Origin of the sequence: Frigoribacterium sp. VKM Ac-2836 (genome assembly GCF_013248995.1) — a bacterium.
GTDB lineage: Bacteria > Actinomycetota > Actinomycetes > Actinomycetales > Microbacteriaceae > Frigoribacterium.
On record NZ_JABRPK010000001.1, the window covers coordinates 224930 to 337702 of the forward strand.

The 112773-nt window shown below is 71.0% G+C and carries 111 protein-coding genes, 4 tRNA genes, 2 pseudogenes and 1 riboswitch (2 of these 118 only partly in view); of the genes and pseudogenes, 72 read left to right on the plus strand and 45 right to left on the minus strand.

Annotated features, from left to right (window positions below; all coding sequences use genetic code 11):
- The 9 genes from HRF36_RS16185 to HRF36_RS01105 form a co-directional block, all read right to left on the minus strand.
- Positions 1 to 548, minus strand: partial view of a DNA-3-methyladenine glycosylase 2 family protein gene (locus HRF36_RS16185; RefSeq protein WP_173204990.1) — the 5' portion only. 400 nt of this gene lie to the left of the window's left edge; the window shows 548 of its 948 coding nt (coding positions 1–548); its start codon is at positions 546 to 548; its stop codon lies off the left edge, out of view.
- The gene (locus HRF36_RS01070; RefSeq protein WP_371740041.1) at positions 545 to 1201 is read right to left on the minus strand and encodes a DNA-3-methyladenine glycosylase I; all 657 of its coding nucleotides are present in this window, start codon (positions 1199 to 1201) and stop codon (positions 545 to 547) included. The genes HRF36_RS16185 and HRF36_RS01070 overlap by 4 nt, the downstream gene beginning before the upstream one ends.
- Before the next feature lie 53 nt (positions 1202 to 1254).
- Complete coding sequence (locus HRF36_RS01075) at positions 1255 to 1881, minus strand: methylated-DNA--[protein]-cysteine S-methyltransferase (RefSeq protein ID WP_173204993.1); 627 nt, start codon at positions 1879 to 1881, stop codon at positions 1255 to 1257.
- The gene (locus HRF36_RS01080) at positions 1878 to 2483 is read right to left on the minus strand and encodes a sigma-70 family RNA polymerase sigma factor (protein ID WP_173204996.1); all 606 of its coding nucleotides are present in this window, start codon (positions 2481 to 2483) and stop codon (positions 1878 to 1880) included. The genes HRF36_RS01075 and HRF36_RS01080 overlap by 4 nt, the downstream gene beginning before the upstream one ends.
- Before the next feature lies 1 nt (position 2484).
- The gene (locus HRF36_RS01085; RefSeq protein WP_371739948.1) at positions 2485 to 3003 is read right to left on the minus strand and encodes a methylated-DNA--[protein]-cysteine S-methyltransferase; all 519 of its coding nucleotides are present in this window, start codon (positions 3001 to 3003) and stop codon (positions 2485 to 2487) included.
- Positions 3004 to 3225: 222 nt separating this feature from the next.
- Entirely contained in the window at positions 3226 to 3504 is a 279-nt protein-coding gene (locus HRF36_RS01090) for an acylphosphatase (RefSeq protein WP_173205002.1), read from the minus strand.
- 130 nt (positions 3505 to 3634) lie between these two features.
- The gene (locus HRF36_RS01095) at positions 3635 to 4621 is read right to left on the minus strand and encodes an aldo/keto reductase (RefSeq protein ID WP_173205005.1); all 987 of its coding nucleotides are present in this window, start codon (positions 4619 to 4621) and stop codon (positions 3635 to 3637) included.
- 139 nt (positions 4622 to 4760) lie between these two features.
- Positions 4761 to 6779 carry a carboxypeptidase-like regulatory domain-containing protein gene (locus HRF36_RS01100; protein ID WP_173205008.1) on the minus strand — a complete coding sequence of 673 codons (2019 nt, stop codon included), beginning with the start codon at positions 6777 to 6779 and terminating at the stop codon, positions 4761 to 4763.
- Positions 6780 to 6967: 188 nt separating this feature from the next.
- Positions 6968 to 7105 carry a hypothetical protein gene (locus HRF36_RS01105; protein WP_173205011.1) on the minus strand — a complete coding sequence of 46 codons (138 nt, stop codon included), beginning with the start codon at positions 7103 to 7105 and terminating at the stop codon, positions 6968 to 6970.
- 194 nt (positions 7106 to 7299) lie between these two features.
- Here HRF36_RS01105 and HRF36_RS01110 point away from each other — a divergent pair, with 194 nt between their 5' ends.
- Positions 7300 to 8658 (plus strand): MFS transporter, encoded by a 1359-nt coding sequence (locus tag HRF36_RS01110; RefSeq protein ID WP_173205014.1) that lies wholly within the window; start codon positions 7300 to 7302, stop codon positions 8656 to 8658.
- A complete protein-coding gene (locus HRF36_RS01115; RefSeq protein ID WP_173205017.1) occupies positions 8655 to 9251 on the plus strand; it encodes a thermonuclease family protein in 597 nt (198 codons plus the stop codon). Before HRF36_RS01110 ends, HRF36_RS01115 begins: the two co-directional genes overlap by 4 nt.
- Here HRF36_RS01115 and HRF36_RS01120 read toward each other — a convergent pair.
- Positions 9176 to 11362 carry an MMPL family transporter gene (locus HRF36_RS01120; RefSeq protein WP_173205020.1) on the minus strand — a complete coding sequence of 729 codons (2187 nt, stop codon included), beginning with the start codon at positions 11360 to 11362 and terminating at the stop codon, positions 9176 to 9178. The genes HRF36_RS01115 and HRF36_RS01120 overlap by 76 nt on opposite strands.
- Positions 11363 to 11450: 88 nt before the next feature.
- On the opposite strand from HRF36_RS01120, the gene HRF36_RS01125 reads away from it, so the two are divergent.
- The 6 genes and pseudogenes from HRF36_RS01125 (at position 11451) to ribH (ending at position 16580) form a co-directional block, all read left to right on the plus strand.
- Positions 11451 to 11966: a MarR family winged helix-turn-helix transcriptional regulator gene (locus tag HRF36_RS01125; protein WP_217270845.1), complete on the plus strand. Its 516-nt coding sequence runs from the start codon at positions 11451 to 11453 to the stop codon at positions 11964 to 11966.
- 87 nt (positions 11967 to 12053) lie between these two features.
- On the plus strand, positions 12054 to 13478 hold the full coding sequence (locus tag HRF36_RS01130) for an L-serine ammonia-lyase (RefSeq protein WP_173205023.1): 1425 nt from the start codon (positions 12054 to 12056) through the stop codon (positions 13476 to 13478).
- A 65-nt stretch (positions 13479 to 13543) separates the two neighbouring features.
- A complete protein-coding gene (locus HRF36_RS01135; protein WP_173205025.1) occupies positions 13544 to 14236 on the plus strand; it encodes a pentapeptide repeat-containing protein in 693 nt (230 codons plus the stop codon).
- Between the two features lie 90 nt (positions 14237 to 14326).
- A riboswitch (FMN riboswitch) is annotated at positions 14327 to 14462 on the plus strand.
- 182 nt (positions 14463 to 14644) lie between these two features.
- Positions 14645 to 15334, plus strand: a complete 690-nt coding sequence (locus HRF36_RS01140; protein WP_173205028.1) for a riboflavin synthase — start codon at positions 14645 to 14647, stop codon at positions 15332 to 15334.
- 50 nt (positions 15335 to 15384) lie between these two features.
- Positions 15385 to 15984, plus strand: a pseudogene (gene ribB / locus HRF36_RS01145) (3,4-dihydroxy-2-butanone-4-phosphate synthase); the annotation flags it as partial.
- A 95-nt stretch (positions 15985 to 16079) separates the two neighbouring features.
- Positions 16080 to 16580, plus strand: coding sequence for a 6,7-dimethyl-8-ribityllumazine synthase (gene ribH, locus HRF36_RS01150; RefSeq protein ID WP_173205031.1), 501 nt, complete (start codon positions 16080 to 16082; stop codon positions 16578 to 16580).
- 204 nt (positions 16581 to 16784) lie between these two features.
- Here the strand turns inward: ribH and HRF36_RS01155 are convergent, their stop codons facing one another.
- The 3 genes from HRF36_RS01155 to ald form a co-directional block, all read right to left on the minus strand.
- Positions 16785 to 17582 carry a dienelactone hydrolase family protein gene (locus HRF36_RS01155; RefSeq protein WP_173205034.1) on the minus strand — a complete coding sequence of 266 codons (798 nt, stop codon included), beginning with the start codon at positions 17580 to 17582 and terminating at the stop codon, positions 16785 to 16787.
- A 42-nt stretch (positions 17583 to 17624) separates the two neighbouring features.
- On the minus strand, positions 17625 to 18188 hold the full coding sequence (locus tag HRF36_RS01160; protein ID WP_173205038.1) for a TetR family transcriptional regulator: 564 nt from the start codon (positions 18186 to 18188) through the stop codon (positions 17625 to 17627).
- 182 nt (positions 18189 to 18370) lie between these two features.
- Positions 18371 to 19480 carry an alanine dehydrogenase gene (ald, locus tag HRF36_RS01165; protein WP_173205041.1) on the minus strand — a complete coding sequence of 370 codons (1110 nt, stop codon included), beginning with the start codon at positions 19478 to 19480 and terminating at the stop codon, positions 18371 to 18373.
- A 168-nt stretch (positions 19481 to 19648) separates the two neighbouring features.
- On the opposite strand from ald, the gene HRF36_RS01170 reads away from it, so the two are divergent.
- The gene (locus HRF36_RS01170; RefSeq protein WP_173205044.1) at positions 19649 to 20119 is read left to right on the plus strand and encodes an Lrp/AsnC family transcriptional regulator; all 471 of its coding nucleotides are present in this window, start codon (positions 19649 to 19651) and stop codon (positions 20117 to 20119) included.
- A gap of 35 nt (positions 20120 to 20154) precedes the next feature.
- Here HRF36_RS01170 and HRF36_RS01175 read toward each other — a convergent pair whose 3' ends face one another.
- Positions 20155 to 20598: a GNAT family N-acetyltransferase gene (locus HRF36_RS01175; RefSeq protein ID WP_173205047.1), complete on the minus strand. Its 444-nt coding sequence runs from the start codon at positions 20596 to 20598 to the stop codon at positions 20155 to 20157.
- Positions 20599 to 20650: 52 nt separating this feature from the next.
- Positions 20651 to 21436 carry an NAD(P)-dependent oxidoreductase gene (locus HRF36_RS01180; protein ID WP_173205050.1) on the minus strand — a complete coding sequence of 262 codons (786 nt, stop codon included), beginning with the start codon at positions 21434 to 21436 and terminating at the stop codon, positions 20651 to 20653.
- A 279-nt stretch (positions 21437 to 21715) separates the two neighbouring features.
- Between HRF36_RS01180 and HRF36_RS01185 the strand changes: the two genes are divergently transcribed.
- Together HRF36_RS01185 and HRF36_RS01190 are read left to right on the plus strand one after the other, a co-directional pair.
- Positions 21716 to 22165 (plus strand): DoxX family protein, encoded by a 450-nt coding sequence (locus tag HRF36_RS01185; protein WP_173205053.1) that lies wholly within the window; start codon positions 21716 to 21718, stop codon positions 22163 to 22165.
- A 136-nt stretch (positions 22166 to 22301) separates the two neighbouring features.
- Positions 22302 to 23234 (plus strand): carbohydrate kinase family protein, encoded by a 933-nt coding sequence (locus tag HRF36_RS01190; protein ID WP_173205056.1) that lies wholly within the window; start codon positions 22302 to 22304, stop codon positions 23232 to 23234.
- Between the two features lie 23 nt (positions 23235 to 23257).
- Here the strand turns inward: HRF36_RS01190 and HRF36_RS01195 are convergent, their stop codons facing one another.
- The 5 genes from HRF36_RS01195 to upp form a co-directional block, all read right to left on the minus strand.
- Positions 23258 to 24682, minus strand: a complete 1425-nt coding sequence (locus HRF36_RS01195; protein WP_173205059.1) for a serine hydrolase domain-containing protein — start codon at positions 24680 to 24682, stop codon at positions 23258 to 23260.
- Positions 24683 to 24707: 25 nt separating this feature from the next.
- Positions 24708 to 26081: a deoxyribodipyrimidine photo-lyase gene (locus HRF36_RS01200; protein WP_173205062.1), complete on the minus strand. Its 1374-nt coding sequence runs from the start codon at positions 26079 to 26081 to the stop codon at positions 24708 to 24710.
- On the minus strand, positions 26078 to 26530 hold the full coding sequence (locus HRF36_RS01205) for a MarR family winged helix-turn-helix transcriptional regulator (protein ID WP_173205065.1): 453 nt from the start codon (positions 26528 to 26530) through the stop codon (positions 26078 to 26080). Before HRF36_RS01205 ends, HRF36_RS01200 begins: the two co-directional genes overlap by 4 nt.
- Positions 26531 to 26842: 312 nt before the next feature.
- Complete coding sequence (locus tag HRF36_RS01210; protein ID WP_173205068.1) at positions 26843 to 27598, minus strand: winged helix-turn-helix domain-containing protein; 756 nt, start codon at positions 27596 to 27598, stop codon at positions 26843 to 26845.
- A 501-nt stretch (positions 27599 to 28099) separates the two neighbouring features.
- Positions 28100 to 28732: a uracil phosphoribosyltransferase gene (upp, locus tag HRF36_RS01215; protein ID WP_054146332.1), complete on the minus strand. Its 633-nt coding sequence runs from the start codon at positions 28730 to 28732 to the stop codon at positions 28100 to 28102.
- 93 nt (positions 28733 to 28825) lie between these two features.
- Between upp and HRF36_RS01220 the strand changes: the two genes are divergently transcribed.
- Complete coding sequence (locus HRF36_RS01220) at positions 28826 to 29257, plus strand: nucleoside deaminase (protein ID WP_173207762.1); 432 nt, start codon at positions 28826 to 28828, stop codon at positions 29255 to 29257.
- 40 nt (positions 29258 to 29297) lie between these two features.
- Here the strand turns inward: HRF36_RS01220 and HRF36_RS01225 are convergent, their stop codons facing one another.
- On the minus strand, positions 29298 to 30260 hold the full coding sequence (locus HRF36_RS01225) for a cation diffusion facilitator family transporter (RefSeq protein ID WP_173205071.1): 963 nt from the start codon (positions 30258 to 30260) through the stop codon (positions 29298 to 29300).
- 46 nt (positions 30261 to 30306) lie between these two features.
- Between HRF36_RS01225 and proC the strand changes: the two genes are divergently transcribed.
- Complete coding sequence (proC, locus tag HRF36_RS01230; RefSeq protein WP_173205074.1) at positions 30307 to 31158, plus strand: pyrroline-5-carboxylate reductase; 852 nt, start codon at positions 30307 to 30309, stop codon at positions 31156 to 31158.
- Between the two features lie 6 nt (positions 31159 to 31164).
- On the opposite strand, the gene HRF36_RS01235 is transcribed toward proC, so the two are convergent.
- Positions 31165 to 31836 carry a TrkA family potassium uptake protein gene (locus HRF36_RS01235; RefSeq protein ID WP_173205077.1) on the minus strand — a complete coding sequence of 224 codons (672 nt, stop codon included), beginning with the start codon at positions 31834 to 31836 and terminating at the stop codon, positions 31165 to 31167.
- Positions 31829 to 33277, minus strand: a complete 1449-nt coding sequence (locus tag HRF36_RS01240) for a TrkH family potassium uptake protein (protein ID WP_371739950.1) — start codon at positions 33275 to 33277, stop codon at positions 31829 to 31831. Before HRF36_RS01240 ends, HRF36_RS01235 begins: the two co-directional genes overlap by 8 nt.
- Positions 33278 to 33313: 36 nt before the next feature.
- Here HRF36_RS01240 and HRF36_RS01245 point away from each other — a divergent pair, with 36 nt between their 5' ends.
- From HRF36_RS01245 to HRF36_RS01260, 4 genes are all read left to right on the plus strand, one after another.
- Positions 33314 to 33850, plus strand: coding sequence for a helix-turn-helix transcriptional regulator (locus HRF36_RS01245; RefSeq protein ID WP_173205083.1), 537 nt, complete (start codon positions 33314 to 33316; stop codon positions 33848 to 33850).
- Between the two features lie 114 nt (positions 33851 to 33964).
- A complete protein-coding gene (locus HRF36_RS01250; protein WP_173205086.1) occupies positions 33965 to 34159 on the plus strand; it encodes a helix-turn-helix domain-containing protein in 195 nt (64 codons plus the stop codon).
- Positions 34160 to 34265: 106 nt separating this feature from the next.
- Positions 34266 to 34364 (plus strand): 30S ribosomal protein bS22, encoded by a 99-nt coding sequence (locus HRF36_RS01255; RefSeq protein ID WP_003792170.1) that lies wholly within the window; start codon positions 34266 to 34268, stop codon positions 34362 to 34364.
- Between the two features lie 90 nt (positions 34365 to 34454).
- Positions 34455 to 34721, plus strand: a complete 267-nt coding sequence (locus HRF36_RS01260) for a glutaredoxin family protein (protein WP_173205089.1) — start codon at positions 34455 to 34457, stop codon at positions 34719 to 34721.
- A gap of 77 nt (positions 34722 to 34798) precedes the next feature.
- Here the strand turns inward: HRF36_RS01260 and aspS are convergent, their stop codons facing one another.
- A complete protein-coding gene (gene aspS / locus HRF36_RS01265; RefSeq protein WP_173205092.1) occupies positions 34799 to 36133 on the minus strand; it encodes an aspartate--tRNA(Asn) ligase in 1335 nt (444 codons plus the stop codon).
- Positions 36134 to 36253: 120 nt separating this feature from the next.
- On the opposite strand from aspS, the gene HRF36_RS01270 reads away from it, so the two are divergent.
- From HRF36_RS01270 to ccsB, 5 genes are read left to right on the plus strand one after another with little or no spacing between them, the layout of a single operon-like run.
- Positions 36254 to 36901, plus strand: coding sequence for a histidine phosphatase family protein (locus tag HRF36_RS01270; protein WP_173205094.1), 648 nt, complete (start codon positions 36254 to 36256; stop codon positions 36899 to 36901).
- The gene (locus HRF36_RS01275; protein ID WP_173205097.1) at positions 36898 to 37524 is read left to right on the plus strand and encodes a TlpA disulfide reductase family protein; all 627 of its coding nucleotides are present in this window, start codon (positions 36898 to 36900) and stop codon (positions 37522 to 37524) included. The genes HRF36_RS01270 and HRF36_RS01275 overlap by 4 nt, the downstream gene beginning before the upstream one ends.
- Positions 37525 to 38289, plus strand: a complete 765-nt coding sequence (locus HRF36_RS01280) for a cytochrome c biogenesis protein CcdA (RefSeq protein WP_173205100.1) — start codon at positions 37525 to 37527, stop codon at positions 38287 to 38289. It begins immediately after the preceding gene.
- Positions 38273 to 40111, plus strand: a complete 1839-nt coding sequence (locus HRF36_RS01285; protein WP_173205103.1) for a cytochrome c biogenesis protein ResB — start codon at positions 38273 to 38275, stop codon at positions 40109 to 40111. Before HRF36_RS01280 ends, HRF36_RS01285 begins: the two co-directional genes overlap by 17 nt.
- Positions 40111 to 41124 (plus strand): c-type cytochrome biogenesis protein CcsB, encoded by a 1014-nt coding sequence (ccsB, locus tag HRF36_RS01290; protein ID WP_173205106.1) that lies wholly within the window; start codon positions 40111 to 40113, stop codon positions 41122 to 41124. The genes HRF36_RS01285 and ccsB overlap by 1 nt, the downstream gene beginning before the upstream one ends.
- Before the next feature lie 49 nt (positions 41125 to 41173).
- On the opposite strand, the gene HRF36_RS01295 is transcribed toward ccsB, so the two are convergent.
- Positions 41174 to 42190, minus strand: coding sequence for an o-succinylbenzoate synthase (locus HRF36_RS01295; protein WP_173205109.1), 1017 nt, complete (start codon positions 42188 to 42190; stop codon positions 41174 to 41176).
- Between the two features lie 42 nt (positions 42191 to 42232).
- Here HRF36_RS01295 and HRF36_RS01300 point away from each other — a divergent pair, with 42 nt between their 5' ends.
- The 4 genes from HRF36_RS01300 to HRF36_RS01315 are packed head-to-tail and all read left to right on the plus strand — an operon-like array spanning position 42233 to position 45753.
- A complete protein-coding gene (locus HRF36_RS01300; protein WP_173205112.1) occupies positions 42233 to 42667 on the plus strand; it encodes a hypothetical protein in 435 nt (144 codons plus the stop codon).
- 44 nt (positions 42668 to 42711) lie between these two features.
- Complete coding sequence (locus tag HRF36_RS01305) at positions 42712 to 43620, plus strand: 1,4-dihydroxy-2-naphthoyl-CoA synthase (RefSeq protein WP_173205115.1); 909 nt, start codon at positions 42712 to 42714, stop codon at positions 43618 to 43620.
- Positions 43620 to 44780, plus strand: coding sequence for an AMP-binding protein (locus tag HRF36_RS01310; protein WP_173205117.1), 1161 nt, complete (start codon positions 43620 to 43622; stop codon positions 44778 to 44780). Before HRF36_RS01305 ends, HRF36_RS01310 begins: the two co-directional genes overlap by 1 nt.
- A gap of 28 nt (positions 44781 to 44808) precedes the next feature.
- Positions 44809 to 45753 (plus strand): 1,4-dihydroxy-2-naphthoate polyprenyltransferase, encoded by a 945-nt coding sequence (locus HRF36_RS01315; RefSeq protein ID WP_371739951.1) that lies wholly within the window; start codon positions 44809 to 44811, stop codon positions 45751 to 45753.
- On the opposite strand, the gene HRF36_RS01320 is transcribed toward HRF36_RS01315, so the two are convergent.
- Positions 45750 to 46028 (minus strand): DUF4229 domain-containing protein, encoded by a 279-nt coding sequence (locus tag HRF36_RS01320; protein ID WP_173205120.1) that lies wholly within the window; start codon positions 46026 to 46028, stop codon positions 45750 to 45752. The two genes, HRF36_RS01315 and HRF36_RS01320, sit on opposite strands and share 4 nt — an antisense overlap.
- Before the next feature lie 176 nt (positions 46029 to 46204).
- Here HRF36_RS01320 and HRF36_RS01325 point away from each other — a divergent pair, with 176 nt between their 5' ends.
- The 4 genes from HRF36_RS01325 to HRF36_RS01340 all read left to right on the plus strand — a co-directional run bounded on the left by HRF36_RS01325 (position 46205) and on the right by HRF36_RS01340 (position 51031).
- A complete protein-coding gene (locus HRF36_RS01325) occupies positions 46205 to 46564 on the plus strand; it encodes a PLD nuclease N-terminal domain-containing protein (protein WP_173205122.1) in 360 nt (119 codons plus the stop codon).
- Positions 46565 to 48304, plus strand: a complete 1740-nt coding sequence (gene menD / locus HRF36_RS01330; RefSeq protein ID WP_173205125.1) for a 2-succinyl-5-enolpyruvyl-6-hydroxy-3-cyclohexene-1-carboxylic-acid synthase — start codon at positions 46565 to 46567, stop codon at positions 48302 to 48304.
- Positions 48305 to 48356: 52 nt separating this feature from the next.
- Entirely contained in the window at positions 48357 to 49208 is an 852-nt protein-coding gene (locus tag HRF36_RS01335) for a PPK2 family polyphosphate kinase (RefSeq protein ID WP_173205128.1), read from the plus strand.
- Between the two features lie 125 nt (positions 49209 to 49333).
- The gene (locus HRF36_RS01340; RefSeq protein ID WP_173205131.1) at positions 49334 to 51031 is read left to right on the plus strand and encodes a cell wall-binding repeat-containing protein; all 1698 of its coding nucleotides are present in this window, start codon (positions 49334 to 49336) and stop codon (positions 51029 to 51031) included.
- A 7-nt stretch (positions 51032 to 51038) separates the two neighbouring features.
- On the opposite strand, the gene HRF36_RS01345 is transcribed toward HRF36_RS01340, so the two are convergent.
- Positions 51039 to 52442, minus strand: a complete 1404-nt coding sequence (locus HRF36_RS01345) for an MFS transporter (RefSeq protein ID WP_173205134.1) — start codon at positions 52440 to 52442, stop codon at positions 51039 to 51041.
- Entirely contained in the window at positions 52439 to 53671 is a 1233-nt protein-coding gene (locus HRF36_RS01350; RefSeq protein ID WP_173205137.1) for a chorismate-binding protein, read from the minus strand. Before HRF36_RS01350 ends, HRF36_RS01345 begins: the two co-directional genes overlap by 4 nt.
- Positions 53672 to 53723: 52 nt before the next feature.
- Here HRF36_RS01350 and ubiE point away from each other — a divergent pair, with 52 nt between their 5' ends.
- From ubiE to cls, 5 genes are all read left to right on the plus strand, one after another.
- Positions 53724 to 54464 carry a bifunctional demethylmenaquinone methyltransferase/2-methoxy-6-polyprenyl-1,4-benzoquinol methylase UbiE gene (ubiE, locus tag HRF36_RS01355; protein WP_371739952.1) on the plus strand — a complete coding sequence of 247 codons (741 nt, stop codon included), beginning with the start codon at positions 53724 to 53726 and terminating at the stop codon, positions 54462 to 54464.
- On the plus strand, positions 54461 to 55600 hold the full coding sequence (locus tag HRF36_RS01360; protein ID WP_173205140.1) for a polyprenyl synthetase family protein: 1140 nt from the start codon (positions 54461 to 54463) through the stop codon (positions 55598 to 55600). The genes ubiE and HRF36_RS01360 overlap by 4 nt, the downstream gene beginning before the upstream one ends.
- A gap of 91 nt (positions 55601 to 55691) precedes the next feature.
- Positions 55692 to 57074: an FAD-dependent oxidoreductase gene (locus HRF36_RS01365; protein ID WP_173205143.1), complete on the plus strand. Its 1383-nt coding sequence runs from the start codon at positions 55692 to 55694 to the stop codon at positions 57072 to 57074.
- Between the two features lie 104 nt (positions 57075 to 57178).
- The gene (locus HRF36_RS01370; RefSeq protein WP_055971279.1) at positions 57179 to 57667 is read left to right on the plus strand and encodes a YajQ family cyclic di-GMP-binding protein; all 489 of its coding nucleotides are present in this window, start codon (positions 57179 to 57181) and stop codon (positions 57665 to 57667) included.
- A 26-nt stretch (positions 57668 to 57693) separates the two neighbouring features.
- Complete coding sequence (gene cls / locus HRF36_RS01375) at positions 57694 to 59160, plus strand: cardiolipin synthase (protein WP_173205146.1); 1467 nt, start codon at positions 57694 to 57696, stop codon at positions 59158 to 59160.
- 234 nt (positions 59161 to 59394) lie between these two features.
- On the opposite strand, the gene HRF36_RS01380 is transcribed toward cls, so the two are convergent.
- A complete protein-coding gene (locus tag HRF36_RS01380; RefSeq protein ID WP_173205147.1) occupies positions 59395 to 60264 on the minus strand; it encodes a hypothetical protein in 870 nt (289 codons plus the stop codon).
- 326 nt (positions 60265 to 60590) lie between these two features.
- Between HRF36_RS01380 and HRF36_RS01385 the strand changes: the two genes are divergently transcribed.
- The 3 genes from HRF36_RS01385 (at position 60591) to HRF36_RS16190 (ending at position 62910) form a co-directional block, all read left to right on the plus strand.
- A tRNA-Tyr gene (locus tag HRF36_RS01385) sits at positions 60591 to 60672 on the plus strand.
- 75 nt (positions 60673 to 60747) lie between these two features.
- The gene (locus tag HRF36_RS01390; protein WP_371739953.1) at positions 60748 to 61566 is read left to right on the plus strand and encodes an inositol monophosphatase family protein; all 819 of its coding nucleotides are present in this window, start codon (positions 60748 to 60750) and stop codon (positions 61564 to 61566) included.
- A 219-nt stretch (positions 61567 to 61785) separates the two neighbouring features.
- The gene (locus HRF36_RS16190) at positions 61786 to 62910 is read left to right on the plus strand and encodes a M23 family metallopeptidase (RefSeq protein ID WP_173205149.1); all 1125 of its coding nucleotides are present in this window, start codon (positions 61786 to 61788) and stop codon (positions 62908 to 62910) included.
- Between the two features lie 79 nt (positions 62911 to 62989).
- Here the strand turns inward: HRF36_RS16190 and HRF36_RS01400 are convergent, their stop codons facing one another.
- The gene (locus HRF36_RS01400) at positions 62990 to 64714 is read right to left on the minus strand and encodes a glycoside hydrolase family 13 protein (RefSeq protein WP_173205151.1); all 1725 of its coding nucleotides are present in this window, start codon (positions 64712 to 64714) and stop codon (positions 62990 to 62992) included.
- Between the two features lie 133 nt (positions 64715 to 64847).
- On the opposite strand from HRF36_RS01400, the gene HRF36_RS01405 reads away from it, so the two are divergent.
- Positions 64848 to 65792: an aldo/keto reductase gene (locus HRF36_RS01405; RefSeq protein ID WP_217270846.1), complete on the plus strand. Its 945-nt coding sequence runs from the start codon at positions 64848 to 64850 to the stop codon at positions 65790 to 65792.
- A gap of 12 nt (positions 65793 to 65804) precedes the next feature.
- On the opposite strand, the gene HRF36_RS01410 is transcribed toward HRF36_RS01405, so the two are convergent.
- Positions 65805 to 66371, minus strand: a complete 567-nt coding sequence (locus tag HRF36_RS01410; protein WP_173205154.1) for a 2'-5' RNA ligase family protein — start codon at positions 66369 to 66371, stop codon at positions 65805 to 65807.
- 126 nt (positions 66372 to 66497) lie between these two features.
- Here HRF36_RS01410 and HRF36_RS01415 point away from each other — a divergent pair.
- From HRF36_RS01415 to HRF36_RS01435, 5 genes are all read left to right on the plus strand, one after another.
- A tRNA-Thr gene (locus HRF36_RS01415) sits at positions 66498 to 66569 on the plus strand.
- Positions 66570 to 66621: 52 nt separating this feature from the next.
- Positions 66622 to 66695 (plus strand) — tRNA-Met (locus HRF36_RS01420).
- A 131-nt stretch (positions 66696 to 66826) separates the two neighbouring features.
- On the plus strand, positions 66827 to 67945 hold the full coding sequence (locus tag HRF36_RS01425) for a type III polyketide synthase (RefSeq protein ID WP_173205156.1): 1119 nt from the start codon (positions 66827 to 66829) through the stop codon (positions 67943 to 67945).
- On the plus strand, positions 67942 to 68724 hold the full coding sequence (locus tag HRF36_RS01430; protein WP_371739954.1) for a class I SAM-dependent methyltransferase: 783 nt from the start codon (positions 67942 to 67944) through the stop codon (positions 68722 to 68724). Before HRF36_RS01425 ends, HRF36_RS01430 begins: the two co-directional genes overlap by 4 nt.
- Positions 68711 to 69874, plus strand: coding sequence for an NAD(P)/FAD-dependent oxidoreductase (locus HRF36_RS01435; protein ID WP_173205158.1), 1164 nt, complete (start codon positions 68711 to 68713; stop codon positions 69872 to 69874). The genes HRF36_RS01430 and HRF36_RS01435 overlap by 14 nt, the downstream gene beginning before the upstream one ends.
- Positions 69875 to 69987: 113 nt before the next feature.
- Here HRF36_RS01435 and HRF36_RS01440 read toward each other — a convergent pair whose 3' ends face one another.
- Both HRF36_RS01440 and HRF36_RS15660 read right to left on the minus strand, forming a co-directional pair.
- Positions 69988 to 70890, minus strand: a complete 903-nt coding sequence (locus HRF36_RS01440; protein WP_173205159.1) for a UbiA family prenyltransferase — start codon at positions 70888 to 70890, stop codon at positions 69988 to 69990.
- Positions 70891 to 71175: 285 nt separating this feature from the next.
- Positions 71176 to 71391, minus strand: a pseudogene (locus HRF36_RS15660) (DUF3072 domain-containing protein); the annotation flags it as partial.
- Between the two features lie 227 nt (positions 71392 to 71618).
- Between HRF36_RS15660 and HRF36_RS01450 the strand changes: the two are divergent.
- Genes HRF36_RS01450 through HRF36_RS01460 form a run of 3 tightly spaced genes read left to right on the plus strand, consistent with a single transcriptional unit; the run spans position 71619 to position 73593 of the window.
- Positions 71619 to 72077 carry a MaoC family dehydratase N-terminal domain-containing protein gene (locus HRF36_RS01450; protein WP_173205162.1) on the plus strand — a complete coding sequence of 153 codons (459 nt, stop codon included), beginning with the start codon at positions 71619 to 71621 and terminating at the stop codon, positions 72075 to 72077.
- Positions 72074 to 72505 carry a MaoC/PaaZ C-terminal domain-containing protein gene (locus tag HRF36_RS01455; RefSeq protein WP_173205165.1) on the plus strand — a complete coding sequence of 144 codons (432 nt, stop codon included), beginning with the start codon at positions 72074 to 72076 and terminating at the stop codon, positions 72503 to 72505. The genes HRF36_RS01450 and HRF36_RS01455 overlap by 4 nt, the downstream gene beginning before the upstream one ends.
- On the plus strand, positions 72502 to 73593 hold the full coding sequence (locus tag HRF36_RS01460; RefSeq protein WP_371739955.1) for a UDP-N-acetylmuramate dehydrogenase: 1092 nt from the start codon (positions 72502 to 72504) through the stop codon (positions 73591 to 73593). The genes HRF36_RS01455 and HRF36_RS01460 overlap by 4 nt, the downstream gene beginning before the upstream one ends.
- Before the next feature lie 52 nt (positions 73594 to 73645).
- On the opposite strand, the gene HRF36_RS01465 is transcribed toward HRF36_RS01460, so the two are convergent.
- From HRF36_RS01465 to HRF36_RS01485, 5 genes are all read right to left on the minus strand, one after another.
- Positions 73646 to 74272 (minus strand): response regulator, encoded by a 627-nt coding sequence (locus HRF36_RS01465; protein WP_371740042.1) that lies wholly within the window; start codon positions 74270 to 74272, stop codon positions 73646 to 73648.
- A gap of 80 nt (positions 74273 to 74352) precedes the next feature.
- A complete protein-coding gene (locus HRF36_RS01470; RefSeq protein WP_173205171.1) occupies positions 74353 to 75570 on the minus strand; it encodes a sensor histidine kinase in 1218 nt (405 codons plus the stop codon).
- Positions 75571 to 75626: 56 nt separating this feature from the next.
- Positions 75627 to 76436 (minus strand): ABC transporter permease, encoded by an 810-nt coding sequence (locus tag HRF36_RS01475; protein WP_173205174.1) that lies wholly within the window; start codon positions 76434 to 76436, stop codon positions 75627 to 75629.
- Positions 76433 to 77353, minus strand: coding sequence for an ABC transporter ATP-binding protein (locus tag HRF36_RS01480; RefSeq protein ID WP_173205177.1), 921 nt, complete (start codon positions 77351 to 77353; stop codon positions 76433 to 76435). Before HRF36_RS01480 ends, HRF36_RS01475 begins: the two co-directional genes overlap by 4 nt.
- Before the next feature lie 101 nt (positions 77354 to 77454).
- Positions 77455 to 78657 carry a pyridoxal phosphate-dependent aminotransferase gene (locus tag HRF36_RS01485; protein WP_173205180.1) on the minus strand — a complete coding sequence of 401 codons (1203 nt, stop codon included), beginning with the start codon at positions 78655 to 78657 and terminating at the stop codon, positions 77455 to 77457.
- Between the two features lie 231 nt (positions 78658 to 78888).
- Here HRF36_RS01485 and HRF36_RS01490 point away from each other — a divergent pair.
- The 6 genes from HRF36_RS01490 (at position 78889) to HRF36_RS01515 (ending at position 82501) form a co-directional block, all read left to right on the plus strand.
- Positions 78889 to 78961 (plus strand) — tRNA-Trp (locus HRF36_RS01490).
- An 84-nt stretch (positions 78962 to 79045) separates the two neighbouring features.
- Positions 79046 to 79327 (plus strand): preprotein translocase subunit SecE, encoded by a 282-nt coding sequence (gene secE / locus HRF36_RS01495; protein WP_043592949.1) that lies wholly within the window; start codon positions 79046 to 79048, stop codon positions 79325 to 79327.
- Positions 79328 to 79421: 94 nt separating this feature from the next.
- Positions 79422 to 80516: a transcription termination/antitermination protein NusG gene (gene nusG / locus HRF36_RS01500; RefSeq protein ID WP_173205182.1), complete on the plus strand. Its 1095-nt coding sequence runs from the start codon at positions 79422 to 79424 to the stop codon at positions 80514 to 80516.
- 105 nt (positions 80517 to 80621) lie between these two features.
- Positions 80622 to 81053, plus strand: a complete 432-nt coding sequence (gene rplK / locus HRF36_RS01505; RefSeq protein WP_043592945.1) for a 50S ribosomal protein L11 — start codon at positions 80622 to 80624, stop codon at positions 81051 to 81053.
- A gap of 100 nt (positions 81054 to 81153) precedes the next feature.
- Positions 81154 to 81843 carry a 50S ribosomal protein L1 gene (rplA, locus tag HRF36_RS01510; RefSeq protein ID WP_043592944.1) on the plus strand — a complete coding sequence of 230 codons (690 nt, stop codon included), beginning with the start codon at positions 81154 to 81156 and terminating at the stop codon, positions 81841 to 81843.
- A 121-nt stretch (positions 81844 to 81964) separates the two neighbouring features.
- Positions 81965 to 82501 (plus strand): GNAT family N-acetyltransferase, encoded by a 537-nt coding sequence (locus HRF36_RS01515; RefSeq protein ID WP_173205185.1) that lies wholly within the window; start codon positions 81965 to 81967, stop codon positions 82499 to 82501.
- Here HRF36_RS01515 and HRF36_RS01520 read toward each other — a convergent pair.
- Positions 82498 to 83526, minus strand: coding sequence for an NADP-dependent oxidoreductase (locus HRF36_RS01520; protein WP_371739956.1), 1029 nt, complete (start codon positions 83524 to 83526; stop codon positions 82498 to 82500). The two genes, HRF36_RS01515 and HRF36_RS01520, sit on opposite strands and share 4 nt — an antisense overlap.
- Before the next feature lie 126 nt (positions 83527 to 83652).
- On the opposite strand from HRF36_RS01520, the gene HRF36_RS01525 reads away from it, so the two are divergent.
- Positions 83653 to 84294, plus strand: a complete 642-nt coding sequence (locus tag HRF36_RS01525) for a Pr6Pr family membrane protein (protein ID WP_173205188.1) — start codon at positions 83653 to 83655, stop codon at positions 84292 to 84294.
- On the opposite strand, the gene HRF36_RS01530 is transcribed toward HRF36_RS01525, so the two are convergent.
- Positions 84276 to 85010, minus strand: a complete 735-nt coding sequence (locus tag HRF36_RS01530; protein WP_254280983.1) for a YqaJ viral recombinase family protein — start codon at positions 85008 to 85010, stop codon at positions 84276 to 84278. The two genes, HRF36_RS01525 and HRF36_RS01530, sit on opposite strands and share 19 nt — an antisense overlap.
- Before the next feature lie 85 nt (positions 85011 to 85095).
- Entirely contained in the window at positions 85096 to 86286 is a 1191-nt protein-coding gene (locus HRF36_RS01535) for an ROK family transcriptional regulator (protein ID WP_173205191.1), read from the minus strand.
- A gap of 217 nt (positions 86287 to 86503) precedes the next feature.
- Between HRF36_RS01535 and HRF36_RS01540 the strand changes: the two genes are divergently transcribed.
- The 12 genes from HRF36_RS01540 (at position 86504) to rplL (ending at position 98688) form a co-directional block, all read left to right on the plus strand.
- On the plus strand, positions 86504 to 87247 hold the full coding sequence (locus HRF36_RS01540) for a sugar phosphate isomerase/epimerase family protein (RefSeq protein ID WP_371739957.1): 744 nt from the start codon (positions 86504 to 86506) through the stop codon (positions 87245 to 87247).
- The gene (locus tag HRF36_RS01545; protein ID WP_173205194.1) at positions 87244 to 88392 is read left to right on the plus strand and encodes a Gfo/Idh/MocA family protein; all 1149 of its coding nucleotides are present in this window, start codon (positions 87244 to 87246) and stop codon (positions 88390 to 88392) included. The genes HRF36_RS01540 and HRF36_RS01545 overlap by 4 nt, the downstream gene beginning before the upstream one ends.
- 173 nt (positions 88393 to 88565) lie before the next feature.
- Entirely contained in the window at positions 88566 to 89891 is a 1326-nt protein-coding gene (locus HRF36_RS01550) for a sugar ABC transporter substrate-binding protein (RefSeq protein WP_173205197.1), read from the plus strand.
- A gap of 76 nt (positions 89892 to 89967) precedes the next feature.
- Entirely contained in the window at positions 89968 to 90963 is a 996-nt protein-coding gene (locus tag HRF36_RS01555) for a carbohydrate ABC transporter permease (RefSeq protein WP_173205199.1), read from the plus strand.
- A complete protein-coding gene (locus HRF36_RS01560; RefSeq protein WP_173205201.1) occupies positions 90956 to 91795 on the plus strand; it encodes a carbohydrate ABC transporter permease in 840 nt (279 codons plus the stop codon). The genes HRF36_RS01555 and HRF36_RS01560 overlap by 8 nt, the downstream gene beginning before the upstream one ends.
- Complete coding sequence (locus tag HRF36_RS01565; RefSeq protein WP_371739958.1) at positions 91792 to 92964, plus strand: Gfo/Idh/MocA family protein; 1173 nt, start codon at positions 91792 to 91794, stop codon at positions 92962 to 92964. Before HRF36_RS01560 ends, HRF36_RS01565 begins: the two co-directional genes overlap by 4 nt.
- A gap of 87 nt (positions 92965 to 93051) precedes the next feature.
- Positions 93052 to 94065, plus strand: a complete 1014-nt coding sequence (locus HRF36_RS01570) for a sugar phosphate isomerase/epimerase (RefSeq protein WP_173205203.1) — start codon at positions 93052 to 93054, stop codon at positions 94063 to 94065.
- Positions 94066 to 94080: 15 nt separating this feature from the next.
- Positions 94081 to 95055, plus strand: a complete 975-nt coding sequence (locus HRF36_RS01575; RefSeq protein ID WP_173205205.1) for a PD40 domain-containing protein — start codon at positions 94081 to 94083, stop codon at positions 95053 to 95055.
- Between the two features lie 76 nt (positions 95056 to 95131).
- On the plus strand, positions 95132 to 95890 hold the full coding sequence (locus HRF36_RS01580; RefSeq protein WP_371740043.1) for a response regulator transcription factor: 759 nt from the start codon (positions 95132 to 95134) through the stop codon (positions 95888 to 95890).
- A complete protein-coding gene (locus HRF36_RS01585) occupies positions 95887 to 97494 on the plus strand; it encodes a sensor histidine kinase (RefSeq protein ID WP_371739959.1) in 1608 nt (535 codons plus the stop codon). The genes HRF36_RS01580 and HRF36_RS01585 overlap by 4 nt, the downstream gene beginning before the upstream one ends.
- Before the next feature lie 246 nt (positions 97495 to 97740).
- On the plus strand, positions 97741 to 98256 hold the full coding sequence (rplJ, locus tag HRF36_RS01590) for a 50S ribosomal protein L10 (protein WP_173205209.1): 516 nt from the start codon (positions 97741 to 97743) through the stop codon (positions 98254 to 98256).
- 48 nt (positions 98257 to 98304) lie between these two features.
- On the plus strand, positions 98305 to 98688 hold the full coding sequence (gene rplL, locus HRF36_RS01595; protein ID WP_173205211.1) for a 50S ribosomal protein L7/L12: 384 nt from the start codon (positions 98305 to 98307) through the stop codon (positions 98686 to 98688).
- 162 nt (positions 98689 to 98850) lie between these two features.
- On the opposite strand, the gene HRF36_RS01600 is transcribed toward rplL, so the two are convergent.
- Together HRF36_RS01600 and HRF36_RS16195 are read right to left on the minus strand one after the other, a co-directional pair.
- A complete protein-coding gene (locus HRF36_RS01600) occupies positions 98851 to 100296 on the minus strand; it encodes an amino acid permease (protein WP_173205213.1) in 1446 nt (481 codons plus the stop codon).
- A gap of 42 nt (positions 100297 to 100338) precedes the next feature.
- The gene (locus HRF36_RS16195) at positions 100339 to 101934 is read right to left on the minus strand and encodes a LuxR C-terminal-related transcriptional regulator (protein WP_173205216.1); all 1596 of its coding nucleotides are present in this window, start codon (positions 101932 to 101934) and stop codon (positions 100339 to 100341) included.
- 268 nt (positions 101935 to 102202) lie between these two features.
- Between HRF36_RS16195 and HRF36_RS01610 the strand changes: the two genes are divergently transcribed.
- Positions 102203 to 104077 carry an ABC transporter ATP-binding protein gene (locus tag HRF36_RS01610; RefSeq protein WP_254280984.1) on the plus strand — a complete coding sequence of 625 codons (1875 nt, stop codon included), beginning with the start codon at positions 102203 to 102205 and terminating at the stop codon, positions 104075 to 104077.
- Between the two features lie 16 nt (positions 104078 to 104093).
- On the opposite strand, the gene HRF36_RS01615 is transcribed toward HRF36_RS01610, so the two are convergent.
- Together HRF36_RS01615 and HRF36_RS16015 are read right to left on the minus strand one after the other, a co-directional pair.
- On the minus strand, positions 104094 to 104831 hold the full coding sequence (locus HRF36_RS01615) for a DUF305 domain-containing protein (RefSeq protein ID WP_371739960.1): 738 nt from the start codon (positions 104829 to 104831) through the stop codon (positions 104094 to 104096).
- On the minus strand, positions 104828 to 105502 hold the full coding sequence (locus HRF36_RS16015; protein WP_217270848.1) for a DUF3105 domain-containing protein: 675 nt from the start codon (positions 105500 to 105502) through the stop codon (positions 104828 to 104830). Before HRF36_RS16015 ends, HRF36_RS01615 begins: the two co-directional genes overlap by 4 nt.
- A 242-nt stretch (positions 105503 to 105744) precedes the next feature.
- On the opposite strand from HRF36_RS16015, the gene HRF36_RS01625 reads away from it, so the two are divergent.
- From HRF36_RS01625 to mmsA, 5 genes are all read left to right on the plus strand, one after another.
- Entirely contained in the window at positions 105745 to 107109 is a 1365-nt protein-coding gene (locus tag HRF36_RS01625) for a cystathionine beta-synthase (protein WP_173205221.1), read from the plus strand.
- Positions 107110 to 107202: 93 nt separating this feature from the next.
- A complete protein-coding gene (locus HRF36_RS01630; RefSeq protein WP_173205224.1) occupies positions 107203 to 108357 on the plus strand; it encodes a cystathionine gamma-synthase in 1155 nt (384 codons plus the stop codon).
- 109 nt (positions 108358 to 108466) lie between these two features.
- Positions 108467 to 109846, plus strand: a complete 1380-nt coding sequence (locus HRF36_RS01635) for an MFS transporter (protein ID WP_173205227.1) — start codon at positions 108467 to 108469, stop codon at positions 109844 to 109846.
- Between the two features lie 110 nt (positions 109847 to 109956).
- Positions 109957 to 110976: a LacI family DNA-binding transcriptional regulator gene (locus HRF36_RS01640; protein WP_371739961.1), complete on the plus strand. Its 1020-nt coding sequence runs from the start codon at positions 109957 to 109959 to the stop codon at positions 110974 to 110976.
- Positions 110977 to 111311: 335 nt separating this feature from the next.
- On the plus strand, positions 111312 to 112773 hold the 5' portion of the coding sequence (gene mmsA / locus HRF36_RS01645) for a multiple monosaccharide ABC transporter ATP-binding protein (protein ID WP_173205230.1). 89 nt of this gene lie beyond the right edge of the window; 1462 of the gene's 1551 nt are visible here — the first part of the coding sequence; its start codon is at positions 111312 to 111314; its stop codon lies beyond the right edge, outside the window.

The following is a 112773-nucleotide window of genomic DNA, read 5'->3' on the forward strand; positions in this document are numbered from 1 at the left end:
GCGACCGGATCGCCGTAGGCCGCCACGAGTCGCCCGGTGAACGTGCGCGCCGCGGCGAGCGAGACCTGCTGCCCGAGCACGGTCATCACGGCCGTCTCGAACCCGTCGGGGTTGCCCGTCACGCGGATGCCCGGACGCGCCGCGACGAGGGGCCCGAGCACCGGGTCGTCGGCGAAGCCCCGCTCGACGTCGTCGAGGTCGGTGTCGAGGTCGAGCCACGTCCGCACGACGCGTCGGGCCTCGTCGACCGTCGCCTCCGTCGGCAGCACGCCGTCGGCTCCGGTCACCGTCACGTCGACGCCGGGCGACGCGAACGATAGGTCGAGACGGTAGGAGGCGCGCGCAACCCCCGTGCCCAGCTCGACCAGCCGCGCGTGCGTGGCCGCGGCGACGTCGGTGGCTTCGGCTCCCGGCACGCTGTGCGCGGCCAGCAACCCCACGGCGTGGAGGTGGTCCCAGGTGCCGGCAGGCTCGACGACGAAGCGCGCGGCCGCCCCGTCGGATGCCGCCCCCTCGGGTGCTGCCGCGTCGGGCGGGGCCTCCGTCACGACCCGGCCGCCCGGCCGTCGCCGGCCGCCACGGGCCGACCGTCGTCGCCCCACACCCCCGACGACCCGCGCCGGTGGCTGTCGACGAGGTGCGTGTCGACGATGCCCGCGGCCTCCATCAGGGCGTGCATGGTGGTCGGCCCCACGAAGGTGAACCCCTTCGCCTTGAGAGCCTTCGAGAGCGCGAGCGACTCGGGTGACGTGGTCGGCACCTCGGCCATCGTGCGTGGACGGGGTGTCTCGGCCGGCCGGAACGACCAGACGAAGTCCACGAGCCCGCCGTCGGCGCGCAGGTCGAGCGTCGCCCGCGCGTTGCGGATCGTCGCGTCGACCTTGAGCCGGTTGCGGACGATGCCCGCGTCGGCCATCAGGCGCTCCCGGTCGGCGTCGTCGAAGCGGGCGACCGCCTCGGGGTCGAAGTCGGCGAAGGCGGTGCGGAACGCGGGCCGCTTGCGCAGGATCGTCGCCCACGACAGCCCCGATTGGAACGCCTCGAGGCTCAGCCGCTCGAACAGGCCCCGCTCGTCGCGGACCGGCAGGCCCCACTCGGTGTCGTAGTAGTCGCGCAGCAGCGGATCGGTCGACGCCCAGACCGGCCGCGCCAGCCCGTCGTCACCCACCACGACGCCCGTGCCGGCCGGGCCCGACGGCACGGCGCTCGACGGCACCGGGCCCGGCGGCACCGCGCCGGGGCGCACCGCGTCGCTCACGCGCGTGCCTCGAGGTCGATCAGTATCCGCTTGGCCGCCATGCCCCCACGGTAGTTGCCGGCGGTCCCGTCGCTCCGCACCACCCGGTGGCAGGGCACGACGACCGGCAGCGGGTTGGTCGCGCAGGCCGTGCCCACGGCCCGCACCGCCCGGGGGCTGCCCGAGGCGAGGGCGACCGAGGCGTAGCTCGCCGTCGCGCCGTAGCCGATCTCGGGCAGGTGCTCGAGCACCGTCCGCTGGAAGCCCCTCGACAGACGCCGGTCGAGCGGCAGGTCGAACGCGCGGCGCTCGCCGCGGAAGTACTCGTCGAGCTCGCGTGCCACGGCGTCGAGCCGTGACGGAGCCTCGACGATGCGGGGGCTGACGGTCGTGGCCAGACGGTCGAGCACCGTGTCGTGACCCTCGATCTCGAAGGCCACCCGCAGCACGCCCACGTCGGTCGCGCAGACGAGCAGCCGCCCGACGGGGGAGTCGAGGGTGCGGTAGGCGACGTCGACCGCCCCGGCGTCGAGGGCGGCCTCGGCGAAGCGGGCGTGCAGGGCGGCGAGACGGTCGTCGGCCGGGTCGAGACCGGTCAACAGGAGGCGCGGGTCGGTCGAGGCGTCGGCGGGGGAGGCGGTCATGGGGTGCCCTTCGGCTCGGGGGAGGCGGACGAGACGGGGGCGGACGGGACGGAGGCGGACGGGACGGGGGCGGACGAGACGGAGGCGCGGCGGGCGCCCCGCCCCGAGGTGCCGGTCGGTCGAGGCGTCGCCGGTTCGGCCAGCAGTCGGCGCAGCGCCGCGATCCCGTCGGCGGACGCGCGCCGGGCCGCGTCCGCGCTGATGCCGGTCACCTCGGCCACCTCGCGGTGCGACAGCCCGACGAGGTGGTGGTAGACCACGGCACGGCGTTGGCCCGGCGGCAGGGTCCGCAACGCCCCGTCCAGTTCGTCCGTGCGAGCCATGGCCTCGTCGTGGGGAGGCGCGGGCGGCGGTTCGGGCACCGTCTCGACCGGGCGGGGGCGACGGTCTCGCGCCCGCAGCACGTCGATCGCCTTGCGGTGCGCGATGGTCACCAGCCACGCCTCGAGGTTCGTCGACGTGGGCAGCGACGGATAGGCGACGAGGGCCGCCACGAACGTCTCGCTCCACGCGTCGTCGGTGTCGTGCTCGTCGAGCACGGCCCGGCACACGCGCCACACCGTGCGACCGTGTCGGGCGACCACGCGCTCGAAGGGTTCCACGTCAGAAGAGCCGGCCGGTCTCGGGCCCCGACGGCTGGTCGGCCTCGAGCCCGAGCAGGAACCGTTTGCGGTCGAGCCCGCCGGCGTAGCCGACGAGGGCTCCGCCCGAACCGACCACGCGGTGGCAGGGCACGACGATGCTCAGCGGGTTGAGCCCGTTGGCGGCGCCGACCGCCCGGGCCAGGCCGACTCCGCCGAGCGCGGTCGCGAGCTGCCCGTAGCTGCGCGTCTCGCCGAAGGGGATGTCGCGCAGCAGGGTCCACACCCGCACCTGGAAGTCGTTGCCGCGCGGTGCCAGCGGCAGGTCGAAGGAGCGGCGCTCGCCACCGAAGTACCCACCGAGCTGACGCTCGACCTCGGCGAAGTCGCTCGACCCGACGCCGTCCCGCGAGACCGGGCCGAAGCCGGTCGGATCGGGCAGGTGGCGGTGCTCGTCGAAGTAGAGGCCGACGAGGCCTGCCTCGGCCCCGACGACGGTCAGCGTGCCGACGGGGGTGTCGACGGTGGTGTGGACGCTCACGGTGCCTCCTGGCTCTCGGCGATGGTACTCACCCCGTAGACGCACCGGAGTCGACGGATGTGAGGTCATCCACCGAACCGGTCCGGGTGACCGGGACGGGCCGTCGAGAAGGTACCCTTGAACGCCCGGTCCGGGCACTCCACACTGTCGGGTGTGTGTGAGCGTCCGGGCCGGGTTTCTCGTCTCCGGCCACCCGGACCTCTCCGGTGACCGCCACACGAGCTAGTGGCGCGTGCTGAACTCGCTCTCGCCCACGGGGGCGAGCTCGGTCACGTCGACCCGGTCGACCCGGGCCCCACGAGGCCCCTCGTCGAGCCACTCGAGCAGCAGCGCCACCCGATCGGGCCGTCCCTCGACCTCGACCTCGACCGTCCCGTCGGGCCGGTTGCGGACGAAGCCGCCGACGTCCAGTCGGTCCGCCTCGCCCTCGGTCGAGAAACGGAAACCCACGCCCTGCACCGAGCCGTGCACGAGGGCCCGGCGTCTGATCACGTCGTCCATCGCTCGACCGTACCCGCGCCTCCTCGGGCTGGTCCTCACGCGCTACGAGATCGCCCCCGAACCGCCGAGTGGACGGAACACCACGCATCGCCGCGGTGTCCCGTCCACTCGACGGTGTGGTGCCGGTGGCCTACTTGTCGACCGTCGACATGTCGGCGTAGCGGGCGCCCTTCGGCGCGGCCACGTCGTCGAGCTGGTGCATCTGCTCGGCGTCGAGCACGACGTCGTCGGCGGCGACGTTCTCGTCGAGGTAGGTGCGGCGCTTCGTGCCGGGGATCGGCACGATGCCCTCGCCCTTCGCGAGCAGCCAGGCGAGCGCGACCTGCCCGGGCGTGGCACCGACCGTGCGGGCGACCTCGTCGACCTGCTGCACGATGCGGATGTTGGCCTGCAGGTTGTCTCCGGAGAAGCGCGGCGCGAACCGTCGGAAGTCGTCCTCGGCGAGCTCGTCCACCGAACGGATCGTGCCGGTGAGGAACCCGCGACCGAGCGGGGAGTAGGGCACGAAGCCGATGCCGAGCTCGCGGACGGTCGGCAGGATCTCGGCCTCGGGTTCGCGGCTCCACAGCGACCACTCGGTCTGCAGGGCGGTGATCGGGTGGGTCGCGTGGGCGCGGCGGATGGTCTCGGGTGCGGCCTCGGACAGTCCGAGGAACCTCACCTTGCCGGCCGTGACGAGCTCGCCCATCGCGCCGACGGTCTCCTCGATCGGCACCTGGGGGTCGACCCGGTGCTGGTAGTAGAGGTCGACGTGGTCGATGCCGAGGCGCTGCAGCGAACCGTCGATCGACCGGCGGACGTACTCGGGCCGGCCGTCGACGCTGCGCTCGGCGCGGGCCTCGGGATCGGTCACGTTGCCGAACTTGGTCGCGACCACGGCCTGGTCACGGCGGCCCTTGAGCGCCCGACCGAGCAGCTGCTCGTTGGTGTGCGGGCCGTACATGTCGGCGGTGTCGAGCAGGGTGACGCCGACGTCGAGGGCACGGTGGATCACGCGCACCGATTCGTCGTCGTCGGTGCTGTTGCCGGTGTAGAAGGCGGACATGCCCATCAGGCCGAGGCCGAGGCGGCCGACGTCGAGTCCGCCGTCGACCTGGCCGAGTGTGGTGTTCTTCATGGCCCGAGCCAACTCCCTCGCACCCGGCGACGGTACAGGCCCGGTGCGCGGACGGGCGGACCGCAGGAGGCGCGGTGCCCGTCGACCGGACACCGCGCCTCCTCGGCCCGCCGGGTTCACGACCCGGCGCCCGCCGCCGTCAGCGGCGCTCCGCCCGGCGGCGCACGACGGCCGACCCGGTGACGAGCGCGAGGCCGAGGGCCATCGCGGCGACCCCGAGGCCGAGGGGAAGGCCGGGCTCGCTGCCCGTGTAGGCGAGCGGCCGGTCCGGACCGCCCACGGTCGAGCCGCCCGTTCCGGGGCCGCCCGCCGCCGGGACGACGGGGGTCGGCGGGACGGTGGGGTCGGGGCTCGGCTCGGGGTTCGGCACGGGCGTGACGACGGGAGGTCCGGCGAGGACGAGCGTCGGCACGGTGCCGTCGGCGAAGGGGGCGGTGAAGGTGCCGACGATCTCGCCGTCCAGGACGACCCCGTAGTCCGTGCCGGGCACGAGGCCCTCGACGCGGTAGACGCCGGCCGCATCGGTGGTCGGGGTGGCGACGGGCTCGGGTTCGGCGGCGTCGGCCTCGATCACCTGCAGCGGGAGACCCGAGGCGGGGGTGCCATCGGCGTTCAGGACGGTGCCCTCGACGGCGACCGTGTCGGGCGCGGCGATCTGCACCGGCGGGATCGTCCCGCTCGTCGCGGGTGCGGTGATCGTGACGGCGGAGTCGACGTCCTCGTTCAGGACGACCTCGTACTGCTCACCTGGGGTCAGGCCGTCGGCCGTGAACGAGCCGCCCGGACCGGTCTCGACGCTCGCCACGGGCGTGGCCTCGCCGACCGGCACGATGTCGACGACGGAGCCCTCGGCCGGGGCCGAGCCGTCGGGCTCGACGATGCTCGTGGTGATCTCGACGGTCGGGTCGAGCGTGATCGAGGCGCCCGAGGCCGTGGTGACCGGACCCCGGGCGATGCCCGTGACCTCGTCGACCACGGTGTACTCGGCCGCCGGGTCGAGCCCTTCGAAGGTGATCGAGCCGTCGCTGCCGGTCGTGCCGGATGCGACCGGGTCGATCTGGCCGGGCACCACGATGCTCACCGGGCGGTCGGCGACGGGCGAGCCGTCGGCCTGCACGACCGTGACCGTGAGGGGTGCGGTCTCGGCCGGGGCCACGGCGCCCGTGAAGGCGAAGTCGAGGCCGGGGGAGTCGTCGCCCGCGATCGTGAAGGGCACGGCCGGCAGATCCGCGGCGTCGTCCGGTGTCGTCACGCTGACCTCGTAAGGCGTGCCCGAGACGAGGCCGGGGACCGACCAGGTGCCATCGGGGCCGATCGTGGTGGTGGTCCCGACGATCTCGCCCGTCGCCGGATCGACCAGCGTCACGATCGCCCCGGGGTAGGCGGCGCCGTCGTTCGTCACCGCACCGCTCGCCGTGAACGTCTTGGTCACGAACCACGTCTGGTACACGGGGAACCCGGAGCGCTGCTGATACGTGAAGGTCAGGGTCGAGAGGGGCACGGACGGGCTGAACCAGGCGGTGGCGCCCTCGGTGTCGGCCGCTGTCGCGTTGCCGGTCAGCACGCCCGTGGTGGCGTTCCACGTGGGGACGTCGCGGGTCCCCGCGGCGTCGCAGGACGGCGACGGGCCTCCGGCCGCGGTCCGGCAGGAGTTGTACGTGGTCTGGAAGCCCAGGTCGTCCGGCGGCACGGCCGCGCCGGTGGTGTCGGTGGCCGACACGGTCACCTGGTCGGCGTCGACGTCGCCGAGCACGAACGACCAGTCGCTCGCGGGCGTCGCCCGGTCGAAGGTGTAGGTCGTGACCGACGCCGCGGCGGCGGTCGGCGAGTCCTGGGTCGGGCGCAGGTTGAGATAGGGACGGCCGCGGCTCGAGTCGTACTCGGCACCGACCGGAGTGCCCGTGCCCTGCCAGGTGCTCGATCCGCTCGGGATCGTCGCCTGGCGAGAGGTCGAGGTGAACCTCGCCTGAGGGAAATCGCCGGGCAGCGTCATCGTGCCCGTGTAGGCGCGGGCCGTCCCGTCGACGGTGAAGTCGGCCCAGCCGACCGTCCCGGGGCCCGCCGCGGACGCGCTCGTCGCGCCCCCGAGCGCCAGGGCGCCGACCATGGCGACCGTCACCCCCGTCGCCGCCCACGTCCTGATGAGCCTGGTGACCATGTCGTCGTCCCTCCGGGGCCCACCCTGACGTGGGCCACGACCACGAGGTTATGTCAGGTGTGCGTGACCTGTCACGGGTCCGGCGTCATCGCGCGTCGCCGACCGGTCCCCGGGAGCGGCGAAGGGGCGCCGCCTCGCGACCGGGACACCCGGTGCGGAGGTCGGCGCCCCTTCGAGGACGTCAGGCGTCAGCGCTTCTTGACGTTCGAGACGACGTCCTCCGAGTGGCTGCCCGTCGCTCCCTTGGCCTTCTTGTCTGCGCGCTTCTCCTTCAAGGAGCGCACGGCAACCTTCGCGGTGCCTTTTTTCGCTGATTTCTCTGCCATGGTGGTGCCTCCGTCGCGGACCGCGATGATCCGGTCCGCCCGAGGTTACGGGCCTGCGGCCCGGGTGTCTGTAGCGGGGGCGATGTTCACGGCTCGTACACTGCCCCATGGCCCGGTCGTCCTCACCCGAGGCATCCGTGCCTGCCCCGACCACCCGCCCGACCCCGACGACGACCCCGAGACGACAGGCCCCGATGACCCCCGTCCCCACCTCGACCCCGATCGGCCCGACGCGCAGCGAGCGCCTCGACGAGCTGCCGTTCACCTCGAAGCACCGCCGGCTGCTGGCCGGCTCGGGCATCGGCTGGGCACTCGACGCACTCGACGTCGGTCTGCTCTCGTTCGTCATCGCGCAGCTCATGACCGTGTGGAGCGACCAGGCCGGTCAACTCGCCTGGGTCGCCTCGGCCGGGTTCGCGGGCATGGCGATCGGTGCGGCCGTGGGCGGGTCGCTGGCCGATCGTCTGGGGCGCAAGACCGTCTTCGCCCTGACGCTGCTGCTCTACGGCCTCGCCACCGGGCTCTCGGCCCTGTCGTGGTCGGTCGGCGTGCTGCTCGTCCTGCGCTTCGTCGTCGGACTCGGCCTGGGCTCCGAACTGCCGGTCGCCTCGACCCTCGTCAGCGAGTTCTCGCCGCGGCGCATCCGTGGCCGCGTGGTCGTCCTGCTCGAGGCGTTCTGGGCCGTGGGGTCGATCGGGGCCGCCCTCGTCGGCTACCTCGTGATCCCGACGAGCGACGACGGCTGGCGCTGGGCCCTGGTGATCGGAGCCGCCCCCGCGCTCTACGCCGTGTTCGTGCGCCTGAAGATGCCCGAGTCGGTGCGCTTCCTCGAGTCGAGGGGGCGCCACGACGAGGCCGAGCGAACCGTCCGCGGCTTCGAGGAGGCCGCCGGCGTCGCCGCGCCGACCGTGGTCGCCGGGGAGGCGCGGGTCGTCGACCGGCCGGCCCGCGCCTCCGTCGGTCGGTTGTTCGGTGCCGGGATGGCCCGTCGCACGGTCGCGATCTGGGTGGTCTGGTTCATGACGAACTTCTCGTACTACGGAGCCTTCGTCTGGTTGCCGTCGTTGCTCGTCGCGGCCGGGTTCCCGCTCGTGCGCTCGTTCGAGTACGTGCTGATCATCACCCTGGCGCAGTTGCCGGGGTACGCGGCCTCGGCCTGGCTGATCGAGAAGTGGGGTCGCCGGGGGACGCTCGCGACCTTCCTGCTCGGGTCGGCCGTCGCGGCCGTCTTCTTCGGTTTCGGGGCGGTCAGCGGCAGCGTCGCGCAGATCCTCGTCGCGGGCATGGCCCTGTCGTTCTTCAACCTCGGCGCATGGGGCGCGCTCTACGCCGTGACACCCGAGCTCTACCCGACGCCGCTGCGGGGTACGGGTGCGGGCTGGGCCGCAGGCGTCGGGCGCATCGCCTCGATCGCCGCCCCGTTGTCGGTCCCGCCGCTGATCGCCCTCGGCGGGCCGCCCACCCTGTTCGTCGTCTTCGGCGCGGTCTTCGTCGTGGGGGCCGTCGCCGCCACGATGCTGCCCGAGCTGCGCGGCACGCGGCTCGCCGAATGACCGCGCGTCGTCGCCCGGCGCGTCGACGTCTCACGCCGCGTCGGCTGCTCGGGGTGGTCGTGGTGCTGGTGGCGGGGGCCGTCCTCGTGGCCTTCCCGCGCCTCCTCGGCGACGGGTCGGGGGCGGGCGATCCGGGAGGCGCGGGTGCGGTTCCCGTGCCCACGAGCGTCCCGACCGCGGCGACCGAGGCCGTCGTCGAGCGCGTGGTCGACGGTGACACGGTCGTCGTCGTCGTCGCGGGGGAGCGCGAACGCGTCCGTCTGATCGGCGTCGACACGCCCGAGACCGTCAAGCCCGACGCGCCGGTCGACTGTTTCGGCCCCGAGGCCAGCGCCTTCACGACGGCCACCCTGCCCGAGGGGGCGACGGTCTGGCTCGAGGACGACGCCTCGCAGGGTGACGCCGACCGCTACGACAGGCTGCTGCGCTACGTCTGGTCGCCCGACGGCACGATGCTCAACGAGCGACTGGTGGCCGAGGGCTACGGGCGCGAGGACACCTACGACGACGCGTACCGCTACCGCGACCGGTTCGTGGCCGCCGAGGCGTCGGCCGAGCGGGCCGGCGCCGGGCTCTGGGGCGCCTGCCGCTGACCGCCGATGACACCACCCCGCCGCCCCCCACTCGCCCGGCGGCTGGGCCACCAGAACGCGTCACCGGTGAGAAACACGAGCGCGGGGACGAGCACGGTGCGGACGACCAGGGTGTCGAGCAGCACGCCGAGGCAGACGATCACGCCGACCTGGGTCAGGGCCACGACGGGCAGGACGCCGAGGACGGCGAACACGGCGGCCAGCAGGACGCCCGCACTCGTGATGACGGCTCCCGTCGACGCCAGGGCCCGCACCATGCCCTCGCGCGTGCCGTGCACGAGGCCCTCCTCCCGCGCCCGGGTGGTCAGGAAGATGTTGTAGTCCACCCCGAGTGCGACGAGGAACAGGAACGCGTAGAGCGTCACGGCCGTGTCGAGCGCGGGGAACCCCAGCACGTTCTGGAACAGCCAGGTCGAGGCCCCGAGGCTCGCGAAGAACGTGGCCAGCACCGAGGCGATCAGCAGCACGGGGGCCACGAGCGACCGCAGCAGCAGCGCCAGGACGGCGAACACGATCGCCAGGATGATGGGCGCGATCAGGTCGACGTCGGCCTGCGCGGCCACCTTCGTGTCGTAGGCGGTGGCGTCGCTGCCGCCGACGAGGGCGTCGGCGAGCGGGCCGCCGGCGTCGGCGTAACCGGACCGCAGGCGCTCGACGGTGGCGAACGCGGCGTCGCTCTCGGGCTCGGCGGTGAGTTGCAGGTCGATGCGGGTCCGTCCGCCCTCGGTCTCGCCTGGCGTCGCCGTGTCGACCCCCTCGGTGTCGGACGCGAGCGCCGTCGCCTCGTCCGCCACGGGCGACGGTACGAGCACCGTGGTCCGGCTGGTCAGCCCTGCCGAGAACGACTCGTCGATCACCTTCTGAGCCGTGACCGAGTCGGGCTCGCCGAGCAGCTGGTCGGTCTGCGACAGGCCCACGGCGTAGCCGCTCAGGCCGAGGCAGAGCACGGCGATGCCCGCGACCGACGACACGGCCACGACGGCCGGACGGCGTCGGACGCCGCGCCCGAGGCGGTCCCAGAAGCCGCGTCGCGGTGCCGCGTGGTGCGTCGCGCCTCCTGCCGTCGCGTCGGGTGCGTCGGACGCGGAGGCGCGGGGCACGAAGGGCCAGAAGAGTCCGCGACCGCAGACCACCAGGGCCGCGGGCAGGGCGACGAGGGCGAACACGATCGCGACGACGACGCCGACCGCGCAGGCGAGCCCGAGGGCGCGGTTGCCCGAGAGCGACGCGAGCAGCAGCGTGAGCAGGCTCAGGGCGACCGTGCCGCCGCTGGCCGCGATGGCGGGGCCCGCGCTCGTCACGGCCGTGCGCATGGCGCGGTGTCGATCGGGCTGCAGCAGCAGCTCTTCGCGGTAGCGCGCGACGAGCAGAAGCGCGTAGTTGGTGCCTGCGCCGAACACGAGCACCGAGAGGATGCCCGAGATCGAGGCGTCGATCGAGATGCCGAGCGGCTCGGCGACGGCGGCGGCGACGCGGCCCGCCAGGGCGTCGGCGGTACCCACGACGGCCAGCGGCACGATCCACAGCACCGGGCTGCGGTAGGTGACGATCAGCAGCACCGCCACGACGATCACCGTCACGAGCAGCAGGCGGAAGTCCGCGCCGGCGAACGCGTTCGCGATGTCGTCCTGGAACCCCACGGGCCCGGTGAGCAGGGCGTCGAGCCCGGCGGGCAGGTCGGCCGAGGCCGCATCGCGGAGGCTCGCGGCGGTCGCTGCGACGTCGGCGTCCGCCCTCGCGGCGTCGAGCGGGACCGCCACGAGTGCCGCCGTGCCGTCCTCGCTGACCTGGGGCCGGACGGCCTGCGGCGTCGTCGAGAGTTCGGCGAGGGCGCCGGCCCGGTCGTCGATCGCGGCGAGGTCGAGGTCGTCGAGCCGGTCGCCGCCGTGACGGAAGACGAGGATGCCCACGGTCGTGTCGGCGCTGGGGAACCGGCTCAGCAGATCGGTGACCTGCGCGGACTGGCTCGTGTCGGGGACGCCCGACGGCGGGGCGGCGTCGCCCTCGCTCGCCGGGAGGACGGCGAAGAGGAGTGCGACGGCCACGGCGGTCGCGGCGAGCACGGCCCAGGCGGTGCGGTGGCCGCTGACGATGCGGGCGAGGGTGCGCATGATGGTCCTTCAGTCACTGAATGTCTTAGATGCTAAGAGTATTGCAGATCACAGGAGCATCGACCAGACTCTTCACGCAGGAGGTTCCATGCCCACCCCGAGAGACCCGGCCCCCACGGCCTCGTCGATCCGTCCGCCGCGCTCGTCGCAGGCCGACGCGATCGTCACCCACATGCAGCGGTTGACCACCGAGTCGCAGAAGGTCGCCCAGGCCTTCGCCTCGCGGCACGGCCTCGGTCACATCGACCTCGAGGCGCTGCTGCACGTCATGCAGGCCGAGCGGGACGGCGATCCCGTGACGGCCGGCGGGCTCGGCGAGCTGCTGGGCGTCACGTCGGGGGCGGCCACGGGCGTCATCGACCGCCTCGAGAAGGTCGGGCACGTGCAGCGCAGCCGTGACGCCGCGGACCGCCGTCGGGTACTCGTCCGCTACTCCGATCGCGCCCGCGAGGTCGCCGGGGCGTTCTTCGGCCCCCTCGGGGTGATGAGCGACCGCGTCATGGCCGAATTCGACGAGGCCGAGCTCGCGACCGTCCGGCGGTTCCTCGAGGGCATGTCGGGCGCGATGGCCGAGCGGGCCCGTGAGGTGGGGCGTCCCGACTGAGGCGACCGGCGCCTCCTCGGTGTCCGGCGGCTCCGACCGTCGGTGCCAGCGGGTAACGTCGTCGTGACCCCGGAAGGCAGGTGGCACGTGACCGACCACGTCTCGGCACTCGACCTCTTCTCGATCGGCATCGGCCCGTCGAGCTCGCACACCGTCGGCCCCATGCGTGCCGCTCGCGAGTTCCTCGTCGGCGTCGAGGTCGACGGCCGGCTGGCCGACGTCGCCCGCATCGAGGCCGTGCTCTACGGCTCGCTCGCCGCGACCGGCCTCGGCCACGGCACCCCCTCGGCCGTGCTCGCCGGTCTCGCGGGCATGCAGCCAGAGACCTGCGATCCCGAGGTCGTCTCGGGCATGCAGCAGGCGGTCGAGCACGGCGGCGGCCTCCGACTGCTCGGGCGACACCAGATCGCCTTCGCGCCGAACGACCTACGGATGGCCCCGTTGACGCGCATGCCTCGACACCCGAACGCCATGAGCGTCGAGGCCTTCGACGTCGACGGCGCGAGCATCGCCCGCGAGGTGTACTTCTCCGTCGGGGGTGGCTTCGTCGTCCGCGACGGCGACGACGAGCAGGCCGTGCCGACCGCCGAGGCACCGTTCGCCTTCACCGACGCCGACGACCTGTTGCGCCTCTGCGACGCCGAAGACGTGTCGATCGCCGAGCTCTCCTGGCGCAACGAGGTCGCGCTGCACGGCGAGGTCGCTGCCGCCTCGGGTCTCGACGCCCGCTGGGCCGCCATGCACGCCTGCGTCGACGCGGGTCTCGCGGCGACGGGCGTCCTGCCGGGCTGGATGAAAGTACCGCGGCGCGCCCGCCAGTTCGCGACCATGCTTCGTCAGCAAGACGAACGGGTGACCGCGTTCGCCCTCGGCGGTTCCGCCATCGAGCAGGGTCGCGCCTCGTCGCTGCTGGCCTCCGATCTGCCGGCCCAGTGGCTGCAGGCCTACGCGATGGCCGTCAACGAAGAGAACGCCGGCGGCGGTCGTGTGGTCACGGCGCCGACGAACGGGGCAGCCGGCATCATCCCCGCCGTGGGCTACTACGCCATGCGATTCCACGGGGCCACCGCCGACGAACTGGCTCGCACCTACCTGCTCACGGCGGCCGCCATCGGCTCGCTCTACAAGCGCAACGCGTCGATCTCGGGGGCCGAGGCCGGCTGCCAGGGCGAGGTCGGCTCGGCCGCGTCGATGGCCGCGGGGGCGCTCACCGCACTGCTCGGCGGGACGCCCCGGCAGGTCGAGAACGCCGCCGAGATCGCGATGGAGCACCACCTCGGGCTCACCTGCGACCCCGTCGGCGGCTTCGTGCAGGTGCCCTGCATCGAGCGCAACGCCATCGCGGCCGGCACGGCCGTCGCCGCGACCCGCATGGCCCTGCTGGGCGACGGCAGTCACGTCGTCAGCCTCGACACCGTCATCGAGACGATGCGCCAGACCGGCCGCGACATGAAGGACAGCTACAAAGAGACCAGCCGCGCGGGTCTCGCCGTCAACGTCATCGAGTGCTGAGCGCGGGCGGCACCGTCACCCCGAGAGGCGCGGGTCGTGTCGGACCCCGCCGTTAGCCTCGTCACATGACCCCGCCGCGCCGCCCCACGTCGTCCCGCCCCGCCACCCCGGGCGGCACCGATGCCCCGCGGCTCGACCCCGTCGACCCGCAGGGCCTCGTCGATCTGGGCACCGACCTCCTGGGCCCGCGCGACAGCCGAGAGCTCGAGCGCTACGTCGACGCCGACCTCACCGACCGCGACCTCGAGGGCGCCGAGTTCACCGAGTGCGTCTTCGAGTCACCCCGGCTCGGGTCGGCCCGCCTTCGCGGGTCCCGGCTGGTCGAGTCGGTGCTGACCGACTCGTTCGCCCCCGAGCTCGCCGCCTCCCGCAGCACCTGGCGCGACGTGCGCGTCGAGAGGCCTCGGTGGGGGTCGGCCGAACTGTTCGACGCCGAGTTGCGGTCGGTCCGCCTGGTCGGCGGCAAGATCGACTTCCTCAACCTGCGCGGCGCTCGGCTCACCGACGTCGTCATCGAGGGGTGCACGATCGGCGAACTCGACCTCGGTGGTGTGCAGGCCCTGCGGGTGGCCCTCGTCGACTGCCGCATCGGCACGCTCGACGTGACCCGCGCCTCCTTGTCCCACACCGACCTGCGCACCAGCGACTTCTCGCGCATCGACGGCTTCGAGGGTCTGCGCGGCGCGACCATCGACGAGCTGCAACTGATGACCTTCGCCCCGACGATGGCGGCGCACCTCGGGCTCGTCGTCGGCTGAGCCCGACCCGCTCGTGGTGCGTCCGGCTACGCCCTGGCCGAACACGTCGGGGGCGCACGCGGCGGCGGTGCTATCGTCGCCGACAGAGCAACGCGCTCCGGGGTCAGTGAAAATCTGAGCCGGCGGTCACAGTCCGCGACCCGTGTCGTCACCGAGAGGTGGTGGTCCGGTTGAACCGGTGAAACTCCGGTACCGACGGTCATAGTCCGGATGAGAGGTGGCGCGGGCCCGGTCGTCCCTCGACGGACCCCGGGCCGATGCCGACCCTCGCGTCGCGCACCCCCGGAGAGCCCTCGGCACACAGCCAGGCAGACCGGAGGACGACATGACGACGCAGGCGACCACGCCCCGCAGACCCGACGCACGGATGCGCCGACCCCTCGACGCGACGAACACGGCGGTGCGCTGATGTTCACCGGTCTCGTCGAAGAGCTCGGACGCGTCGAGCGCGTCGACGACCAGGGCGACAGCGTCCGTCTGACGGTCCACGGTCCGGCCGTGCTGACCGACGCCGCGCACGGTGACTCCATCTCGGTCAGCGGCGTCTGCCTGACGGTGGTCGCACAGCAGGGCGACACGTTCACGGCGGACGTCATGCGCCAGACCCTCGCCGTGAGCACGGTCGGGTCGTTCGGCGTCGGCACGCCCGTGAACCTCGAACGCGCCGCCCGCGTCGGCGACCGCCTCGGCGGCCACATCGTGCAGGGTCACGTCGACGGCACGGCCACGGTCGTCGAGATCGAGGAGGGCGACGCCTGGCGTCGGGTCCGGTTCGACCTCGCCGACGACCTCGCCCCCCTGCTCGTCGACAAGGGGTCGGTGACGCTCGACGGCGTGAGCCTCACGGTCAGCGCGATCAGCGAGCCCGGCGAGGCGCCGGGCTGGTTCGAGGTCAGCCTCATCCCCGAGACGCTCGCCGTGACGACCCTCGGCGGCAAGACCGTCGGCGACCGGGTCAACGTCGAGACCGACGTGCTCGCCCGTCACGTCCGGCGGATGCTGCGACTCGACGCGCTGGACGCCGACGGACCGCGTGGTGCGACGGGCGCGGCCGACGCCGCGAACCCCCTCGACGTCGTCGCGACGGGTCGCCCGTGACCGTGTCGACACCTGCCGAGCAGGCGCGACTCGACGCGCGTCTCGCACCGATCGAGCTCGCCCTCGACCACCTGCGTCGGGGCCGCCCGGTCGTGGTGGTCGACGACGAGTCCCGCGAGAACGAGGGCGACGTCGTGCTGTCGGCCGAGCTCGCTTCGCCCGAATGGCTCGCCTGGACGGTGAGGGTCTCGTCCGGCTTCGTCTGCGCCCCCATGACCAACGAGATCGCCGACCGACTCGACCTGCCGCCGATGGTGGCCCACAACGAGGACGCCCGGGGCACCGCCTACACGGTGAGCGTGGACGCGGCGTCCGGCGTGACGACGGGCATCAGCGCCTCGGACCGGGCGACGACCCTGCGAACGCTCGCCTCGCCGACCAGCGTGCGCGACGACCTGCACCGCCCGGGGCACGTCCTGCCGTTGCGGGCCCGCGACGGCGGTGTCCGGGAGCGCGACGGCCACACCGAGGCCTCCGTCGACCTCATGAAGGCCGCCGGGCTGCGACCCGTGGCGGTCATCAGCGAGATCGTCGGGGACGACGGCGAGATGATGCGCCTGCGTGCGCTGCTCGACTTCGGCGCGCGCGAGGGCGTGCCCGTCGTCACGATCGCCGACCTCGTCGCCTGGTTGGGCGACCGTGACCTGGACGGACCCGGCCCCGCGCTCGGACCCGGCCCCGTGCCGGATCTACCGCCCACGGGCACCACGACCACCACCACCCGCACCCCCGAAGGAGACCCCGCATGAGCGGAGCAGGCGCCCCCACCGAACTCGACGTCGACGGCAGCGGAGTCCGCGTGACCATCGTCGCCGGCACCTGGCACGAGACGATCACCGACGGACTGCTGGCCGGAGCGCTGGCCACCGTCGAGCGGCTCGGCGCCACCGCCACCGTCGTGCGCGTGCCCGGCAGCTTCGAGCTCCCGGTGGTGGCGAAGGCCGCGCTCGAGGCCGGGGCCGACGCCGTCGTCGCGCTCGGCGTCATCATCCGGGGTGGCACGCCGCACTTCGAGTACGTGTCCGACGCCGCGACCTCCGGGCTGCTGCGGGTCACCCTCGACACGGGCAAGCCGGTCGGATTCGGCGTACTCACCCTCGACGACGAGCAACAGGGGCTCGATCGCGCGGGCCTCCCCGGCTCGAAAGAGGACAAGGGGGCCGAAGCGGCACACGCCGCGATCGCGACGGCCGTTCAGCTGCGCGACATCGCCCGCGCCGGCACCGCCCGGGTCGCCGGCTTTTAGGACCTGCGCGGCGCTGGTCCCTCGACCCGCGCCTCCCCGGGTCTTCGACCCGCGCCTCCTGCCGGGCGTTTTCCGACCTCTCCGGCGGCTGTGACCGGGCCGAACCCGACAGCCGGACGACGACACGCCGCTCACCTCGAGAGGGGAGCGGCGTGTCGGGCGGCCGGTGTCGCGAAGTGCGCACCGGGGCAGGGGGCTGACGGGCTAGGCGAAGACCTCGTCCAGGAACGCCTCGAGCTGCCGCCACGAGCGACGGTCGGCCCGGGCGTCGTAGCGTGCGCCGTGGTCGGGGGAGTCCGTGTCGGGCACGGCGAAGGCGTGCATGACGCCGCTGTAGCTGAGGACCTGCCAGTCGGGTGCCTCGGCGGCGCGCATCTCGTCCTCGAACGCGACCACCGCCTCGTCGGGCACCACCGGGTCGGCCGCTCCCGTCATCACCAGCACGGGAGCCGTCACGGCGCCCTTCTCGGCGGGCATCCCGGTACCGAGTCCGCCGTGGAACGACACGACGCCGGCCACGTCGGCACCCAGACGGGCCACCTCGAGAGCCCCCGAGCCGCCGAAGCAGTAGCCCATCACGGCGATCCGCGACGGGTCGACACCCGGCTCGGCGCGCAGGCGCTCGAGGTTCGCCAGCAGGCGCGAACGGAACAGGGCGACGTCGCCGTAGTACTTGCCCGCCTCGCCCGCGGCCTCCTGCGGCGACGGGCGTACACCCTGCCCGTACACGTCCCCGGCCAGCGCGACGTACCCGAGGCGCGCGAGCATCTGCGCGCGCACCTTCACGTGGTCGACGACGCCGAACCAGTCGTGCAGCACGAGCACGCCCGGCACGAGATCGGACGAGGAGGCGCGGGCCGGTGTCGCGAGGAAGCCCTCGAGATCGACGTCGGTGGCCGCGTAGACCACGTCCGACGTGGTGACGCCGCCCGGGTCGGGCACGCTGTCGAGGACGCGCTGCAGGTCGGGCGAGAGGGCGGGAGAGGGTTCGGTCGTGGTCACAGGGGGACGCTACTCCCGGCCCGACGTCGGAGCCGCCGCGGCTCAGCTCGGGTCGACGATGCGAGCCACGGCCTGGCGCACGACCTCGCACCGGCGCTGCTGCGGGCCGGTGTGCAGGTTGGTCGCCTCGGGTGTGACGAACCAGGCGAGGACGACGCCGAAGACCATCGTGAGCAACTCGTCGGCGTCCCAGTCGGACGAGATGTCGCCCGCGTCCTGGGCGGCGCGCACCGAGTCACGGCGCGCCTCGAGCTGGCCGTGGTCGAGCACGCCAGGACTCGGCAACGCGACGCCCTCGATCTGACCCCAGAGCAGCAGCCGGGCGTCGTCCGGATTCGAGGCCAGGTGGTCGTAGAGGGCACTGGCCCAGCCCGGCAGGTCGTGGGCGTCGAAGGGGACGACCGCGATCCAGCGACCGATGCTCTCGCCGAGCGCGGCGTCGAACAGGTCGCGTTTGGTCGAGAAGTGGGCGTAGAGCCGCTCCTTGCTCGCCTCGGCGTCGCGGGCGATGGTGTCGACTCGGGCACCGGCGAGTCCGCGGGCCGCGAATTCGGTCCGCGCTGCGTCGAGCAGCCGTTCCCGGGGCGGGGTGGGTCGTCGTGCCATGCCCAGAGCATAGGGGTTCGACCCCACCGGACCGCCCGGTTCGGACCGAGGCTTTCGCTCACCGTACCGACCGTTTCGTTTATCGGACCGACCGGTCCCCAGGCCGACCGATCCTCCCGGGCCGGCCCGCCCACCGTGCCAGACCGGACCGGTAGCCCCCCTGGCTGGAGTCGTCGAACGGCTCAGAGGGTGCGGACGTCCGCCAGCTCGACTCCGGCGGCCGCAGCGACGCCCGCATTGGTGATGCGACCGCCGACCGCGTTGACGCCCCGGGCCAACGAGGGGTCGGCGGCGACGGCGTCTCGCCATCCCCGGTCGGCGAGGGCGACGGCGTAGGGCATGGTCGCGTTCGTCAGGGCCCGGGTCGACGTCTGTGGGACGGCGCCGGGCATGTTGGCCACGCAGTAGTAGACGCTGTCGTGGACGGCGAAGGTCGGGTCGTCGTGCGTGGTCGCGTGCGAGCCCTCGAAGCAGCCGCCCTGGTCGATGGCGATGTCGACGAGCACCGATCCGGGGCGCATCGACGCGACCATGTCGTCGGTCACGAGCTTGGGGGCCTGGGCGCCGGGGATCAGCACCGAGCCGATCACCAGGTCGGCGGCCGCGACCTGCGCGCCGATCTCGTAGGCCGTCGAGACGCGCGTCTGCACCCTGCCGCCGAACTGCACCTCGAGGGCCCGGAGGCGCGGCAGCGACACGTCGATGACGGTCACGTCGGCGCCGAGGCCGAGGGCGTTGGCGGCGGCGTGTTCACCGGCGACACCGCCGCCGATCACCACCACCTTCGCCTTCGGGGTGCCGGGGACGCCGCCGAGCAGCACACCCGTCCCGCCGATCGGCTTCATGAGGTGGTAGGCGCCGACCATCGTCGAGAGGCGACCCGCGACCTCGCTCATCGGCGAGAGCAAGGGCAGGCTGCGGTCGTCCCGCTGGACCGTCTCGTACGCGATCGCGGTGGTGCCGGAGCTCAGGACGGCCTCGGTGCACTCGGGGGAGGCCGCGAGGTGCAGGTAGGTGAAGAGCGTCTGGTCCGCCCGCATGAGCGGGTACTCGGCCGCGACGGGCTCCTTGACCTTCATCAGCAGGTCGGCCTCGCCCCACACCGTGGCCGCGTCGGCCACCACCGTGGCGCCGGCGGCGACGAACTCGTCGTCCGAGAACCCGGAACCGCGCCCGGCACCGGCCTGCACGAACACGTCGTGTCCGCGGCGTGAGAACTCGTGGACCCCGGCCGGGGTCGCGGCGACCCGGTTCTCGTTGTTCTTGATCTCGGTGGGGATGCCGACGCGCATGGTTCGTCCTCTCGGGAGTTGCCTCGACGTCGGGCGGCCGGTGCACGCCTCTGTTCGCCGAACTGAGGTCAGTGTGCTGTTTCGTGCCGATGCATGCCAAGCTTTCCGCACGAGATTCTGTGCGAGCCTGTTTCTGCCGCACGATCGACAGAGAGAGGGTGACGAGACGTGGCTGCGACGAACGACGTTCGGCTCGACGAGATCGACCGTCAGCTCGTACGGCTGCTGGTCGCGAACAGTCGCACCCCGAACGCCACGCTGGCCGCACAGGTGGGGATCGCGCCCTCGACCTGTCTCGCGCGCCTCCGCTCGCTCGTCGATCGCGGGGTCGTCGCGGGCTTCGGCGCCGACGTCGACCTGTCGGCCCTCGGGCTCGACCTCCAGGCACTGATCAGCGTGACGATCCTCGCGTCGGCGCGGCAGCGCATCGCCGCGTTCTCCGCCGAGATCCGGGCACTGCCTCAGGTCGTGCAATTGTTCTTCTTGGGTGGGTCGGAGGACTTCATCATCCACCTGGCGGTCCGCGACACGAACGACGTGCGCGAGTTCGTGCTCGATCACCTGTCGGCGCACCCGGCCGTCGCCTCGACCCGTACCAGCTTGGTGTTCGAGCACCACCATCCCGGCCCGACCGTCTGAACCGTCGGCCGACACCCCGACGGACGGGACCGGCCTCAGCGCCTGGCGGCGAGCGTCATCGGCAGGTGGGGGATGCCGTCCTCGAGGAACTCGTCACCGTCGACCACGAAGCCGAACCGCGCGTACCAGCCGGACAAGTGGGCCTGGGCGTCGAGTCGGACGAGGCGGTCCTCGGATTGGGCGACGGCCGCCCGCATCAGGTCGGCCGCGAGCCCACGGCCTCGAGCGGCCACGGCGGTCGCCACCCGCCCGATGCGGCGGTCGTCGCCGTCGGACAACACCCGCAGCGTCGCCAGGACGCGACCGTCGTCGTCGGTGAACCAGAGGAGGCGCGCACCGGGTTCGAGGTCGCGCCCGTCGAGCTCGGGGTAGGGGCAGTCCTGTTCGACCACGAAGACGTCGACTCGCAGCCGCAGGATCTCGTAGAGGACGACGGGGTCGATCTCGGCGACGGACGAGGAGTGCAGAGAGAGGCTCACGACGCCACGTTATCGGCCTCGTCGTCACGATCGGAGGCGGGGTCGCAGCCGGTCACCACGTCTCGCCCAGCGGCATGGTCGTGAAGGCCCCACCGACGGGCGCGTCGGGCGGTTGCACCTGCCCGGCGAAACCGGCGGCGAACGCCTCGGCATCGTCCTCGGGGTGGTACCCGATGGCCTCGCCCGCCGCGAGCGACACGACGCGACGGGTGTTGCGGCTGACACCCCAGACGACGTGGTGCCCGGGCGGGGCCGTCGTCAGGGTGGCCAGGATCAGCCGGGTCGCGTCGGCCGGCGACAGCCACGTGCCGAGACTGCGGACGTCGTGCGGCTCGACCTCGGCCGTCATGATGCGCGCCGACACGACGGTCGAGCCGAAGCGATCGGCGTACAGGCTGCCCACGGCCTCGAGCAGCACCTTGCTGACGCCGTAGAACGAGTCGGGGCGAGGGGCCGGCACGTCGTGGTCGGCGGCGCTCGAGCCCGGTTCGAATCCGACGGCATGCACCGAGCTGGCCGCCAGCAGGCGGGCCACGCCGGCGCGACGGGCAGCCTCGTGCACGACGTACGCGCTCTCGACGTTGAGGTCGCGGATCTCGTGCCACGCGCGCTCGCTGGCGTGGGACGCCAGGTGGACGACCAGGTCGGCTCCGCCGAGCGCCACGGTGAGGGACTCCAGGTCGGTCACGCCGACGTGCTCGAACGTCTCGTGTTCTCGCAGGTCGTCAGGTGGCGCCACCACGTCGAGCAGCCGGAGGTCGTGGCCGGCCTCGAGCAGCAAGGGGCGGACCCAGGTCGCGATGCGCCCCGAGCCCCCCGTGATCGCGATGGTCGCCATGTGTGCCGCCTCTCGTCGTGGGCCCGTCGACCCGCCCTGTCGTCCTGCCCCGATCCTGCACGGGACCACCGACACCCGTCGCCGGGGCACGCCCTGCGTCCGCCGAACGCCCCTCGCGAGGCGTCCCCGCGTCCCCCGGATGCCCCACTCCAGCCTGGCAGGGCTCTGCCGAAGGACTGGCAGGCCCCTCCACGAGCGCGGTCGGTGACGTGTCACCTCATACCGTGACGGAGGGCCCGACGACGTGCCACGACCCCGCCCCCCACCGAAAGGCACACCATGTCGTCAGCTCTCTCGTCCCTCGGAATCCTCCTCGTGCGCGTCGTCCTCGGGATCGTCTTCGTCGCCCACGGTTGGCAGAAGCTCGCCGTGGACGGCCTCGCCGCGACGCAGGGTGCCTTCGCCGGCATGGGCATCCCCCTCGCCGAGGTCGCCGCCCCGGTCGTCGCCGTCACCGAGCTCGCCGCGGGAGTCGCGCTCGTCGTCGGCTTCGCCACCCGGATCGCCGCGGTCCTCCTGGCCGTCACGGCGATCGTCGCCCTGGTCGCCGTCCACCTGCCGAACGGCTTCTACTCGACGACGGGCGGCATCGAGTACGTCCTCGTCCTGGCGGTCGCCTCGATCGCGATCGTGCTCACCGGCCCCGGCCGCCTCGCCCTCGACGCTCTGGTCGTCCGTGGTCGACGTGCCCGTCACGAGGCCCCGGTCCCGCAGCCCGCCACCGTCTGAGGGACGACCCCGCCCCGCTCGGTGGGGTCGAGCCGGTACCGGTCGGGACGGGACGGGTGAACGTGACGTCCTCGTGAGGGTGATTTGCGCCTCCTCGTCCCGTCCCGGTCCTCGATCCGTGGTCGGGTGGATTCCGATGACCCTCGCCAGCCACCGCTTCCCACCCTCGGGCGCCCGACCCCGCGCCGGGTCACCCGTTCTCGTCTTCGGGGACGTCCTCGACGACATCATCGTCAGCCCTCGCGCCGCGGAGGTCTCGGGGTCCGAGACGGCCGCGACCATCCGGCACCGCGCCGGTGGTTCTGCCGCGAACACGGCGGCGTGGCTCGGGTCGCTGGGAGTCGACGTCTCGTTCGTCGGTCGGGTGGGCACGGCCGACCTGCGACGTCACTCGCAGCTGTTGGCCAACGCGGGGGTCGCGCCCCGCCTGGCCTACGACGCGCACGACCCGACGGGCACGGTCGTCATCACGGTCGACGGCTGGTCGCGCACCATGTTCACCGATCGGGGGGCCGGTGCGTCGCTGGGCCCCGACGACGTGCCGGAGGACCTCGTCGACGGGGCCGGTCTCGTGCACTTCACCGGCTACACGGTCGCCCAGTCCCGCAGCCCGGTGGGTCTGCGACGTCTGGTGGGCCGAGCTCGTGCGGCCGGGGCGTTCGTCTCGGTCGCGCCCGGCAGCGCCTCGATCGTCCGGCGGTTCGGGGCGACGGCGTTCCTCGCCGCCGTCCAGGGGGCCGACCTGTTCTTCCCGTCCGACGAGACCGCACGCGCGCTGACCGGGCTCGACGAGTCGTTCGCAGCGGCGATCGCGCTCGCCGAGCGCTTCGGGGTGGTCGCCCTCGTCACCGAGGACGGGGGAGCGATCGTGGCGACGCAGGGCCTGCCCCCGGTCGTCGTCGACGGCGTCGCGTCGCGCCGGGTCGACTCGGTGGGCCTCGTCGACGCGTTCTCGGCCGGGTTCATCGCGGCGTGGCCGACGTCCCGCAGCCTGACGGTCGCCGGACGCAGCGGTGCTCGTGCCGCTGCGCGGGCCGCGGGCGTGGTCGGAGGACGGCCCCCCGTCTGACGCGGCCGGACCGGGTCGACGGGCTAGCGAGGAGTCTCGGCGGTCACGTTCACGGTCTGCACCCGGGGCGGTCGCTCGGGGGTGAGCCTGATCTCGAACCGGACGACACCCCGTGCACCGCGTCGCCGCCACACCAGGTGTGACGGGGCCGACGACTCGTCGGCCGGTGTCGCGTCGCCGGTGTCGTCCCAGCCGCCCACCGAGTCCACGACGGCAGCCCAGGAGGCGCGCCGCCGGTCGAGCGGGAGGTCGAGCTCGACGTTCTCGCTGAACAACCCGTCGGGCACGGCCCCTCCGCGCACGACGGCCTCGACCGCCTCGCGGGCCACCGAGGTCGCGGGCCACGGACGCACCGTGACCCGGGCCCCGGGACGGTCGGCCAGCATGCCGTCGAGTGCGAGCCCGATCGGTTCGGAGACCTTCGAGTAGGTCGCGTTCTCGAACCCGATCGCGCCGAGGCCGGTCGCGGTCTGCCAGCGCATGTGGGCCGAGAACCCGGGGTAGCCGCCGCTGTGCGACACGACGGTGCCGTGGTCGGGGTAGTGCTCGACGAACAGGCCGAACCCGTAGCCGCCGGGGTGTCCGGCCCGGGCGGAGACGAACCGCTGCACCTGCTGCATCTCGCGCCGGGAGGCACGCGAGAGGATGCCGTCGAGGTCGCCCCGGCCCTCGGGGTCGAACGCCGAGCCGAGCCAGCGGGCCCATCTCGTCAGGTCGGTCGCGGTGCTGAACAATCCGCCGATGGGCGAGAACGCGCCCGGGCCCGAGAACGGCAGGGCATCACCCCCGTCGGAGGCACGGCGGTGGCCGATCGCGACGCCGCCGACGGCCGGCACGGTCGCCTCGAACCCCGTGGCCTCGAGACCGAGCGGCCCGAGGATCGTCGACTCGACGACCTCTCGGTACGGCCGCCCGGCGACGGCGGCGATCGCGCGGCCCACGAGGGCGAAGCCGAGGTTGGAGTAGGCGAACGTCGTGCCCGGCACGCTGTCGAAGCTCAACCCGGCCCGCAGCAGGGCGTCGAGTCCGTCGTCGGTCAGGGATTCTTGCCGGTCGCCCCACGGATCGTCGGTGGGGAAGCCGGCCGACATGGTCAGGAGCATGCGCAGGGTCGGCACGGGAGAATCGGTGGTGGGCAGGGTGACGTCGGCGAACGCCGGCACGAAGTCGGTGATCGGTGCGTCGAGCGACACGAGCCCGGCGTCGCGCTGGGCGAGCAGGGCCGTGGCGGTGAAGCTCTTCGTGCACGAGGCGATGCGATAGGCCGTGTCGACGCCGGGCGCGGTGCCCGGGGCGATCTCGCCGTACGAGCCGTCGTGGGTCATGCCCTCGTGGTCGAAGGTCGCCCAGACGGCGCTCGGCCCCCGCCGCTCGGGGCGTCGGGCGGCGAACACGGCGTCGATGCCCGTTGGTGCGTCGTGGTAGGAGGGGCGGATGGCCGTCGTCACGGGCTGTTCCTCTCGTGGTGCGGGGTCATTCGGTGCGCGTGCTGCGACGCATCGCCTCGTAGGCGTCGAGCGCGGCACGACGCGAGACCTTGAGATCGACCATGGGCTCGGGGTACGAGTCGTCGTCGACCTCGGGCACCCAGCGGCGCACGTAGTCGCGGTGCTTGTCGAACTTGTCGGCCTGCAACACGGGGTTGAAGACCCGGAAGTACGGTGCCGCGTCAGCGCCCGAGCCGGCCGTCCACTGCCAGTTGGCGGGGTTGTTGGCCTCGTCGGCGTCGACGAGGGTGTCCCAGAACCACTGCTCGCCTACCCGCCAGTCGGCCAGCAGGTTCTTCACCAGGAAGCTGGCGGTGACCATGCGCACCCGGTTGTGCATGTACCCGGTCGTCCAGAGCTCGCGCATGCCGGCGTCGACCAACGGGATGCCGGTGGTGCCCTGCTGCCACGCCTCGAGTTCTCGCGGCTCGAGCTCGTGCCACGGGAACTCGTCGAACTCGGGTCGGTAGTTCTTCGTGGCGAGGTGCGGGTTCGCGAAGAGGACCGTGTGGTTGAACTCACGCCAGACGAGTTCGCGCAAGAAGCCCGAGGCCTGCTCGCGGGCGTCGGGCGCGAGGTCGCCACGCATGCGGTGCCACACCTGGAACGGGCTCACCTCTCCGAAGCGGAGGTGGGGGGAGAGGTGGCTGGTCGCTTCTTGGGCGGGCTCGTCGCGCAGGCCGTAGTCCGCCAGGTGGCCGGTGGCGAAGCGTTCGAGCGTGTCGAGGGCCGAGGCCTCGCCGGGAGTCCAGGAGTCACGGAGCCCGGCCGACCAGTCGGGCGCCGTGGGCAGCAGGGCCCATGAGTCGAGGTCGTCGCTGGCCGGTGCGGCAGCGGGCGCGTGCAGCTCGTCGGGGGCCGCCTCGGGGTGCCGGGGTTCGGGGCGGTCGAGGCACGCGCGCCAGAACGGCGTGAAGACCTTGAACGGTTGGCCCTGGCCCGTCTGGATCGTCCACGGCTCGAACATCAGGTTCGCCTGGAAGCTGCGCACGTCGAGCCCGCGTTCGCGGAGCGACGACTTGAGGTCGGCGTCCGCCTCGCGGGCGGCCAGGCCGTACCGGCGGTTCCAGAAGACCGCACCTGCACCGACCTCGTCGACGAGGCGGGGCAGTTCGCGGGCCTGGGGGCCTCGTCGCAACGTCAGCCGAGCACCCACGGCTCGCAACGACTCGCCCAGGGCGGCGAGGCTGTGGTGCAGCCACCACCTGGAGGCCCCGCCGAGGGGGCGGATGCCGTCGGTCTCGTCGTCGAGCAGGAACACGACGACCACCGGCTCACCCCGGTCGACGGCGGCCACGAGAGCGGGGTTGTCGGCCAGACGCAGGTCGTCACGCAACCAGACGATCGACGGTGACGTCATGCGTTCGCCCCGATCGGCGTGCCCAGGCGCAGCTTCGTGCAGAGCTCGGCCAGCGAGGCCAGCTCGTCGTCGTCGAGCGCACCGCCCACGCGACGACGGATCGCCTCGGCGTGGCTGACCGCCGTGCGCCGGTAGAGGTCGTAGCCCTCGGCGGTCATGGCCACGATGATGCCTCGCCCGTCGCCCGGGTCGGAGGCCTTCTCGACGATGCCCTTCGAGGCGAGTCGGTCGACGAGACGGCTGATGCTCGGCTGGGTGAGCAACAGGTGACGGGTCAGGTCACGGATGCGGGCCCGCCGCTCGGGCTGGTTCGAGAGGTTGAACAGCACGTCGTACTCGTTGAACGAGATCTCGTTGGTCGGGAAGCACTCGGTCAGTTCGCGCATGACGCTGACCTGGGCCCGGAACAGGGCTTCCCAGGCCCCCACGGCCATCGATGTCTCGCTCATGTCGCACCTCACGTTCGTCGAGGACGAGTCTACGAAAGGCCACCGACCTCGGGCCGACACGGGGGCCGCCGACCGGCATGGGGCGCATCGACCGGGTACACGACGGAGGGCCGGTCGCCCGATGGCGACCGGCCCTCTTCCCTTGCACCAGGAGTGTCCTGCAATCACATTCCGCCTCGGCCGCCACAGCAAACGACGTCGGCGAGACACAATCTATAACGGATCGGTAACGGTGGTCCAGGTGTGCGCCTCATGAGTTCCTGGGAACTCGCACAGAGCGAGCCGAGACCGGTCCGACGTCCGACCCACCGGTCAGAAGACGTCGGGGGAGGGCGTGGAGGCGTGGCGGATCGAGACGTCCGCGTGGCGGTCGAAGCGGTATCCGACGCCGCGCACCGTCCGCACGATGTCCTCGAAGGCGCCGAGCTTCGACCGCAGTCGGCGGACGTGCACGTCGATGGTGCGTTCGTTCGGCACCTCGTCCTCGCCGTCGGCCCAGAGGCTCGAGATCAACTCGGCTCGTTCGATGGTGCGGCCCTCGCGCAGGACGAGGTACTGCAGCAACTCGAACTCCTTGTAGGTCAGGGGGGCCACGTCGCCGTCCAGCAGCAGCCGCTTCCGCGAGATGTCGACCACGACGCCGCCGCGGGCCCCGGGTTCGTCCTCCTCGGTGACCTGGCGTCGCTTCGCGAGGGCCGCGGGGTCCTGCAGGGCCAGGCGGACCACCTCGACGTCGCGGCCACCGGCCCCTTCGGGGGCGAGCGCCACGGCGGCGTGCGTCTCGGCGGACGGGGCGATGCGCCCGACCAGTTCCTTGATCTGGGACACCACGTCGCCCAACGAGGTGCCGTCGGCGGCGGCCTTGAGCTCGTCCAGCCCGACGTAGAGGACGAACCCGCGGGTCTCGGTGCCTTCGGGCACGGCGCGGGGGCGAGGTGCCGAGGGGGAGGAGGGGGCCGGGGTGGCCGTGCGGGCGGGAGCGTTCTCACGAAGGGGCACCGGGGCCGCGGAACGGGCGGGTGAGACGGTGCGGGTGGCGGTGACGGGGCGGTCGAGGATGAGGGACATGACAGGCGGAGTCCTTGCGTGACGGCGGCGGCTCTCCGGGCCGGCGGGTCGCCGGGGTGCGGAAGGGCTGCTCGATGTGTGTCGGTGCTCGATCCCGCCGGCGATGGTGCCGTACGTCACGAGCAGTCGGTGCGATGCACCGTTCGGGATGCGCGTCGAGGGTCGCGACGAAGGGCATCCTGGAGTCGGTGGCTCAGCGACCGGGTGGGGCCGCGAGCTCAGCTGGCGGTGTCAGCAGCTTCGACTCGGCGAGGTGTGTGGCCGGATCAGGCACACATTCGACACATGGCAACGTGCATCGGCATCATCATGCCGGTGCTCCCGAGGGCCTCACGAGAGGTCGGGGCGAGCACGCTGTTAGTCATGGGGTCGATTTTGTGGCACCCCGCGACCCGATGTCAAGTGGCGTTCGCGATCCGACGGCGTGAGTGGCCCGGAAACGCCGAACCGCGCCTCCTGCGGTCGAGGAGGCGCGGTCCGGGTCGTCGGTGGGGGCTCGCGTCAGGCGAGTCCGTAGAGGCGGTCGCCGGCGTCGCCGAGCCCGGGGACGATGTAGCCCTGCTCGTTCAGCCTCTCGTCGACGGCGCCGAGGACGACGTGGACGTCGCGTCCCTCCATCGCCTTCTCGACCGCGGCGAGGCCTTCGGGTGCGGCGAGGATGCAGACGGCCGTGACGTCGACGGCGCCGCGGTCGAGCAGGTAGTCGATGGCCGCGATGAGCGATCCGCCCGTGGCGAGCATCGGATCGAGCACGAAGCACTGCCGGTTCGAGAGGTCGTCGGGCAGGCGCTCGGCGTAGGTCGTCGGCTGCAGGGTCTCTTCGTCTCGCACCATGCCGAGGAAGCCCACCTCGGCGGTCGGGACGAGCTTCGTCATGCCTTCGAGCATGCCGAGGCCGGCACGAAGGATCGGGACGACGAGGGGCCGCGGCTGGCTGATCTCGAGGCCCGTGGTCGGACCGACCGGGGTCTCGATGTCGACGGGGCTGGTGCGGACGTCGCGCGTGGCCTCGTAGGCCAGCAGCGTGACGAGCTCTTCGGTCAGTGCCCGGAAGGTGGGGGAGGGGGTGCTCTTGTCGCGGAGCACGGTCAACTTGTGGGTGATCAGGGGGTGGTCCGCTACGTGCACTCGCATAGGCTCAACGGTAGCGGAGTCGACCGGTTCCGCGAGCCGTCCCGACCCCGCCGAGGCCCTGTGATCGCCGTCCCGCCCGAGTTCGACGACTGGATGTCGCTCGCCCTCGCCGAGGCCGACGCCTGTCGGGTCTCGGCCGACGTCCCGGTCGGAGCCGTGGTGGTCGACGCCGACGGCGTGGTGATCGCGACGGGCCGCAACGAACGCGAGCTGCGACAGGACCCGACCGCCCACGCCGAGGTGATCGCCCTTCGGGCCGCCGCCGAGCGCACCGGCGACTGGCACCTCACCGGGACGACCCTCGTGGTGACCCTCGAACCCTGCCCCATGTGCGCCGGAGCCCTGCTCGCCGCGCGGGTCCCGCGGCTCGTCTACGGCGCCTGGGACGACAAGGCAGGAGGCGCGGGCAGCGTCTACGACATCGTCCGCGACCGCAGGCTCCCGCACCGCGCCGAGGTCTACGCCGGCGTGCGCGAGGCCGAGTGCCGCGACCAGCTCGACGCCTTCTTCGCCGAGCGGCGCTGAGGCGGGCGACGCGAGGTGGCCGGCCCGCGCCTCCTCGGGGTCAGTCGGCGGCGCGGATGACGATCGCGTCGGTCGGCGGATCGACCTGACCGGGCTTCACCCACACGTCGGGCTCGACGTAGATGACGCGCGCGATCGGCACGGCCTCGCGGATGCGTGACTCGACCGCGTTGATGGCGCTCGCGACGTCGGCCAGCACCGTGCGGCCGGGCATCGCGACCTTGACTCCGACGAGCAGCTCGTCGGGGCCGAGGTACAGGGTCTTCATGTGGATGATCGACTCGACCTCGGGACCACCCGTGATCGCCTCGCGGATCGTCTTGACGTCCTCGGCCGAGGCTCCCTCGCCGACGAGCAGGCTCTTGGTCTCGATGCCGAGGATCACGGCCACCGCGACGAGCAACAGGCCGATGGCGATGGTGCCGATCGCGTCGTAGACGCCGTCGCCGGTGATCCAGGTGAGGACGACGCCGATCATGGCGAACGACAGACCGAGCAGCGCCGCGGCGTCCTCGAGCAGCACCACCGGCAGCTCGGGGGCCTTCGCCCGCCGGATGAACGACGCCCAGCTCTGCTGCCCCTTGCTCGGACGGGACTCGCGGATCGCCGTCCGCAGCGAGAAGCCCTCGAGTGCGAGCGAGATCGCCAGCACGAGCACCGGCAGCCAGGGCACCTCGAGCGGGTGCGGCTCGCGCAGCTTCTCGACGCCCTCGTAGAGCGAGAAGACACCGCCGACGCTGAACAGGATGATCGAGACGACGAAGGCGTAGACGTAGCGCTCGCGCCCGTGACCGAAGGGGTGCTCGGCGTCGGCCGCCTTCTTCGCCTTGCGGCCGCCGAGCAGCAGCAGCAGCTGATTGCCCGAGTCGGCCAGCGAGTGGACGCCCTCGGCGAGCATCGACGACGAGCCCGAGAAGGCCCAAGCGATGAACTTCGTCACCGCGATGCCCAGATTCGCGCTGAGTGCGGCGATGATCGCCTTGTTGCCGCCGTGACTGCTCATCGGTTCGATCCCCTCGTGTGGTCCTTGTCGATCCTAGGATGGCGGGATGGCCACCACCCTCCCCACCACAGCGATTCTCGGAGCCGGCTCGATGGGCGGTGCGATCCTGCAGGGCCTGCTGCGCCCCGAGGTCTCCGTCGAGGGCGGCGTGCGGGTGACGAACCGCACCGAGGTCAAGGCCCGGGCGTTACGGCACGGCGCCGTGACCTCGCTCGCGACCGAGACCGACCCGAGCGCCAACTCGTCGGCCGTCGTCGGGGCGCGGTTGGTGCTGATCGGCGTCAAGCCGCACCTGGTCGTCGACCTGCTGCGCGAGATCGGTCCGGCGCTCGACGCGGGCGCCGTCGTGGTCAGCCTCGCCGCGGGAGTGACGACCGCCACGATGGAGGCGGCCCTGCCCGGGTCGGTGTCGGTGCTGCGTTCGATGCCGAACACGCCGTCTCACGTCGGTCTCGGCGTCACCGGGCTGAGCGCCGGGTCGCGGTCGACCGACGCCGACCTCGACCTCGCCCGATCGCTCTTCGCGGTGGTCGGTGACGTCGTGGTCGTCCCCGAGTCGCAGATCGACGCGCTCAGCACGATCTCTGGCTCGGGTCCCGCCTACGTCTTCTACCTGATCGAACGACTGCAGGAGGCGGCGGTCGCCTTGGGCTTCACCCCCGCGCAGGCCGCCACGATGGTCCAGGGCACGTTCCGCGGGGCGAGCGAGCTGCTCGCCACGAGTGACGTCCTGCCGGCGCACACCGCGCCCGCCGAACTCCGTCGCCGTGTCACGAGTCCCGGCGGCACGACCGAGCGCGCCGTCGCCGAGCTCGCCGACGGCGGCCTGCTCGAGCTGTTCGAGCGGGCCACCGGGGCCGCTCTCGCGCGCAACCGCGAGATCGCCGAAGGTCGCTGACCGGGGTCAGCCCTCGAGGGCGGCGAAACGCTCGATGGCGCGGCTGTCGCCCGACACGATGATCAGGTCGTGGTTGCTGATGACCGTCTCGGGGGTGGCCTCGAGGAACGCGCCGCCGGGGCTCTTCACACCGACGATCGTGATGCCGTACTTCGTGCGGATGTTCGACGCGGCCAGCGAGGCGCCGCGGACGGGCTTGGGCGGGTACATCTTGACGATGGCGAACGCGTCGTCGAACTCGATGTAGTCGAGCATCCGGCCCGAGACGAGGTGCGCGACGCGCTCGCCGGCCTCACGCTCGGGGTAGATCACGTGGTTCGCGCCGATGCGGGCGAGGATCTTGCCGTGCGACTGGCTGATCGCCTTCGCCCAGATCTGCGGCACCTTCAGGTCGACCAGGTTGGCCGTGATCAGCACGCTGGCCTCGATGGACGAGCCGACGGCGACGACCGCGATCGAGAAGTCCTGCGCTCCGATCTGCTTGAGCGCGTCGATGCTGCGGGCGTCCGCCTGCACCGCGTGCGTCACGCGGTCGGCCCATTTCTGCACGAGGCCGGCGTCGGTGTCGACGGCGAGGACGTCGCGGTCCTGCCGTTCGAGTTGCCCGGCGGTGGCGGCGCCGAAGCGGCCGAGGCCGATGACGAGCACCGGGGCGTCGTGTTTGATCTTGTCAACCAACGATCGGTCGCTCCTCGGCTCTCGTGAACAGCTGGCGTCGTTGGCTGGCGGCCAGGGCGACGGAGAGTGTCACTGTACCAACGCGGCCCATCCACATCGTGACCGCGAGGATGTACTTCGCCGAGTCGGGGAGGCGTTCGGTGAGCCCCGTGCTGAGGCCCGACGTGGCGAACGCCGAGATGGACTCGAACAGCACGTGGTCGAGGGGCTCTTTCGTGATGTGCATGATCAGGATGCTCGACACCGCGACGATCGTGGCACCCCAGAGGACGACGCTGACGGCCAGGCGCAGGACGTCGCTGGGGATGCGGCGGCCGAAGGCCTCCATCGACCGCTGACCGCGCGCCTCGGCGAAGGCCGCCAGGAACAGCACCGCGAGCGTCGTCACCTTGATGCCTCCGGCGGTCGACGCCGAGCCGCCACCGATGAACATGAGCATGTCGGTGACGAGCAGCGACGACCCGTTCAGGTCGGAGATCTGGATGGTCGAGAAACCGCCCGACCTGGTCATCATGCTCAGGAAGAGCGACTGGAACACCGTGGGGCCGGCCTCGATGCCGCCGAACGTCTTCGGGTTGTCGAACTCGAGGACGATGTAGAGCACCATGCCGAACACGATGAGGATCGCCGTCGTCAGCAGGGTCAGCTTGACGTGCACCGACCAGCGTCGGGGGTTGCGGGGGTTCCGGGCCAGGGCGTAGATCACCGGGAACCCGATGCTGCCGAGGAACACCCCGATCATGATCAGGCTGAGGAACCAGTAGTCGTTCTCGAACGCGGCGAGCCCCTCGGCGTTGGGCGTGAACCCGGTGTTCGTGAACGCCATGGCCGAGTAGTAGAAGCTGTCGAGCATTGCGTCGCCGACGGGGATGCCGTCGATCAGCATGCGGGGGATCATCAGCAGGGCGATGGCCAGCTGGATGACGAACGAGCTGAGAGCCACCGTCGTCAACAGCCCGCCGATCTCGCCCAGTCGCACGGCCTGACCCTCGGGTACGGGGCCCGCGTGCACCCGCAGGGGGTTCTGGTCGCCGGCCGCCATCAGCCGGGCGCGCAGGCCGAGCTTGCGCGAGACGACGAGGCCCATGATCGAGGCCAGCGTGAGCACGCCGATCGCGCCGATCTGCACGCCGACGAAGATGACGACATGGCCGAACAGGGACCAATGGGTGGCCATGTCGACGGTGGCGAGGCCGGTGACGCAGATGACCGAGACGGCCGTGAAGACGGAGTCGGCGAGCGGGGTGATCGTCCGGTCCGCCGACGAGATCGGCAGCGAGAACAACAGGGTGAAGACCACGATCAGACCCGTGAAGATCAAGATCGCGAGGCGCGCGGGCGACTTGCGACCGATGTCGTCGAGCGCGTCGCTGAGTCTGCGCCAGGGCGAGCGGCCGGGGCCCGAGGGGCGGCGTCGACCGGCGACGGGGGCGCGAGTCACGTCGGCCATGCTATCCCGGGTCACTACGCTGGTCGCATGCCGGACATCTTCGCCGTGATCGCCGACGCCACCCGCCGAGACCTCTTGAAGGTGCTGCTCGATGCCTCGCTGTCGACCGACTCCGTGAACGCCGACATCAGCGTGGGCGAGATGGTCACGTCGCTCGGCGTCAGTCAACCGACGGTCTCGAAGCACCTGCGCGTCCTGCGCGAGGCCGGTCTCGTGCGCGTCCGCGAAGAGGGGCAGCACCGCTACTACTCGCTCGAGGCGGGGCCGCTCGAGGTCGTCGAGGACTGGTTGATTCCTTTCGTCAGCGCCGACTCGTTGACCTCCGAGGTCTTGGCCAGCACGCCGTTCGCCGCCTGGGCCGGGGCCAGCGTTCCCGCCCCGTTCCGACGTGCGGCCGAGAACCTGCCCGACGCCGAGGACGTCGGCAGCACGCTGGGTCGCTACGCGGCCGGGGCCCAGTACCGCGCCTCCTCGGCCCTGCACGACGCGCAGAGCGCTCTGGGAGCCCTGGACGAACGGGTCATCGATCCCGTGCGCAAGCGCCTGGGGCGCACCGGGCAGTAGCCTCCGACACGCCTTTACACCGAGTCACACGCGCCCCTAGAGTTGCCTTCACGCACACGGGAAACACTCGTCTGCCCCACAGCCCCGGCACGGGGCCCGATTCGAGGCAGGGTCATGTCGCAGGATCTCTCCGATGTGCGGTTCCTCACGGTCGCCGAGGTGGCCGACATGATGCGCGTCTCGAAGATGACGGTCTACCGCATGGTCCACTCGGGCGAGCTGCCGGCGATCCGCTTCGGACGGTCGTTCCGGGTGCCCGAATCGGCCGTGGCCGCCGTGCTGCGCACGGGCATCGCCGACGTCGGCTAGGCCACTTCGACTTTCTCGGGCCGTCCTAGTAGACTGACCCGAGGTATTTTTCCGCGGTTCTGTTTCGGACCCGGTCGGTCCAATCCAGAAATCAGTGAGGTCCTCTATGGGTTCTGTCATCAAGAAGCGTCGCAAGCGCATGGCGAAGAAGAAGCACCGCAAGCTGCTTCGCAAGACTCGTCACCAGCGTCGCAACAAGAAGTAGTCGCTCCACACGAAGGCCCCCGTCGACCACCGGTCGCCGGGGGCCTTCGTCATGCCCGGCCGTCGCCCCGCCCTCGCTACCCTTGATGGCATGGCCGAACCACGAATCACCCTCCTGACCAAGCCGGGTTGCCACCTGTGCGACGACGCCCGTTCCGCACTGCACGAGGTGCTGGCCGAGGCCGAGTTCGCCGGTGCCGGCGTGGCCGTCGACGAGAAGAACATCCTCGACGACGCCGAGCTCACCGCCGAGTACGCCGAGGAGATCCCCGTCGTGCTGATCGACGGTCGCGTGCACACCGTCTGGCGCGTCGAGCCCGACCGGCTGCGGACGGCGCTCCGCGCAGCCGTCCGCTAGCTCGGCGAGCACGCACGGCGACGAGAAGCCCCGACGAGATCGCTCTCGTCGGGGCTTCTGTGGTCGGTGTGCAGAACCTACGGCTGGAGGCGCGTGGGGCCGCGGAAGAGGAACGTCACCTCGCGCAGGTTGGCCTGGTGCAGCATGAGCATCAGCACGCGGGCGAGGCCCATGCCGAAGCCGCCGTGCGACGGGGCGCCGTAGCGGAAGAAATCGAGGTAGCCGCCGAGTTCCTCGGGCTTGAGTCCCTTCTCGCGGATCTGCTGCTCGAGCACGTCGATGCGGTGCTCGCGCTGAGCTCCGGTCGAGATCTCGGTGCCGTTGAAGATCAGGTCGTAGCTCTTCGTCACCTGCGGGTCGTCGGCATGACGCATGTGATAGAAGGGGCGGATCGAGATGTCGTAGTCCGTGAGGAAGACGAACTCGTGGCCGAACTCTTCGCGCACGTACTCCGAGATGCGACGCTCGCCCTCGGGGTCCATGTCGGCGTCGGTCCGGGGCACCTCGTAGCCGCGCTCGGCCACGATGCGCTTGGCCTCGGCCAGTGGGATGCGGGGGAACGGCGTCGTCGGGACGGTCACCTCGACGTCGAAGAGGGCCTGGATCTCGTCGCCGTGTTTCTCCTTCACGGCCGAGAAGGCGGCCACGAGGAGTTCTTCGTGCATGCGCATGACGTCCTCGTGGCTGTCGACGTAGCTGATCTCGGCGTCGACGCTCGTGAACTCGGTCGCGTGACGCGAGGTGAACGAGGGGTCGGCGCGGAACACCGGTGCGATCTCGAAGATCTTGCCGAAGCCCGCCGTCTGCGCCATCTGCTTGAAGAACTGGGGGCTCTGTGCCAGGTAGGCGGCGCCCTCGAAGTAGTCGACCTTGAACAGCTCGGCGTTCGACTCGCTCGCCGTGGCCATGAGCTTCGGCGTGTGGATCTCGACGAAGTCGCGCTCGATCCACCAGGTGCGGAGGGCGTGTTCGAACGTCGTCTGCACGCGGAAGATCAGGGAGTTCCGGGGGACCCGCAGGTCGAGGAAGCGGTAGTCCAGGCGCTTGTCGATGCCGCTGTCGGCGGCGATGGGGGTCTCGGGGTCGGCCAGCGAGTCGATGACGAGCGTGTCGACCTTGACCTCGATGCCCCCGAGCTTGACGCGCTCGTCGTGCTTGAGCTCACCCGTGACGGTGACGAAGCTGCCCTGCGAGAGCGACGAGATGGCGTCGGCCACGTCGTCCGTCTCGCCTGCCGCGGCGAGCACGTCGGCCGCGGTGCGGGGACGAACCAGTTGCAGGGCGCCGGTCTCGTCACGGAGGACGACGAACTGCACCTTCTTCTGATCACGAACCGTCTCGACCCAGCCGGTCACGGTCACGGGTCCGTCGGGCAGCGCGGACAGGTCTTTGATGAGGGTGCGTTCGATCACGAGGCCCGAGTTTACAGTCACCGCCTCCTCGCACCTGTCGGGGCACCCGTCCGGTCGCCGGCGAGCTTGGGGCTTTCCGTGTGGGAGGTGTGCAGGTGGGCCCGACCTAGACTCGTAGGCATGCCCGCCCAGCAGATCCACCTCGTCCGGCACGGTGAGGTGCACAACCCCGAGCACGTGCTCTACGGCCGCCTCGACGGGTTCGGCCTCAGCGACCTCGGCCACCGGATGGCGGCCGCGTCGGCCGAGGCCTTCCGTGAGCAGGGCGTGCCCGTGCGTGCCCTGTTCGCCTCGCCCCTCCAGCGCACGCGCGAGAGCGCGGCCCCGTGGTCGTCGGCCTTCGGGCTCGAGACGCAGGTCGACGAACGTCTCGTCGAGCCGACCAACAAGTACCAGGGCCGCCGCAGCGATTTCAGCATCACCAAGCAGCTGAAGGTGCCGGCCGAATGGCCGTGGATCGTCAACCCGCTCAAGCCCAGCTGGGGCGAGGCCTACGTCAGCATCGCCGCCCGGATGCTGTCCGCCATCGACGAGGCCTGGTCGAGCGTCGACGACGGCGACGTCGTGCTCGTCAGCCATCAGTTGCCCATCTGGATGGTCCACCGCAGCGTCACGGGCGCACGCCTCTTCCACGATCCCCGCCGCCGCCGCTGCACTCTCTCGAGCATCACCACGCTCGAACGCCGCGAAGGGGGCTTCGTCGAGGTGGGCTACCAGGAACCCGCTGCACACTTGAACGCGTCCGCCGTCGACTTGGGAGCAGTGTGAGACCGACCACCCGCCCGACCCGCGCCCGGCTCGTCGCGCGCGGACTGGCCCTCACCGCCGTCGTGGCGCTCCTCGCCACGGGGTGCTCGTCGACCGCCGACGACCTGGCGACGCAGTACGGCAACGGCACCACCGAGAACTACATCTCGGGCAACGGCACCGTCACCGAGATCGCCCCGGACGACCGCACCGACCCGGTCGAGTTCACGGCCGAGACCGACGCCGGCGAAACCGTCGCGCGGTCCGACAACGACGGCGAGGTCGTCGTCCTGAACTTCTGGTACGCCGCGTGCCCGCCCTGCCGCCTCGAGGCGCCCGAGCTCGAGAAGCTCAACAAGTCGTACGCCGACAAGGGTGTCGAGTTCCTCGGCGTCAACGTCAGGGACCAGGCCGACACGTCCTTGGCCTTCGCCCGCACCTTCGACGTCACCTACCCGTCCGTCATCGACGCCAACGACGGGGCCGTCCAGCTCGCGCTCGCGGGCACGATCGCGCCGAACGCGGTGCCGACCACCATCGTCCTCGACAAGCAGGGGCGCATCGCGGCCCGCATCCTCGGCGGTCTCGACGGGCCGAGCATCCTCGACACCCTGATCTCCGACACCCTCGCCGAGACGTCCTAGGTGTACCAGGGCAATCCCTTCTTCGACGCGGTCGTGGGCGGTCAGCTCGCGGTGGGCCTGCCGGTCGCGCTGCTCGCCGGACTCATCTCGTTCCTGTCACCCTGCGTGCTCCCGCTCGTCCCCGGCTACCTGGGTTACGTCGGCGGCCTGACCACCGGGGCGACCGAGGCGGGGGCCAAGCGCCGTGACCGCCGTCGGCTGGTCCTCGGCGTGGTCCTGTTCATCCTCGGCTTCTCCGTGGTCTTCGTCGGCACGTCGCTGGCCTTCGCCTCGGCGGGCTTCTGGTTGATCCAGTGGCGCGAGGTGATCACGCGGGTCATGGGCGCCGTCGTGATCCTGCTCGGCCTCGTCTTCATCGGCCAGTTCACGTTCCTGCAGCGCACCCTCAAGCCGGGGTTCCTGCCGAAGACGGGTCTGGCCGGCGCCCCACTGCTCGGCATCGTCTTCGGCATCGGCTGGACCCCGTGCATCGGGCCGACCCTGGCGGCCGTCCAGGTGCTGGCCCTCGGCTCGGGCTCGGCCTGGCAAGGAGTCCTGCTCGGCACCTTCTACTGCATCGGTCTCGGCGTGCCGTTCCTGCTCGTCGCGCTCGGCTTCGGCTGGGCGTCGCGGTCCATCTCGTTCGTCAAGCGGCACATGCGCGTCGTCAACATCGTCGGAGGGTCACTGCTCGTGCTCATCGGTCTGCTCATGGTCACGGGCCTCTGGTCCAGCCTCATGTCGCACGTCGGGGCGGTGATCGCGACCTATGGCACGATCGTCTGACCGCGACGGGAGCGACGCGACCCGTGCCTCCTCGTCCACCGCCGGAACCGACACCGGGCTGACCGACACCGGCCTGACCGACGCCGACGCGACCGACATCGGCGGGGACCCGCTGCGTCCGAGCGACCACGTCGACTCGGTCCGCCCTGCGGTCGCCGACGGTCCGGGCATCACGCAGCCCAGACTCGGCCCCCTCGGCTACCTGCGTTTCTTCTGGCGTCAGCTGACGAGCATGAAGACGGCGCTGTTCCTGCTCATGCTGCTGGCCGTCGCGGCGATCCCCGGCTCGCTCGTACCGCAGCGGACCTCCGACCCGAACGGCGTGGTGCAGTACCGCACCGACCACCCCGACCTGTTCCCCGTGCTCGACAAGCTCGGCGTCTTCGACACCTATTCGTCGCCCTGGTTCTCGGCCGTCTACCTGCTGCTGTTCATCTCGCTCATCGGCTGCATCATCCCGCGGACGCGGCACCACCTGGAGGCCCTGCGCGCCCGCCCTCCGAAGACCCCGGCACGCCTCTCGCGTCTGGCCGGTTACCGGTCGATCACCCTCGAGAGCGCAGGAGGCTCGGGTGACGCCTCGATCACGACCGCCCGTGCCGTCGAGGCGGCCCGCGCGCAGCTGAAGCGCGCCGGCTATCGCACGCAGGTCTTCGGCGACTCGGTCAGCGCGGAGCGCGGCTACTTGCGCGAGACCGGCAACCTGGTGTTCCACTCGGCACTCGTCGGCGTGCTGCTGACCGTCGGGGTCGGCGGCGGCTTCGGGTACTCGGGCCAGCGCGTCGTCGTCGAAGGGCAGACCTTCTCGAACGTGCTCGGCTCGTACGACTCCTTCAACCCGGGCCGCTGGTTCGACGAGTCGCAGCTGTCGCCGTTCTCGGTCGCGCTCGACCGGTTCTCGACCGAGTACGCTCCCGACTCCGCGGGTGCCGCCGGCATGGCCACCGACTTCACGGCCGACGTGACCGCGCAGGCGCGCGGAGGTGACGCCGAGAAGACGCAGATCAAGGTCAACGCGCCCCTGTCGATCGGTGGATCGAACGTGTACCTGCTGGGCAACGGCTACGCCGTCGACGTCACGGTGCGCGACGGCGAGGGCAACGTCGCCTTCCGTGACACCGTGCCGTTCCTGCCGCAAGACACCAACCTGACCTCGCTCGGCGTGATCAAGGTGCCCGACGCCCTTCCCCGGCAGCTCGGCATGATCGGGTTCTTCTACCCGACGGCGGCGGACAACGGCACGGGGGCCCTCACGTCCACCGACCCCGACACCACGAACCCCGTGCTCAGCCTGAACGTCTACTCGGGCGATCTCGGGCTGGACGCGGGCGTGCCGACCTCGGTCTACACGCTCGACACCGACGGGTTGACCCCGCTGGCCGGCACCGACGACGACGCACGAGAGAAGGCCGTCCAGCTGACGCCGGGCGAGACCGCGACGATCCCGGACGGGCTCGGCACCATCACCTTCGACGGCGTCAAGCGTTTCGCGTCGTTCGACATCCACCACGACCCCTCGCAGGTCTGGGTGCTGCTGTTCGCCGGGCTGTCGTTCGCCGGCCTGCTGACGGCGTTGTTCGTGCCGCGTCGTCGGGTCTGGGTCAAGGCCACCGAGACCGACGAGGGCGTGCGGCTCGAGTACGCCGGGCTCGCCCGTGGTGAGGATCCCACGCTCGGACGCGCCGTCGGCGACATCGCCAAGGCGCACCTCGGCGGGCTCGGCGTCCCGTCCGACGTCGCCCGCGAGGTCGCCGACGACCCGGCCCGTCACGACGTCGAGAAACCCGGCCCCGGTACCGGCGGGCGCGGACGTAAGATCTGATGGTGACCGCCGACCTCGCCTACTACTCGCTCGTCGCCGTGTACTCGGCGATGGCCATCTACACGATCTCGTTCGTGGCCTTCGCCCTCGACCTGGCGAAGCGGTCCGGTGACGCCCAGCAGGCGGCGGCGCGCGCCGCCAAGGCCGAGGCCGTCTCGACGGCGTCCGTCTCGCGCTCGGCGTCGGGTGGCAGCACCGTGGTGCTCGACCGCCCGTCGGGAGGGTCCGGTGCCCCGGTGGCGTCCGGCGCGGGCTCCCCGGCCAAGGCGTCGAGTTTCGAGCGCGTCGCCATCGCGATGATGCTCCTCGGTTTCGTCGTGCACGTCGCCTCGGTCGTCCTGCGCGGCCTCGCCGCGGGTCGCGTGCCGTGGGCCAACATGTTCGAGTTCTCTCTCACCGGCACCGCGATCATCGTCGGGGTCTACCTGGCCGTGCAACTGGTCGTCAACCTGCGGTTCCTCGGCGCCTACGTCATGGGTCTCAACCTGGTGCTGCTCGCCATCGGCACCGTCAACTACTACGTGGCGGTCTCGCCGCTGCCCCCGGCACTCCAGTCGGCGTGGCTCGTCATCCACGTCTTCGTCGCCATCCTCGGCACGGCCTTCTTCGCGATCGCGGCGGGGCTCTCGGCCGCCCAGCTGGTCCAGACGAAGCGTGAACAGTCCAAGCTCGCGGGGCTGCGCTTCATGGACACCCTGCCCGGCGCCGAGCGCCTCGAAGACCTGGCGTACCGCATCGCCCTCGTCGGCTTCGTCCTCTGGACCTTCACCCTCATCGCCGGCGCCATCTGGGCCGAGCGCGCCTGGGGTCGCTACTGGGGCTGGGACACCAAAGAGGTCTGGACCTTCATCATCTGGGTGCTCTACGCCGGGTACATCCACGCCCGGGCGACCCGGGGCTGGCGCGGTGCCCGGTCGTCGTGGTTGTCGATCATCGGGTTCGCGGCCGTCATGTTCAACTTCTCGGTCGTCAACGTGTTCTTCAAGGGTCTGCACGCCTACTCGGGTCTCTGAGCCCCCGAGCCTCTGAATCCCCGAGGGCCGGGTCCCTCGGCCCCGGGCGTCACCCCGAGAGGACGGCGTAGGAGGCGCGAAGCCGTTCCAGCCAGGCCTCGCGTCGCTCGTCGTCCACTGCGTGACGTCGGAGCAGGTCGACGTCGACGGCGACCCGGCGGACGTCGATCATGCCGTCGACGGGCAGCAGTGGCTCGTGCGTGACGTCGGCCCCGAGCAGGGCCGCCGTGCCGAGACCGCAGTCGTGCCGCAGGTCGGGCACCGCGGCGGCCAGGTGCGCGCCCATGCTGAGCCCGACCGACGTGTCGATGGCGCTCGAGACGACCACCGGCAGACCCGCCGCGGCCACGATGCGCAGCGCCGCCGTGACACCGCCCAGCGGCTGGGCCTTGACGACGAGCAGGTCGGCGGCGCCGGCCCGCGCGACGGCGAGCGGGTCGGCGGCCTTGCGGACGCTCTCGTCGGCGGCGACGGGGACGCCGAGACCCGAGACCCGGCGGCGCAGTTCGGCGAGCTCGGGCACGGTCGCGCAGGGCTGTTCGGCGTACTCGAGGCCGTACGGTGCCAGGCCGACCAGCGCCTCCTCGGCCTCCTGGACCGACCAGCCGCCGTTGGCGTCGACGCGGACCCGGCCCTCGGGGCCCACCCAGTCCCGGGCCGCGGCGACGCGGGCGAGGTCGTCGGCGAGGGTCTGCCCCCTCTCGGCCACCTTGACCTTGACCGTCCGGCAGCCACGGTAGCGGGAGAGCACGTCGGGTACCCGGTGGGCGGCCACGGCCGGCAGGGTGGCGTTGACCGCCACCCTGCCGGTGCGCATGTCGGGCAGGCGACCCCAACCGAAATCGATCGTCGCGGCGAGCCAGGCGGCTGCCTCGGTCTCGTCGTACTCGACGAAGGGGCTGAACTCGGTCCAGCCCGACGGACCCTCGACCACGAGGGCCTCGCGCGCGTCGAGCCCGCGGAACCGGGTGCGCAGGGGCAGGCGGACGACGTGGGCACCCTCGACCAGTTCGGCGAGGGGAGGGAGCGCGGACGGGGTGGGCGTCGGGCGGTCGGCGGTCGGCATCCGCTCAGTGTCGCACCGGCGACCCCGGTAAGGTCGTGCGTCATGGTCGACCGCGAACCCGTGCCCGCCCGAGAACCCGAGCGCTCGCCCGACGAGTTCCCCTCCGAGAGGGCTGACGCCGACGGCCGCGAGACCTCCGAGTCCGAGGGCCTGGGGGTGTTCGACGGTCCCGGTCAGGACGTGGCCGTCCGGCCGCCGCGCAGTCGCCGCCTCGGGGTCGTCACCTTCGTCCTGGCGATCGTGCTGCTCGCCCTCGACGGTCTGGCGCTGGGACTGCTCGCGGGGGACGCCGTCGGCCCGGCCGCCGTCCTCGCGCTCGTCACCCTGCTGGCCTCGATCGTCGTGGGGGTCGTCGGGCTCATGGCGGTCGTCATGCGGCGTGGTCGATGGTGGGGGGTGGCCGCGGTGGTCCTCAGCTCGCTGTCGAACCCGTTCGTGCTCGTCTGGCTGATCGGACGGTTCGTCTCGGCCGTCTGACGCCGCTCGGCGTCGTCGTCGGACCCCGTCGGTAGGCTGGCGACATGGCTTCCGAGGTGTCCGACCTGTTCGATCCGACCGAGTGGCGGGGGGTCGAGGGCTTCGAAGCCCTGACCGACGTCACCTACCACCACAGCGTCGACGGCCGCGTCGCGCGCGTCGCCTTCGACCGCCCCGAGGTGCGCAACGCGTTCCGGCCGCACACGGTCGACGAGCTGTACCGCGTGCTCGACGACGCCCGCATGAACAGTCGCATCGGGGTCGTCCTGCTGACCGGCAACGGTCCCAGCCCGAAAGACGGCGGCTGGGCGTTCTGCAGCGGCGGCGACCAGCGCATCCGGGGCCGCGACGGCTACAAGGCCGAGGGCGACCGGGCGAACGTGCCCGATCCTGCCTCGGCGGGTCGCCTGCACATCCTCGAGGTGCAACGTCTGATCCGGTTCATGCCCAAGGTCGTCATCGCCGTGGTGCCCGGGTGGGCGGCCGGCGGCGGGCATTCGCTGCACGTCGTCTGCGACCTGACGATCGCCAGTCGCGAGCACGGTCGGTTCAAGCAGACGGACGCCGACGTCGGCTCCTTCGACGCGGGCTACGGCAGCGCCTACTTCGCCAAGCAGATCGGGCAGAAGTTCGCCCGCGAGGTCTTCTTCCTCGCCGAGGAGTACAGCGCCGACCGCGCCCGCGAGATGGGCGCCGTCAACCGGGTCGTTCCCCACGCCGACCTCGAGCGCGAAGCGCTCGGCATGGCCCGCACCATCCTGACGAAGTCGCCGACCGCCATCCGCATGCTCAAGTTCGCGTTCAATGCGACCGACGACGGCATCGTCGGGCAGCAGGTCTTCGCCGGCGAGGCGACCCGTCTGGCCTACGGCACCGACGAGGCCGTCGAAGGGCGCGACTCGTTCCTCGAGAAGCGTGCGCCCGACTGGTCGCCGTTCCCCTGGCAGTACTGATGACCCGCACCCTGCGGGTCGTCGACGCGCGGCACCCCGGTGCCGTCCTCGACGGGCTCCGCGACGCGCTCGAAGGCGGTCCCGCCATCGCACCCCGGGCCGACGACCGTGCGCCCGCCGACCTGCCGGGAACCGTGCCCCAGGCCGTCTCGCTGGTCGTCGAGACGAGCGGGTCGAGCGGGCGACCGAAGCGCGTGGCCTTGTCCTCGGACGCCGTGCTCGCGGGCGCCGCGGCGGCCGACGGTGCCCTGATGGGGCCGGGGCAATGGGTGTTGGCCCTGCCCGCGCACTACGTGGCGGGCCTGAACGTGCTGGTCCGGTCGCTCGCCGCGGGCACCGAGCCGGCCCTGCTCGCCCCCGGCCACTTCGACCCCCGCGCCTTCGTCGACGCAGCGGCCGGACTCGACCATCCCACGCGGTATTCGTCGCTCGTCCCGGCCCAGCTCGCGACGGCGCTCGACGCCGCCGAAGCCGACCCCGTCGTCGCCGAGGCCCTGCGCCGGTTCGACGCCGTCCTGATCGGCGGCCAGGCGACGCCGGCCACCCTCGTCGGGCGGGCTCGGCGACTCGGCGTCACCGTCGTCCGCACCTACGGGTCGAGCGAGACGAGCGGCGGGTGCGTGTACGACGGGGTGCCCGTGGGTCGCACCCGCGTCGAGGTCGTCGACGGACAGGTCGAGCTGGGTGGGCCGTCGCTGGCCGAGGGGTACCTCGACGACCCCGAGCGCACGGCCGCGGCCTTCGTCATGCGCGACGGTCTGCGCTGGTACCGCACGGGGGATGCCGGCACGGTGTCGTCCGACGGGGTGCTGACCGTCAGCGGCCGGATCGACGACGTGATCGTCTCGGGTGGCGAGAAGGTGTCGCTCGGCGTCGTCGAGCGGGCCGTCCGCGAGCAGCCGGGGCTGGCCGACGCCGTCGTCGTGCGCGCAGCACATGCCCGGTGGGGCGAGGTGCCCGTCGTGGTCACGGCCGCCGCGCCTCCTCCGTCGGGTGCCGCCGACGACCTCGCGGCGCTGAGACGCGCGGTGGCGGTCGTCGCCGGTCGGGCCGCGGCCCCCGACCGCATCGTCCGGGTCGACGTCGTGCCCCTGCTGCCGAGCGGCAAGCCCGACCGGGTCGCTCTCACCCGCCTGGTCCGAGACCTCGCGGCAAGCTGATAGCCGCCTGCGAACTAGACTCGTCGACGTGGCGAAGACGAAGACCTCGACCCCCAAGCGCAGTGGCCGACCCGGCGGGCGGCCCGGAAAGCAGCCCGTCCGTCCCGTGACGACCGGCGACTGGATCGGCGGTGCCCGCCTGCGTACCCTGCCGCTCGGTATCGCCCCGGTCGCCCTCGGCACCGGCGTGGCCCGGGCGAACGGTGGTTGGGACCTCACCCTGGCGCTTCTCTGCCTCGCGGTCGCGGTGTTCCTGCAGATCGGCGTGAACTACTCGAACGACTACTCCGACGGCATCCGAGGCACCGACGACTTCCGGGTCGGGCCCTCGCGCCTGACCGGTTCGGGCAGCGTCCGGCCCAGGACCGTCCTACGGGTGGCCCTGGCGTTCTTCGCCCTCGCGGCCGTCGCCGGTGTCGTCATCGTCATCATCACCCAGATCTGGTGGCTGCTCGCGGTGGGTGCCGCCGCCGTCGTGGCCGCCTGGTTCTACACGGGGGGCAAGCGACCGTACGGCTACAACGCCCTGGGCGAGCTCTTCGTCTTCGTGTTCTTCGGGCTGGTCGCCACCGTGGGCACGACGTTCGTGCAGCTGCGTGAGTTCCCGTTCGACGCGTGGGTTGCGGGCGTCGCCGCCGGCCTCTTCGCCTGCGCGGTCCTGATGATCAACAACGTGCGCGACATCCCCCAAGACACCGCCGCCGGCAAGCGCACCCTCGCGGTGGTCGTCGGCGACCCGGTGGCCAGGGCCCTCTACGCGCTCTTCCTGCTCTTGCCGTTCTTCATCCTCGTGTACTTCGCGTTCCTGTACCTGCACGCACCGTACGTCTACTTCGCGTTGATCGTGGCGGTGCCCGCCGCCGTCATCGGCGTGACGGGCAAGACCCCGCGCGAGCTGATCCTCGCCCTGCAACTGGCGTCATTGTCGGCCCTGGTGTGGGCCCTGGCGCTGTCGGCGGCGCTCTTCTTCTAAGAACGCGCTCGGTCGGTGTCGGTCTCGTCGTCGGCGATCGCCTCGTCTTCTGCGAGCGAGTCGTCGTCGGGCGTCGCCGGCCGCGACCGTCGGTCGGCGAGGTCGAGAGCCACCCGGTGCCGCAGCGGGGCGAAGAAGAGGTACGAGACACAGAATCCCACCACCGCGGCGATCACCGTGGCCCAGAGCGGGTCCAGGCGCAGCACGAGCAGGACGCCCAGCACGACGGCGAACAGGCCGAGGCGGACGATCGAGTACTTGAGCCAGGGTTTCACGACGTGGAGTCTACGGTCCGCGAGGTGTGCGGCCGCCGAGGGGAGGGCGGTCGCACGGCCGGGTCCTCACCGTGCCGAGGAGGCGCGGTGCGTGCCACCGGGCGCCGTAGATCACGGCTCCGCAACGGCCGCCCGACCATCAGGCGTTGCACCGGATCGAGAACTAGGCTCACCGCATGGTCAGGCTCTTCATCGTGGGCATCGTCGCCGCGGCGGCGTTCGTCATCTTCGCGCTCATCGACTGCCTGTTCGCCGACACCTCGCGGTTCCGCGCCTTGAACAAGCCGCTCTGGGCCGTCATCATCGTCCTGCTCCCCGTGATCGGGGCCGTGCTGTGGTTCATGCTCGGACGGGCCCGAAAGAACGGTCGTCCGGTGGCGACGCGCACCGTCGCACCCGACGACGACCCCGAGTTCTCGGGGTCGTCCTGGCGAACGACGAGTGACCTCGACCAAGAGACCACCGACGAGCGCATCCGACGACTCGAGCAAGAACTGCTCGACCTCGACAACGACGACAAGACCGGCAAGCAGTAAGTGACCAGTCCTGCGACCGAGTACGCGGTGTCGCTGCTCGCGTCCCTCGCCGACGCCGGTGTCCGTGACCTCGTCCTCAGCCCTGGCTCCCGCAGCCAGGCGCTGGCCCTCGCCGCCGCCGAGTTCGAGGCAGCCGGTCGTCTGTCGGTCCACGTCCGCATCGACGAGCGCTCGGGCGGCTTCCTCGCTCTGGGTCTGGCCGCCGAGTCCGGTGTCCCGAGCGTCGTCATCACCACGTCGGGCACCGCCGTCGCGAACCTCCACCCGGCCGTGCTCGAGGCGCACCACTCCGGGGTTCCGCTGATCGTGCTCAGTGCCGACCGTCCCCTCGAGATGCGCGGCATCGGGTCGAACCAGACCACCGTGCAACCCGGGATCTTCGCTCGTGCCGTCGGGTGGGTACGCGACGTCGAGGCTCCTCGTTCGGGCCCCGTCGACCACGAGGCCGTCCGCGCCCTCGCCCGTGACGCCGTCGGCGAGGCCCTCGGCGGAGACTCCCACGGCCCCCTCAGGCGCTCGCGAGGGCCCGTCCAGCTCAACGTCGCCTTCCGTGAGCCCCTGTCGTCCGGCGACCAGATACTGCCCGCCGCTCGTCCCGAGCCGGTCGAGATCCCCCTCGGCGGGGTGCCGACCATCCTCGAGGTCGACCTCGAACCCGCCACCCTGGTCGTCGCCGGACACGCGTCCGGTCCACACGCCGAGGCCGTGGCCCGTGCCCTCGGAGCCCCCCTCGTGGCCGAGGTGTCGAGTGGTGCCCGTTTCGGACCCCACCTCGTGTCCTCGTATCGTGCCCTGCTCGACGACGCCGACTTCGGTGGTCGAGTCCGTCGGGTGGTGGTCTTCGGCCACCCGACGCTCAGTCGTCAGATCCCGTCGCTGCTCACTCGCGAGGGAGTCGAGGTCGTCGTCGTCCGGGCCGCGGGGGCCGAGGCGTACGACCCGGGCCGCTCGGCCCGCGTGGTCGAGGCCGTCGAGGTGACCCGCGCCTCCACGGGGTCCGGTCCGTCCGAGGACGCCGCTCATCGTGCCTGGGTGGGGCGCTGGGTCCACACCAGCCGCCGATTGCTCGAGGCCGGAACGGACGCCGTGCAGCCGGGCCCCGAGGACGAGACGGACGCAGGTGCGACCGACCGTTCCGAGGTGGCCGCACAGGCCGAGTTCCTGCGCCGAGAGGTGCAGCTGTTGCGGCGGCCGGTCACGCGCCGGGCCCTCGCCGAAGCCCTCTGGCGCGTGAGCTGGCCGCACGACCGTCTCGTCCTCGGCGCGTCGAGACTCATCCGCGAAGTCGACGAGATCGTGCCGGGCAAGAAGATCCTCGTGCACGCCAACCGCGGGCTCGCCGGCATCGACGGAACGATCGCGACAGCCACCGGCATCGCGATCGCCAGCCAGCGTGACGATCCCGCTGCCGGCACCACCCGGGTGCTCGTCGGCGACCTGACGATGCTGCACGACGTCGGCTCGATGCTCCTGGGCCTCGGCGAGACGCGGCCGCGGCTGCAGCTGGTCGTCGGCAACGACGGCGGCGGGACCATCTTCGACGGACTCGAGGTCGCGGCCACGGCGTCCCCCGAGGCGATGACGCGCGTCCAGTTCACCCCGCACGAGGTCGACCTCTCGGCCCTCGCCCGGGCCTATGGCTGGCAGCACGTCGAGGCGGCCACGCGCTCGGAACTCGACCAGGCTCTCGTGGCCCGGTACGACGGCCCGGTGCTGATCGAGGTGCCTCTCACTCGCTGACCGTCCGCCCCACGGGGGTACGGACCACAGCGCTCGGCCGTAGGGTCGGGGCATGGCCAAGACGTGGACGACCCCGCCCTCCCAGACCCTCCGCGCCGGTGAGGGCTTCGTGCTCGCCGACGTCGACACCTCCTCCACCCCGGGGTTCCCGGGCGACAAGGCCTACGCGCAGCAGGCGCTCGAGTCGGGTCGCGAGACCTTGGGTGAACTGCAAGAGAAGCTGTTCGCGCAGAGTCGCAGCGGGGGCAGCACGGGCAACGTCCTGCTCGTCCTGCAAGCGATGGACACCGCCGGCAAGGGCGGCATCGTCCGGCACGTCGTGGGCGCCGTCGACCCTCAGGGCGTGGCACACCACGCGTTCAAGGCGCCGACCCCCGACGAGCTGGCGCACGACTTCCTCTGGCGGGTGCGGCGCGAGCTGCCCGGCCCCGGCATGATCGGGGTCTTCGACCGGTCGCACTACGAGGACGTGCTGATCGGCAAGGTGCGTCGCCTCGCGCCGCCCGAGGAGATCGAGCAGCGGTACGCCGACATCGTCACCTTCGAGGAGGAGCTCGTCGAGAACGGCACCACGGTGGTCAAGGTGATGCTGCACATCTCGTCCGACGAGCAGAAGGAGCGTCTCGCCGACCGACTCGACCGCCCCGACAAGCACTGGAAGTACAACCCCGGCGATCTCGAGGAACGCCTCGTCTGGAACGACTACCAGGACGCCTACCAGACCGCGATCCGCCGCACCTCGACCGAAGCCGCCCCGTGGTTCGTCGTCCCGGCCGACCGCAAGTGGTACGCCCGGGTGGCCGTCCAGAAGCTGCTGATCGACGCCCTCTCGTCGCGTGGGCTCGACTGGCCCGCCGCGCAGTACGACGTCGAGCTCGAGAAGACCAAGCTCGCCACCTCGTAGCCGGGGGACAGTTCGCTCGGGTCGTCGGCGTCGTCCTGGGTGCCTTCGGTGGACGCCGGCGATCGAACCGGATGGTCCGGGGTACGCGTGTCGCTCCCTCGGTCGCCCGACCCTGACAATGTCTCATGCCCGTCATCTCCCTTCGCCGCGGTCGTCCCACGGCGCTGGTCTTCTCCCTGGCCCTCGCCCTCGCCCTCGTCGCGTCGTGGCTCGTCGCCGCCCCGGCCGGCGCCGCGCCGCTCGACGCCGCGCCGACCGCGAGCATCACCGGCCGGGTCACGGCCCAGACGGCCGACGGTTCGATGGTGCCGTCCTCCGCCGGCCGCTTGACCGCGGTGTCGCCCCGGACCACCTCGGAAGCGGTCCCGGTCCCCTCGCTCGAGCGTCGTCCCGACGGGACCTTCAGCTTCACGGGAGTCACGCCGGGTCGCTGGCTCGTCACGCTCACACCGCCGTATCCCGGCCCGTACCGGTATTCGTCGGTCTTCTCCTGGGTGGACGTCCCGGCCGCCGGGTCGTCGATCGCGGTCGGTGATCTCGAGCTCGTCCTGTCCCAGCTCGTGGCGGGCCAGGTGTCGGCGGTCGTCGACGGCGAGACGGTGCCGCTGCCGTACGCCACCGTGACGGTCTGGTGGAAGAACCCGGCCACGGGTGCGTACGCGGGCAAGGGCAGCGCGTCCACGACGTCCGAAGACGGTCGCTTCGAGTTCACCCTCCTGCGCCCGGGCAGCTATCGGATGAGTTTCGGGGACAGCGCGTCGCAGTCACCGAGGGTCCACGACGACCTCTATTGGCCGGCGGGTCGGCGGCTCTCCGACGCCGCTGACATCGTCATCACTCCCGGACGTCAGATCACCGGTCTCGACGTCGTGCTCTCCGAACGGACCTTCACGACGACGCGGGTGGCCGGGGACGACCGGTTCGAGACCGGGGCAGCGGCCCTGTCGTCGGCCTGGGGATTTCCCGCGACGGACGGTTCCACGCCTCGGGTCCCGGTTCTCTACGTCGCCAACGGACGTGACTTCCCGGACGCGCTCAGCGCCGGTCCCGCGGCGGCCCATGAGGGCGGAGCCCTCGCGATGACCGACAGGGACGCCCTCCCGGCAGCCACCCTGGCGGTCGTCGAGCGCCTCGCCCCCGAGCGCATCGTGGTCGTGGGCGGGCCGGCCGCGGTCTCCGCCGAGGTCTACGACCAGCTGGCGTCCTTCCAACCGGCGATCACGAGGCTCGGGGGAGCGGACCGCTACGAGACCTCGCGCCTGGTGGCGCGTCATTCCTTCCTCGGCTCGTCGACCGGCGAGAGGATCTACCTGGCCACGGGTGAGGCGTTCCCGGACGCCCTCGCCGCGGGGCCGGCTGCTCACCGGGACGACGCCCCGGTCCTCCTCGTCCGAGGCGGCCAGGCGGCCGCCGACGCTCCGACGAGGGCCTTGATGGTCGAGCTGGGCAAGGCCCGGGCCATCATCGTCGGCGGGACGGCGAGCGTCACCCGGGCGTTCGAGGCCAGTCTCGCCGAGCAGGAGCCCTCTCTCGTCACGGAGCGTCGGGCCGGCGCCGATCGCTACGAGACCGCCGCGTCACTCGTCGGTGACGATTCCGAGACCGTCTTCGTCGCGAGCGGACGGGGATTCGCCGATGCGCTGGTCGCAGGTGCGGTCGCAGCCCACGCAGGTGCCTCGCTCCTCCTGAGCGAGCCAGGCTGCGTCCCGGCGGCGACGGAGCGAGCCGTCCTCGACGCCCACGTCTTCGAGGTCGTCCTCGTCGGCGGACCAGCGGTGCTGGGTGCCGGCAACGAGGTGCCGCTGGCCGTCTGCAGTCGCTGACCGGAGGTCAGGAGGCGCGGGCCCGCAACGCGTCTCCCGTCCCCTTGGGCAGCCGCAGCCCCTCGACCACGCTCAGCAGGGCCAGCACGGCCAGCACGATCAACGCGGCCTGGTACCCGAACGCCGCGGGTGCCGGGCCCTCGCTCGAGGCCACGAGGTCGGCCACACGGACGGCCAGCGCCGTCGCGGCGACGCCGAGACCGACGGCGAGCTGGCTCGTGATGGACGCGATGGCGTTGGCGGGGCCGATCATCTCGGCCGGCACGTCGGCGAACTGCAGCGTGTTGTAGGCCGTGAAGCCGACGGAACGGAAGACACCGCTGAGCAGCAGCACACCCGCCACGACGACCGGAGAAGTGTCGGGGCCGACCAGCGCGGCCGCGACGAAGGTCGCCGCGAGAGCCACCGTCGCGACGACGACGATCGGGACGACGCGGAAGCGTCTCAGCAGGGGGGTCGTGAACGGTTTGACGGCCAGGTTGCCGACGAACACCCACATGAGCATCAGACCCGCTTCGACCGGCGACCAGCCGAAGCCGTCCTGCAGCAGCAGCGGGACGACGAAGGGGATGCCGTTCACGACGGCGCGGTAGAGCGAGCCGCTGAGGTTCGTCACGCGGAACGACCCGATGCGGAACGCCGCCAGGTCGAGCAGGGGGTGCGCCGCCCGGCGGAACCACCGCACGGCGACGAGGCCGAGCACGATCGCGGCGACGACCAGCAGGACGCCGGCCACGAGCGTCGTGGGTTCACCGAGCAGCTCGAAGGCCAGGACCAGTGCCACGATCGAGCCGGCGACGAGCCCCAGGCCCACCAGATCGAGCGGGTGACGGTCTCCGACCTCGGGGGAGGGGACGACCCGCCAGGCGACGACGAGCAGCGCGAGGCCGACCGGGACGTTGACCAGGAACACCCACTGCCAGCCGAGGTGCTCGGTGAGCAGTCCGCCGAGCAACGGCGCGACGACGGGGGCCACGAGCGCGGGCCAGGTGAGGTAGGCGATGGCCCGGATCAGCTCGGACTTCTCGGTGCTGCGCAGGACGATCAGTCGGCCGATGGGCACCATCATGCTGCCCGCGAAGCCCTGCACGACCCGGGAGGTCGTCAGGGCGACCAGGTCGGTGCTCGCGGCACAGGCCACCGAGGCGAGCACGAACAGCACCACCGCCGCGAGGAACACCCGACGCGCCCCCCACCGTTCGGCGAGCCAGGCCCCCAACGGGATGAACGCCGCGACGGCCACCAGGTAGCCGGTCACGGCCAGCCCGAGCTGGGCGGGCTGGACCCCGAAGTCGCCGGCGATCGTGGCGGTGGCCGTCGACAGGATGGTCGCGTCGAGGTTCTCCATGAAGAACGCGGCCGCCACGACGAGGGCCACCGGACGCGACCACGTCGTCGCGGGGGCGGTCATCGGCTGAAGGCGTCGACCACGGGGCGGAACTTCATCGCCGTCTCGGCCACCTCACGCTCGGGCACGGACTCGGCGACGACGCCGGCCCCCGCGAACGCCCGCACCGAGCCGTCCCGATCGACCTGGGCGCAGCGCAGGGCGATCGCCCACTCGCCGTCGCCGTCGGCACCGACCCAGCCGACCGGGCCGGCGTAGCGACCACGGTCGAACGGTTCGAGTTCTCGGATCAGGGACAGCGCCTCCTGCGTCGGGGTCCCGGCCACGGCCGCGGTCGGGTGCAACGAGGCGATCAGGTCGAGCGAGCTCGAGCCGTCGGTGAGGCGACCTCGCACGTCGCTCGCCAGGTGCCAGAGGTTCGGGAGGCGCAGGGTGAACGGCTGCTCGCCGGTCACGACGTCGCGGGCATGCGGCCCGAGCGAGAGCAACAGGCTGCGGAGGGCGAAGGCGTGCTCATCGAGGTCCTTCGGAGAGGTCGCCAGGGCGAGCGCGGCCTGCTCGTCGGTCGTCGCGTCCACGCCACGGGCCGCGCTGCCGGCCAGCACCCGGGCCGACACCTCGCCCCGTTCGGACTTGACGAGCGTCTCGGGGCTGGCCCCGATCAGTCCATCGACGGCGAAGGCGTAGCAGTCGGGGTACGCGGTCAACAGGGTGGCGGCGACGAGCCGCAGGTCGGCCTCGGCCGGCAACCGGCCCACGAGGTCGCGCGCCAGGACGACCTTGCTCACGCGTCCGTCCTCGATGGCCTGCACGGCCCCGGCCACGGCCTGCGCGTAGCCGTCGGCGCCGAGGGCGCCGTCGACCAGCGAGAGGCGGACGGAGGCGCCGACGGGCTTCCCCGCGGGCAGTTCGGCCCCGTCGACCCGCGTGATCCAGGCCACACCGTCGCGCCGTCCGATGACGATGCTCGGGACGATCAGCACGCTCTTCTCGTCGGACTCGTCGTCGAACGCGAACGAGCCGAACGCGATCAGCCCGGTGCCGGGCACGCCGACCTCGTCGTGCACCGAGGCGGCTGCCGCGACGGCCCGCCAGACGTCGGCAGCCTCCGTCATGCGGTCGGGACCGGAGAACTCGAGACGGAGGGCCTCGCCGACACCCGCCATGCCCGCCCCGCCGCGGACGAAGACCAAGGGACGGGCCCGGTCGACGACGTCGAGCAGGGGGCTGACGTGGTCGATGCGAGTGGTGCGGACGGCGAGGGACGGAGCGCTGAACGCGGGGGAGTTCACCAGTCGACCCTACTCGGGACACCCCCAGTGCTTGACGGTAGGATCCACCATCGTGACCAAGGCCGACATGAACAAGCAACCCGACGAGGTCGCCTCGATGTTCGACGGCGTCGCGCGCCACTACGACCGCACGAACGACGTGCTCTCGGCGGGCAACGCCGTCCTGTGGCGCATCGCCACCGTCAAGGCGATCGGTGCCGGTCCGGCGGACAAGGTCCTCGACATCGCGGCCGGCACGGGCACGAGCTCGGCGGCCATCGCCCAGCGGGGTGCCGAGGTCGTGGCGCTCGACTTCTCGAAGGGCATGGTCGAGGTCGGGCGCGAACGTCACCCCGAGCTCGAGTTCGTCGAGGGCAACGCCGAGTCGCTGCCCTTCGCCGACGACACCTTCGACGCCGTCACCATCTCGTTCGGGCTGCGCAACGTCAACCGTCCGAAGGTCGCGCTCGCCGAGATGAACCGCGTGCTCAAGCCCGGCGGCCGGCTCGTCGTCTGCGAGTTCTCGACGCCGCCGTTCGGCCTGCTCCGGGCGGCCTACCGTGCTTACCTGAAGTACGGCATGCCCCTCATCGCCAAGCTCACCAGCAGCAACGGCCCGGCTTACTCCTACCTCGCCGAGTCGATCGAGCAGTGGCCAGAGCAGCAGGTCCTCAGCCAGTGGATTCGCGGTGCCGGGTTCACCCGCGTCGCCCACCGCAACCTCAGCCTGGGCATCGTCGCCCTGCACCGCGGTCGCAAGCCGGCCCAGGCAGCCGCGCGCGCCTCCTCGCGGTCGAAGCGGACGGCCTCGTGAACGCCGGGGCACCTCCCGCCCAGCGCAACTCGCTGGGCCGGTCCCTCGGTCTGGGCGAGAAGCTGTTCGCCACGCCGACCGAGCGCCGATTCGTCGCCGCCGTCGACGACGGGCTCGAGCTCGTCGAAGAAGGGCTGCTGCGTGAGATCGCCTTCGCCGACGACATCGCGGACGCCACGACGCGGTACCTGCTCGCGGCCGGTGGCAAGCGCGTCCGACCGACCTTGACGCTGCTCATCGCCCAGTTGGGCGAGGGGGCGACGCCCGGCATCGTGGCCTCGGCGCAGGCGACCGAGATCACGCACCTCGCGTCGCTCTACCACGACGACGTCATGGACGAGGCCCAGATGCGCCGCGGCGTCCCGAGCGCCCAGACCGTGTGGGGCAACAACGTCGCGATCCTCGCCGGCGACCTGCTGTTCGCCCGCGCCAGCACCATCGTCTCGGGGCTCGGCCAAGAGGCCATCCTGTTGCAGGCCGAGACCTTCGAACGCCTCTGCCTCGGGCAGCTGCACGAGACCGTGGGCCCGCGCGAGGGCGACGACCCGATAGCCCACTACCTCGACGTCCTCGCCGACAAGACGGGTTCGCTCATCTCGACGGCCGCCCGGGCCGGCGTCATGTTCAGTGGTGCCCCGCGCGAGTACCTCGCGCCCGTCGCCGAGTTCGGCGAGAAGATCGGCATCGCCTTCCAGCTGATCGACGACGTCATCGACCTCTCCGACCAGCCCGCCGAGACCGGCAAGAAGGCCGGCACCGACCTGCGGGCAGGCGTCGTCACCCTGCCGGTCCTGTACCTGCGCCAGCTGGCGCAGACCGACCTCGAGGCCTCGTCCCTCTTGTCCGAGATCGACCGCCTCGTGGACGCCACGCGTGCCGCTGCGCAGCGGCACCACGACGCGCCGACCGCCGAGGGCTCCTCGCCGGCACCGCTCGCCGACGCGACGGCCCACCTCGACGACGAGTTCACCGACCTGGTCCGGCGGGTCCGTGAGCACGAGGTCACCGAACGCACCCGGGTCGAGGCCCATCGTTGGGCTCGAGAGGCCCTCGACGCCCTGTCGCCGCTACCCGACGGGCCGGTCAAGAAAGCGCTCACGCGCTTCGCCGACCGTGTGGTCGAGCGGTCCGCCTGACCGGCGCCGCACCTCCTCGTCCCTCTCGACCTCGAGCACCAACGTCCAACCGGCCGGCCCCGCCGAGCCACCCCAGATCTAGGGAGAACCCGTGACCACCTTGCGACTGGCCATCGTCGGCGCCGGACCGGCCGGCATCTACGCCGCCGACATCCTCGCGAAGGCCGAGAAGGCCTTCGACGTCTCGATCGACCTCTTCGAGCAGCTGCCGGCACCCTACGGTCTCGTGCGATACGGCGTGGCCCCCGACCACCCCCGCATCAAGGGCATCGTCAACGCCCTGCGCGACGTGCTCGACAGCGGCGACATCCGGGTCTTCGGCAACGTCCGCTACGGCGTCGACATCGGCCTCGACGACCTGCGCAAGCACTACAACGCGGTGATCTTCTCGACCGGCGCCATCAAGGACGCCGACCTCGACATCCCCGGCATCGATCTCGAGGGCAGCTACGGTGCCGCCGACTTCGTCAGCTGGTTCGACGGCCACCCCGACTTCCCGCGCACCTGGCCGCTCGACGCGTCCTCGGTCGCCGTGGTCGGTGTCGGCAACGTCGCTCTCGACGTCTCGCGCATCCTCGCGAAGCACGCCGACGATCTGTTGCCCACCGAGATCCCCGACAACGTCTACGAGGGGCTCAAGCAGTCCTCGATCACCGACGTGCACGTCTTCGGGCGCCGCGGTCCGGCACAGGTCAAGTTCACGCCGCTCGAACTGCGAGAACTCGGCGAGGTACGCGACGTCGACATGATCGTCTACGACGAGGACTTCGACCACGACGAGGCCTCCAAGACGGCCATCGCGACCAACAAACAGGTCTTCGTCATCGACAAGGTGCTGAACCAGTGGCGTCAGCGCGAGGTCGGCACGGCCTCACGCCGTCTCCACCTCCACTTCTACGCCAAGCCCGTCGAGGTCGTCGGGGACGCCGAGGGTCGGGTCGCAGCCTTCCGGTACGAGCGGACCCGGCCTGACGGGCTCGGTGGCGTCGAGGGGACGGGCGAACTGCGTGACGTCCCGATCCAGGCGATCTACCGGGCGGTCGGCTACTTCGGCTCGCCGCTGGACGGCATCCCCTTCGACGAGCGTCGCGGCGTCATCCCGAACCACGAGGGCCAGGTGATGGACGACGACAACCAGATCGTCCCCGGCGTCTACGCCACCGGATGGATCAAGCGCGGACCGGTCGGCCTCATCGGGCACACCAAGAGCGACGCGATGGAGACCGTCAAGCACCTCATCAACGACCAGGCCAGCTGGTGGCAGCCCGAGGACCCCTCCGACGAGGCCGTCCCCGCCCTGCTCGAACAGCGCGGCGTCGAATACACCGACCTCGAGGGGTGGCACCGGCTCGACGAGCACGAGATCGCCCTCGGTGGCTCGCACGTGCACGAGCGGACGCGGGTCAAGGTCGTCGAGCGCGACGAGATGGTCCGCGTCTCGCGCGCAGTCGAAGCCGAGTCGACGCCGGCCTGACCTCCCCGGTCACCGGCTGCGCGCCTCCTCGGTCGCTCCCACGGCGGAGCCGAGGAGGCGCGCGACCGTCACCGACCTCGGTGGTCGTCGCTAAGGTGGTCGTCATGGCAGACAGTTCCTTCGACGTGGTCAGCAAGGTCGACAAGATGGAGGCGGACAACGCCCTCCACCAGGCGCAGAAAGAGATCGAGCAGCGCTACGACTTCAAGGGCGTCGGCGCCTCGGTGGACTGGAGCGGCGAGAAGCTCCTGCTGAAGGCCGGCACCGAAGAACGCGTCAAGGCCGTGCTCGATGTGCTCGAGTCGAAGTTCATCAAGCGCAGCATCAGCCTCAAGCACCTCGACGTGGGCGAGCCCTTCGCGAGCGGCAAGGAGTACCGCATCGAGGCGTCCCTCAAGCAGGGCATCGAGCAGGACGCAGCGAAGAAGATCGGCAAGATCATCCGCGACGAGGCTCCCAAGAGCGTGAAGAGCCAGATCCAGGGCGACGAGTTGCGCGTGCAGTCCAAGAGCCGCGACGACCTCCAGGCGACCATGGCCTTGTTGAAGAAGGCCGACCTCGACGTCGACCTGCAGTTCGTCAACTTCCGCTAGCCGGCCGCGGCACCGAGATCACCTCCATGGTCGAACCCACCTGGGTGGCGGCGACGATCGCCGTGCTCGGCATCGTGCTCGACATCGCGATCCGGGTGTTCGCGATCGTGTACGTCCCGATCAATCGACGCCCGCAGACGGCCACCGCTTGGCTCCTGGCGATCTTCTTGATCCCTTACGTCGGTTTCGTGCTCTTCCTGTTGATCGGCAGCTCGAAGCTGCCCGCCCGGCGTCGCGAGAAGCAGAGCGAGATCAACAAGTACATCATCGAGACGACCGAGGGCATCGAGCGGGTCAAGCGCGAGCACCCGTGGCCGGCCTGGCTCGAATCGGTCGTCGAACTCAACCGCACTCTCGGCGCCATGCCCCTCGTCGGCGGCAACACCGGCGAGATGCACACCGACTACGACGAGTCCATGGCGGCCATGGTCGAGGCCGTCGACGGGGCCCACCGCTACGTCCACGCCGAGTTCTACATCACGAGCCTCGACCGCACGACCGAGCCGTTCTTCCTGGCGCTCGAGAACGCCCGTCGCCGGGGTGTCACGGTCCGTGTGTTGATGGACCACATCGCCAGTCGGGGGTACCCGGGCTACCGCAAGGCGCGACGTCGCCTGGACGCGATGGGTGTGCAGTGGCAGCTGATGCTGCCCGTGTTGCCGTTGCGGGGCAAATACCAGCGGCCCGACCTGCGCAACCACCGCAAACTGCTCGTGGTCGACGGCCGTGTGGCCTTCACGGGCTCGCAGAACATGGTCGACAAGAGCTACCAGAAGCGCAAGAACCGGCGACGCGGGCTCGAGTGGAAGGACTTCATGGTCCGCTTCGAGGGGCCCATCGTCGCCGGCATCAACGCCTTGTTCGTCACCGACTGGTACAGCGAGACCGACGAGTTGCTGCTGCGTGAGGCCGACCCGGTGCAGACCGCCGATCGACTCGAGACGATCGACTGCCAGGTGGTGCCGAGCGGGCCCGGGTTCGACGGCGAGAACAACCTGCGCTTGTTCAACTCGCTCCTCTACAGCGCGCAGAAGCGCATCATCATCACGAGCCCCTACTTCGTGCCTGACGAGTCGATGCTCTATGCCGTCACGACCGCGGCGCAGCGGGGCCTCGAGGTGCAGCTCTTCGTCAGCGAGATCGGCGATCAGCCGGTGGTCTACCACGCGCAGCGCTCCTACTACGAAGCCCTGTTGCGATCGGGGGTCCGTATCTTCCTCTATCGCTCGCCGACCGTCCTCCATGCCAAGCACTTCTCGATCGACGACGAGGTCGCCGTCATCGGCTCGAGCAACATGGACATGCGGTCCTTCAGCCTGAATCTCGAGATCTCGATCATGGTGCGCGGTCGTGAGTTCGTCGACCGGCTCCGCGAGGTCGAGCAGACCTACCGCGAGTCGAGCCGCGAGCTGTTCCTGGACGACTGGCTCGCCCGCCCCTTCCGGTCGAAGGTGCTCGACAACGTCGCCCGCCTCACCTCCGCCGTCCAGTAGCCCCCGCCCCGGCCGCCTCCCTCTCTCTCGCCCCCGCCCGGGTGGGTAAATCGCGACAGCCGCGCCGCGACGCGCCGACAGATGGTGGTTCGACCTGGCACGAAAGTCGGTTTTGTCGGGTTCGGCCCGCCTCTCGTGGTGACAGTTGTCGGGTTTGGCCCTGCCTGGCCGAGCGACAGACTGGTGCCAGGCGACCGCGGGCCGACCGCCTAGGCGGAAGGGGAAGAGGCCCGCCTACCGACCCAGGGTCGTTCGGACGGCCGTGAGTACCGAGGGCCAGTCGAAGAGGACCTGCGCGTACGTCACCTCGAGCACCACGAAGCCGAGACCCGTGATGTGGGTAATCCGTTCGCGGTCCCGGGCGTAGGCGGCGGTCGAGGAGTGGTGCTCCTTGCTCACGCATTCGAGCACGAACCAGCCATCGACGAGCAGGTCGACTCGTGTGTGATCGTCGACCCACACCTGGGGTTCGGCTCTGATGCCGTCGCGAGCGAGAAGGAGGCGCGCGATCGACTCGGTCCCGGATTCCGCTCTCGCGTCGATCGAGGTCACGAGCTCACGGGCCGTGCTCCGGGTCGCCAGCAGGTCGGAGACCCGCTCGAGATCGGGTCGCTGCATCGGCGACAGCCGGAGGGCCGAGTCGACGATGGCCGCCGCATGCTCGGGCGTTTCGTGGAGCAAGACCTGGGCCGCTGCTCTGCTGGGGGACGCCATCAAGCGTTCGGTCCGCCGGTCGAACCGTGACAGGTCCCGGAGGACGAGCACGTCGTCCCGGGCACGATCGAGTCGGGTGCCGGCATCGTCCGGGTCCCGGAGGTCGCGAGCGTTGTGGCCGACGGAGACGACCAATCGCGGTCTCGGAGGGACCCACGCGCCTCGATGCGCGAGCGACGAGGCTCCCGCCAACGCGCCTCCTACCCGCGCCGCCCGGACGACGTCGACCGGCAGGTCGACGAGGCCGTACAGCCCGTGCCGGATGCGGACGATCTCGCCTGCGCGCCACGAGGACTCGACCTGGCGTCGTGTCAGGCCGGTCGCGAGCAACTCACGCCGATGGGCGACGGAGCCGAGGCGCCGGACGGTGGCCGGGACGAGGAGACTCATCTGCGTAGCGTGGTCGCGACCGTGCCGCCGGGGTGCCGACCGGCGACTGGGTGTGGAAGCCATCGACGTCGGGCTCGCTGTGGAGGAGGCTACCGGCGGCGTCGGCCGGATCGTTCTGGGCCGAATCCGACCTCGCGAGCCGCTCACAGGGTGCCGAACCCGACCATCCGGTCGGGCGACCGCTCGTCGAACCACCGAACGTCGGCGTGTCGGGCGTTGGCTGTCGCGATTTGCACGGCGGGGCGGGGTGTGGTCGTGAGGGGGCTCGTGAGGCTGTATATTTGTCTGGCGCCTCCGGTCGGTGATCACACGGGCTGGGCGTGCATGGCAAGTTACCCAAGCGGCCAAAGGGATCTGACTGTAAATCAGCCGGCGTAGCCTTCGGGGGTTCGAATCCCTCACTTGCCACGGTTGCCCCTCAAGAACGGACTCGCTCGTCGAGTCCGTTCTTGCGTTACCGGGCACCTCACCCCAGGAGGACCCGTGCCCGCCACTGCCATCCCCACCTCTACCGAGCTGCTCGAGATCGCCGTCGTCGTCGCGCGTGAGGCCGCCGAGCTGGCGGCTCGCCGCCGGTCCGAGGGGGTCGAGGTCGCCGACACCAAGAGCAGCGCCGTGGACGTCGTGACGCACACCGACCGAGAGGTCGAGACGTTCGTGCGTGGACGTCTGGCCGAGTTGCACCCTGGTGACGGCTTCTTCGGTGAAGAGGGTGACCCCGACGACTCGACGACGGGTCTCACCTGGGTCGTCGACCCCATCGACGGCACCGTCAACTTCGTCTACGGCATCCCGCAGTGGGCCGTCAGCATCGCCGTCGTCGACGGTGGCCCCGACCCCCTCACGTGGCGAACCCTCGCCGCGGTCGTCGTGAACCCGACCTCGGGCGAGACGTTCACGGCCTCCACGGGCGGCGGCGCGTGGCTGAACGGGCGCCGCCTCGCGGTCAACGCCCCGGCCTCGCTCGAGTTGTCCCTCCTCGCGACGGGTTTCTCGTACGGTGCGGCCCGCCGTGTCGAGCACGCGGAGGCGCTGGTCCGGGTGGTCGGACGCGTCCGTGACCTGCGGCGCATGGGGGCCGCCTCGCTCGACCTCTGCGCCGTCGCCGCCGGGCGCGTCGACGCGTACGTCGAGCGTGGGCTCAAGCCGTGGGACCACGCGGCCGGTGCCCTCGTGGCCGCCGAAGCCGGTGCCGTCGTCCGAGGTGAGATCGGCGAGGCTCCGAGCGAATCGCTGACCTTCGTCGCGGCTCCGACCATCGCCGACGACCTCGCCGCCCTGGTCGTCGAGGCCAGGATCTGACGGGTGTGTCCGGTGTGACACCCGAACGCGGGTAGCCATTCGTTCATCGACCGGCTACCCTTGTGAGGTCGTTACTGATCCGTGATCACCGAGCGATGCGCTCTCCGCCGGCTCCTCCCGAAGGCCCGTGCCGAGACTGCGTCACGATCACCAGTGACGGCCGTGAAGACGACGGTGCACCCACCGTCCGATCCCGATCACCCCGAGGACCCATCACACGTGACGAAGTACCAGCAGATCGCCGAGCCTGACGGCGACGGAACCCCGTCGCGTCGCGCCACCGACGAACTCACGGGCACCGGATCGCCGAGCGTCGCTCCGATCGCCTCTGCCGTGGCCGACGTTCCCGTCTACCTCACCCGCCGTGAAGCCCGCGAGGCCGAGCGTCGCGCGGCCGCCGAATCCGCCGTTTCGACGGCTCCCGCCGCGTCGGCTGCCCGGGCTTCGACGGTCGCCGATCCCCTGACCGAGGCTCCGTCGTCCGCGTCCGCGTCCGAGCCCGCCTCGCCGAGGCGCGCCGCACGGCTCACGACGGAGTCCGCCGCTCGTCCGTCTGCGGCGCGCCGCCCCAAGACGGTCCGGGCGCAGCGTTCCGTGCCTCGCCGCGAGGCTCCGGTCCGTACCCCCCGCACCGCCGGCGCGACGTTCCGTCGAGCCACCAAGCGCGTCACGGTCGTCGGAGCCATGCTCTTCGCCGCCTCGATGCTGGTGGCCACCTCGGTCCCCGCCAACGCCTTCTTCGTCGACACCCCGACGCAGACGGCCGCGAAGAAGGCCGCCGATTCCCAGAGCTACACCGCTGCCGCGCCCTCGGCCGACGGCGCGGCCGGCATCTCACGCGACGGCTACTCGGTCACCGAGATGAAGGCCGTGTCCGAATACGCGTCGATGAGTGCGAGCACGTTCTCGAACGACGTCGACGGCACCGTCCAGTGGCCGTTCCAGACCGGCGTGCCGATCAGCAGCGGCTTCGGTGCTCGCCAGGTCGCGAACTGCGGCTTCTGCTCGACGTTCCACCAAGGGCTCGACTTCGTCCCCGGCGCCGGCTCACCGATCCAGTCGATCGCCGACGGCGTCGTCAGCAAGGTCGACGGTCCGTCCGGTGCGTTGGGCAACAACGTGTGGATCGACCACGTCGTCAACGGCCAGAAGGTCACCAGCGTCTACGCGCACATGCAGACCGGCTCGGTCGAGGTCCGCGAGGGCGAGACCGTCACGGTCGGCACGATCATCGGCAAGGTCGGCAGCACGGGCAACAGCACCGGCGCTCACCTGCACTTCGAGATCGTCATCGGCGGCGTGCCCGTCGACCCCTACCCCTGGCTCCAGGCGAACACGAACTGAGCCGTCGAGCCGCGTGTGCGGTCGGCATGAGAAGAGCCCCACCTGATGACAGGTGGGGCTCTTCCGCTGTCGCGTCCGCCTACGACGTGGCCGCGAGCCAGACCGTCGCGTTGGGCGGCAGGGCCGGCCCGTCGACGACCATCGTGGCCAGCAGCACCTCGGCCACGGGGAGTTCGACGGGGACCTCGCCCATGTTGGTCACGACCGTGACGCCCTGGCTGCGGAAAGCAACCACGTCGGGTCCGAAGCCGTCGAGCCACGTCAGCGTGCCCGCGCCGAGCTCGTGGTCTGCGCGGAGGCGCAGGGCTCTCGTGTAGAGCTCGAGCGTCGACCCCGCCACGCCGCGCTGCTCGTCGCGGGCGTACGTCGACCAGTCGGCGGGTTGCGGCAACCAGGAGGCGCCGGTCGCGTTGAACCCGAAGGCCGGCTCGGACGCGGACCAGGGCAGCGGCACGCGGCAGCCGTCGCGTCCGTAGCGTTCTCCACCGGTGCGGAACCACGTGGGGTCCTGGCGGGACTCGTCGGGCAGGTCGATCGCCTCGGGCAGGCCCAGTTCTTCGCCCTGGTAGAGGTAGGCGCTACCGGGCAGGGCGAGCATGAGCGCGGACGCGGCGCGGGCCCGGGCCAACCCGAGCTCGGGGACGGGAAGCCCCTCGCTCGCCGGGCCGATGCCGTACCCCTGCGGGTTCTCGGCCGTGAGGGCGAGGCGGCTGGCATGCCGGACGACGTCGTGGTTGCTCAACACCCAGGTGCTCGGAGCTCCGACGCTCGAGAAGGCCTCGATCGACGAGTCCACGACCTGCCGGACGGCCGCCGCCGACCACCCCGTCTCGAGGTAGGCGAAGTTGAACGCCTGGTGCATCTCGTCCGGGCGCACCCAGTCGGCGAGACGCGAGAGCGGCTCGACCCAGGCCTCGGCGACGAGCACCCGGTCGCCCGGGTATTCGGCGAGCACGGCGTTCCATTCGCGGTAGATCTCGTGCACGCCTTCTTGGCCCCAGTACGGCGGGGGAGCGGACTCGCCCTGCCCGCCACCCATGCTGCCGGAATCGGCGGGGGGCGTGTAGTCGGGCAGGCCCTCGGCCTTGATCATGCCGTGGGCGACGTCGACCCGGAATCCGTCGACACCACGGTCGAGCCAGAAGCGCAGCACGTCGACGAACTCGTCGCGTACGCGACGGTTCGTCCAGTCGAGGTCGGGTTGGGACGAGTCGAACAGGTGCAGATACCACTGCCCCGGTCGGCCGTCCGCCTCGGTCACACGGGACCAGGCCGGGCCGCCGAAGATCGACTGCCAGTTGTTCGGCGGGAGGTCGCCGTCCGGGCCGCGGCCGTCACGGAAGAGGTACCTACCCCGAGCGGGGGAGCCAGGGGCGGAGGTGAGAGCCTCGCGGAACCACGCGTGGTCGCTCGAGGTGTGGTTCGGCACGACGTCGACGATGACGCGCAGGCCCAGCTCTGTCGCCCGGGCGCGCAGCGCGTCGAAGTCGGCCAGGGTGCCGAACAGAGGGTCGACGTCGCGGTAGTCGGCGACGTCGTAGCCTGCGTCGCGCTGCGGTGAGGCGTAGAAGGGCGACAGCCAGACGGCGTCGACGCCGAGCTCGCCGAGCACGTCGAGACGCGACGTGATGCCGGGCAGGTCGCCGACTCCGTCACCGTCGTGATCGGCGAACGACCGGGGGTAGACCTGGTAGATGACGGCGGTGCGCCACCAGTCGCCGCCTCGTCCGGCGGTCGTCTCGGTGCCCGCGAGGGGGGCGGTCGGGGTCAGCGTGTCGGTCTCGGCCGGATCTCGTGTGGACATGCAGCAACGATACGGCAGGCCCCCGACGCGGCATCGGCTACGGTTCTGGTCAGGGCACCCGGGGCGCGAGCTTCTCGGGGGCCGAAGCACCCGCGACACGATTGGCACGACCCTGAACCCTGCGACCGACCTCGTGACGGCCGACCTGCCCGCCGGCACCCGGCCGTTCCCGCTCGCGCTCGGGACCAACGTCTTCGGCTGGACCGTCGGCGCGCCCACCGCCCTCGAGGTGCTCGACCTCTTCGCCGACGACGGCGGCCGCATCGTCGACACGGCCGACGTCTACTCGGCGTGGCTGCCGGGCAACTCCGGTGGCGAGTCCGAGGCGATCATCGGGCGCTGGCTCGCCCGGCCGGGCAACCGCGACCGGGTCGTCCTGAGCACCAAGTGCGGTCAGCATCCCGATGCGCCGGGCCTGTCCCGCACCAGCATCCGCACCGCGGTCGAGGGGTCGCTGCGGCGTCTGCGCACCGATCACGTGGACTTCTACTTCACGCACTTCGACGACGACGAGACGCCCCTCGACGAGACCGTGGGTGCGCTCAGCGAGCTCGTCGACGAGGGCAAGATCCTCTGCGCCGGGGCGTCCAACTACACGGGTGCGCGCCTCCGCCAGGCCCTCGCGATCGCCGACCGGGACGGCCTGCACCCGTTCCGGGTCGTCCAGGTCGCGTACAACCTGGTGCGCCGGGGCGAGTACGAGGGCGACGTCGCGGCGATCGTCGACCACTACGACCTCGCGGTGCTTCCGCACTCGTCCCTGGCGAGCGGTTTCTTGACGGGCAAGTACCGTCACGACGTGGGACGAGGGGACTCTCCGCGCGGAAGCCGGGCCCTCAGCTACGTCACGCCGCAGAACCAGGGCACGCTCGAGGTCGTCGTCGAGATCGCCGAGCGGCTCGACGTCGAGCCGGGCGCCGTGGCCGTGGCCTGGCTGGCCTCCCGCGACAACGTCATCGGTGCACTCGGCAGCGCCCGCACCTCACGACAGCTCGAGGGCCTGCTCGACGCCGCGCGGGTCGAGTTGACCGAGGGTGACCTGGCGTCGCTCGAAGCCGCCTCGCGCCCGCTCGACTGAGGGGCGACGGGCTCAGTGATCGGCGCCGTCCGCATCCTGGGGGCGCCCGGGTGCGGGGCCCAGCGGCACGATCGTCGCGGTGCTCGGGTCCCAGCGCCGCAGCTGCGACAGCACCACCGGACGGCTCGCCGGGGCGTCGGCCTCCGCGAGGGCGACGAGGGCCCGCGCCACCTGGTCGGGCGTGAGGCGCGACGCGAGCGTGACGTGGGGTGTCCAACGACCGGGGGTGGTGTGCGGGACGTCCCCCGCGCCTCCGAGGCTCTCGTGCACGCGAGCGTGCAGGCGGAGCAGCTCACGGGTCACGACCACCGGCCGCACCAGCACGAGCCCGCGCGGCGGGGCACCGAAGAGCGAGAGCCCGCCGAGTTCGGCAGCCAACGGCAGCGCCGCCGACAGGGGCAGGAGGCGCGGGTCGGCGGCCGGGTCGAGGCCCGGTCGGGCCACCAGGGTGACGTGCGGTGCGTTCGAGGTTCCGGCGTGGTCGCCCTGCGACGGAAGACCCGCCGCGGACAGCACGCGCCACTCGTCGCGGACGGCCTCGTCCGAGGCCGGGTCGAGCAGGAGTTCGAGGCTGTGCATCCGTCGATCCTGCCCCGGGCGCGGCTCGGCGGCCCGGGTCGTCGCGTGGCGTCGGCACCCCGTTCGCTCTGCTACCCTTGTCTGGTGCCAATCGGCAGCGGCCTCGGTCGCTCGTCTGGTGGTCACGCCCCGATAGCTCAGTGGTAGAGCACTTCCATGGTAAGGAAGGGGTCGTCAGTTCAATCCTGACTCGGGGCTCTGGCTGTCTCGGTCCCGTCCCGGTGTGATGCCGGCAGGGCCCGCAGCCTGCGGCGGGGTAGCTCAGTTGGTTAGAGCACACGGCTCATAATCGTGGTGTCGCGGGTTCAAGTCCCGCCCTCGCTACCGCAGGCCCGGATCTCTCACGAGTTCGGGCCTTCGTCGTCGGTCGGCGACGATCGTCCGTTCTCGTCGGTCGATCGGTGCGCTGTCGGGCGTTGGTGTGCCGTCTCCGAGCGCCGGGCCTACGATGAGGCATGGCCGTGAGTATCCGAAGCATCGGCACCGCAGTGCCCCCGACCATCATCCGACAAGACGACGTCCGCGAGATCTTCGCGACGCAGCCCGGCCTCGGCAGGCTCGGGCAGCGCATCGTCGGGGCCGCGTTCGGGGCATCGGCCATCGAGACCCGGCACACCGTCGTCGACGAGCTCGACCGCCGTCCGCGTGAGGGCGAGCCGACGTTCTACGACGCCGGGTCGAACGAGATCCTGCGACCCGGCACGGGCGCTCGCAACCAGGTGTACGTCGACCGCTCGCCCGAGCTCTTCCTCTCCGCCGCCCGTGCCGCGCTCGAGGGTGCGCCCGACCTCGGTCCCGACGACGTGACGCACGTGATCAGCGTGTCGTGCACCGGGTTCTTCGCGCCCGGGCCCGACTACCTGCTCGTGAGGGGTCTCGGGCTGTCACCGTCGACCCGTCGTCACCACCTCGGATTCATGGGTTGTTACGGGGCATTTCCCGCCCTCGCCGCGGCTCGCGACTTCTGCCTCGCCGATCCGGGTGCGGTCGTGCTCGTCGTCTGCGCCGAACTCTGCACCCTCCATCTGCGCAGTTCCGACGACCCCGACTCGATCGTCGCCTCGTCCGTCTTCGCCGACGGCGCCGCCGCCGCGGTGGTGACCGCCCGCCCGGCACCCTCGGGTTCGGTCGTGCTCGACCTCGACGTTCTCGAGACGGTGCTGACCCCGGTCGGCGAGACGGACATGGCGTGGACCATCGGCGACCTGGGGTTCGACATGGTGCTCAGCAGCTACGTGCCGCAGATCATCGAGCTCCACATCGACTCGGCCTTGGCGCCCCTCTTCGAGGCGGGCGGCGTCGGCGTCGGCGACGTCGACCTCTGGGCCGTCCACCCGGGCGGTCGCAGCATCCTCGACCGCGTGCAGCAACAGCTGGGGCTCACCGACGCCCATCTCGCACCCTCGCGCGGTGTGCTGCGCGACTACGGCAACATGTCGAGCGCGACCGTCCTCTTCATCCTCGGCGAGCTGCTCGCCGGGCCCGCCGCCCCTGCCCAGCGCGTGGGCGCCATGGCGTTCGGCCCCGGGCTGACCGTCGAGACCGCATTGATGACGCGGCGCGCGGTCTCGTGAGCACGACCCGCACCTCCTCGATCGCCGTGCCGCCGCCCTGGTGGCCCGACCTGTCGCGGCGGGGTGCGGGCCTCGTCGAGCTGATGGACGACCCGGGGTGCGACCTCGAGCTCTTGAACGCCACCTACCGCGCCTTCCCCGTGGTCAACGGTCTCGTCGCGGGGTGGCGTCGGGTCTACCTCCGCCATCTGCGCCCACTGCTGTCGGCGGAGCGGGTGACGCGCCTGCTCGACCTCGGGTCGGGCGGCGGTGACCTCGCACGGGCACTGGCGGGCTGGGCCCGGGGGGACGGCTTGCTGATCGAGATCGTGGGCGTCGACCCCGACCACCGGGCCCACGACTTCGCGTCGTCGCGTCCGGTACCGGCGGGCGTGGAGTTCCGGCGGGCGTCGAGCGCCGAACTCGTCGCGGCCGGTGAGACCTTCGACGTGGTCGTGTCGAACCACGTGCTGCACCACCTCGACGACGAGGCCCGGGAGGCCGTGCTCGACGACAGCGCCCGCCTGGCCACCCGTCTCGTGCTGCACGCCGACATCGAACGGGCCCGCGGGGCGTATCTCGCCTACCGCGCGTCGACCTGGCCCTGGCGGACCCGGTCGTTCGTCCACGTGGACGGACTCCTGTCGATCCGCCGCAGCTTCACGGCCGAGGAGCTGCTGGACGTGGCTCCCCGCGGCTGGCGTGTCGTGCGGCAGTGGCCGTTCCGTCTGCTGCTCGTCCGCGAGATCCGCGCCGGCACGCTCGACGTCCCGAGAGGCGGTGGCCGTGCGGACGCATGACGTCCTGATCGTGGGCGGCGGCCCGGTCGGCGTGATGCTCGCCGCGGCGCTGGCCGATCGGGGCCTCGACGCCGTCGTCTGGGAGGCACGGGTCGACGACCCCGCGCACTCGCGCGCCCTCGGCGTGCACCCGCCCTCGATCGACCTGTTCGACCGGCTCGGGCTCGCGGACCACCTGCTGGCCGATGCCGTCCGCATCCGGCGCGGGATCGCCCGGAGTGGCTCGCGGACGGTGGGCGTCGTGCCGTTCGACCGCGCGTCGTCCCGGTGGCCGTTCGTCGCAGCCGTGCCGCAGGACCGTACCGAGGCCGTCTTGCGGGCCGGGCTCGCGGCTCGGCGGGACGACGCGTTGCGCCGGGGCGTCCGGTTCGTCGGGCTGGAGCAACGCGACGAGGACGTCGTCGTCCAGGGCGTGGACGGTGAGGGCCCCGTGGTGGTCGCCGCCCGGTTCGTCGTGGGGGCCGACGGCACGCGAAGTGCCGTCCGCGCCGCGTCGGGGCTCGACACCACGGTACGAGACCTGCCCGACCGGTACGTGATGGGTGACTTCGCGGACGCCACGGGTCACGGGACCGACGCCGTCATCCACCTGGAGCGCACCGGGGTGGTCGAGTCGTTCCCCTTGCCCGCCGGGCGACGACGGTTCGTCGTGCACGCCGGTGCCGAGCGTCGGCCGGCCTCCACCGTCACCGCGGAGGAGGTGGCCCGGCTCGTGACGGACCGTACGGGCGTACCCGTCGACCCGACGAGCTCGACCATGGCGAGCGCGTTCGGGGTCCGGCGACGACTGGCCACGCGGACGGTCGTCGGCCGCGTCGTGCTCATCGGTGACGCCGCCCACGAGATCAGCCCCATCGGCGGACAGGGCATGAACCTCGGCTGGCTCGACGGACACGCGCTCGAGAACGTGATCGCGGCGGCGGTGAAGCTGAGGGGTGGCCGGATGCTCGACCCGACGGCCTTCGACCGGTTCGAGGCCGACCGTGCTCGCGCGGCGGTCCGCGCCGCCCGTCAGGCCGAGTGGAACACCGCGCTCGGTCGGCCCGTCGGCAGCGGCACCGCTCGGGCCCGCGATCTGGCGCTCGCGGCGGTGCTCCGTTCGCCGAGCCGACACCTGCTCGCCTCGGTCTACGCGATGCGCTGGGCCTGAGAGGCCCGCGGCCCGGCCCTCCTGGTGCGACGTCGCCCGGTGCGACGTGACGTCGTGCCAGGCCGTTAGGCCGTCAGGGCGTCAGGCCGTCAGGCCGTCAGGCCGTCAGGCCGTCAGGCGACGATCGTGCCGCCGCTGAGAGCCAGCTGCACCACGAGCAGCAGGGCCGCGACCATGATCAACCGGAAGAGGGTCCGGTCGATGCGCCCTGCGATGACGAGACGCATGCCGACGAGGGCGATGACGAGCGTCACGACGGAGCCGACCACCGCCGCCACGAGGCCAGGGGTCGACGCGCCGCCGCCCAGCTGACCCGACAGCAACAGGACCGTCGCGACCCCCAGCGCCACGAACGCCGTGATGCCCGAGAGGGTGCGCCCCAGGCGATGCGGCAGTCCCGCGATGCCCGTCCGGGCGTCGTCCTCGAGGTCGGGCAGCACGTTCGTGAAGTGGATCGCGACACCGAAGACCCCGCCGACCGCCACGGCCCAGGCGGCGGGCGGTGCCGGTGGCGACGCGGCGAGCGTGGCGACGGCGGGCAGCAGGCCGAAGCTCACGACGAACGGCACCACGGAGGCCGGCGTGCGCTTGAGGCCCAGGTCGTAGGCCCACCCCGAGGCCACGAGCACGAGGTGCGCCGTGCCGGCCGCCGGTCCCAGCGCGTACGAGGGCACGAGCATCAGGACTCCGCAGGCCACCGCCGCCGTGCGGACGGCCGACACGCTGACACGGCCCTGAGCGACCGGCTTGTCGGTCCGGCCCACGGCCCGGTCACGTCCGGCGTCGAGCCAGTCGTTGGCGAAGCCGATCGAGGCCTGCCCGAGCAGCACGGCGAGGGCGAGCAGCGCGAGCCGGTCGACGGGCAGACCCGAGGAGGCGCCGAGCACGACCGCGAGGACGGTCACCACGACCGTCGGGCCCGGGTGGGTCGAGCCGACGAGAGCGATGGCCCGGGAGGCCGCGGCGCCGGGCCATCGGGTGTCGCGAGGCGTGCCGTGAGGCCCGGGGGAGGTCATCCGCTCACCCTAGACGGGGCGTCGGGCGGAGCGGGCGGACGGTGCCGTCACCCGGAGCGGACGTGAAGAGGTGCACCCGAGTCCGGGGGAGGACTCGGATGCACCTCGTCGCACCCTCGGCGCTCGAGGTGCAGGTGGATCAGTACCGGCACGCGCCGGATGAGGGTGCCCACGTCGAGTTACCATCCCAGACGTGCCTGGAGTGTACGACGAAGGCGGGCGGATCGGAAGGGTCCCGACGGCGGGATTCGCGGATCGACCCGGGCGGGGTCGGACGGTGGGGCCTCAGGCCCCCCGGCCGGTCTTCTGCTGGAGGCGGTCGATGTGCTCGCTGGCCTCGGCCTTTGTCATGTCGGCGGGCAACTCTTCGCCCGCCTCACGAGCGAGGGTGTCGAGGTAGCTCTTCTGCGGGCCGGTGATGGGCTCGTCGCCGGTGACCCAGTCGTCGGGGTCTTTCGAGGCCGTGCTGCCGGCGTCGGGGCGGGCGCCGCCGAGGGTCTCGCCGTGTGCGGGGCTCGAGTTCTCGTCGCGGGCCGTGGCGGCCTGGTCGGTCTGCTCGGTCTGCTCGGTGGTCGTCGTGTCGGTGGTCGTCGTCTCGTCGGACTCGGCCGCTGCCGGGTCGACGGGGGTGATGTCGGGGTCGATGTTCGCGTCGCTCATGACGTGACCGTACGCCGTGCCCCCGACACCGGGCCGGGTGTCGTACCCCGCTGGTTAGACTCGATCTCGTGTCCGTGAACCCTGATCTGCAAGGGCGGGTCTTCCCGCCGGCCCCGCCCTACCTGGTGGGTCGAGAGAAGGTGCGCGAGTTCGCCCGTGCCACCGGCTCGACGAGCCCCCTGTCGCTCGACGTCGAGGCGGCCCGAGCGGCCGGCCACGCCGACGTCGTCGCACCGCCGACCTTCGCCGTCGTCGTGCAAGAGGCGACCCTCGCCCAGTTGCTCGCCGAGCCCGACGCGGGCATCGACTTCTCCCGCGTCGTCCACGGCGAGCAGCGCTTCTCGCTCTCGCGCCCGATCGTCGCGGGTGACGAGCTCACGGCGACCCTGACGGTCACGAGCGTCAAGACGCTGGGCGGCAACGCGATGGTCACCGCGTCGTCCGACATGCGCGACGTCGAGGGGCGGCACGTGGTCACGGCCGTGTCGACGCTGGTCGTCCGCGCCGACGACGAGGTCGCCGCATGAGCGCGCTCGAGGTCGGTCAGGTCGTGGCCGAGAAGGCCTACTCCCTGACCCGCGACTCTCTCGTGCGGTACGCCGGCGCCTCGGGTGACTTCAACCCCATCCACTACCGCGACGACGTGGCGACCGACGTCGGCCTTCCCGGCGTCCTGGCCCATGGGATGCTGACGATGGGTACCGCCGTCCAGCCGGTCGTCGAATGGCTCGAGGGTGCGGGTGACGACGCCGGCGTGCTCGGCCGGGTGACCGACTACCAGGTGCGCTTCACGCGCCCCGTCGTGGTCGACCCGACCCACGGCGCCGAGATCGCCGTCGTCGCGAAGGTGGGCAAGCTCGACGGCGAGGCCGGCACGGCTCGCATCGACCTGACCGTGACCTCGGGCGGCCAGACCGTGCTGGGCAAGGCCCAGGTCGTGGTGACGCTGGCGTGACGACCTTCGCCGAGCTCACGACGATGCAGGTGGGCGCCGAGCCCGCCCGCCTCGTCGAGGCGACGACGACGGACGACCTCTTGGCGGCCGTCCGCGAGGCCTCACTCGGCGGCGATCCCTGGTACGTCCTGGGCGGCGGGTCCAACACGGTCGCCTCGGACGAGCCGTTCGACGGCACCGTCGTCCACGTGGCCACCCGCGGCGTCGAGCGCGTCCGCTCCGACGACGGCCGCGTCCACCTGCGCGTCGCCGCCGGCGAACCCTGGGACGACCTCGTCGCCTCCACGGTCGAGCAGGGCTGGTCGGGGCTCGAGGCGCTCAGCGGCATCCCCGGCTCCACGGGAGCCTCACCGATCCAGAACATCGGGGCCTACGGTCAAGAGGTCGCGTCGACCCTCGTGGCCGTCGACTTCCTCGATGACGACTCGGGCGAGTTCGTCCGCATCCCTGCGGCCAACCTCGACCTCGGCTATCGCACGAGCGTGTTCAAGAAGGGGCGGCGTGGGGTCGTCACGGCGGTCGAGTTCGCGTTGGCCGACGACGGAGGCGCGAGCGAACAGGTCGCGTACCCGCAGCTCGCGAAGGCCCTGGGCGTCGAGCTCGGGGCCCGGGTCTCGGTGGCCGACGTGCGGTCGAGTGTGCTCGCCCTTCGAGCCGCGAAAGGCATGGTGCTCGATCCTGACGACCGCGACACCGCGTCGAGCGGCTCGTTCTTCACGAACCCCGTCGTCTCGCGTGCCGACGCCTCGAGCCTGCCGGCCGACGCTCCGCGGTGGCCGACCGGCCCCGAGCCCGAGCGTCGGGTCGTGCCACTCGGCGACGAACCGGCCGCTCCGGCTCCACGGGCACCCGCCCAGGTCAAGCTCAGCGCGGCCTGGCTGATCGAGCACGCGGGCATCGCCAAGGGCTTCCGGCTGCCCGGCTCGCGAGCCGCCATCTCGTCGAAGCACACCCTGGCCCTGACCAACCGTGGTGGTGCCACGGGCGACGAGGTCGCCGAGCTCGCCCGGTACGTACAGCAGCGCGTGCAGTCCGAGTTCGGTGTGCTGCTGCACCCCGAGCCCGTCCTCCTCGGCCTCACGCTCTGAGGACGAGGCCTGCCGCGACGCGCCCGCCCGCGACGCGATCGCGTGCGGCTCGTCAGCCGCGCGGCAGGTGGCCCAGCTCGAGGGCCAGCGTGACGGCGCGCGTCCGGTCGTTGACGCCGAGCTTCTCGAAGACGTGCAGCAGATGTGTCTTGACCGTCGCCTCGCCCACGAAGAGCCGACGTCCGATCTCGCGGTTCGAGCATCCCTCGGCGACGAGGCCGAGCACCTCGGTCTCGCGAGGACTCAACGGACTCGTGCGGGGCACGGGCTCTCCGCCGGTCCGCGCCCGGCCGACGAGCCGGCTCGCCATCGCGGGGGCCAAGGCCACCTGCCCCGCGACCACCGCTCGGAGGCCGGCCAGGAGTTCGTCCTCGGGCGACGCCTTGAGCAGGTAGCCGCTCGCGCCCACCTCGATGGCGCGCAGGATGCTGTCGTCGGACTCGTAGGTGGTGAGGACGACGACCTTGGTCGACGGGTGTCGCGAGAGGACGGCCTCGGTCGCGTCGACCCCGTCGAGGCCGGGCATCCGGAGGTCCATGACGATCAGATCGGGACACAGCGCGTCCGCCAGGGCGACGGCCTCCTCGCCGTCGCTAGCCTGCCCGACGACGACGAAGTCGCCGGTCGTGGCGAGCAGCGCGGCGATGCCCTGCCGCACGATCGGGTGGTCGTCGGCCACGAGGGTGCGGTGAACGGCTGACCCCGTCCGCGAGGCTCCACCGCCGGCCGGCGTCGCGTCCTCGTGCGAGGGGCCGACGGTCACGAGGTCACCGCCGCCGTCAGCGGGACGCGTGCGGTGACGACCGTGCCACGGCTGTCCGACGCGACGTCGAGACGGCCGCCCGAGAGGCCGAGCCTCTCGCGGAGTCCGTCGAGCCCGAAGCCGGTCGACGCGACGGTCGGGTCGAACCCGGTGCCGTCGTCGGTCACGACGAGCACGGCCGTGCCACCCGAGGCCGTGAGCACCACGCGCGCCGTGGTCGACGCGCTGTGCTTGCGGACGTTGGCCAGCGCCTCCTGGGTGCACCGCACCAGCACGACCTGCAGGTCGCGGGGCAGCTCGGCCTCGTCGGCGTGGACCGTCACGTCGATGCCGCTCTCGCGCTCGAAGCGCTCGCCGAGGCGCCGGAGGGCCGCCGCGACGCTGGCGCCGGCCGGGCCGGACGACGCGGTGGCCGCGACGAGGGTGCGGGCCTCGGTCAGGGCCTCTCGCGCGGCCGTCTCGATCACGTCCAGCCGCTCGAGGGTCGTCGCCACGTCGCCGGAGGCGAGGGCGCCGCGAGTCTGCTGGGTGAGCATCACGACCCCGGTCAGGCTCTGGGCGATCGTGTCGTGGATCTCACGGGCCAACCGCTCGCGTTCGGCACTCGTGCCGGCGTCGCGGTGGCGGGCGGCGAGCTCGGCCTGGGCCTCGCGTAGCTCGTCGAGCAGGCGGCCGCGCTCGGCACCGACGCGGGCGATGGTGGTGATCCAGAGCCCGAGTGCGATGCTGAACACGAGTGAGAGGCCCTCGCTCGTGGCGGCGGTCGCGACGGCCTCTGCCGTCCAGCCGAGGCTGACGACGAACCCGATCGAGACGGCGAGGCAGAGTGCGACGTTGGCCACGATCGCGGAGCGGGGCGTCGGCATCAGGGTCCAGAGCAGCGGCATGACGAAGGCCTGGACGACGGCGAGCTCGGGGGTCGCCCCGACGGCCGCGCCGCCGACGACCACGAGGGCGGCCACGGCAGCGAGGGCCGAGAGCGACAGGAGATCGTCGTCACGACGGACGACGGGTCGAGCGAGAGAGAACCAGACGAGCAGCAGGGCGCCGACGGCGACGAACGAGGCCGTGACGCGACCGCTCGAGGACGTCGTGGCCAGCACGACCATCACGACCACCGTGCCGGCGAGACCGGCGTCCCACCAGCGCATCGAGATCGCCGTGCCCGCCCGGGCGGACGCCTCGACCGGCGACCTGCCTCCGCGTTCGTCCATGTCGATCACGCTAGCGGCCGCCGTCTGCCGGTGGGGGACCGGTGCCCGTCCACGGGTCAGGTGTCCTTCCTGATCCAGCGGAAGGTCATCACCGACGCGACGGCCCCGGCGACCAGCCAGACCGTCAACCAGAGGGCCACGCCGGGCAGGTCCCACGAGGCGCCGGCCTCGGCGGCCGAGAACGTGTCGGGCAGGAACACGCTGCGCATGCCCTGGGCCAGCCACTTCAGGGGGAAGACCGAGGCCACGGACTGCAGCCAGTCGGGCAGCTGGGTGAAGGGCAGGTAGACCCCCGAGATGAACTGCAGGACCAGCGTGATCGGGACGATCACGGCCGTGGCGCTCTTGCCGCTGCGGGGCACGCGCGACAGGGCGATTCCGACCACCGACGAGGTGGCGATGCCGAGCAGGTAGACCCAGGCGAGCGTCAGCCACGACCCGACGTCCGTCGGCAGGGGCACACCGAAGACGACGCGCGCGACCAGCACCAACAACGCCACCTGCAGCAGGCTCGTGACCAGCACCTGCCCGAACTTGCCCACGAAGTACGAGCCGACGGGCAGCGGAGTGCCCGAGAGCCTCTTGAGGGTGCCGTCGCCGCGTTCGAGGGCGATGTCGACGGCGAGGTTCTGCACGCCCGAGAGCAGGATGCCGGCCGCGATCATCCCCGGGAGGTAGAACGCGGCGGCCCCCACCTCGGAGCCGTCCGGCCGGGTGCCGAACGAGCCCGAGGCGCTGAACGCCGTCGAGAAGATCGCCAGCATCACGACCGGGAACAAGAACGTGAAGAACACCGTGTCCCCGGCGCGGAAGTACCCCCGGACCTCGTAGCGGGTGCGGCTCAGTCCGAGCGTCAGCGTCCTCACGAGGCCACCCCGGACGAGGAGGCGCGGTGCCCGTCCCCGGCGCTCGTCGCGTCGGGCGTCCCGTCCGCTGCCCGCTCGACGGCCGCGACCAGCCCGAGGTACACGTCCTCCAGCGACGGCCGGATGACCTCGAGCGAGCGGGGCTCGCCCCCGCGGGCGTGCAGGTCGGCGACCAGGGCGCCCGGACCGGACGTGCGGACCTCGTGCCGTCCGTGCTCGTCGACCCAGGTGACGCGGGGGGTGCGCGCCTCCTCGTCCCCGAGCTCGTCGGGTCGACCCTGGGCGACGAGCCGGCCCTGGGCGATCACCGCGACGCGGTCGCTGAGCTGCGCCGCCTCGTCGAGGTAATGCGTGGTGAGGACGATGCTCGTGCCGTCGTCCGACAACGACCGGATCAAGTGCCAGAACTGTCGTCGGGCCTCGGGGTCGAACCCCGTGGTCGGTTCGTCGAGGAAGAGCAGCTCGGGGCCACCCACGACTCCCAGCGCGACGTCGACGCGACGCCGCTGCCCACCGGACAGCGAGCGGATGCGTGCCCCCGCCTTCGCCTCGAGCCCGACCGCCGCGATCACCTCGTCGACGTCGCGAGGGTTCGGGTAGAAGCCGGCGAAGTGGGCGATCTGTTCACGGACCGTGGCCGACCCCTGTTCGCCGGACGTCTGCAACACGATGCCGAGGCGTGCCTTCCAGTCGAGGCCTCCGTGCTGCGGGTCGGTGCCGAGCACCGAGACCTCGCCACCGGACCGGTCGCGGTAGCCCTCGAGGATCTCGATGGTGGTCGACTTGCCGGCACCGTTCGGGCCGAGCAGGCCGAGGGTCTCGCCCGCGGCGACCTCGAACGAGAGGCCGTGGAGGGCCGTGGCGGTGCCGTAGGTCTTGGTGAGGTCGTGCACTCGCACGACGGGATCGGGCGTCATGGCTCCAGCGTGCGCTCCCGCGGCCCCGCGCACCAGGCCCGACCGGTCGAGGCCGGGTCCACCGATCGGTGGACCCGGCCTCGGGACGGTTCGACGAGAGGTCAGGCGAACAAGCGTTGGAGGCGGCGGACGCCCTCGAGCAACTCGTCGTCGCCCAGCGCGTACGACAGGCGCAGGTACCCGCTGGGACCGAAGGCCTCACCGGGCACGGTGGCGACGTCGGCCTGCTCGAGGATCAGGTCGGCCAGCTCGAGCGACGTGGTGGGCGTCACGCCGCCCCACTCACGACCGAGCAGGCCCTGGACGTCGGGATAGACGTAGAAGGCGCCCTCGGGGGTAGGGGACACGACGCCGTCGATCCGGTTGAGCTCGCGCACGATCGTCGCGCGGCGGGCGTCGAAGGCGACGCGCATGGCCTCGACCTCGTCCTGGGGGCCGGTCAGCGCGGCCAGGGCCGCGCGCTGCGACACGTTCGAGACGTTCGAGGTGAGGTGCGACTGGAGGTTCGCGGCGCCCTTGATGACGTCGGTCGGGCCGATCATCCAGCCCACGCGCCACCCGGTCATGGCATAGGTCTTGGCGACGCCGTTGACGAGGATCGCCTGGTCGGCCAGTTCGGGGACGGCCTCGGTGATCGAGGTGGCCGTCACGCCGTCGTAGGTGAGGTTCTGGTAGATCTCGTCCGTGATCACCCAGACGCCGGCCTCGAGGGCCCACCGACCGATGGCCTCGACCTCGTCGGGCGAGTAGACCGCCCCGGTCGGATTCGACGGGGAGCAGAACAGCAATACCTTGGTGCGCTCGGTGCGAGCGGCCTCGAGCTGATCGACGGTGACCTTGTAGCCCTGGTCGGCACCCGCGAAGACCTCGACGGTGACGCCGCCGGCGAGGGCGATCGCCTCGGGGTAGGTCGTCCAGTAGGGCGCGGGCAGGAGGGCCTCGTCGCCGTCGTCGAGCAGCGCCTGGAAGGCCTGGTACACGGCCTGCTTGCCGCCGTTCGTGACGATCACCTGGGACGTCGACACCGTGGTGCCGCTGTCGCGCAGGGTCTTCTCGACGATCGCCTCGCGCAGCTCGAGCAGACCGGCAGCCGCCGAGTAGCGGTGGTTGCGCGGGTCGCGGGCGGCGACGACGGCCGCCTCGACGATGTGGTCGGGCGTCGGGAAGTTTGGCTCGCCCGGGCCGTAGCTGATGATCGGCCGGCCCTCGGCGAGCAGGGCCTTGGCCTTCGCATCGACGGCCAACGTGGCCGATTCGGCGATCGACGAGATACGGGACGAGAGACGGCGCACGGTCGGAGTCACGCGGGTCAGCCTAGCGGGGGTGCCACCGGGCCGGACAGGCCCGGTCCGGGGGCGTGCGGGGGCGTCGTACGACCGGCTTTGCACGCACCCGCCGCTTCGCCTACACTTGACGAGGCGATCGAATGCGCCAAGCTTCAGCGCGCCTCTGCAGTCCGGTTCACCAACAGCCGGTCTCGAGAGGCAGGGCCTCCCGGCTCGACCGAGAGGTCATCTGAAGGGCGTCGATCCCATAGGGCGGTGGCTCAATTGGTAGAGCAGCGGTCTCCAAAACCGCAGGTTGCAGGTTCGAGTCCTGTCCGCCCTGCAGCCCGGCTGTGTTCCTCATGACACGGTGATCACACACAGATACGGACACAGGCCCACGGGTCGAGCTCGGAAGGTCGGAACAGTGGCGAGAAAAGACGTTGACGTCCCCAGTGAAGACGTCGTCGAGAAGGCGAAGAGCGACGGTGCGACGCGCCGTAGCCCCTTCGCCCGCATCGCGTTGTTCATCCGCCAGGTGATCGCCGAGCTCAAGAAGGTCGTCACCCCGACCCGCAAAGAGCTGTTGAGCTACACCGGCGTCGTGCTGGTCTTCGTGGTCATCATGATGGCTCTCGTCTCGTTGCTCGACCTGGTGTTCGGCACCGGTGTGGGCTACGTCTTCGGCAACGGCCCGACCGGCAGCTGACACGGCACGTCCCGGCCCATCCCCGAGCACCACGTGAGCGGGTGCCGCGCCATCGAGCACGAGCATCCGACAACCCCGATCGAAAGAAGAACCCTTGCCTGACAACGAGCGCGACGACATCGACCTCGCCACCGCTGCCGAGCAGTCCTCCGAGGTCGAAGAGGCCCAAGAGGGCGGCACGCTGGCCGCCGACGAGAACGCCGTCGAGCCCGCCGAGTCCGAGGCCCTCTCGGTCGTCGACGAGGGCGACGCCGGCTCGACCGACACGAGCGACCTCGACGGCCTGCTCGACACGCTGGCCGAGGCTCGCGACCCCGAGGCGGACGCGATCGTCGACGACGCCCTCGACGTCGACGACGCGTTCGAGGCCGAGGCCGCCGTCGAGGCGACCGACGACGAGGCCGACTCCGAGGCCGAGCAGGCCGCCGACGAAGGCGACGCCCCGGCCGCGAACGCCGTCATCGCCGAGGCCGAGCAGTCCGTCCAGGACGCCGACGCCGAGATCGCCCACGACGACGTCGACGTCGACGTGTCCGCCGCCGAGGTCGAGGACGACGAGCCCGCCGAGGTCGACCCCTACGAGGCGTTCCGCTACGAGCTGCGGGGCAAGCCCGGCAAGTGGTACGTCATCCACTCGTACGCCGGCTTCGAGCGTCGCGTGAAGCAGAACATCGAGAACCGCATGGTCTCGATGACCATGGAGGACTACATCTACCAGGTAGAGGTCCCGATGGAAGACGTCGTCGAGATCAAGAACGGGCAGCGCAAGCTCGTCACCCGCGTCCGTATCCCCGGTTACGTGCTCGTGCGCCTCGACCTCAACGAGGACAGCTGGTCGGTGGTGCGCCACACCCCGGGTGTCACCGGATTCGTGGGCAACGCCCACAACCCGACGCCTCTGCGTTTCGAAGAGGCCTTCAACATGCTGAAGAGCCTCGTGCAGGTCGACACCACCCCGGCCCCCGCCAAGGGCGGTGCCAAGGGTGGCAAGCAGGCCCAGCGGGTCATCCCCGCCGAGGTCGACTTCGAGATCGGCGAGACCATCACGATCAAAGAGGGGTCGTTCGCCGGACTTCCCGGTACGATCAACGAGATCAAGCCCGAGAGCGGCAAGCTCACCGTGCTGGTCTCGCTGTTCGAGCGCGAGACGCCGGTCGAGCTCAGCTTCGACCAGGTCACGAAGCTCTAACACGCATCCCCCGAGTTCTCAGATCACCGGAGTCCGCGCCGCGGGCCACCGGGAGAGCAGGTCGCGACCGCGATCCGCTCGAACCCCACAAGAAGGAAAAGAACAATGGCACCGAAAAAGAAGGTCACGGGTCTGATCAAGCTTCAGATCAACGCCGGCGCCGCGAACCCCGCCCCGCCCATCGGCCCGGCCCTGGGTCAGCACGGCGTGAACATCATGGAGTTCTGCAAGGCGTACAACGCGGCGACCGAGTCGCAGCGCGGCAACGTCGTCCCCGTCGAGATCACGGTCTACGAGGACCGCTCGTTCACGTTCATCCTGAAGACCCCGCCCGCCGCCGAGCTCATCAAGAAGGCTGCCGGCGTCGCCAAGGGTTCGGGTACCCCGCACACCACCAAGGTCGGCAAGCTGACCATGGACCAGGTGCGCGAGATCGCGACGACCAAGCAGGCCGACCTGAACGCCAACGACATCGACGCCGCGGCGAAGATCATCGCCGGCACCGCCCGCTCCATGGGCATCACGGTCGACGCCTAAGCAGCACCCCTCCGTGCAGGCGACCCGCCTGCACGACCCTGACATCAGTGGGAGAGCCGGCCAGGCTCGCAACCACGTCCCCAGTACGAAGAGGTTCAACATGGCTCAGAAGTCCAAGGCGTACCGCGCCGCTGCCGAGAAGATCGAGGCAGGCAAGTTCTACAGCACCAGCGAGGCCGTCGCCGTCGCTCGCGAGACCGGTTCGAAGAAGTTCGACTCGACCGTCGAGGTCGCGTTGAAGCTCGGTGTCGACCCGCGCAAGGCCGACCAGATGGTGCGTGGCACCGTCATCCTGCCGCACGGCACGGGTAAGACCGCCCGCGTCATCGTCTTCGCGACGGGTGCCGCCGCCGAGGCCGCCATCGCGGCCGGAGCCGACGAGGTCGGTGGCGACGAGCTCATCGAGAAGGTCGCCGGCGGCTACACGTCGTTCGACTCGGCCGTCTCGACCCCCGAGCTCATGGGCAAGGTCGGTCGTCTCGGTAAGGTCCTCGGTCCCCGTGGCCTCATGCCCAACCCGAAGACCGGCACCGTGACCCCCAACGTCGCGCAGGCCGTCAACGACATCAAGGGTGGAAAGATCGAGTTCCGTGTCGACAAGCACAGCAACGTGCACTTCGTCATCGGCAAGGCCGGCTTCTCGGAAGAGCAGCTGAACACCAACCTCGACGCCGCCCTCGAAGAGGTCGTCCGTCTCAAGCCGTCCTCGTCCAAGGGCCGCTACATCACCAAGGGCACGCTGTCGACGACCTTCGGTCCCGGCATCCCCCTCGACATCAACGTCTTCTAGGTCCATTTGACCCCGAAGACCTGGCGTCGCCCGAAGGCCGTCCCACTCTCGAGTGGGACGGCCTTCGTCGTCGCCCGGCCCGTGGTCGGGCGAGGAGGCGCGGGTGGGGCACCATGGGCACATGACCGTGATCGTGCGCCCCGCCCTCCCCGCCGACGCCCCTCTGCTCGCCGAGGTCGCCGCGGTGACCTTCCCGCTCGCCTGCCCGCCGGGGTCCGACCTCGCGGACATCGCCCGCGTGGTCACGACGGTGCTCTCCGAGGAGGCCTTCACTCGCTATCTCGCCGACGACGCCCGCATCGTCCTGTTGGCCGTGGACCCCACGGCGCCGGGGGCTCTCGGGTACAGCATGATGGTCGCGGGCGATCCGGACGACGCCGACGTCGCCGCTGCGGTGTCGTCGCGGCCGACCGTCGAGCTGAGCAAGTTCTACGTCATGCCTCAGGGGCACGGCACCGGTGCGGCCTCGACCCTGATGGCCTCGACCCTCGAGGCAGCCCGCGCGACCGGCGCCTCCTCGGTCTGGCTCGGCGTCAACCAGCAGAACGAGCGTGCCCTGCGTTTCTACGCCAAGCACGGCCTCGTCGAGGTCGGCACGAAGACGTTCGCCCTCGGCGACGACCTGCAGCAGGACTTCGTGCTCGAGCGTCGGATCTAGGCGTACCGGCTCCATGCCACGGAGCCCGGTGGGGACCGGGTCAGGCGGCCTCGGTCATCGGCGACGCGCAGCACGAGCTTGCCGCGGGTGTGCGACCGCTCGAGGCGCGTGTGGGCGTCGCGGGCGTCGGCCAGGTCGTAGACCTCGTCGACGTAGACGTGGACGTCGCCCGAGTCGAGCAGTCGCGAGATGACCGCGAGCGTGGCGCCGTCGGGGGAGACGGCGAAGCCGGTCGACCGGACGCCGGCCTGGGCGGCCTTACGGGCGAAGGCGGGGCCCGAGGCGAGCGGGGCGTGGACGGCGAGCCCGCCGGCCCGCAGCAGTCGCAGGGAGCGATCGGCCTCGACGTCGTCGTCGACCAGGTTGATCACCACGTCGACCTGGCGGACGCTGCGGTCGACGTCGGCCGCGCCGTAGTCGACGACTTCGGCGGCGCCGAGTTCGCGCAGCCAGGCGGAGTTGTCGCGTGAGCCGGTCGCGACGACGTGCGCTCCGAAGTACGAGGCGAACTGCACCGCGAAGTGCCCGACGCCGCCCGCCCCGGCGTTGATCAGCAGGCGTTGGCCCTCGTGGGCCTTGGCGACGTCGACGACCATGCCCCAGGCCGTGAGGGCGGCGAGGGGTACCGCGGCGGCCTCCAGGTGGGACAGCGTCGCCGGCTTCCGGGCCACCGACAGCGAGGGGACGCTGATGTACTCGGCATAGCTGCCACCCGAGCGCGGGCAGGGGGCCATGCCGTAGACGGCGTCGCCCGGACTCAGCGGATGGGCGGCGTACGGGGTCTCGACGACGACTCCGCTGAAGTCGTGTCCGAGCACGGCCGGGAACGAGGGGATCGCATCGCTGTCGCCCCGACCCGCTCGGGTCTCGAGGTCGAAGCGGTTGACACCGGCGGCGACCACGCGCACCAGCACCTCGGCGTTGACCCGCTGCGGGTAGGGCACGTCCGCGACGACGAGTTGCTCCGGCCCACCGGTCCTCTCGATCACCATGGCACGCATCGTCGTGTGCGTCGTCCTGTCCATCGTCGGCCCCTGTCGGCTCGTGCGCGCCGTGGCTCCGGCGCGGTGGTGACGCCAGTCAACGGGACGCATGAGTCGCCCGTGTTTCGCGGGTGTCACCGACCGGGAAACGATGGGTACGGTGTGCACATGAGAGCATCGGTCGCCGTCCTGCGCATCGCCGCGGCCGTCGCGGTCCTGGTCGCCGTCGTGACCCAGTGGGAGAACAGCGTGCGCGACCCGGCCTACCGGTTCGTCGACTTCTTCGGCTACTTCACGATCCAGAGCAACCTGATCGCGTTGCTCGCCCTGCTGGTCGGGGCCTTCACGGTGCTGCGCAGGACGTCGCCACCCCGTTGGACGGTCGCGTTGCGCGCCGGTGCCACCACCTACATCGCGTTGACGGGCCTCGTCTTCAACCTGGTGTTGGCGGGTCTGCCCTCGACCGACCCGTACACGGTCGGCTGGGCCAGCGACGTGTTCCACCGGGTTATCCCGCTCTACGTCGTGCTCGACTGGGTCGTGTTCGCCGACCGGGACCGGCAGCCGTGGCGGCGCTCCTGGCAGTTCCTGGCGTTCCCGCTGGTCTGGCTGATCGTCGTGCTCGCCCGTGGCACCGATTTCGTGCCGTACCCGTTCCTCGACGTGGCAGCCCTCGGCGGCGGTGTCGTCGCCCTCTGGTGCGTCGGCATCGCCCTGGCGGTGGGGGTGATCGGTGCGCTCGTCGTGCTGGCGTCCCGAGTGCGGTTGCTGGACCCCGACCGGCCTTCGCCTCAACGCAACGGGTCGTAGGGCGGGGGTTCGTAGGCTTCGTAGGCGTCCGGCGGCGGCGGGGCCGAGGACCGGCCGCCCGGTGCGAACGGGTCGACGGGTGCCTGCCGTGCGAGGGTGTCGAGCACCTGGTCGGCGAGGGCCACGAGCCGGTGGATCTCGTCCTCGTCGCGCTCGACCCAGCGGCACTGCGGGTCGCCGTGCACGGGCACGAAATCGGTGTGTTGCTCCCACACCACGAGGGTGCGCTCGGCGCCCAGCACGTATTGCTGCCAGGCGACCTGACGCAGGTACGAGCGGGGGATCGACGACCAGGACTTCTTGGTCGTCTTGATCTCGCAGAGCTCCACGGTGCCGTCGGCGCGGACGGTCACTCCGTCGGGGGTGGCCAGGTGACGTCGCTGACCTGCTGCGTGGAAGAGTTTCTGGCTGGACTCGATGCCGTGCCGCTGCAGCACCCACCGGGCGATCTCGGGTTCACGTGCCCGCCCGTGATCGGTGTACGCGTTGCCGCCGAAACCGTTGCCGTAGAGCTTGTCGAGCACGACGGCCTGCACGGCCCGCGGACTCGAGAGCCGGGCGACGTCGGTGGCGGTGATGCCCTGGCTTCGGGCCCGCAGCCAGGCGATCCGGTCCGACGAATCGGCCAGGACGCGCGTCAGGTGCGCAGGAGGCGCGGCGGGGGTGACCGCGTCGTCGTCGTCCCACAGGGAGAGCATGGGTTGGACGACGGTCATGGTGACCATTGTCTCCCGTGACGGGCGAGAGCACGACACCTGCGCCTCCTCGTGTCGTGGGAGAGGGGACGAGGCACCCGGGCGGTCAGACCGCGGCGGCGAGCTCGTCGATCGCGGCGGGGGAGAGGGCGTGGTGGATGGCGAGCATGCTCGCCCCCATCAGCCCTGCGCGGTCGCCCGCTCGCGACGGCACGATGCCGAGGTGCTCGGTCGCGAGGGGCATGGAGCGCTGGTAGACGACCTCGCGGACGCCCGCCAGCAGGTGCTCGCCCGCTTGCGCCATCGATCCTCCGATGGCGATCACCGAGGGGTTGATCATGTTGACGCAGGCGGTCAGCACTTCGCCGAGATCGCGACCGGCCTGCCGCACGGCCTGCACGGCGTCGACGTTGCCGGCGCGGACGAGCTCGACGACCTGACGGCCCCCCGGGCAGTCGTAGCCGAGCGCCCGGAGCGACCTCGCGAGGGCCGGGCCCGAGGCGACGGCCTCGAGGCACCCGATGTTGCCGCAGTGGCAGACGACGCCGGCGCCGCGGGGGATCTGCACGTGTCCGATGTCGCCCGCGATGCCCTGGGCCCCGCGCTGGAGGCGGCCTCCCGAGATGATTCCCGAACCGATGCCGGTGGCGACCTTCACGAACAGGAAGTGGTCGGTGCTCGGCCAGGCATGGCTGCGCTCGCCGAGGGCCATGATGTTGACGTCGTTGTCGACGAGGACGGGGACGTCGAGGTGACGCCTGACCCAACCCGGCACGTCGAAGCCGTCCCAGCCGGGCATGATCGGCGGGTTGACGGGTCGTCCCGTGCTGAACTGCACGGGGCCCGGCAGGCCGATGCCGACGCCGATGAGGTCGTCGCGGGTGCGCCCCAGCCGGTCGAGCAGGGCGTCCGCCCCGGTGACCATGCCTCCGAGGGTGGTCTCCGGCCCGTCGGCGATGTCGATCAGGCGACGATCGCTCGTCAACTCGACGCCCATCAGATCGGTGAGGGCGAGGTTGACGTGGCCCGCCCCGAAGTCGGCGGCCAGGACGACACGGGCCGAGGGGACGAGAGCGACGCGCGAGGGCGGGCGACCGCCCGTCGAGACGGCGTCGGCGTAGGGGCCGACGAGACCGAGCTCGGCCAGGACGTCGAGTCGCAGGCCGATGGTGGACCGGGCGAGGCCGGTCATCGCGGCGAGCTCGGCCCGCGTGCGCGGCGCGCCGTCGCGGAGCAGCTGGAAGATCTCGCTGGCTCCGGTGCTGCCGAGGGCAGACGACCGCGTGGTGTCGGACATGGCAGCAGTAAACCACAGGCCGTGACGACGGCCGAGAGAAGCCTGGCGAAAAATCGACGACTTTTGCTTGCGGGTCGACAGAAGCGGTCCTATGGTGAGTCTCGGTCGACGCCGACCGCCACTCTTCCGGGGGTGACCGGTCGACGGCTCGACCGCTGAGAGTCCCCGACGGTGCTCGTCACCGTCGCACATCCACTCGGAAGAGGAGACACCCCTGGTGACCATCGCAAGCCCGATCTCGGTCCAGCTGTACACGGTCCGAGACGCCATCGCAGCCGACCTGCCCGGCACCTTGAAGCGCATCGCCGACCTGGGGTACACCCAGGTCGAGCCCTACGCGTTCGTCGATCGCGTCGAGGAGTACGCCGAGGCCCTCCCGGCAGCCGGGCTCACGGCGCCCAGCGCTCACGTCGGGCTGATCGGCAAAGACCTCGAGCCGATCTTCGCCGCCGCCACCCGCCTCGGGATCGGCACGGTCATCGACCCGCACATCGACGAGACCCGCTGGGTCACCCGCGAGGACGTCGAGGCCATCGCACGCGAGCTGGGCGAGATCGCGGACGCGGCCGCCGCCCACGACCTGACCATCGGCTACCACAACCACGCCTTCGAGCTCGAGAACCTGATCGACGGCACCCCCGCCCTCGAGGTGTTCGCCGCGGCCCTGCCCGCGAACGTCGTCCTCGAGATCGACACCTACTGGGTCGAGGTCGGCGGCGTCGACGCCGCCGAGCTGCTCGCCCGCCTCGGTGACAAGGTGCAGTTCCTGCACGTGAAGGACGGCCCGAAGAACAAGAACGACGTCGAGCAGGTCGCCGTCGGACGAGGCTCGATGCCCGTCCGCGACATCCTTCAGGCGGCCCGCCAGGCCACGCCCGTCGTCGAGCTCGACGACCACGCGGGCGACGTCTTCACCGCGCTCGCCGACAGCCTCGAGTTCCTCCAGGGGGTCCGCGCATGAGCGACGTGACCACGGCCTCGCGCACGACCGTCGCTTCCGACGGCAGGACCGGCCCGGTCGGCGTCGGCGTCATCGGTGCCGGCGTGATCAGCGACCAGTACCTCGGCAACCTCACGCAGTTCCCCGACCTGAAGGTGCTCTTCATCGCCGACATCGACCAGGACCGCGCCGCGGCCCAGGCCGAGAAGTGGGGCGTCCCCGCCAGCGGCACGGTCGACGAGCTGCTCGCCCTCGAGGACGTCGAGATCGTCGTCAACCTGACGATCCCGGCGGCTCACGTCGACGTGGCGTTGCAGGCGGTCGCGGCGGGCAAGCACGTCTGGGGCGAGAAGCCCTACGCCCTCGATCGGGAGAGCGGGGCCCGACTGCTCGCGGCGGCGAAGGAGGCCGGCGTCCGGGTGGCCGTCGCCCCCGACACCTTCCTCGGTGCCGGTCTGCAGACCGGCCTGCGGGTGGTCAAGCGAGGCGACATCGGCACCCCCTTGACCGGCCTCGCGCTGTTCCAGGTGCCCGGCCCCGAGTCGTGGCACCCCAGCCCCGAGTTCCTCTTCGCCCACGGGGCAGGCCCCATGTTCGACGTCGGCCCCTATTACCTGACGACGCTCGTGCAGGTGTTCGGGCCCGTGGCCAAGGTCACGGCCACGGCGTCGAAAGCGCGCGACAGCCGGGTCATCGGCTCGGGTCCGAAGGCGGGCACCGTCTTCCCGGTCGAGGTGCCCACGCACATCAGCGCCCTGCTGCAGTTCGCGAGCGGTGCCAGCGCGCAGGCCGTCTTCAGCTTCGACTCGAAGCTGGCGCGGGCCGGTTTCGTCGAGATCGCCGGCACCGAGGGCACGGCCGTGTTCCCCGACCCGAACGAGTTCGAAGGGACCACGACCGTCCACGGCGGCACCGACGAGCCGACGGTCGTCGCAGCCACGGGATCGACCTTCACTCGAGGCACCGGCGTCGCCGAACTCGCCCAGGCGATCCGCGAAGGCCGCCGCGAGCGGGTACCCGGCGAACTGGCCTTCCACGTCCTCGACGTCATGGTCTCGCTGGCCGAGTCCGCCGAGCGCGACGAGAGCGTCCGCGTCGACTCGACCCTCGAGCCGACGCCCGAACTGCCCGAGAGCTGGGACCCCTCCGTTCCGACCCTCGGCTGACCCGGTGCGGTGCCGGCGCCTCCTCGACGCCGGCACCGCGCCTCCTCACCCACCCCGAGCGCACCATCCGCACGACCCACAGCACCACGACCCACAGCACCACGACACCCCGCACCATCCCTTCCCCCCACTCGATGAAGAGAAATCTCGAAGAAGAGACACCAGGAGAAGTCATGCAAACCAAGTTCCGTTGGCTCGCCGCACTCGCGGTCGGAGCCCTCTCGGTCGGATCGATGACCGCGTGCAGCGCCTCGGGCGGCAGTGGCGACGCCGACACGATCACCTACTGGGCCAGCAACCAGGCTCCGACGGTCGAGAAGGACGCCGAGATCCTGCAAGAGAGCATCGACCGATACACGGAGGAGACCGGCGTCAAGGTCGACCTCGAGGTCATCCCGTGGTCCGACCTCTACAACCGCATCCTCACCGCCGTCTCGAGCGGTGAGGGCCCCGACGTCCTCAACATCGGCAACACCTGGGCGGTGTCGCTGCAGTCCAGCGGTGCCTTCGTGCCGTGGGAGGGCGACGCCCTCGACCAGGTCGGCGGCCAGAACCGCTTCGTGCAGTCGAGCTTCGCCACCGGTGGTGCCGAGGGCCAGGCGCCGACCTCGATCCCGCTCTACGGTCTGTCGTACTCGCTGTACTACAACACGAAGATGTTCGAGGCCGCGGGCATCACCACGCCGCCGGCCACCTGGGACGAGTTCGTCGAGGACGCCAAGAAGTTGACGGTCGACACGGACGGCGACGGCACGATCGACCAGTGGGGCGTGACCATGGCCGGGTCGAGCATCTCGAACAACGCCCACCAGGCGTTCGTCCGGGGTCTGCAGAACGGAGGCGCGCTCTACGACGAGGACGGCAAGCCCGACTTCGGCAACGACGGCGTCGTGAAGGGCGTCAAGGAGTGGGTCGACCTGATGGCGGTCGACAAGGTGGTCTCGCCGTCCGACGCCGAGAGCGTGAACGGCTCGGACATGGCGGCGACCTTCGCCGACAACAAGGCCGCGATGTTCTTCGACCAAGCCCCCGACGCCAACCTCGCCGCCCGCGACTTCGCCGACTACGCCGCAGCACCCGTGCCGATGGAGTCCGCCGACGCGACCGATCTGCTCGGCACCCAGAGCCACGTGGCCGGCATCAACATCAGCGTCTTCGAGAACAGCGGCAACAAGGACGCCGCGATCGACTTCGTCAAGCACCTGACGAGCGACTCCGAGCAGGTGTACCTCAACCAGTCGTTCAGCTCGCTGCCCGTGGTCACGAGCGCGTACGACGACCCGGCGTTCCAGTCGGACACCATCAAGCTGAAGCAGGTCACGCTCGCCGACCACGCCCAGCCCATGCCCCTCTATCCCTCCGAGGGGCAGATGGAGACCTTGGTCGGCACCGCGATCAAGAACCTCCTCGCCACCGCAGCCCAGGGCGGTTCCGTCAGCGAGTCCGACGTCCAGTCGGCCCTCGAGGACGCGAACAGTCAGATGAGCTCGGGTCAGTAGCCCGTCCCACCGCTACCGGTGGGGGCGGTCGGTCACCGCGACCGGCCGCCCCCGCCGAGGCCCCGAGAGGACCCTCATGACCGTCAACGTCCTGCCCCCCGCCACCACCGAGAAAGACCTCCCGCCCGACCCGCACCAGCAGGCCCCGATCGAGCCGGCCAAGCGCAAGAAACACCGCTCGCCGCTCGCCTACGTCCTCGTGGCACCGGCCGCCCTGGCCGAACTGCTCGTCCACATCGTCCCGATGGTGCTGGGCGTGTGGATCGCCTTCATCACGCTGAACCAGCTCAGCATCGCCAACTGGGTCAACGCGCCCTTCGTCGGGCTGCAGAACTTCGTCACGGCGCTCGACCCGAGTTCGCCGATCGCCGGACAGCTCTACGGCGCCCTCGGTCGCACGGTGCTCTTCACGGTGATCGTCGTGGCGATCGCGTGGAGCATGGGCATGCTGGGTGCCGTCCTGCTGACCAGCTCCTTCAAAGGACGCGGCATCCTGCGCACGCTCTTCCTCGTGCCCTACGCCCTGCCGTCGTACGTGGGCACCATCGCCTGGGCCTTCATGTTCAACCAGCGCGACGGGGCCATCAACCGCTTCCTGGTGGACGACCTCGGCATTTTGCAGGACCGCCCCTTCTGGCTGCTCGGCGGCAACTCGTTCTGGGCCATCGTCATCGTCACGGCGTGGCAGTTCTGGCCCTTCGCCTTCCTGATGCTGCTCGCCGCCCTGCAGAACATCCCCGGCGACGTCTACGAGGCCGCCAGCCTCGACGGCGCCAGCCTCTGGAAGCAGTTCACCCAGATCACCCTGCCCATGGTCAAGCCGGCCAATGCCGTGCTGCTGTTGATCATGAGCCTGTGGATCTTCAACCAGTTCAACGTGCCGTACGTGCTCTTCGGCCCGGCCTCACCCGAGCAGGCGACGCTCATCTCGCCGCTGATCTACCAGCAGTCGTTCAACAACTGGAACTTCGGCCTCGGCGGCGCCATGAGCGTGATGCTCCTGGTCGTGCTGCTGATCGCGTCGGCGTTCTACATCCGCATGGTTCTGCCGAAGGGACAACACGATGATTGAGACCCGTGGGTTCAAGGTCTTCCGCTTCTTCGGGCTGGCCTTCCTGTCGCTCGTGGTGGTCATCCCGCTCTACGTGGTGCTGACCACCTCGATCAAGCCCCTCGCCGACGTGCAGGGTCTGTTCACGTGGATCCCCAGCCGGGTGACGCTCGAACCGTACGTCCAGATCTGGCAGACGGTGCCGCTGGCCTCGTACTTCAAGAACAGCCTCATCGTCACGATCTCGGCGACGGTGCTCTCGGTGGCCATGGCCGTCCTCGCCGCCTACTCGCTGGCCCGGATGCGGTTCCGGGGGCAGCGCAGCTTCAGCCTGGTCGTCCTCTCGACGCAGATGTTCCCGGGCATCCTGTTCCTGCTGCCGCTGTTCCTGATCTTCGTGCAGATCCAGCGCACGATCGGGGTGCAGCTGACCGGCAGCTACCTCGGCCTGATCATCACGTACATGACGTTCTCGCTGCCGTTCTCGATCTGGATGCTGACGGGCTACTTCGCGTCGATCCCGAAAGAGCTCGAAGAGGCCTCGATGATCGACGGCACGGGACGCCTCGGCGCCCTGTTCCGGGTCGTGATCCCCGTCGCGAAGCCCGGCATCATCGCCGTCGCGGTCTACGCCTTCATCACGGCCTGGGGAGAGGTGCTCTTCGCCTCGGTGCTCACGAGCAAGGACACGCGGACGCTGTCGATCGGTCTGCGGGCGTACGCCTCGCAACAGGACGTGTACTGGAACCAGCTCATGGCCGCGTCGGTCGTCGTCTCGCTGCCCGTGCTCATAGGCTTCATGCTCGTGCAGAAACACTTGATCACCGGACTGTCGTCGGGGGCCGTGAAGTGACCGACCCGGCCGTGGCCACGGCGGTGCAGCCGGTGGGCGTCACCGCCGGCCCGGTCGGACGCAAAGAATCACGCCGAGGAGGCGCGGCACCGGTCGAACCGCTGCGCGTCGGCATCGTGGGCGGCGGCTTCATGGCACGCGTGCACGCCGGTGCCGCGCGGTCGGCGGGTGCCCGGGTGGTCGCCCTCGCCTCGTCGAGCGCCGCCAGCGCGGCCGGGGCGGCGGCCTCGCTCGGCGTCGACACGGCGCACGAGAGCGTCGACGACCTCGTGACCGACCCCGGGGTCGACGTCGTCCACGTCTGCTCACCGAACGCCTCGCACGCCCCCGTCGCGCTGGCGGCGCTCGCCGCCGGCAAGCACGTGGTCTGCGAGAAGCCGCTCGCGACCTCGACCGCCGAGGCCGAGGCCCTGGTCCGCGCCGCCCGGGACGGCCGACTGGTCGGCGCGGTGCCCTTCGTCTACCGGTATCACCCGATGGTGCGAGAGGCGCGGGCGAGGGTCGCCGCGGGCGAGGTCGGCCGGGTGCTGAGCGTGCGCGGGTCGTACCTGCAGGACTGGCTGCTCGACAGTGCCGACGTCGACTGGAGGGTCGATTCGGCGGCAGGAGGCCCGTCGCGAGCCTTCGCCGACATCGGGAGCCACCTGGTCGACCTCCTCGAGTTCGTCCTGGGCGACCGTCTGGCGAGGCTGACGTCGACGACCCACACGGTGCACGCGCGGCGCGGCGGGACGCCGGTCGACACCGAGGACGAGGCGGCCGTCGTGTTCGAGACGGTCCGGGGTGCGATCGGCACCCTCTTCGTGTCGCAGGTCGCGCCGGGGCGCAAGAACCGCCTCCTGCTCGACCTGTCCGGCACCGCCGAGAGCCTGGAGTTCTCGCAAGAGGAGCCCGAGACGCTCTGGGTCGGACGTCGATCGGGCACGCAGCTCGTGGCGCGGGACGCCGCCGTGCTCGCGCCCGACGCCGCCCGGCTCTCCACCGTCCCCGCAGGACACCCGATGGGCTACGTCGACGCCTTCGCGGGGTTCGTCCGGGATGCCCACGACGCGGTCCGTGGCGGGGCCCCTGAGGGACTGCCGACCTTCGCCGACGGCCTGCGTGCCGTTCGGGTGACCGAGGCGGTCCTCGCCTCCGCCGCGTCGCGCAGTTGGGTCGACCTGCCCTGACCCGCTGCCCGTCCGCACCGTCCGACCGCCTGTCCGAACCGACCCCGTCGCCCGCCCGCCCCCCCTGTCGCCCCCGAGAAGGAACCCATGGCCGAGAGCTCCCGCCCCGTCACCCTGTTCACCGGCCAGTGGGCCGACCTGCCGTTCGAGGAGGTCGCGGCGCTCGCGGCCGGCTGGGGGTACGACGGGCTCGAGATCGCGGCCTCGGGCGACCACCTCGACCTCGAGCGTGCCGATCAGGACGACGCGTACCTGCGCGCACGGCTCGACGTGCTCGAACGACACGGGCTGGGGGTCTGGGCCATCTCGAACCACCTGACCGGTCAGGCGGTCTGCGACGACCCGATCGACTTCCGTCACCAGGCGATCGTGCGGCCGTCCACCTGGGGCGACGGCGACCCCGAGGGCGTCCGTCGGCGCGCGGCGGACGACATGAAGCGGGCGGCACGCGTCGCCCGCAAGATGGGCGTCGACACCGTGGTCGGCTTCACGGGCTCCAAGATCTGGCCCTACGTCGCGATGTTCCCCCCGGTGCCCGCGGCCGTGATCGACGCCGGCTACGAGGACTTCGCCGACCGGTGGAACCCCATCCTCGACGTGTTCGACGCCGAGGGCGTCCGGTTCGCGCACGAGGTGCACCCGAGCGAGATCGCCTACGACCACTGGACGAGCGTCCGCGCCCTCGAGGCCATCGAGCACCGGTCGGCCTTCGGTTTCAACTGGGACCCCTCGCACATGCTCTGGCAGGGAGTCGACACGGTGTCGTTCATCACCGACTTCGCCGACCGTATCTTCCACGTCGACTGCAAGGACACCCGCATCAAGCCGCCTACCGGGCGGTCGGGCGTGCTCGGCTCGCACCTGCCCTGGGGCGACCCGCGCCGCGGCTGGGACTTCGTCTCGACCGGGCACGGCGACATGAACTGGGAGGACGCCTTCCGCGCGCTCGACGCCATCGGCTACGACGGCCCGATCTCGATCGAGTGGGAGGACGCCGGCATGGATCGGTTGCACGGTGCCCCCGAGGCGCTCGCCTACATCCGCTCGCTGCTCTGGAAACGTCCGAGCGCCTCCTTCGACGCCGCCTTCTCGAACCAGTGACGGCAGGCTGATCCCGTGCCCAGGACCCTGCTGCCCGGCCAGCGCAGCCGCCTGCTGGTCGTCGACCCGGCGACCGGCGACACCGAGGTCGTCCTCGAGAGCGACCGCGTGCTCGTCGAGGCCCCGAACTGGAGCCCCGACGGTCGCTGGCTCGTCGTAAACGGCGACGGCCTGCTCTGGCGCCTGCCCGCCGACGCCCGAGGGGCCGACGAGACGGCGCTCGAGGAGGTGCCGATGGGTGACGTCCCCGAGATCAACAACGACCACGTCATCGCCCCCGACCAGGGTGCCGTGATCGTGAGTGCCCGCGACGGCCACCTGTACGAGGTGCCGTGGGAGGGGGTCGTGCCGGGCGGCACGGCCCGCCGCGTGACCCGCGACCACCCCGTCGGTCGCAACCACAAGAACTACCTGCACGGGGTCTCGCCCGACGGTGCGACGCTGAGCGTGATCGTCGGTGCCCTTCCGGCAGCGGTCGACGACCCGGACGACCCGGAGGCGCGGGCCGGTTGGCGGACGAACGTCGCCCTGGTCTCGCTCGCCGACGGTGCGACCACACCGGTGACCGACGACGAGCACCCCGACGACGGGGCCGGGTTCTCGCCCGACGGCGCCTGGTTGTGGTCGAACTCGGAACGCGCCTCCGCGGGGGTCCCCGGGCACGCCCAGCTCTTCCGCAGCCGGCTCGACGGCGACGCCCTGGTCCAGGTCACCGACGACGAGCGGGTCAACTGGTTCCCTCACGTGTCGCCCGACGCGTCGACCCTGCTCTGGGTGTCGTTCGAGCCCGGAACGCTCGGCCACCCCGAGAACCGCGAGGTCGTGTTGCGCACCCTGCCGTTGGGGCCCGACGGTCTGCCCGTGCCGGGCCGCGCGCCGCGCGACGTCCTCGCCCTGTTCGGCGGCCAGGGCACGATCAACGTTCCCTGCTGGGCCCCCGACTCGACCCGCTTCGCCTGCGCCGACTACCCGCTGGAGGGGCCCCGATGAATTCCCCATGGAACCCCTGTGAAGAATGCCCAGGCGGCTCATCGTCCGATCACAGTCGGTTCATAGGAAGGGCTCGATACTGGGAAGGGTGACCACAACGACCCCCGCCACCGCTTCGGCCCCCCGCCTCACCCGTGCCGACGGAACGCCCCTCCGAGTCCTCGTCGTCGACGACGAGAACAGTCTCACCGACCTGCTCTCGATGGCCCTGCGGTACGAGGGCTGGGACGTCAAGGCGGCCTCCGACGGTCAGGCGGCCCTCGCGACGGCGCGCGAGTTCAAGCCCGACGCGATCGTGCTCGACTGGATGCTGCCCGACATCGACGGCATCCAGGTGCTCGGGCGACTGCGCTCGAGCGGTGACGACACCCCGATCCTGTTCCTCACCGCGAAAGACAGTGTCGAAGACCGCGTGTCGGGCCTCACCGCCGGCGGCGACGACTACGTCACCAAGCCGTTCTCGCTCGAAGAGGTCGTCGCCCGCCTCCGCGGCCTGATCCGCCGGTCGGCCTCGGCCGTCAGCGAGGCCGGCGACTCGCGCATCGTCGTCGGCGAGCTCGTGCTCGACGAGGAGAGCTACGAGGTGACGCGCGCCGGTCGCGAGATCGAACTGACCGCGACCGAGTTCGAGCTGCTGCGTTTCCTGATGCGCAACCCGCGTCGCGTGCTGAGCAAGGCGCAGATCCTCGACCGGGTCTGGAGCTACGACTTCGGCGGCAAGTCCAGCGTCGTCGAGATCTACATCTCGTACCTGCGCAAGAAGATCGACGTCGGCGAGGAGCCGATGATCCACACCGTGCGCGGTGTGGGCTACGTCATCAAGCCCACGTCGTGAGCGATGCCCTGCCCGCTCGGGTGGGCTCGCGCCTCCGCGGCCTCGCGGGACGGGTTCCCGGCCTCGCCGGGCCGCTCACTCTGCGCAACCGCCTGATCCTCAGCATCGTCGCACTCGTCGTGCTGCTGACCATCGTCATCGGCACGGTGAGCGTCTTCGTGCTGCAGGCGTCGCTGATGCGTCAGCTCGACGACGAGCTCGACGGGGCGATCTCACGCTCGGTGCCCATGGTCAACGCCCAGGGGTCGACGGCGAGGCCGAACCTGACACCCGACGGCGACGACCTCTCGGGCCCGCGACAGTCACCCGGCACCTTCACGGCCGTCGTCGTGAACGGAACGGTCGTGGCCGCCTATCGGGTCGAGCAGTCGGGGCAGGTCGTCATGCCGCGCCTGACCGACGACCTGACCTCGGTCGTCACGACGGTCGCGGGAACGACCGAGCCCGAGACCGTCTCGCTCGGATCGGCCCTGGGCTCGTATCGGGTGGAACCCCTCGCGGTGGGCTATCAGACGACGACCACGTCGGGTTCCTCGGTCACCACGCCGGCCTACCTCGTGGTGGGACTGCCGACGAGCAGCGTCGACCGCACCATCACGGTCATGGTGATCACCATCCTCGCCGTGACCCTCGTCGGCCTCGCGATCGCGATCGTCGTGGCCTACGGCGTCGTCCGCAGCGCCCTGCGTCCGCTCGAGCGCATGTCCGACACCGCCCTGCGGGTCGCCGAGCTGCCCCTCGATCGCGGCGAGGTCGCCCTGGCGGAACGCGTCGACGAGGCCGACGCCGACACCCGTACCGAGGTCGGCCGCGTCGGCGCCTCGCTCAACCGCATGCTGGGACACGTCGCCGCGGCCCTCGAGGCTCGTCAGCAGAGCGAGAACAAGGTGCGGCAGTTCGTCGCCGACGCGTCGCACGAGCTGCGCACCCCGCTCGCATCGGTGCGTGGCTACGCCGAGCTGACCCGCCGCATGAACACCGGTCTGCCCGACGACGTGGTCTATGCCATGGGCCGCATCGAGTCGGAGTCGCTGCGGATGACCTCGCTCGTCGAGGACCTCCTGCTGCTCGCCCGCCTCGACGAAGGTCGCGACCTCGTCACGGGCGACGTCGACCTCACTCGGGTCGTGCTCGACACGGTCAACGACGCCCACGTGGCGGGGCCGACGCACGACGTCGACGTGTACGTGCCCGACGAGCCCGTGTCGGTGCCGGGCGACGCGATGCGACTGCACCAGATCGTGGCGAACCTGCTGACGAACGCGCGCACCCACACCCCCGACGGCACGCACGTGCACGTCTCGCTCACGGTCGACGACGGCTCGGGGCAGGCGATCGTCTCGGTCGCCGACGACGGGCCGGGCATCGACCCGGCCGTGCTGCCGGTGCTGTTCGAGCGGTTCGCCCGCGCGGACAGCTCCCGGTCACGAACGGCCGGCTCGACGGGTCTCGGCCTGGCGATCGTCCAGGCCGTCGTCCACTCGCACGGCGGGACCGTCGACGTCGAGAGCTCGACCGAGGGGGCGACCTTCACGGTCCGCCTGCCGCTGTCGGCCGACACCGTCCTGACCGCCCGGGGAGGCGAGGAGGCGCGACTTGCGTGAGCGCGCCTCCTGCGTCTACTCTGTACGAAGCCCAAGACCGCCGGTTGTGCTCGTCTGCTCGCAGACAGGTGCCGAAGGTTCTCGAGAGAGAGCGACCAGCGCAGGTGTGTGAAGTCGTTCCTCTTCTCGAAGAGATCCAGCTCCGTGCGCTTGCGCCGGAGCTTTTTTCATTGGTGCGGCACCGGTCTCGGTGCGGCCGAGTCGAGCACCGGGGGGCTGCCGGCACACCCACGTTTTAGGAGAGCCATGGCGAACAAGGAAGCATCGGTCGCCGAGCTCACGGAGAACTTCCGTGGCTCGACCGCCGTTCTGCTCACCGAGTACCGCGGTCTCACTGTTGCCGAGCTGAAAGAGCTCCGCAAGTCCATCAGTGCAGACGCGACGTACGCCGTGGTGAAGAACACGCTCAGCAAGATCGCGGCGAACAACGCCGGAATCAGCTCGTTCGACGACGAACTCGTCGGACCGTCTGCGATCGCCTTCGTGCACGGTGACCCTGTCGCCGTCGCCAAGGGCCTGCGTGACTTCGCCAAGGCACACCCCGCTCTGATCGTGAAGAACGGTTACTTCGACGGTAACCCTCTCTCGGCAGACGAGGTCAACAAGCTCGCCGATCTCGAGTCCCGAGAGGTGCTGCTGGGCAAACTGGCCGGCGCCTTCAAGGCTTCGCTGTTCGGTGCTGCCTACCTGTTCCAGGCTCCGCTCTCGCAGGCCGTCCGTACGGTCGAGGCTCTGCGCGCGAAGCAGGACGCCGACAGCTAACAGCTGTCGCACCAACCCCCACTTCAGTTACACAACAAGGAGAAAATCATGGCGAAGCTCACGCAGGACGAACTGATCGAGGCTTTCAAGGAGCTCACGCTCATCGAGCTCAGCGAGTTCGTGAAGAAGTTCGAAGAGGTCTTCGAGGTCACCGCTGCTGCCCCCGTGGCCGCCGCCGGTGCCGCCGGCCCCGCCGCCCCCGTCGAAGAGGTCGAGGAGAAGGACTCCTTCGACGTCGTCCTCGAGGCTGCCGGCGACAAGAAGATCCAGGTCATCAAAGAGGTCCGTGCGCTCACCAGCCTCGGCCTGGGCGAGGCCAAGGCCGTCGTCGACGGTGCCCCCAGCACCGTCCTCGAGGGCGCGAACAAGGAAGCCGCCGAGAAGGCCAAGGCTCAGCTCGAGGCCGCCGGCGCGACGATCACCCTCAAGTAGTCGGCAGGCCCTCGCGGCCCTCTGCGCTTGAGCGGCACGTCTGCTCAGCACCACACGGAAGGCGCCACCCCTCGGGGTGGCGCCTTCCGGCGTTTCCGCGCGTGCTGCCGAGGTGCGCTGCCCGGCTGCGCCGGAACCCGCAGATCACGCGACGGGAGGCGGTCAGGAGGCGCGGGCGAGGACCGAGTGCCGGCGTCCGTACCCGAGGTACACGGCCGTGCCCACGACCATCCAGACGGCGAAGGCCGCCCAGGTGACCCAACCGAGCGTCACCATGAGCAGGACGCAGAAGGCGCAGCCGAGGAGAGGGGTCAACGGGTAGAGCGGCACCTTGTAGGTGCGCTCGAGCTCGGGCCGGTTGCGTCGCAGCCAGATGACCGAGACGTTGACCAGGGCGAAGGCGAAGAGTGTGCCGATGCTCGTCGCGTCGGCCAGGGCGCCCAGGGGGACCACCGCGGCGGCCGCGGCCACCACCCCGCCGACGATCAGGGTGCCGGCCACGGGTGTCCGGGTCCGCGTCGAGATCCGGCCGAGGACTCGGGGGACGAGGCCGTCGCGGGCCATCGAGACGAAGATGCGCGTCTGGCCGTACAGCACCGTCAGCACGACGCTGGCGATCGCCGCCACGGCCGTGACGGCGAACACGAAGGCGACCCACGGCTGGCCGGTGATGTCGGCGACGATCGTCACGAGTGTCGCCTCGCCGTCGGTGAATGTCGTCCAGGGTCGCGCGCCGACGGCCGCGACGGCGACGAGGATGTACAGCACCGTGATGATCACGATCGAGGCGATGATGGCGCGGGGCAGGTCGCGCTTCGGGTCCCGGGCCTCCTCGCCGGCCGTCGACGCCGCATCGAAGCCGATGTACGAGAAGAACAGCCGGGACGCGGCGGCCGAGACCCCGGCCGCGCCCATCGGCGCGAGCGGCTCGAAGTTGCCGATGCTGAACGCCGTGAAGGCGACGGCGACGAAGAAGACGAGCAGTGCCACCTTGACGACGACGAGCAGCGTGTTGACCCAGGCGCTCTCGCGTGCCCCCGGCACGAGGACGAGGGTGGCGAGCAGGACGAGCACTGCCGCGGGCAGGTTCAGCACGCCACCGGCGCCGGGGGGCTCGGCGATCGCCGCGGGCAGGGCGAGCCCGAACGCGTCGAGGGCCTCGTTCACGTACTGGCCCGCGCCCACCGCGACCGCTGCGACCGAGACGGCGTACTCGAGCACGAGACACCATCCGCAGACCCAGGCGATGCCCTCGCCGAGAGTGGCGTACGCGTACGAGTAGCTCGAGCCCGACACGGGCACGCTGCCCGCCATCTCGGCGTAGGACAGGGCCGACAGCAGGGCCGCGACGCCCGCGAGGACGAAGGAGATCCAGACCGCAGGACCGGCCAGGGGGACGGCCGTTCCGAGGACGACCAGGATGCCCGTGCCGAGCGTCGCGCCGATGCTGATCGCCGTGAGGTGCCAGACGCCCAGAGTGCGCCGCATGCCGGGCCCGCCGTCGGCGGAAGATGCCTCGCTCTCGGCGACGTAGGCCTCGAGGGGTTTGCGCGCCTTCAGCTGGGCGATCAGGGGCGGGCGGGACGTGACGCGGGACTCGTGGGGCACCGCGAGAGGCTACCGCACGGCCGGCACCGAGCCCGCTCGGTACTACTCGTCGAGGTCGAGCCCGAGTTGCTTGACGCGCGTCATCGCCTCGCGACGTGAGGACGCCTGCAGCTTGCGGTAGATGCTGCGGACGTGGCTCTTCACGGTGTTGACCGAGATGAACAGCTGGCTGCCGATCTGGCCGAGGGTCTGCCCGGTGGCCAGGTGCCGGACGATGACGAGCTCGCGGTCGCTCAGCGGCTCGGCGAGCTGCGGCACGACGTCCACCGAGGTGCCGCGCAGACGGTCGAGCACTCCGACGATGGCCGGCGGCTGGCGGCGGGCGACGGCCCGTTGCACGAGGTGCTCGATGACGTCCTCCGGCAGGGTGGCGAAGAGCCAGATCGACCCGTTGTGACCAGAGCTCAGCAGGGCCTGGTCGAACGCGATGTCGCTGTGCGCCGCGTCACCGAGGGCGAGGTGGGCGGCGGCCTGGATCGCGTGCACCTGGCCCATCGTGCGCTCGCTGTGCAGGTCGCCGATCGCGAGGCACGGATCGAGCGCCTCGAGGGCGGCCTCGGGTTCGCCGGCGGCGAGGTGCACGAGGGCGAGCACGCGACCGGGGCAGCGGATGTGGTGGTGCGAGGGGGCGACCGACGACGCCAATCGGCGGGCTTCGTGCGGCTGCCCCAGGAGGCGCATGGTCTCGGCGCGCATCACGATCGCCGAGTCGGTCAGGGCGCTGTGCCCGGTGAAGCCGTCGATCGTGCGGGTGATGCGGGCGAGCAGGTCGAGCACCTCGATGTAGCGGTTCTCGGACAGCAAAACGTGTGCCTCGGCGAAGAGACCGAGCGCTTCCCAGTCGCTGCCGCGCGACGCCTGACGGACGTCGGCGAGCAGGCCCTCGTGGCCGCCCACGGCCTCCCCGCGTTCGAGGGCGAGGTGTACGCGGGTGATCTGGGTCAGGGCCCCGAACGAACTGGCCAGCAGGTCGGTGCCGTCGGCGAGCTCTCCCGCGAGGTCGCCGTGCCGGTCGGCGAGGTCGAAGTCGCCGATCAGCATCGCGATGAAGGACAGGGCCGAGAGGCACTCGACGCGCTCGGCGGTGCTGAGGTGGTCCTCACCCAGACCGTTCGCGAGACTGAGCGCGAAGCGGGCCTGGTCGATCTCGCCGTAGTGCAGGCGGATCAGGCCGAGTTGCAGCGAGAACGAGGCGCTGAGCGAGATGCGCACGCTGATCGACTCGGCCAGGTCGTTCTCGATCAGGGTGCGGGCGACCTCGAGGTGCTCGTGGGCCACGACGAAGTTGCCCAGGGTGCGCAGGGACGCCCCGAGGTGGACGTGGTACCCCGCCCGGATGTCCAACGGCAGGTCGGGGTCGGCGTCGAGTGCCTTGGCGACTCCGCGGAACCAGGGCAGGGCGGCGCTGCGCGAGCGGGATCCGACGGAGCGATGGCTCGCGGCCAGGGCGAGCAGGATCCGGGGCCGGCCGCGCCACTCCTCTTCGGGTGTCGAGCGGATCGCCTCGCGCAGACGTGCGCCCTGCAGGGGGGCGATCTGGGTCCAGCCCTGTTCGATGGCATCCAGAGCGGCCCGGTGGTCGGCGGGTTGTAGTTCGGCGCTCGGTGGTTCTACGGCCGTGGGGTTCGAGGTGTTCACGATGGTCCTAGCTCCGCCGCTTCGGGAGGCTCACCCGTCGGGTAGGGCGAGCGCGGCTGCCGGAGCCTGGTCAGGTGCACCGACACCGCCATACTAAACTGTGTGTCCATTCCGCCGTATGGTGTGTCGGGCATTGCGCCCACAACTGGGGGACGAACGGTCGTTCTACGGCGTGTCGTGGTCGCTGCCGAGAGTGGTTGCCCGCCGAGACCGGACCGATGCCCGGCGTCCGGCCGCCGGTGACGGAGGTCGGGCCTACGCTGGCCGCATGAGTTCGATGCACCCGCCTGCAGGTGGTCCCCGGGGTGGCGGTCGGCCCGGCGGTCCGGGCCGGGTGTCGAGCGGTGACGCCGACGCCCAGAGAGCGGCGAACGCCACGGCCCCCCGCATCCCCGACCTCGTCGGGCGCATCCGTGGTCTGTTCTCCCCTCACAAACGGGCACTCGTGGTCACGGTGGTGCTCGTCCTGATCGGGGCCGCCGTCAGCGTCGCGCCGCCGCTGCTCACCAAGCAGGCGTTCGACCGAGGGCTGTTCCCGCCAGGCGGTCCCGACGTGCCCGTGCTGCTCGAACTGGTGGGCGCCATGGTGGGGCTCTGGGTGTTGTCGGCGGGCATCGGCGTCTGGCAGACCTACCTCACGGCCACGGTCGGCAACAAGGTCATGGGTGCGTTGCGCATCCGCCTCTTCGGTCACCTCCAGCGCATGGAACTCGCGTTCTTCACCCGGACCAAGACGGGTGTCATCCAGTCCCGCCTGCAGAACGACGTCGGTGGCGTGGCCAACGTGCTCAGCAACACCATCTCGAGCGTGCTGGGCAACACCGTCACGGTGATCGCGGCGTTCGTGTCGATGCTCGTCCTCAGCTGGCAGATGACCGTCGTCACGGTGTTCCTGCTGCCGTTGCTCGTGGTGGCCCAGCGTCGGGTCGGCCAGGTGCGTGCCCGCATCGCCACCAAGACGCAGGAGTCCCTCAGCGACATGACCGCGATCACGCAAGAGGCCCTGAGCGTCAGCGGCATCCTGCTGGCCAAGAGCTTCAATCAGCAGCACGCCGAGGTCGAGCGCTACTCGGCCGAGAACCGAACCCAGATCGGGCTGCAGGTGCGTCAGCAGATGAGCGGGCAGTGGTTCTTCGCCGTCGTCCAGATCTTCCTGTCGGTCATCCCCGCCATCATCTACCTGGTCGCGGCCTGGCTGATCCTGCGCGACGTCCCGGTCACCGCCGGCACGATCGTGGCGTTCACGACGGTGCAGGCCCGCTTGACCTTCCCGCTCATGGGCCTGCTGCGGGTCGCCCTCGACCTGCAGACCTCGGGAGCGCTCTTCGCCCGCATCTTCGAATACCTCGACCTGCATCCGGCGATCACGAACGACCCGTCGGCCGAGGCCGTCGACGACACGCAGCTCGGACGGGTCGAGTTCGACGAGGTCTCGTTCTCGTATCCCGACGCCGAGCCCGGGCAGACGACCCTCGACGGGGTCTCGTTCGACATCGCCCCCGGGCAGTTCGCGGCCTTCGTCGGCCCGAGCGGTGCCGGCAAGACGACCGTCTCGTACCTCATACCGCGGTTCTACGAGGCGAGCGGTGGCGCGGTCCGCTTCGCAGGGACCGACGTCCGGCGTCTCGACCAAGAATCGCTCGTCGGTCACATCGGGATCGTCAGCCAAGAGACCTACCTCTTCCACGCCAGCATCGGCGACAACCTGAGGTACGCACGTCCCGACGCGACCGACGAGCAGCTCGTCGACGCGGCCCGGCAGGCCAACATCCACGAGACCATCGCGTCGTTCCCCGACGGCTACGACACCATCGTCGGTGAGCGGGGCTACCGCCTCTCCGGCGGCGAGAAGCAACGCATCGCGATCGCCCGCGTCCTGCTCAAGGACCCCGCGGTCATGGTCCTCGACGAGGCGACCAGCGCCCTCGACACGGTGTCCGAGCGCGTGGTGCAAGAGGCTCTCGACACGGCGACCCGCGGTCGGACGACGATCGCGATCGCGCACCGGCTCTCGACCGTCCGCGACGCCGACGTGGTGTTCGTGGTCGTCGCCGGACGCATCGTCGAGCGCGGCACGCACGACGAGCTCATCGCCCTGGGTGGCGTGTACGCCGAGTTGTACGGGCAGCAGGTGGCCTCGTAGCGGTGGGGGAGTGAGCTCAGCCGCGCTCGGCGAGCATCGCCTGCATGGCGTCCACCTCGCTCTGCTGCGTCTTCACCATGCCCGAGGCGAACGCACGCACCTGCGGCACCTCGCTGCGCGCCAGGATCGCGTCGGCCATCTCGATGCCGCCCTCGTGGTGCGCGATCATCAGGGTCAAGAACGTCCGTTCCGCCTCGACCCCGCGGGCCGCGTCGAGCGACGCGAGCTGCTCGTCGGTGGCCAGGCCCGGCATGCGGTCGCCGGGTGCGTGCGTGGCGACGGGCGCGGCCGAGCCGCTCGCGCCTCCTTCGCCGGTCATGTGGTGACTGCCGTAGTCGCCGTCGAGGGTCGGCCGGGTCATCCAGGTCATGGTCGGCTCGGACGGCGCCTGGGGTACCCGCCACAGCTCGAGCCAGGCGTACATCTGGCCGGCCTGCTGCGACTGCGTGAGGGCCATGTCGTACGCCAGCGAGCGGACGTCGGGGTCGTCGGTGCGGTCGCGGACCATCATGGCCATCTGGACGGCCTGCTCGTGGTGCACCTGCATGTCGCGCGAGAACCCCGCCTCGACGCTGTCCGTGCCGGGCGTGACCGGGTTGGGAGAGCTGAGCCGACCGAGCGCGACGCCCACGAGCAGCACGATCGCCACGGTCAGCAGCCCTGCGATCACCAGCCGCAGCCGACGACCCGAGGAGGCGCGGCCCGGCCTCGCCTCGTCGGTCACGTCGACGTCGTCGCGCCCCGGTGCGCTCACGCGATCTTGCCGGTGCCGTCCACGCCACCGGTGCAGGGCGCACCCGGCTCGGGGGCGTTCGTGGACTTCCAGTACTTGGTGACGAAGTCCGACACGGTGGCTTCGTCGTCGGTCACGTTCGAGAAGGGCAGCTGCGCGCCCCAGGCCGACACGTACATCGGCGAGTCGAGGCCCTCGTAGGGCGAGACGACCGCATAGGTGTCGGGGGCGAAGTCGCGCACGGCCTCGATCTCGGCCTCGCTCACCCGGTCGGGGTCGTAGGTGAACCAGATCGCCCCGTGCTCGAGATCGTGGACGGCGTTCTCGTTCGGCACCGGCTCGGTGTAGACCCCGCAGTTGAGCCAGATCTGGTTGTGGTCGCCGCCCGCGGGAGGGGTCATCGCGTAGTCGACGCTGCCGCCCACGTGGTTGGCGGTGAGGTCGGAGTAGGTCTCGACGCCGTCCACCTCGATCGCCTGGGGATCTTGCCGCGGCTGCCCGCTCGTCACGACGAAGGTCACGACGAGGGCGATCGCCGCCGCGCCGGCCACCGAGGCGGTGACGATGCCGATGGTGCGGTTGCGCTTCGCCCTGGCCTGTTGCCTCTTGAGCTCGGCCACCTTCTCTTGCCGTCGAGCGTCGCGCTGCTGCTTGACGGTGGGCTTGTCGGTCGGCTTGTCGCTGCTGGCCACGGGGGTCCTCTGGGTCGGGGAGGTGGTCGGGACGCACCAGATCGTAGATGCGTCATCCATTTTCTCTCATGGCTCCCTGGGAGGCGAGTGCCAGTCGGGCGAGCCCGGTCACGCGGCCGTCACACGGCGCCACCCCCTCGGTAGACTCAGGGACGGGTTCGGCGGGACGCACCGACCGTCCCGCCCACCGAGTCGTCGACCCGCGCGCCCCACACGAAGGCCTCGCGAGAACCGGAGCACCCGTGAAGTACGCCGAGACCGTCCTCGACCTGATCGGCGACACGCCGCTGGTGAAGCTGAACAAGGTGACCGAGGGCATCACGGCGACCGTGCTCGTCAAGGTCGAGTACGTCAACCCGGGCGGTTCGTCGAAGGATCGCATCGCGACGCGCATCATCGACGCGGCCGAGCGCGACGGGCTGCTGCTGCCCGGCGGCACCATCGTCGAGCCGACGAGCGGCAACACCGGGGTGGGCCTGGCCCTGGTCGCCCAGCAGCGCGGATACCGGTGCGTCTTCGTCCTGCCCGACAAAGTGGGTGAAGACAAGCGCAACGTGCTCAAGGCCTACGGTGCCGAGATCGTCGTCACGCCGACCGCCGTCGAGCCGACGAGCCCCGAGTCGTACTACAGCGTCTCCGACCGTCTGGCGCGAGAGATCCCCGGGGCGTTCAAGCCGAACCAGTACGCCAACCCCAACGGCCCGCTCAGCCACTACGAGACGACGGGTCCCGAGATCTGGCGTGACACCGACGGTCGCATCACGCACTTCGTCGCGGGCGTGGGGACCGGCGGCACCATCAGCGGCACGGGCCGCTACCTCAAAGAGGTGTCCGGAGGCGCGGTGCAGATCATCGGCGCCGATCCCGAAGGCAGCGTCTACAGCGGCGGTACCGGCCGTCCGTACCTGCTCGAGGGCGTCGGCGAGGACTTCTGGCCCGCCGCCTACGACCCGTCGGTCGTCGACCGCATCATCGCCGCGGACGACGCCCGCTCGTTCGAGTTGACGCGCCGCCTCGCCCGCGAAGAGGGTCTGCTGGTCGGCGGTTCCTCCGGCCTCGCGGTCGCCGCCGCCCTCGACGTCGCCCGCGAGCTCGGCCCCGACGACATCGTCGTCGCCCTGCTGCCCGACAGCGGTCGCGGCTATCTCGGCAAGATCTTCAACGACGCGTGGATGCGCTCGTACGGCTTCGGCGTCAGCACCGACGAACGCACGGTCCGCGACCTCCTCGCCTCCAAGATGGGGCAGCTGCCCGACCTCGTGCACGCCCACCCGTCCGACACCGTCCGCGACGTCATCGGCATCATGACGACCTACGGCGTCTCGCAGATGCCCGTGCTCTCGGCCGAGCCCCCGGTCGTCATCGGCGAAGTCGTGGGCGCGATCGAGGAGAAGACCCTGCTCGAGGCCGTCTTCAGCGGTGGCGCGACCATGGGCGACGCCGTGTCGGCCTACCTCGGTGACCCCCTGCCGTTGATCGGCGTGAGCGAACCCGTCTCGGCGGCCCGGTCCGCGCTCGAGTCGGTCGACGCCCTGCTCGTCACCGACGACGGTCGCCCGGTCGGCGTCGTCACGCGCCAGGACGTCCTCGCCTTTCTGTCCTCCTGAGCGGTCGGATCGGCACCGTGACCCGGTGACCCGGCCCGCGCCTCCTCGTCCCCACCGTCTGCGCACCACCCGTCCCCCTCGAAAGGACACCCCATGACCCACGGCTTCTCGACCCGGGCGATCCACGCCGGCCAAGAGTTCGACCCCACCACCGGTGCCGTCGTCCCCCCGATCTACCAGTCGTCCACGTTCGTGCAGGACGGCATCGGCGGATTCCGCGGCGGCTACGAGTACGCCCGGTCGGCCAACCCGACGCGCGACTCGCTCCAGACCCTGCTCGCCGACCTCGAGGGCGGCACCGCCGCGTACAGCTTCGCCTCGGGCCTCTCGGCCGAGGACGCCTTGCTGCGCTCGGTCCTGGCACCCGGCACGCGCATCGTCATGGGCAACGACGTCTACGGCGGCACCCACCGTCTGGTGAACCGGGTCTGGGTGCCCTGGGGGGTCACCCTCGACACGGTCGAGATGAGCGACCTCGACGCGGTGCGCGCGGCCGTCGAGGCCGCCCCGACGGCGGTGCTCTGGGTCGAGACGCCCAGCAACCCGCTGATGAAGATCAGCGACATCGCGGCGCTCGCCGAGATCGGCCACGCCGCGGGCGCGGTCGTCGTCGTCGACAACACCTTCGCCTCGCCCTACCTGCAGCAGCCCCTCGCCCTCGGGGCCGACGCGGTCGTGCACTCGACGACGAAGTACATCGGCGGTCACTCGGACGTCGTCGGTGGTGCGGTCGTCGTCGCCGATGACGAACTCGGCGCCAAGGTCGGCTTCGTGCAGTTCGGCGTCGGGGCCGTGTCGGCGCCGATGGAGGCCTGGTTGACCATCCGCGGGATCAAGACGCTCGGCGTCCGCGTCGACCGCCACTCGTCGAACGCCCTGGCCATCGCTCACGCCCTCGAGGGGCACGCGGCCGTCGAGCGCGTCTACTACCCGGGCCTCGAGTCGCACCCCGGACACGAGCTCGCCGCCCGGCAGATGCGGGCGTTCGGCGGCATGCTCTCGGTGCAGCTGACCGCCGGCGCCGCGGCAGCCCGCCGGTTCGCCGAGTCGACCGAGTTGTTCCAGCTGGCCGAGTCGCTCGGTGGGGTCGAGTCGCTGATCGGCTACCCGAGCGAGATGACGCACGCGTCCGTGCGCGGCACCGAGCTCGAGGTGCCCGACTCGATCGTGCGGCTGTCGGTCGGCATCGAAGACCTCGACGATCTGCTCGGCGACGTCACGCAGGCGCTCTCGCGCCTCGACGCCTAGGCGACGCCGCGTTCTGCGGGAGGCGCGGTGCGGGGGAGTCCCGTACCGCGCCTCCCGGGCTCGTCTCGTCCTTCGCCCCGGACCGGCGGGCTCGGCCTAGGCTCGTCGCATGTCCGACGTCGCCGTGAGCACCCGCCCAGAGGGCGTGCTCAGCAGGCGCTACCGTCTGGCCACGCTGGGCATGTGTGCGCTGATCGGCATCGCGGCTTTCGAGTCGCTCGCGGTCACCACGATCATGCCGATCGTCAGCCGCGAACTCGACGGCGAGGCGCTCTACTCGCTCAGTTTCGCCGCACCCCTCGCCTCGGGCCTGGTCGGCATGGTGGTGGCGGGCAACTGGGCCGACCGCAGCGGGCCGCGGGTCGTCGTCATCGCCTCGATGCTCCTGTTCGCCGTGGGTCTGCTCATCGTCGGCACCGCGCCCGACATGGTCGTGCTGCTGCTCGGCCGTCTGGTGCAGGGCGTCGGCTCGGGCGCGGTGATCGTCGGGCTCTACGTGATGGTCGCGAGGCTCTACCCGCCGGGCCTGCACCCCTCGATCTTCGCCGGCTTCGCCGCGGCCTGGGTCGTGCCGGGGCTCGTCGGGCCGCTGGTCGCGGGCATCGTGGCCGAGACGGTGGGCTGGCACTGGGTGTTCCTCGGGGCGCTCGTCCTCGCCGTGCCGGCGTTCTTCGCCGTCCTGCCGAGCCTGCGTCGCGTCTCGCCTCCCGCCGTGGCCGAGGGCGGGCAGCGCGTGGCCTGGAGCATCGGTCGCATCCTCTGGTCGCTCGGCGCCGCCCTCGGCGTGCTGGCCCTCAACCTGGTCGCCGAGTTGCCGACCTGGCTCACCGTCGTCGTCATCGTCGTGGCGGTCGTCGTGCTCGCCGTGGCCCTGCGTCCGCTGCTGCCGCCGGGGACGCTGAAGGCCTCGCCGGGACTGCCCACCCTCGTGTTGATGCGGGGACTCGTCGGGGCGGCGTTCCTCGGCAGCGAGGTCTACATCCCGTACATGCTCTCGGCCGAATACGACTTCAGTGCCTCGGCCTCGGGTGTCACCCTGACCCTCGGCGCGCTCGGCTGGGCGTTCGCCAGCTGGGTGCAAGGGCGGCTCGGCGATCGGGTGCGCCACCGCACGGGCATCCGCATCGGCATCGTCCTGGTGCTCGTCGGCGTCGTCGTCGCCGCGCTGACCCCGGCGTTCCACCTGCCTCCGGCCTTCCTCATCGCGACCTGGGCCGTCGCGGGGTTCGGCATGGGGTTCATGTACCCGCGTTTCTCGGTACTCGTCCTCGCCCTGTCGACCGAGTCCGAGCGCGGGTTCAACAGTTCGGCACTGACCATCGCCGATTCCACCGGGTCGGCCGTCGCGTTGGCCCTGACCGGGGCCGCCTTCGGACTGCTCGGAGGGGCGTCCAGCCCCGTCGCCTTCGTCGTCTGCTTCGCCGTGGGCACGGGTGTCGCCGTCCTCGCGCTGGTCCTCAGCGGCCGCGCGGTTCCCCGCGGACGTTGACCGCGCCTCCGCACACTCGTGGAATCGCACGCCTCCGGAGGAATGCATAATGGTCTGCAGACGACGATGTGTACGGTCACATCGCCCGGTCACAAAGCGACGGAGCGACGGTGAAGCCTGACATCGACAAGGTGCGTGCTCCCAACATCCGCGACGTGGCCGCTCTCGCGGGCGTGTCGTACCAGACCGTCTCGCGCGTTCTCAACGACAGTCCGAGCATCCGGCCGAGCACGCGGCAGAAGGTGCTCGACGTCATCGACGAGATCGGTTACCGGCCGAACCAGGCGGCTCGTGCACTGGTCACCAGCCGGTCCAAGGCCATCGGCGTGCTCACCCTGCAGAACGTCCACTTCGGTCCGCAGACGATCGTCAACGCCATCGAGGTCGCGGCCAGGACCGCCGGCTACCGGTTGAGCATCGCGAGTACGACGACGGTGTCCGACGACGTGAGGGCGAGTCTGCAGCTGCTCACCAACCAGGCGGTCGAGGCGATCATCGTCATCGCCCCCCAGCGCAAGTTCTTCGACGTGATCGACGAACTCGACCTGGACGTCCCCATCGTCGCCCTCGACTCGACGCAGCGTGCCCGCGCACACAGCCTCTCGGTCGACCAGTTCGAAGGTGCCCGCCTGGCCACCCGGCACCTGATCGACCTCGGTCATCGACACATCGTGCACGTGGCCGGCCCGCAGGACTGGATCGAGGCCGACGAGCGGATGCAGGGCTTCCTCTTCGAGATGGGCGAGGCCGACCTGTCGATCGAGCCGCCGATCCTCGGCGACCTCACCGCGGACTTCGGCTACCTCGCCGGTCAAGAGCTGCTGCGGCGCCGCGACTTCACCGCGGTCTTCTCCGCCAACGACCTGATGGCGGTGGGCCTGCTGCACGCCTTCCGCGAAGCGGACGTCGACGTTCCCCGCGAGGTCAGCGTCGTCGGCTTCGACGACTCGCCGACCGCACCGCACCTGTGGCCACCGCTGACGACGGTTCGGCAGGACTTCGCCCTGATCGGTCGGCGCGCCGTCGAGCTCGTCGTCGCCGAGCTGGACGGTGGCACGGTCCTCGACCGCACGTTGATCCCCCCGGAGCTGGTGGTCCGGGGCTCGACCTCACGACCCTGGTTCCTCTGACCTGCCCGCGGGCCCACGGTCCGACGGGCCGTGGGGAGGCGCGGCGAGCGTCCGCCGGGCAGTGTTCGATAACGGATCGGCATCGGCATTTGACAGCACCCCCGTGCGGGATTAGCTTTGCTCAGGTCGCAGTGTGAACGGTCACATCTTGCGGGTCGGGCATCTTTCCGCCTACCTGCCGCATGTGCCGAGCACGGCGACGCCGAACAGCAAGATGCCCACCGGAGCACGTCTCCGGTGGACGACGACGAGGTCGAAGGTCGAGGACGACGTGCCCAGTGCCGTGACGCAGAGCGAGCAGCTCGCGATCAGCCACATCCCCGGGGGTGCCCCGCATGGGCGTTGATTCTCCCGTCATCCTCGAGATGCGTTCCATCACGAAAGAGTTCCCGGGCGTCAAGGCGCTCGACGACGTGTCGATGCAGGTCCGCGCCGGTGAGGTGCACGCGATCTGCGGCGAGAACGGCGCCGGCAAGTCGACGCTGATGAAGGTGCTCTCGGGTGTGTACCCCTTCGGTACCTACACGGGCGACATCGTCTACCAGGGTGCCGAGATGCGCTTCCGCGACATCCGCTCGAGCGAGTCGCAGGGCATCGTGATCATCCACCAAGAGCTGGCGCTGATCCCCGAGCTCTCGATCACCGAGAACATCTTCCTCGGCAACGAGCCGACCCGCTTCGGGGCCATCGACTGGCGCGCGGCCAAGACGAAGGCGATCGACCTGCTCGCCCGCGTGGGCCTCAAGGACGACCCCGACACCGCCGTCAAGAACCTCGGCGTCGGCAAGCAGCAGCTCGTCGAGATCGCCAAGGCACTGAACAAGAACGTCAAGCTGCTCATCCTCGACGAGCCGACGGCCGCCCTGAACGAGGCCGACTCGCAGCACCTGCTCGACCTGATCCGCGGCCTCAAGGGGCGTGGCATCTCGTCGATCATGATCAGCCACAAGCTCAACGAGATCGAGGCCATCGCCGACTCGATCACCATCATCCGCGACGGCCGCACCATCGAGACCCTCGACGTCCAGGCCGACGGCGTCAACGAGGACCGGATCATCAGGGGCATGGTCGGTCGCAACCTGGCCAGCCGCTTCCCCGACCGCACGCCCAAGATCGGCGAGGTCTTCTTCGAGGTCAAGGACTGGTGGGTGCGTCACCCGCAGACCGCCGAGCGGTTCGTCTGCAAGGGCTCGAACATCACGGTCCGTAAGGGCGAGATCGTCGGTCTGGCGGGCCTGATGGGCGCCGGCCGCACCGAGCTCGCGATGAGCATCTTCGGTCGGTCGTACGGTCAGTTCGTGTCGGGCGAGATCGTGAAGGACGGCAAGACGATCGAGATCAAGAACGTCTCGGACGCCATCGACAACGGGCTCGCCTACGTCTCGGAAGACCGCAAGGTGCTCGGGCTCAACCTGCTCGACGACATCAAGCGGTCGACGGTCGCGGCCAAGCTGACCAAGATCTCGAAGGCGTCGGTGGTCAACACCTACGAAGAGCACTCGATCGCCGAGGAGTACCGCAAGAGCCTGCGCGTCAAGACCCCCACGGTCGACGAGGGCGTCGCCAAGCTGTCGGGCGGCAACCAGCAGAAGGTCGTCCTGGCCAAGTGGATGTTCACCGACCCGGACCTGCTCATCCTCGACGAACCCACGCGCGGCATCGACGTGGGCGCCAAGTTCGAGATCTACAACATCATCAACCAGCTCGCGGCGCAGGGCAAAGGCGTGATCGTCATCTCGTCCGAACTGCCCGAGCTGCTGGGACTCTCCGATCGCATCTACACGATCTTCGAGGGCA

Bases quoted from the DNA above. Each gene is read 5' to 3' on its own strand.
- HRF36_RS01075 (WP_173204993.1), bottom strand. From the start codon at position 1,881: ATGACCGCCTCCCCCGCCGACGCCTCGACCGACCCGCGCCTCCTGTTG.
- HRF36_RS01090 (WP_173205002.1), bottom strand. From the start codon at position 3,504: ATGGACGACGTGATCAGACGCCGGGCCCTCGTGCACGGCTCGGTGCAG.
- HRF36_RS01095 (WP_173205005.1), bottom strand. From the start codon at position 4,621: ATGAAGAACACCACACTCGGCCAGGTCGACGGCGGACTCGACGTCGGC.
- HRF36_RS01100 (WP_173205008.1), bottom strand. From the start codon at position 6,779: ATGGTCACCAGGCTCATCAGGACGTGGGCGGCGACGGGGGTGACGGTC.
- HRF36_RS01105 (WP_173205011.1), bottom strand. From the start codon at position 7,105: ATGGCAGAGAAATCAGCGAAAAAAGGCACCGCGAAGGTTGCCGTGCGC.
- HRF36_RS01110 (WP_173205014.1), top strand. From the start codon at position 7,300: ATGACCCCCGTCCCCACCTCGACCCCGATCGGCCCGACGCGCAGCGAG.
- HRF36_RS01115 (WP_173205017.1), top strand. From the start codon at position 8,655: ATGACCGCGCGTCGTCGCCCGGCGCGTCGACGTCTCACGCCGCGTCGG.
- HRF36_RS01120 (WP_173205020.1), bottom strand. From the start codon at position 11,362: ATGCGCACCCTCGCCCGCATCGTCAGCGGCCACCGCACCGCCTGGGCC.
- HRF36_RS01125 (WP_217270845.1), top strand. From the start codon at position 11,451: ATGCCCACCCCGAGAGACCCGGCCCCCACGGCCTCGTCGATCCGTCCG.
- HRF36_RS01135 (WP_173205025.1), top strand. From the start codon at position 13,544: ATGACCCCGCCGCGCCGCCCCACGTCGTCCCGCCCCGCCACCCCGGGC.
- HRF36_RS01140 (WP_173205028.1), top strand. From the start codon at position 14,645: ATGTTCACCGGTCTCGTCGAAGAGCTCGGACGCGTCGAGCGCGTCGAC.
- ribH (WP_173205031.1), top strand. From the start codon at position 16,080: ATGAGCGGAGCAGGCGCCCCCACCGAACTCGACGTCGACGGCAGCGGA.
- HRF36_RS01160 (WP_173205038.1), bottom strand. From the start codon at position 18,188: ATGGCACGACGACCCACCCCGCCCCGGGAACGGCTGCTCGACGCAGCG.
- ald (WP_173205041.1), bottom strand. From the start codon at position 19,480: ATGCGCGTCGGCATCCCCACCGAGATCAAGAACAACGAGAACCGGGTC.
- HRF36_RS01180 (WP_173205050.1), bottom strand. From the start codon at position 21,436: ATGGCGACCATCGCGATCACGGGGGGCTCGGGGCGCATCGCGACCTGG.
- HRF36_RS01185 (WP_173205053.1), top strand. From the start codon at position 21,716: ATGTCGTCAGCTCTCTCGTCCCTCGGAATCCTCCTCGTGCGCGTCGTC.
- HRF36_RS01190 (WP_173205056.1), top strand. From the start codon at position 22,302: ATGACCCTCGCCAGCCACCGCTTCCCACCCTCGGGCGCCCGACCCCGC.
- HRF36_RS01200 (WP_173205062.1), bottom strand. From the start codon at position 26,081: ATGACGTCACCGTCGATCGTCTGGTTGCGTGACGACCTGCGTCTGGCC.
- HRF36_RS01205 (WP_173205065.1), bottom strand. From the start codon at position 26,530: ATGAGCGAGACATCGATGGCCGTGGGGGCCTGGGAAGCCCTGTTCCGG.
- HRF36_RS01210 (WP_173205068.1), bottom strand. From the start codon at position 27,598: ATGTCCCTCATCCTCGACCGCCCCGTCACCGCCACCCGCACCGTCTCA.
- upp (WP_054146332.1), bottom strand. From the start codon at position 28,732: ATGCGAGTGCACGTAGCGGACCACCCCCTGATCACCCACAAGTTGACC.
- HRF36_RS01220 (WP_173207762.1), top strand. From the start codon at position 28,826: ATGTCGCTCGCCCTCGCCGAGGCCGACGCCTGTCGGGTCTCGGCCGAC.
- HRF36_RS01225 (WP_173205071.1), bottom strand. From the start codon at position 30,260: ATGAGCAGTCACGGCGGCAACAAGGCGATCATCGCCGCACTCAGCGCG.
- proC (WP_173205074.1), top strand. From the start codon at position 30,307: ATGGCCACCACCCTCCCCACCACAGCGATTCTCGGAGCCGGCTCGATG.
- HRF36_RS01245 (WP_173205083.1), top strand. From the start codon at position 33,314: ATGCCGGACATCTTCGCCGTGATCGCCGACGCCACCCGCCGAGACCTC.
- HRF36_RS01250 (WP_173205086.1), top strand. From the start codon at position 33,965: ATGTCGCAGGATCTCTCCGATGTGCGGTTCCTCACGGTCGCCGAGGTG.
- HRF36_RS01255 (WP_003792170.1), top strand. From the start codon at position 34,266: ATGGGTTCTGTCATCAAGAAGCGTCGCAAGCGCATGGCGAAGAAGAAG.
- HRF36_RS01260 (WP_173205089.1), top strand. From the start codon at position 34,455: ATGGCCGAACCACGAATCACCCTCCTGACCAAGCCGGGTTGCCACCTG.
- HRF36_RS01270 (WP_173205094.1), top strand. From the start codon at position 36,254: ATGCCCGCCCAGCAGATCCACCTCGTCCGGCACGGTGAGGTGCACAAC.
- HRF36_RS01285 (WP_173205103.1), top strand. From the start codon at position 38,273: ATGGCACGATCGTCTGACCGCGACGGGAGCGACGCGACCCGTGCCTCC.
- ccsB (WP_173205106.1), top strand. From the start codon at position 40,111: ATGGTGACCGCCGACCTCGCCTACTACTCGCTCGTCGCCGTGTACTCG.
- HRF36_RS01295 (WP_173205109.1), bottom strand. From the start codon at position 42,190: ATGCCGACCGCCGACCGCCCGACGCCCACCCCGTCCGCGCTCCCTCCC.
- HRF36_RS01300 (WP_173205112.1), top strand. From the start codon at position 42,233: ATGGTCGACCGCGAACCCGTGCCCGCCCGAGAACCCGAGCGCTCGCCC.
- HRF36_RS01305 (WP_173205115.1), top strand. From the start codon at position 42,712: ATGGCTTCCGAGGTGTCCGACCTGTTCGATCCGACCGAGTGGCGGGGG.
- HRF36_RS01310 (WP_173205117.1), top strand. From the start codon at position 43,620: ATGACCCGCACCCTGCGGGTCGTCGACGCGCGGCACCCCGGTGCCGTC.
- HRF36_RS01325 (WP_173205122.1), top strand. From the start codon at position 46,205: ATGGTCAGGCTCTTCATCGTGGGCATCGTCGCCGCGGCGGCGTTCGTC.
- HRF36_RS01335 (WP_173205128.1), top strand. From the start codon at position 48,357: ATGGCCAAGACGTGGACGACCCCGCCCTCCCAGACCCTCCGCGCCGGT.
- HRF36_RS01340 (WP_173205131.1), top strand. From the start codon at position 49,334: ATGCCCGTCATCTCCCTTCGCCGCGGTCGTCCCACGGCGCTGGTCTTC.
- HRF36_RS01345 (WP_173205134.1), bottom strand. From the start codon at position 52,442: ATGACCGCCCCCGCGACGACGTGGTCGCGTCCGGTGGCCCTCGTCGTG.
- HRF36_RS01370 (WP_055971279.1), top strand. From the start codon at position 57,179: ATGGCAGACAGTTCCTTCGACGTGGTCAGCAAGGTCGACAAGATGGAG.
- cls (WP_173205146.1), top strand. From the start codon at position 57,694: ATGGTCGAACCCACCTGGGTGGCGGCGACGATCGCCGTGCTCGGCATC.
- HRF36_RS01380 (WP_173205147.1), bottom strand. From the start codon at position 60,264: ATGAGTCTCCTCGTCCCGGCCACCGTCCGGCGCCTCGGCTCCGTCGCC.
- HRF36_RS01400 (WP_173205151.1), bottom strand. From the start codon at position 64,714: ATGTCCACACGAGATCCGGCCGAGACCGACACGCTGACCCCGACCGCC.
- HRF36_RS01410 (WP_173205154.1), bottom strand. From the start codon at position 66,371: ATGCACAGCCTCGAACTCCTGCTCGACCCGGCCTCGGACGAGGCCGTC.
- HRF36_RS01425 (WP_173205156.1), top strand. From the start codon at position 66,827: ATGGCCGTGAGTATCCGAAGCATCGGCACCGCAGTGCCCCCGACCATC.
- HRF36_RS01440 (WP_173205159.1), bottom strand. From the start codon at position 70,890: ATGACCTCCCCCGGGCCTCACGGCACGCCTCGCGACACCCGATGGCCC.
- HRF36_RS01455 (WP_173205165.1), top strand. From the start codon at position 72,074: ATGAGCGCGCTCGAGGTCGGTCAGGTCGTGGCCGAGAAGGCCTACTCC.
- HRF36_RS01470 (WP_173205171.1), bottom strand. From the start codon at position 75,570: ATGGACGAACGCGGAGGCAGGTCGCCGGTCGAGGCGTCCGCCCGGGCG.
- HRF36_RS01480 (WP_173205177.1), bottom strand. From the start codon at position 77,353: ATGACGCCCGATCCCGTCGTGCGAGTGCACGACCTCACCAAGACCTAC.
- rplK (WP_043592945.1), top strand. From the start codon at position 80,622: ATGGCACCGAAAAAGAAGGTCACGGGTCTGATCAAGCTTCAGATCAAC.
- rplA (WP_043592944.1), top strand. From the start codon at position 81,154: ATGGCTCAGAAGTCCAAGGCGTACCGCGCCGCTGCCGAGAAGATCGAG.
- HRF36_RS01515 (WP_173205185.1), top strand. From the start codon at position 81,965: ATGACCGTGATCGTGCGCCCCGCCCTCCCCGCCGACGCCCCTCTGCTC.
- HRF36_RS01520 (WP_371739956.1), bottom strand. From the start codon at position 83,526: ATGGACAGGACGACGCACACGACGATGCGTGCCATGGTGATCGAGAGG.
- HRF36_RS01525 (WP_173205188.1), top strand. From the start codon at position 83,653: ATGAGAGCATCGGTCGCCGTCCTGCGCATCGCCGCGGCCGTCGCGGTC.
- HRF36_RS01530 (WP_254280983.1), bottom strand. From the start codon at position 85,010: ATGACCGTCGTCCAACCCATGCTCTCCCTGTGGGACGACGACGACGCG.
- HRF36_RS01535 (WP_173205191.1), bottom strand. From the start codon at position 86,286: ATGTCCGACACCACGCGGTCGTCTGCCCTCGGCAGCACCGGAGCCAGC.
- HRF36_RS01545 (WP_173205194.1), top strand. From the start codon at position 87,244: ATGAGCGACGTGACCACGGCCTCGCGCACGACCGTCGCTTCCGACGGC.
- HRF36_RS01550 (WP_173205197.1), top strand. From the start codon at position 88,566: ATGCAAACCAAGTTCCGTTGGCTCGCCGCACTCGCGGTCGGAGCCCTC.
- HRF36_RS01555 (WP_173205199.1), top strand. From the start codon at position 89,968: ATGACCGTCAACGTCCTGCCCCCCGCCACCACCGAGAAAGACCTCCCG.
- HRF36_RS01560 (WP_173205201.1), top strand. From the start codon at position 90,956: ATGATTGAGACCCGTGGGTTCAAGGTCTTCCGCTTCTTCGGGCTGGCC.
- HRF36_RS01570 (WP_173205203.1), top strand. From the start codon at position 93,052: ATGGCCGAGAGCTCCCGCCCCGTCACCCTGTTCACCGGCCAGTGGGCC.
- rplJ (WP_173205209.1), top strand. From the start codon at position 97,741: ATGGCGAACAAGGAAGCATCGGTCGCCGAGCTCACGGAGAACTTCCGT.
- rplL (WP_173205211.1), top strand. From the start codon at position 98,305: ATGGCGAAGCTCACGCAGGACGAACTGATCGAGGCTTTCAAGGAGCTC.
- HRF36_RS01610 (WP_254280984.1), top strand. From the start codon at position 102,203: ATGAGTTCGATGCACCCGCCTGCAGGTGGTCCCCGGGGTGGCGGTCGG.
- HRF36_RS01630 (WP_173205224.1), top strand. From the start codon at position 107,203: ATGACCCACGGCTTCTCGACCCGGGCGATCCACGCCGGCCAAGAGTTC.
- HRF36_RS01635 (WP_173205227.1), top strand. From the start codon at position 108,467: ATGTCCGACGTCGCCGTGAGCACCCGCCCAGAGGGCGTGCTCAGCAGG.